The sequence below is a fragment of the Bradyrhizobium sp. Kon56 genome (genome assembly GCF_055807635.1).
This window is the reverse complement of the sequence record NZ_JBVVOU010000004.1, coordinates 171,786-282,308: the sequence shown is the minus strand read 5'-3', so window position 1 is coordinate 282,308 and position 110,523 is coordinate 171,786. Positions and strand designations below refer to the sequence as shown.

Sequence of the window (110,523 nt, the reverse complement as noted above, 5' to 3'; positions counted from 1 at the left end):
AAGCCGTCAGTCGGCCGGACGGCCGCTCCGGCAAGTGCCGAAAGGCCGCCGGGGAGGAAAGTCCGGGCTCCCTTGACATACGGTGCCGGATAACGTCCGGCGGGGGCGACCCCAGGGAAAGTGCCACAGAGAACGAACCGCCCGCCGTCGCCCCTTCGGGGCTTTGGCGCGGCAAGCCCTCGGGCCTGCCGTGCCGTAGCAGCGCAAGCTGCGTAGGCAGGTAAGGGTGAAAAGGTGCGGTAAGAGCGCACCGCGGCTGCGGCAACGGAGCCGGCATGGTAAACCCCACCGGGAGCAAAACCGAATAGGGACGGCATAGCGGAGTGTTCGCGAAAGCGATAACGCCGCGGGGCGATGTCAGGCCCGCCGTCCGGGTAGGTTGCTCGAGGCCATGTGCAAACATGGTCCCAGAGGAATGGCCGTCACGTATCGTTCGCGCAAGCGGACGGTGCCCTACAGAACCCGGCTTAGAGGCCGGCTGATATCTTCAACGAGGGGTTCGATGCTGACTGCATCGGGCCCCTCACCATTTGGGGGCTTGCTATCCGACGATCTCTTGCAACACACCCATCAGCGCCTCCGGCGCTGTCACATTCGGCGCATGGCTCGCATCGAGTTCGAAAGTGCGCCAGCCATCCTCGGTCTTGGTGCGCTTCGCGAACTGCCCGAACACGTCGCCCGGCGGAATGCGCGTGCAATAGATGTAGCTGCGCGGCATCGCCGGCTCGCCATGTTCGAGTTTCAGCTTCGTCTCGAAACATTTGATCGGCATGTTGATCCGGCGGGCGTTGAGCCAGTCGAGATCGGCCGGCGGCGTGTCCGGCGGCGGCGGGTTCGGCGGGATGCGGTAGCCGTCGCCTGAGCTTGCAGCCTTGCGCATCGGCTCGCGCCCGCCCTCGTGGAGATCGAACAGCGATTGGCCGTCACGCGGCACGAAGGCGTCGAGATAGATCAATTGCGTCACCCGCTCGCGCGCGCGATCGGCGACACCGGTGGCGACCATGCCGCCATAGCTGTGGCCGAGGAGCACGATGTCCTCGAGATCCTCGAACCTGATGACGTTGAGAATGTCCTGGATGTGCGTGTCGAGATCGATCGCGGGACTGGCCAGATGCGCGCGCTCGCCGAGCCCGGTATAGGTCGGCGCAATGAGGCGATGGCCGGCCTTTGCCGTCAACGGATGCATCTTCTTCCAGGCCCACCCGCCGGACCACGCGCCGTGACAAAGCAGGAAGGTTTTTGAGCGTGCGGCCATCGGCGTTTCCATCGTTCTTGTTTGTACGATGGAGTGTAGCGGCCGGTCCCGCGATGTAAACGCTACGGCCCCTTAAGCCGCGCGCGCGTTCACCTTCACGAGGACGGCTGCAGGCCGACCAGCTTCGCGCCGCAGCTTGCCCGCCTCAAAACCATGCATGCCGATCTGCCATTGCAGCCCGACGATGGCACCCTTGGTCGGCTGCAACAGCGCGAGCGAAGCGAACAACGTCACCGGCAGCCACACCACCAGTTGCAGCCAGACGGCCGGCGCATAGGCGGTTTCGACCGCGAGGATTGCCGGCACCACGAGATGGCCGACGACGACCATCACGAGATAGGCCGGGAAATCGTCGGCGCGCTGGTGGAACAGCTCCTCGCCGCAATGGTCGCAGGTATCTGCCACCTTCAGGAAACGGCCGAACGCATGGCCTTCGCCGCAGTTCGGGCACTTGCCGCGAAATCCGCGCCACATCGCCTTTGCCAGAGAGACTGAACCGGTTGCCATGACCCCACCTCTTCCTTTTCTAGGATCCATACAATAATATCTTGTATCCATACATTCAAAGGATATGGGCCTTCATTGCATGGATTGGACCCCTACAATTTCGGAGCTGAGCGGGCCGCGCTATCAGCGCATCGTCGAAGCCATGGAGGCCGACATCGCCGCCGGCCGGCTGGTGCGCGGCCAGCAATTGCCGACGCAGCGGGCGCTGGCAAAGGCGCTCGGCATCGACCTCACCACGGTGACACGCGCCTACACCGAGGCGCGGCGCCGCGGCATCATGGAGGCCCGGGTCGGCCAGGGCTCGTTCGTGTCGGAGACCAGCGCGCGCCGCGTGGTCGATCTGCCGCATCCCGTCGCGATCGACCTCTCGATGAACGTGCCGCCGCAACCTCTCGAAGCGCAGCTCGACGAGCGCATCATCGCCGGGATGGAAGCCATCCGCGCGCAATCGGGCCTGACCGCGCATCTCAACTACCAGCCGCCCGGCGGCAGCGCACACGAGCGCGAGGTCGCGGCGCGATGGATGCGCCCCCGCGTGCCGCATGCGCATGCCGACAGGCTCGTGATCTTTCCCGGCGCACAGACGATCCTGTTCAACCTGCTCGCCCACGTCGCCCGGCCCGGCGACATCGTGCTGACGGAAGCCCTCACCTTCCCCGGCATCAGGGCCGCCGCCGCGCGCCTCGGCGTCAGACTCGTCGGCGTCGCGATGGATGACGGCGGCATCCTGCCAGAGGCGCTGGCAAAGGCTTGCCGCACGCATAGACCGAAAGCGGTCTATCTCATTCCGACGCTGCACAATCCGACCACCGCGACGCTTCTCCCCGAGCGCCGCAGCGCCATCGCCAAGATCATCAACGATGCCGATACGATTCTGATCGAGGACGATGCCTACGGGCTGCTCGATCGCTCGGCATCGCCGATCGCCAATCTCATTCCGGATCAGACATATCTCGCGACCACGCTGTCAAAATGTATGGCGCCCGCACTACGGGTCGCCTATCTGGTGACGCCCGACGGCAGCTCGCAGCGGGAGATGCGTAGCTCTTTGCAGGCGACGGTGCAGATGCCGGCGCCGCTGATGGTCGCGCTGGTGACGCATTGGATCGAGACCGGGATCGCCGACCGCATCATCACCGCCATCAGAAGCGAGGCGATCGGCCGCCAGCAGCTCGCGCAACGGGCGCTCAAGGGATTTGAGTTCCAGGCCAAGCCCGCCGCGCATCATCTGTGGCTGCGGCTGCCGGAGGACCGTCCCGATGTCGCGGCGCATCTGCTGCGGAATGGACTGGCAGTCGTCGCCGGCGAGGCCTTCACCGTCGACGGGACCGCACCACACGCGGCACGCGTCTCGCTAGGCGCGGCGCGCAACCGGGCGGAATTGACGGAGGCGCTGCGCATCCTCATGAGCGCGCTGCACAGGCCCGCCGACACCCGGCAGATCGTCTAGCAAATACCTATCGATGCTGCCGGCGATGGTGGGAGCGCACGACCGGCGCAACAGCCGATGGATAAGCTTGCGATGCGTAGGCATCGCTCGGCTGGCCGAGAGCCCCGCGCGCGGCGGGCGTGAGCTGGCCGCCATTCAGAACGTCGCGGTCGGGATGGGCAGCCTGATAGGCCGCAGGCTCGGAAAACTGGGCCTGCGCCATGGTCGGCATCAAGGCCGCCGCCGACACTAGTGCGGCCGCGACGGCAATCTTCGTGCGGGTCATCGTCCTTCTCCATATCTCATTCGGGAGATTGGCCGATCGAACCGCATGATGGCGTCGAGCGGGCCCCCAGTTTGAAGTACGAGCGTCATGTAGGCCTGTCTTTCGCGAACGCCCGCTGCTGGGGATCACGCTTGCGTGCGGTTTTGAAATTGACCTGCATGGCCGCAGCTGTGCTATGCGAGCGATGGCGATCAACAGTTCGGGATCGTCAAGATAACAGGGACAATCTGTTGGAAATACTCACCTACGGGCTGCTGCTGCTCGGCGCACTGGCCGGGGGCTTCGTCTCGGGCCTTGCCGGTTTCGGCACGGCGCTGATGGCGCTCGGCATCTGGCTCTACGTGCTGCCGCCCTCTCTCGCGGTGCCCCTGGTGCTGATCTGCTCGGTGATCGCGCAGAGCTCGACGCTGCCGTCGATGTGGAAGAGTTTTGATCTCTCGCTGGTCTGGCCGTTCCTGATTGGAGGACTGATCGGCGTGCCGCTGGGCACCATGCTGGTCGCCTCCGCCGATCCAAAAGTGTTCAAGCTGAGCGTCGGCGTGCTGATCCTTGTTTTTTCGACGGCTCTCTATCTGAACAAGCGGCCGCTCGCCGTCACGTTCGGCGGCCGCATTGCCGACGGCGCGATCGGTTTTGCCGGCGGCATCTTGGGTGGCCTTGCCGGACTGTCGGGGCCACTTCCGATCCTGTGGGCAAACATCCGAGGCTGGAACAAGCACGAGCGGCGCGGCATCTTCCAGCTCTTCAATTTCACCGTGCTCGGCGCCGCCTTGGTGTTGCAGACCGCCTCGGGCCTCGTCGCGTTCAAGGTGGTCTGGCTCGCAGTGATCGCATTTCCGGGCACGCTGATCGGCGCATGGGCCGGCGCGCGCGTCTATCATGCGCTGAGCGACAAGCATTTCGGCGATGTCGTGCTCGGTCTGTTGTTCCTGTCGGGCCTCGGCCTGGTCTGCCATGCCGCCGGCAATGCCGACGCCAAGCACGTAGATCCAGCCCTCGGCGAAATCGAACAGATGCGAGTTGAGCAGCGAGGACAGCATGTTCTGCACCACGACCAGAAGGCCGACCCAGCAGGCCAGCCCCTCTCCGCGAAACAGCGAGAGGTGCGCGAACCAGAGCGCATAGAGGATCACGACGCCCGACGCGCCCCACTGCACGGCGACATTGAGCGTCTGGTTGTGCGGATCACCGACGTTTCCGCTCGAACCCCGCTCTCGCCGACAGCCGCGCGCGCGAACAGGCCGCGGATCGCCCCGGTGCCGTGACCGAGCAGCGGCGCGTCCGCGGTGAACGCCAGCGATTTGCGCCAAAACTCCAGTCGTGACCCCATGCCGCTGACATCATTGCCGGCGATGCTGACCTCATAGTCTCCGTTGAATTTGGCGACTGTTGCGCGCAGACGCGGCGAGGCGGTCCACAGCAGCACGGCCAACAGCCCCATCGCGCCGACGGCGAAGAGTGCGGTGCGGCGGCGCAAATGCAAAAGCGCGAAGACCACGATCAGGATCGGCAGCGTCACCAGCGCTGTCCGCGAGACCACGACGAACATCATGTTGGCGAGGAATCCGATCGCGAGCGCCACGAACAGCGCCGCGACGCGGTAGCGGCCTCGTCGCAGCAGCGACACGATCGGGTAGACCAGCGCGATCGCACAGAGCGCGAACTCCTGGCTCTGGTCGATATAATTGCGCACCGCGATCCCGCTTTCGACCTTGTAGGGCCCGCGCGACAGATAGAGTTTCAGCGACAATGCGGGATCGACGGCGACGGCGAAGGAATAGAGCATCAGTGCCGTGCAGGATACCAGGAACGCGGAAAACACCCAGCCGCCAAACGGCCAACGCTCGAACTGGTAGATCAGAAGCGGAATTACCAGCAGCTTCGCCGCCGGGCCGATCGCATGGATTCGGTCCGGCCACGGCGCATCCGACCAGAGCGTGCCGATGGCGGCGAGTAGGACCAGCGCAATCGGCAGCAGGCAGATTGCCCGAAGCAGCGAACGCGGAAATTCGCGAAGGTCGAGGAACGCGAACGCGATCAGCCAGGGAATGAGCGCGAAAATGAGCCCGGTCGTGGTCCACGGCAACAGCAACGCGATCAGCGCGACGGAGCGGGCTGGCGTGCGATAGCGTGCCGCCCAGATCGCGGCGAGCCAGGAATTGGGCCGCTGCTCGTTCAACACCTCGGTCATTTGGCCCCTGCAGCCGATCCCCACGGCGCGGCAAGTTTGCCGGAGCCGTGGGGCGGGGACAAGCGATCGCTACGCTGGCGCGCGTACAGGAGACGCCACGCGCTTGGGCGCAGCCGGCTCCGGGGACTTCTCATGCCGGAGCGTGGCAAGGCGCTTCCTGAATTCACGCCGTAGCAGCCACAAGCTCAGGGCCGCCTGCAGCGTGGTTGCCGCGATCGACAGGTACCAGACGTGCTCGATCCGGAAGCCCGGCCGCGTCGACAGCCAGATCGCCGGCAGCGAATAGGTGAGCACGCGCGTTGCCGAACTCCACAGCACCGGCTTGGTATTGCCGAGGCCCTGGAACATGCTCGAGCAGGTGAAGATCACGCCCTGCGCCACCATGTTGAGCGAGATGATCCGCAGGAACAGGAACGCGATCTCCATGGTTTCCCGGTCGTTCGAGAACCCCGAGAGCAGGAGCTGCGGCTTCAACTGCGCGAGGCACATGAAGCCTATCATCACGACACTGGTGATCAGCGCCGCCTTGACGAAGGTTTCGCGCACGCGCTCGCCTTTTCCGGCGCCCATGTTCTGGCCGGCGATTGGCCCAGCGGCGAGCGCAACTGCAAGCGCCGGCATCTGGATCAGGCCCAGGACCCGTTGTCCGATCCCGAAACCGGCCTGCGCCGCCGCACCGAAATCGCGCAGCACGAAATAGACCACCGCCATGAGGATGAACATCATCGCGAACTCGCCGCCGGCAGGCAGGCCGACATTGAGGATGCGCCTCAGATGCTGCGCCTGCGGACGCCACTGCGCCGGATTGAAGGCGACATAGCGTTCGACCTTACGAAAATGCGCAAGCAGCGTCACGACGCCGATCAACACCGCGATCGAGCTCGCCAGCCCCGCACCGGCAACGCCGAGCGCATGGCCCGTGCCCAAGCCCGCGATCAGAACCGGCGCCAGCGCGATGTTGATGGCCACCGCAAGCGCCTGCACCAGCATCGTGGGACGCACGATGCCGGTAGCGCGCAGCGCGGATCCCATCACCTGGCTCGCGAATTGCAACGCGAGCGCCGGCATGAACCACAGCAGATACGTGGCCCCCGCCTCGATCGTGGCTTCGTCCGCGGCGATCGCATGCATGTAGGCGCGCGACAGCGCCGCGCCTGCGACCAGGGTCAACAGTCCGAACAGCACCGACAGCACGATCGCCTGATTGAAGATCAAATTGGCATCCGGCCGATCCTTGCGTCCCACGGCATGCGCGATCAACGACACCGCGCCGACGCCGAGCACCTGCATCAGCGCGTTGATGAGAAAGCCGGCATTGCCGGCCGCCGCCACGCCCGCGACCGCGGCATCGCCCAAGCCCGAGACGAAGTACAGATCGACCAGCTGGCAAAGCATGATCGTGACCATACCGACCATGATCGGCGGTGCCATGCCCAGAATGTGCTTCGCGACGGAGCCGTTGGTCAGGTCTTTCATTTCACCCATCCTTGACCGATTCCTTGGCGACGCGGCCGACATTGGTCCGCCGGCCGCGCGCCACTCATTCCGCTGCTGCGATCTGTCCGAGCTCCACCACCTGGCGCTCGAACAGGCCGCGATAGATGCCGCCGGGCCTGGCCGCGAGCTTGGCATGCGTGCCTTGCTCGACGATCTCGCCGCGGTCGAACACCAGGATGCGATCGAGGCTCTTCACCGTCGAGAGCCGGTGCGCGATCACGATCGAGGTGCGGCCCCGCATCAGCCGCTCCATCGCCTGCTGGATCAGCGCCTCGGATTCCGAATCGAGGCTCGAGGTCGCTTCGTCCAGGATCAGCACCGGCGCGTCCGCCAGGAAGGCGCGCGCCAGCGCCACGCGCTGCCGCTCGCCGCCGGAGAGCTTGACGCCGCGTTCACCGACCAGCGTGCCGTAGCCCTTGGGCAGGCGCAGGATGAAGTCATGCGCGTTGGCCAGCCGTGCCGCCTGCTCGATCGCCTCCAGGCTGGCGCCGGGCCGGCCATAGGCGATGTTCTCGGCGAGCGAGCGGTGGAACAGGATCGGGTCCTGCTGCACGACCGCGATCTGGCTGCGCAGCGAATGCTGCGTGGCCTTGGCGATGTCTTGCCCATCGATCAGAACGCGGCCGCCGGTGACGTCGTAGAGCCGCTGCACCAGCTTGACGAAGGTGGTCTTGCCGGAGCCGGAGCGGCCGACGAGACCGACGCGTTCGCCGGCGCGGATCGTGACCGACAGTCCATCATAGAGCGGCGCATGATGGCCGCCATAATGGAACGTGACGTCGTCGAACACGAGCTCGCCGCGCTCGATCGCAATCGGCCGCGCGTCCGTCGCATCCGTAATCCCGATCGGCTCGTCGTGGATCGCCACCAGCTCCTCCATGTCATTGACCGAGCGCTGCAGGTTGTTGATGTGCATTCCGACGTCGCGCAAATAGGCATGGATGACGTAGTAGCTCGTCAGCACATAGGTGACGTCGCCGGGCGAGGCTCGCCCCGACATCCACAGCAGCACGGCGCCGCCGATCACGGAGGCACGCAGGGCCAGCAGCACCGAGAGCTGCGCCAGATTGGTGTAGTTGTAGCGCAGCCAGGTCCGCCGCACGCGCACGCGCCAGCGGTTGACGACACGGGCAAGCCGCGCATCCTCGCGCGCTTCCGCGCCGAACGATTTCACCACCGCGTTGCAGGTCAGCGCATCCGCCAGCGTGCCGCCGACCTTGGTGTCCCAGGCATTGGAGATGCGCGCGGCCGGCGCGATGTAGCGCGTCGAGAACAGCACCGTCATCGTGACATAGGCCAGCGCGCCCAGCGCGATCACCGCGCCAAGCGAAGCCCAGTGCAGGCCGAGCAGGATCATCGACCCGATCAGCACCAGCAGCGACGGTGCCAGCGCCATCAAGATGGTGTCGTTCAACAGATCGAGCGCCCACATGCCGCGGGTGACCTTGCGCACCGTGGATCCCGCAAAGGAGTTGGCGTGCCAGTCGGTCGAGAACCGTTGCACGCGCATGAAGGCTTCCTGCGCGACCTCGGACATGATCTTCAGCGAGAACGGCACGATGGCCTGGAGGCCGGTCAGCCGCAGCACCATGGAGGCTGCGCCCAGTGCCACGATACCGCCCAATGCCATCAGCGCCGCGTGCCGCGCGGCGGAATCGGATGGGCCGCGCGTCAGAGCGTCGACCAGATGTCCGGAGAATACCGGCATGAACAGGTCGGCGATGGTCGCACCCAACAAGCCTCCGGCGACGATGAGGGTACGCCCCGGCTGCTTCAGCCAGTGCCGGAACACGAAGGGCAGCACCACGCGTATTGCCGCGGGCCTTTTTGACAGAACGGTCATGGCATCATCCGGCCGCTTATGGCGCGGGCCGGCTCCATTGATGGACGCAGGCCGGCCGCGAGGGCCGAGACGGCGTCACTTAAAGTTGGTTTTGACTTGGGAAGCGGAGCGATCGGGACCAGGAGCCCAATCGAAGCTGGCGGAAGAGGCCTCTAGGAGGCCGAGCACATACCGAGCCAGAACATCATCGAGCGCGGGCGTGCGATCTGCGAATGCGACGAAATCATGCAAATCCTCCCGGTTCGATGGAATGAGGTGCGCTTTATAGATGTGTCGGTAGTGATTTGCAACGGGGCTCGCGCGAGATCCCGCACGAGTGTTGCAAATTAGTGCGCGTCGCCGCTGGCGCCGAACGGCGAGGCCGGCCTCTTCAACAGTGTGACGAGCAGGGTGAGGCCGAGATAGAACAGCGTCAGGATGAAGAAAGCATCGCCGAAGCCCATCACCACGGCCTGGCGATGCACGAGCTGGCTGAGCTGCTTCATCGCCATCAGCGTGGAATCGCCAAGCCCCTGAAACTTCTGCATGAACATGGTCAGGGTTTCGGTCGCGGTCGCGTTGCCCCAGGTCACACGCTCCTGCAGGCGCGTAATGTGCAGGTCGGTGCGGTCATTGAGCACGGTGTTGATGACGGCGAGACCCACGGCGCCGCCGAGATTGCGCATCAGGTTGAAGAGGCCCGAGGCGTTCTTCACCCGGTCGGGCGCCAGCGTGCCGAGCGCGATGTTGTTGGTCGGCACCATCGCGAACATCATGCCGATGCCGCGCAGGATCTGCGGAATCAGCAACTCATAGAAATCGTAGTCGCGCGTGATCCAGGTCATCTGGTAGGAGCCGAGCGCGAACACGACGAGCCCGAACGCGATCATGTAGCGCATGTCGTACTTCGCCATGAGACGCCCGACCACCGGCGCGATCAGGAACATGGTGATGCCCGAGACGAACATGGTCTCGCCGATCATCAGTGCGCTGTAGCCACGCACTTCGGCGAGGTAGCGCGGATAGATGTAGGTCAGGCCGTAGAGGCCGATGCCGATGCAGAACTGAAGGACGCAGCCGATCGCGAAATTGCGGTTGGAAAAGGTGCGTAGATTGACGATCGGCTCGGCCGCCGTGAAGACGCGCCAGAAGAAGGCGATCGCCGAGATGCCGCAGATCCAGGCGCAGATCGCGACCGAGGGGTCCTGCATCCATTCATATTGCGGGCCTTCCTCCAGCACGTATTCCAGCGTGCCGAGGAAGCCGGCCATGAACAGCAGCCCCCACCAGTCGAAACGGTCGAGCAACTCGAAATGCGGCTCGTCGAAATCGACCAGCGCCAGCACGCCGATGGTGATGCCGATGCCAGGCACGATGTTGATGAAGAACAGCCAGTTCCAGGACATCAGGTCGGTGATGTAGCCGCCGACAGTTGGCCCGATGGTCGGAGCCAGCGTTGCGACGAGCCCGATGATGGGACCGACGATGTGGAATTTGGTGCGTGGGAAGACGGTGTAGGCCGAGGCGAACACCGTCGGGATCATGCCGGCGCCGAGAAAACCTTGCAGCGCGCGCCACAGGATCATCTCCTCGATGGTGGTGGCGAAGCCGCAGAGCAGGCTCGATGCGGTAAAGCCTGCCGCCGAGATTGCGAACAACAGCCGCGTGCCGAAGGCGCGCGACAAGAATCCCGACAGCGGGATCGCGATCACTTCGGCGATCAGATAGGCGGTCTGGACCCAGGAGACCTCGCTAGAGCTTGCCGACAGGCCGGCCTGGATTTCACTCAGGGACGCCGAGACGATCTGGATGTCCAGGATCGACATGAACATCCCGAACACCATGATGATGAAAGCGAACAGCCGCTTCGGCGCGATGCGCTCCGAGGCGGGGTCCGCCATCATGGCAGGTAAAGCGGTCGTGACGTTCGCCATGGTCTGACCTCGCGGCGCAGGAGCGCTACTGCGGATGGATCATGGTGGCGTCGTCGAGATCGACCTCGCTGTCGGCGTCGGCCGCGCCCTTGTTGGTGTCGACCGTCGCAGTGACCGACATGCCGGCGCGGAGCAGGTTTTGCTTCGCGACCGACTTCGGCACCCGGATGCGGACCGGCACGCGCTGCACGATCTTGGTGAAGTTGCCGGTGGCGTTGTCAGGCGGCAGCAGCGTGAACACCGAGCCTGCCCCCGCCGCGATACTGTCGACGACGCCGGAGAACTTGCGCATGCCGTAGGCATCGACCTTGATCGTCACCGGCTGGCCGGGACGGATGCGCTTGAGCTGGGTCTCCTTGAAATTGGCATCGATATAGACGTTGTCGAGCGGCACGACGTTGCCGAGCCGCTGGCCCACCGCGACGAAATCGCCGGCACTGACGAGGCGGTTCGAGAACGTGCCGTCGACCGGCGCGCGCACCGCGGTGAAGGCGAGATCGCGCTCGGCCTTGGCCAGCGTGGTCTTGAGCTCGGCGAGTTGCGCCTGCGCTTCGGCCTGCTGCGCCTTGGCGACGTCGACATTGCTGAGCGCGACGTCGTAGGCGGCCTGCGCAGCCTTGACCGCGGCGGCGCCCTGGTCGCGTCCGGCTTCGGAGCTCTCGAAGGTGGCGCGCGAGGCAAAACCCTTGTTGCTCAGCGCCTGCTGGCGCTCATAATCGAGGTCGGCGCGCTTGAGGCCGGCTTCGGCGGAGACGAGTTGCGCCCTGGCCTGCGCGACCTGGCTGTCGAGCGCCGCGACCTGGCGGCCGATGCGATCGATGGTGGCCTGCTGGGTCGCGATCCTGGTCGCGGCGGCGTCGACGGCGATCTTGTAGTCGCCGTCGTCGACGCGGAAGACGATGTCGCCGGCGCGCACCGTCGTGTTGTCGCCGGCGAGGATCGAGGAGACGTGGCCGGCAACGCGCGCGCCCAGCATGGTGTTGTTGGCGCGGACATAGGCGTCGTCGGTCGCGACGTAGAAGCGGCCGACCAGCGTGTAATAGCCGGCATAGCTCGCGGCCGCGAGCGCCAGCACGAGCCCTACTCCCATCATCACGAATTTGCGCTTGCCGGACTTCGGCGCGCCGGCGGCGGGCGCGTCTGGGGCTGCGGCCGGCTTGTCGGTCACGGGCTTCTCCGGCGCCTCGCTGGGACGGCGCTTGGTTTCCTCGGCCACATGAGAGCGCAACTGTTCGGCGAGAGCTACAGACGTCTCGGTGGCAGCGTCACCACCCGCGGGCGCCGGCGTCTCCACGGCGTCCTGGCGAAGGACGCGCGCAGCCTGGTCTCTCACTACGGCCATGGAGGCCTCCCCAAAAAAGCGCGATGAGGGACAACCCGCCCTACGGCCGGCTCCCTCTCACCTATCCCAAATATCATTGACCGAACGGTTCGGTCAATATAGATAATACCCGAACGGACCCTACCGGCCCGAATCCTTTATTTCGGTTTCATCACCCTGGACCGATGCAAAAACTTTCCGAGACCCTGAACCAATGGTTGTACCCGGCCGCGAACATCTCCACGTCGTCCAGGAGGAGGACAGCTCCAAACGCCGCCAGATCCTGGACGGGGCCCGCAAGGTGTTCATGGATCTCGGGTTTGACGGTGCCAGCATGGGCGAGATCGCCCGCGCTGCGCAGGTCTCCAAGGGCACGCTTTACGTCTACTTCGCCGACAAATGCGCGCTGTTCGAAGCCATCCTCGAGCAGGAGGCGCTCCAGCACGGGCAGGTCGCGTTCAATTTCGATCCGGCACGCGATGTTGAAACCACGCTGAAGGATTTCGGCCGGGCCTACAACCGTCTGCTGTGCCGGCCCGGCGGCGGATCGGCGATCCGCACCGTGATGGCGATCGCCGAGCGCATGCCCGATCTCGGCCGCCGCTACTATGCGCGGGTGCTGGACAAGTCGATCAACCGCCTCTCCGACTATCTCAAAGCCCACGCCGCCGCCGGCGATCTCGATATCGACGATTGCGATCTGGCGGCGTCGCAGTTCATGGAACTGTGCAAGGCCTCGCTGTTCCTGCCCTTCGTCTTCCAGGCCGCGCCCGCACCGTCGGAAGAGCGCATGAGCGAAGTCGTCGACAGCGCGACGCGGATGTTCCTGGCAGCGTATCGGGCGAAGTAGCGGCAAGGCGGGCCTGCGTTGCAGGCCGCTCCGGCGGCATTATATTCGGGCTCATGTCCCGTGATCTCCGCCCGCCCATCGATATCCTCCATTACGAGATTGTCCAGGAACAGGCCTCCGCGCTCGGACGGATGGGCCGCACGCTCGAACAGGCGCTGGCGCGCCTGCGCGAGTTCGACGCCGCCCATGCCCTCCCCGAGGTGCCGGCCGCGATGCAGCCGGCCCGACGCAAGCTGGTGATGGAAGCCGGCCACGCGCTCTGGATGTTGGTGGTGCAGCGTGAGGCATCCGGCTTGCGCGACAGCCGCCACATCATGCGGACCTACAATGTCCCGGCCGAGGTGCAGTGCTGCATGGGGCTGGTGCCGGCAGCGTCGAAGCCGGCCTGAAATGATTTCTACGGGGCGCTAGACAAGGCCAGCCGTTACCACGGCAACGATTGCGATGGCTGCGAGCGCCTAGAAAGAGGCCATGGTCGAATGGCCGCTTGGGCACAGATTCTGATGATGGCAATACGTTTCGATCGCCGAGGTAGCAACAGCTACGCCAAACCTTCATCGGGAATATTGAGAACAGCGCCGCATGCTTTGCAATGCACGGCATCGCTCTCATGCCGCTGCAGTCCGCAAGTTGGGCAAGGAAATCTGACCTTGTTCGGACTCAACAATGCGCGCGCAAGATTGAAGAACAGGGTTACGCCGAAAATCATGATCACGACGGTTATCAAACGACCTATTGTGCCTGGCAGGGTGATATCGCCAAAGCCAGTCGTCGTCAGCGCGGTCACAGTGAAATACAGCGCGTCAGCATAATTCCGAATCTGATCGTTACGAAACTTCTGGGTCTCGTAGACTATCCCCGTCATGACAAATATGAAAACCGCAAGATTGGTGACGGCAAAGATGACCTCCTCGTTGCGACGGAAGAACGACGAATCCATGCGCAACCTGGCGAGCATCTGGTAGTCACGAAGCAGTCCCAGCGTCCGCAAAATCCGCAGAAAGCCGCCAGCCTCGCCAGCCAGGGGCGCCAGGAATGAAACGATGGCGACCATGTCAGCCCATGTCGAGAGGCGGCCGAACTTTCGAAGCGGATGCCGGTCGGCGAGTAGCCGTGCTGAAAAATCGGCCAATATCATTGCGCCGAATAGCAGGTCGAAGGTTTCGATGATCTCACTGGGGTGCAGGAACGACGTCCCGATGATGAACAGTATGGTCACAACATCAAACGCGAGCAAAGCATAGCGGAAACCAACGGCGCTGGGCGTTGTACCCTCGTAGAGGCGACGGACGCGGCTTCTCAGGGAGGTGTGGTTCACAGCTGCCATGCTCGCAGTTTGCACAGATGATAGCAGCTGGGACAACCTCGCGCCCTGGGAGATCTAAGTCAGTGCGACGAGTTCGAGCTAGTCGACGCTTCCGTGACAGTCCGCAGCACAAGCGTCAGGTGGCTGTTACCGGGATGGATTGTCGTCGGCACAACCTCGATGCTATCGGCTCCAAGTTCGCCTGCTTTCTTCCACTGAAACGCAGCGCCGGATCTGCTGTAGACATTCACCCTTTTTGTTTCTCTTCCGCGCTTCTTCCATCCGAGCTTTTGGAGCGTTCTTCGAAGCGGTCAGCGCCCTTCGCTAAATCGTGTCCCGTCTTGCTCTCGTTTTTCGCTTCGTCCTTAGCAGCCGCCTCGCGCAGGCCTTCAGCGGCGCGTTCCCCAGCTTTTGACGATTTTCGTTCGTCATCCATGTGAAGCACCTTTCCTGATAAACAACACGCTTCTCCAGGACTAATCCGTGCCTGTCCCAGATTGGCCATAACAAACTTCAACCGGATCGCTTGGAGATTGTTCCAGTTCGGTTGAAGCTAGTGCGTTTGCTGGCCCAAAGCTGATGTCAGACGAGCCGCGCAGTTCCTGTGCGCTAAAGGACTATCGAAGATTACAAGCAGCATGTGCGCTCCGGTCACAAGCGCTCATCATGCTCAAGGCGGAGACTTCCGTTGCGTCGGTAAGCTGACCCTACTGGTCCACGCCTACTGCTACCTGCTTGCGGAGCGCGGCGAGATCGTTGACGACCATCTTGGTCGGGCCGGTCCAGATGATGCCGTCGTCCTGGAGGCGGCTGAGGATCAGGCTGATCGACTGGCGCGTCGCGCCGATCATGCGCGCGAGATTGGCCTGCGTGATGCGGCCGAGCGATATCGGGCCGCTCTCGTCCTGGGCCGCGTTCTCGCACAGCTTGACCAGCAGCAGCACCAACCGTTCCGCCGCCTTCTGCCCGGCCAGCGTCTGCGCCAGCATCGAATAGGTCTCGCCCTTGAAGCCGAGGCACTCGATCAGCGCGACTGCGAACGGCGGCGACTGCGCGATCAACCGGCGGACCGCATCCTGGTCGAGATGCAGTGCTTCGACGCGCCCGAGCGCGCGGGCCGACCAGCTGTGGCGGTGATCGCCGAGGATATAGGGCGCGCCGACGAAGTCGCCGGCCTCCCAGGTCGACAGCATCAGTTCGCGCCCCTGCGTGCCGGCATGGGTGCTTTCGACGATCCCGTTCAGGATGATGTGGATGCCGTTTGCGGGCTCGCCCTCGCGCAGCAGATATTCGCGGTTCTGGTAGGTCGCGAGCCTGCCGGTTCGCATCACCAGCTCCAGATCGGGCTTGTCCAACGCCTTCAGCACATAACGTCCGGTCCCGGGCCGTGGCAGTTCGGCGCGCGGCTCAGCTGGATCGGCCACCTCATGCGCATCGCTGCGCCCCACGATCGGTCTCCCTTCGAGTGACGGCTCGAAGGCTAGGAGGTCTCCGCTCGGATTGCAACGCGGCGCAGATGTTCTGGCTCGGCCGAAGCCCCCATGAAAGCGCAAGCCAGATCGGTGAGCAGGCGCTCCCGGCCGGCCGGCGCCAGGAACGTGATGCCATAGGGCACGCCGGCTGCGGTGACGGCGTTCGGAACGGCGATGGCGGCCAGCCCAAGCGGGTTGGCGTAGTTGGTGTAATAGCCGTTGTTGAAGTTGGCCGTCAGCGGATCGCGCGCGACGTCGTCGATGCTCAGCACGGTGCCGACCGTCGGCACGACCAGCGCATCATGAACTTGCCAGAAATCGCGCAGCGACCGCTGGACCTCCTTGACCTTGTAGAGCGCACGATAGGCGTCGGCCGCCGTGAACTTGCGGCTGCCGATGACGAGGTCGCGCACGATCTTCACGCCCGCCTCCGGGTTGGCGTCGAGGAATGCGCCGACCGACACGTCCCGCTCGGCGAGGAAAGGTCCGAAAAACATCAAATCGTTGACCGAAATGAACGGCGCGAAATCGACCAATGCGACCGACAGATCGAGCTGCCGCAGCTTGCGGAGTCCATCGCCGAACAGCGCCTCCGTCTCCGCATTGCCGAAGAACCTGAGCTGATCCGGACGCGGCGTTGCGATGTTGAGCGGCCGCGCCGGAGATGCCTGCTCCGTCCATCCGGCGGAATCCACCGGTGAAAAACAGTCCTCGACATCGCGCCGCGCCAACACGCGATAGATCTCGTGGCCATCGCGGGGATCGCACGTGTAGAGCGAGATGGTATCGAAACTACGGCACGCGTAGACCATGCCGCGCTGACTGAAGGCGCCGGGCGCCGGCTTGAAGCCGGTCACGCCACAATAGGACGCCGGCACCCTGCCCGATCCGCCGGTATCGGTGCCGAACGCAAAGGACGAGGTGCCCGTCGCGACCGATACCGCTGCCCCCGAGCTGGAGCCGCCGGGGATGTAGTCGGGGTTGTGCGGGTTGCGGGCGATGCCATAGGGCGAGCGCACGCCGACGAGGCCGGTCGCGAACTGATCCATATTGGTTTTGCCGAGATAGATCGCGCCGGCGGCGATGGCGTCGGCAACAACCGGGCTCGTGTCTTTCGCGGTGTAGGCGAATTCCGGGCAGGCCGAGGTGGTCTGCTCGTCGGCCACATCGATACAATCCTTGACCGAGAACACGAGGCCGTAGAGCGGCAGCTCGCCGATCTCGCCAATGCGGGCATCGAGCGCGCACGCCCTTGCCATGACGCTTTCGGGATTTGCCGTCGAGATCCAAACGCCGCTCTGGTCGGCGTCGTCAAGGCGCGAAAGCACATGCGCGGCGACATCGGACGGCTTGAGCTCACCGCGGCGATAGGCGGCGCGGAGGTGGCGAGGTGCGATATTCATGTCGGTCACGTACGTGCGGGGATTGGCAATGCGCCGGCGGGACAAGCCCGCCGGCAGCGATCCTAGCGGCCGATCACCTTCTCCAGATAGGCGGGCTGGATGAAGGCTTCGAAGTCGGCGCGCGGCAGCAGCTTCGGCAGGCGCTCCTGCTTCACCAGGAAATCGGCGGTCGAGATCAGCGTGTCGACGAACTTGCCCTTTTTCGCGGATGTGCCGAGATACTCCTCCGTGAGCTGCGTGCTGCAGGGGATCATCCCGGTGCCCTTCATCATTCGCTGCGCGTCCTCGAGAGGCAGCGAAAGCTCTTCCGCGATGATTTCGGCAGTCTTCTCCGGGTTCTTCAGCCAGAAATCGATGCCTTCGCATTCGGCCTTGATGAACTTGTCGACGTAGGATGGATACTTCTCCGCGAACGCATTCATGACGACGCCGATGTCCCAGGTCGGGTAGCCGCGCTTGGCCATCTCGCCCGAGGTGACGAGGATCTTGCCGCCGTTCTTCACGGCCTTGCCGAGATTCGGCTCCCAGAACCAGGCCGCGTCGATGTCGCCGCGAAGCCAGGCCGCCGCGATGTCCGACGGCGCGAGGTCCAGAATCTTCATCGAGGCGGGATCGACACCCTCCTCCTTGAGCGCCTGGAGCAGGAGGTAGTGCGTCGTGGAGCCGAACGGCGCCGCCACCGTCTTGCCCTTGAGGTCCTTGAGCGAGGTGATGTTCTTGTCGGCGCGGACCACCATCGACTCGACGTAGTCGAGCATGTTGATCACCAGGATGCCCTTGATCGGCAGGGAGCGCGTCGCGCCGATCGCGGTCGGCGGGTTGCCGAGGCCGCCGAAGTCGACGTCGCTGCCGGCGATCGCGCGCAGCATGTCGCCGCCGCCGCCGATCTTGACGTATTTGATGTCGACGCCCGGCATCTCCTTGGCGAGCAGGCCAAGATGCTTGGTGACCAGTTGCGCATTCACCAGGTTCAGATAGCCGACGGTCACCTTCGCCGGCTTGTCCTCGGCGCGGACTGCGGCCGTGAGCGCCAACGTGGTTACCGCGAGCGTCGCAATCAGTCTCTTCATGGAGGTCTCCCCTACGATCAGAATTGGATTCAGGCCCACGGCATCAACAGTTTCGCGATGCCGCGCATCATGAGGTCGAGCACGACGCCGGTGAGGCCGAGCACGATCAGCCCCATGATCACGACGTCGGAGAGCAGGAATTTCGCGGCGTCCCAGATCATCCAGCCGATGCCGGCGGAGGCGGCGACGATTTCGGCGGCGACGAGAACGGTGTAGGTGAATCCGAGCGAGATACGCATGCCGGCCAGAATCAGCGGTCCCGCCGCCGGCAAATAGACGTGAAACAGCAAATGGCGCCGGGTCGCGCCGAGCGACTGGGCGGCGCGCACATAGACCGGGTCCACGCTGGTGACGGCCTGGATCGTCGAGATGACGATGCCCGGCAAGCCGGCAAGAAACAGCAGCGACAGCTTCGAGCTCTCACCGATGCCGAGCCACATCACCAGCAGCGTATAAAGTCCGAGCGGCGGCAGTGGCCGGTAGAACTCGATCAGCGGATTGAGCAGCGCGCGCGCATTGCGCGACACGCCCATCAGGACGCCGAGCGGGATGCCGATCAGGCAGGCTAGGGTAAAGGCCGTGAGGATGCGATAGAGGCTTGCGCCGAGATGCTGAAGCAGCGTCGCGCCCTGATATCCCCTTGTCATCGTCTTAACGAACGCGGCCCAGACTGCCTGCGGCTTCGGCAGGAACAGCTCGTTGGCCCAGCCTATCTCCGTGACGATGGCCCAGCCGGCCAGCAGCACGGCGACGGTCAGCGTCGAGAGCAGCACCGATCGCGAGACCTTCGGAAGCCACAGCCGCAAGCTGCCGCGTCGCGTGCGATCCGGCGAGATTGGAATCGTCATGTGGGTCGCCTCGACGCTCATGTCCGCACTCCCAGGATCTGCATGATGGTCAGCGCGTAGATCCGCGTCGCCATCACCGACTTGGTGATCGAGATGTTCTCGTTGTCGACGGCCCAGCCGTCTTCTCCGGGACCGAATGTCACCGCATTGATTCCGGCTTCGCGGAAGCGGATCGTGTCGTTGAAGGCGTTCTTGCGGTTGACGCCGGGCTCGCGGCCCATCAGACGCCGGTAAACCGCGCGCAAGGAGCGGCAGGGCTCCTCCTCGACCGGCACCGGTTCGGTCGCGTTGACGAACAGCGAGCCCGGCACCTGGCGCACCTCCACCTTGACGTCGTTCACGCCGGCAAAAGTGTCCCGTCCGAGACGCTCGATGTCCGCAATCACGCTCGATAGCGTCATGCCGGGCACGATGCCGACCACGGCGAGCGTGATGGTGCAGGCATCCGGCGAGAACTGCATCTCGCCGGGCAGGCCGGAGCGAATGCGCACCACGGCGCAGCAGGGCGGCGTATGTCCCATGAACTTGCTGGGGACATGCGTGAACGCCATGTCCTTCAGTTTCGGCAACAGCTTTGCCGCTTCCATGATGGCGTTGACGCTGATGTCCGGTCGCCAGATGTGCGACTTGATCCCGTGAACGGTGAGCTCGATCAGGCAGTGGCCGGAATTGGCCACCGACAGGTTCATGCCCCAGTCCTTGTTGACGTCACCCCAGGCGGTCGGCTCGGCGGTGATCTCGTAATCGGCGGTCAGGCCGACCTTGTTGAGCATGTAGATGGAGCCCTCGGTGCCGTTCCGCTCCTCATCGACGGTGTAGCAGCACATCAAGGTGCCATCGAACTTCACACCCGCTTCGGTCAGGGCCTGCACTGCGAGCAAGGATGCAGCGAGGTTTCCGCGCGTGTCGGACGTGCCGCGCGCGTAGAGCAGATCGCCATGGCGCGTCGCCTTGAACGGATCGAAATCCGTCATGTGCCATTTCTCGGGCTCGACGGCCGGATAGGTGTCGAGGTGGTCGTTGAGAATGAGCGAGGGGGCGCCGTCCCGTCCCTTGAGCACGCCCAGCACGTTCGGCCGATGCGGCTGCGCGCTGTGCTTGGTGACCTCCATGCCGAGCGCTTCGAGCTTGCCCGCGACCAGCATCGAGATCGCCTCTTCCTCGGCGGGCGGCAAGTCGGGATCCAGCGGATTGCCGGAACGGGGCTGGCCGGTGCGGATCAGCTCGGATGCCAGTTCAAGCCAGCGCTCCTCAGTGATGCGCGACAGCACGCGCTGTTCGATATCCGAATAAGGAGGGCTGACAGGCATCTGCATGACGGGATCCGCTGGCTCACGGCGCCGGCAGCGCCGCTTCGTGGCGGCCTCCTCATTGCAGCGACCGTGCCAACTGCGGGACAAGCCCGTCACGGCAGGATTGTATTGATGATTTCAATGGCTTAGGCGAGATTTGCGCGTGCGCAAATTTTTGCGCCCGAGATGCGCTCTGCCAAAGACGCGGCGTCGACTGAACAGGCAGGGCTCAGCGCGAGGCGGGCCGGCATGGGGTCGTAGCCCGCATGGAGCGAAGCGGAATGCGGGAACGCCGTCCCCGGATTGCGCTTCGCTCCATCCAGGCTACGGATCATGCGCAAGCCTCAATCGTCGGCGTACTCGTCCTCTTCGTGCTTGCGCAGCGTGCTCTTGCGCGTACCCAGCGAGCCCGTGATGGTGGGATCGCGCCTGCTGGCGTAAGGGTTGCGCTGCTGCGCCCGCCCGGCGACCTCTTCGCCGGAAACTGCGGCGGGCTGGCAGATCAGGCGCCGGCTGGCGCGGCGCATCAGATCGACGTGGATGTGATCGTAATGATAGACGTTCGAGCCCGGCGCCAGGACCGTTGTGAAATGCACGCACGCGCCCGACTGCACGTCGCGCAGGAATCCCTGCTCTTCCGGCATGCCGCGCCAGCCATCCTTCACGGTGACGCGGCGGCCGTCGGCGAGCACGAAGGCGGCGATGTCGAGCGCATTGCCGAAGGCGTGCTCGGAAATATGGGCATGCGAATTGCCGTTCATGCCGCGGCAGGAATAGGCGGAGATCTGCTTGATCTCCGCGACGCGGGTGCCGAACCAGCGCATCGCCGAGGGCTGCACGGTGTCGGCGAGCCAGCGGTCGAGCTCGGATACGATCGGACAGGCCAGCGTCGCAACCGGCTTGATCGCAACAGGGCCGACGGCGGTGACGGGATCGCCCCGTGCCGGACCAAGACGCGGCGGCGGTTGCTGCGCGGGCGCCTGCGAATACGGCGCCGGCCGCGCTGGATAGCTCGGCGCATTCATGTAGCGCGACGCGCCCGCGGCATCGGTGCCCTCGGGCGGCAAATCGATCTCGTCCTCCTGCTGCGCCACGCCGGGCGCATTCAACGGCATCGGGCCAGGCGAAGCGCCATAGCCGGAAGGCTGCCGCACCGCGCTCTCGGGATAGTTCGAGCGTTGCGGATAGTTCTGGCTTTGCGGATAGTTCTGGCTTTGCGGGTAATTCGATCGGGGCTGCGTCACCGGCCAGCGCGGCTGGTTGCCGACGCTCCCGGGCGGCCGCAAATCCTCATCGGCAAAGCCGTAACTGCTCGAGCCTTCGCCGAGGGCGGCGACCTTGAGCGGAAACTCCGCGCCGCACATGCCCGGCCCGGAAATCGGGTCGATGCGGACGAGATCCGGCCCTTCTTTCACCGCGCCTGATTTCAGGCATGCGGCTTCGGCCTCGGCCCGCCACGGTTCACGTTCGGCCTGGAAGACGCCGCGTCCGCAACCCGCTAACGAAACAAGGACGATGGAGCCGACGAGATACAAACGAACTCCGCGCGTCATGCACGCACGTTCGGTGAATTTACTTAAAGACTCTTCAACGTGTTGATTTCAGTGTTCTTTAACCATGTCGGCCGGCGCCAGCAGGAGCGCTGCCGGTGACGAGCGACAGCAAGGCTGACTTTTTCGAAAAGAGACTCTCTGTTAACCATGATCCTCTCGCGCAAGGCGGCGCGACAGCGGGAGCGACCTCATGACGTTCGCCGGGAGACTGAGCGTTATCACCGCGTACCTCGCCATGGCCTTTGTCGGTGCCATCGTGCTAGGCATGATCTAGCGGCTTCAGCCGGAGGTATCGAACGCTTCCCTTACGACCGCGCGCTCCACTGCCGCGACGTCGTGATCAGCTTCTCCGGCCGCTCTTCGGCTCGCGTCCAGTCGTTGCCGGAACACCAGAAATGGCCCAGTGCGCAGGCTTCGACGTGAAGCTTGCCGGAGCTCTTCAGCGTCATCCTCGCATAATAGGTACTGCCGCTGGAGCGGCTGTAGATGTTGCCGGTCCAGACGTCGTGCGTTTTCGGCTTCATGTTGACGAGCACGCTCTCGCCCCTGGTCGATGCTTCAGTCAGCGCGAAGCCGCACAGTGCAGGACCGCAGCGTTCGATGCGGACCGTGCCCTTGGCGCCTGCGCTCTCCCATTCGCCGAGCGGCAAATAGGAGAGTTCGTCGTCGCCGCGCTCAGGGCTCGTCACGGCCTGCTCGAGCTGCGGCCTTGGCGCGACGACGGGTGCCTCCATGCGCGGCGGATCGAGCGCGACGGTCTTCGGCGGATCCGTCTGCGGTAGCTCCACCCGTGGCGGATTGGAGCTTGGCGCCTGCGGCAGGACAATTGGCTGCGAGGTCGTTGAGGCAAGGACAGGAGCCGTCTGCGCCGTCGCAGGCGCGACCGCAATCGCTTGCGCTGGCCTGACCGGAGCCACGGGATAGAGCGGCTGCGGCGGCGGAAGCACCGGCGCAGGGGCTGGCGTCGTGTCGACGTCAGGCCGAAAGCTGCGATGGGAGGAAACCGAGACACAGGAAGCCGATCGGCAATTCCTGGGCGCCTCGACCTGAAATCGGTGACCGCCAATCGAGAACGCGTAAGACCCGGCCTCGGCTGCGGGCGCAATCGCCAGCAGCGCGATCAATGTGCCAAGCGAAGTCACAACCCGCGTCATCGGCGCCTCCCTCTGTGTGGCGACGACGTTACGCAAATGGAATCGCGACCGAATGTGCGCTGCGTCACCCAGCCGCGGCGAGCCGTTGTGACGTCTATCACAGAACGTCCGGCCAGCCCGGCGTAGGGTCGAACCACGCTTCATCCACCCGCGACTTCAGTCCCATCGGGACCACACATCTTCGGAGGTTGTCATGAACAAGCTCACCATCGCCGCCACCGCCCTCTTCCTCGCGTCCACCGCCGCCGCGCATGCCGGCAATGCGATCTCGTTCCAGATCGAAGGCCAGAACATCCGCATCGAGACGCCACGCAACTGCGCCTCGCTCAATTGCGTGACCATCGTCGCGCCGGGCCTCTCGGACAAGCCGATCAAGCTGAACAACATCAACCTCAAGGGTCTTGGCTCCAAAGACGATGACGTCGACACCACGCCGGCTCCTGCCACGACCGCGCAGCCCGCGCCGGCTCCGGTGCAGCAGCATCCCGTGCAGCAGCCCCCGGTGCAGGCGACTGCGCCGGCAGCGCCCGCTATCGCAGCACCGAGCACGACGGTTGCCGCTGTTCCGTCCGTCGGTTACGACGCCACGACGCAGACCGCGCCCGTTGCGGCTCCCGCTCCTGCGCCCGCGCCGGTCGCGGTTGCTCCGGCCCCGGTGCCCGCCGCGCCTGTCGCGGTTGCCAACACACCGATCGGCGTCTGGGCCACCGAAGAGAACAAGGGCAATGTCCGCGTCGAACAGTGCGGCGTCAATCTCTGCGGCTACGCCGCAAAGACCAACGAGCGCATCCTGATCAACATGAAGCCCGACGGCGCGAAGTGGAGCGGCCGTATCCACGATCCCGACTCCGGCCGCAATTACGACTCGACGATCGCGATGAAGGGCCCGAATGCAATGCGCGTGCAGGGCTGCGCCTTCGGCGGCATGTTCTGCGGCGGCCAGACCTGGAAGCGCGTGAGCTGACGCCGCAGGCGTCGTCTCCAACACATGCACATTCTTCGTCATGCCCGGGCTTGTCCCGCCTGCGCGGCCGAAGCCGCTTCGGCGAGGCGAAGGCCCGGGCATCCACGTTCTTAGTCCCGCGCTTCAAGGCGTGGATGGCCGGGGCAAGCCCGGCCATGACGGTGGAGAGGCTTGGCCGCAAGCTAGCATCGCGTACCGTTTGAACGTTCACCGCCTCCGTGCGATAGACATTCATCCGCCGTTCAGCTGTACGCGGCTGATATCGGTCGATCTCTCACCGGGATTCTTCGTGACTCTTACCGTGGCCTGGCGCCGCTTCATGTTCGCGCTTGTGCTGCTGGCGTCGCCGCCGGCCGGCGCGAGCGTTGCGTTCGGATTCGATGCGATCGAGCTTGCGCAGGCGCAGCCAGAAGCGCAGCCGTCGCCCGCCCCTTCGCCGACGCCATCGGCTTCACCCGCTCCCGCGACCGAGGCGCAGCCCGCTGCCGTCGAGCCGATCGGCAACGTTGCGACGGTGACGGGCATCGCGACCGTGATCCGCGACAAAAATTCCTATCCGCTGCGCGTGCGCGACGACATCTATCTCAACGACGTCGTGCAGACTTCGTCGAACTCATCGCTCGGCATCACCTTCGACGACGCGACCACGTTCAACCTCTCCGCCAGCACGAAGATCACCATCGACACTTACGTCTATGAGGACGGCGGCAAGCACAACGCAGGCATCTTCGACATAGGCAAGGGCACGGTCGCCTTCGTCGCGGCGGCGGTGGCAAAGACCGGCGACATGAAGATCACGACGCCGACGGCCACGCTCGGCATCCGCGGCACCACGGGCGTGGTCGAGGTGCCGGAAGGCGCGGCCGCGAACAAGACCAACAACGTCAACATCAAGCTCTATCCCGACGCCGATGGCCGGGTCGGACACATCGACGTCGACGACCGCACAAGTGGGACCCGGCTCGGCGCGCTGACGCAAGGCGCGAGCGGTTTTGCGATCCGGCCGGGCGCAGCCGCGGCCGGCGTCATGCGCTTTGCCGCGGTGCCGATCACGATTCCCGCACAGCAGATCGCGCGCGACCGCGGCTTCGTCAGCCAGGTGCATCTGGCGCAAACCACGGGCCGGCAGATCGTCACCGAGCAGCGCGACTTCCGCCGCGCCAATCCGACCGCGAGCCCGCGCATTCCGCGGCCGTTCCAGCCGCCGCAACAGCAACAATTGCGGCCGAACACGGCGCCAGGACAACAGCCGCAACAGCCGCAGCGGCAGGGCCAAGCGCCGGGCCAAGGTGGCGCCGTGCAGCCCGGTACGCCGCGCGTAGGTCAGGGTCAGCAGCAACAAGGCCAGAAACAAGGCGCGGGACGTCCGGCAGGCCCACCGCGCGCCGGTCAAGGCACGCAGCCTGACGGCACCCCGCAAACCCGGCCGCGACGCGGTGGACAGAGTCCGACGCAGCCCGGCGGAGTCGCGCCGCCGCAGCCGGGCGGAACGCAACAGCAGCCCGGTCCGCAGCCGCAACTGCCGCGCACCGGCATGCAACCCGGCCAGCCGCCCGCTGCTCAACAGCCGGGCCTGCAACGCCCGGGCGGATTCCAGCAGCGCCTCCCCGCCGCACAACGCCCCGCAGCGCCGCGACGGCCAGCGCCAGTTCCGAAGGAGAAGGAGCGGCGGTGACTTTCTTCCTTCTCCCCTTGTGGGAGAAGGTAGCGCGAAGCGCCGGATGAGGGGTTCTATCGGCGAAAACTCATCGACAGCTTCACGCGTGGAGAGAGACCCCTCACCCGCCTCGCCGCTTCGCGGCGAGCCACCCTCTCCCACAAGGGGCGAGGGTGCACCGTCAACGCGGGGCGAGGTGAAGAAAACTCACGCCTCTCCGCGTAGCCAGGCTTTCATCTTCTGCAACAGACCGTGCCGCAACTCGCCCACCGAGGCTGCTTCAGCCGGTGTCAGTGTCTGCAAAGCCGCATCGACATCGTCGGTCGCCAGCGGTGGCGGCTCGGGCGCAGGCGAAGATGCAAGCCCCGCCGCCGCGAGCGCGATCGGGCCAACCTGGGTCAGGAACACGCGCTCATACTCGCGCGACAGGCGCGCGAGCGCGTCTTCCAGGGGCAGCCAGTCGACCGCCTTGATGTCGTTCATCAGCTTGCGGACGGGACCGCCCTCGGCCTCCATGCGCCAGAAATGCACGACCTTGGAGCGGCCACCTGACTGATAGACGAGCGTACCCAAAAATTCGTGGATGGCGACGTCGTGGCCGGTCTCTTCCCGCACTTCGCGATGCGCAGCTTGCTTCGGCGTCTCGCCGTCGTCGAGCTTGCCCTTGGGCAAAACCCATTCGTTGCGCTTGCGCTGGCGCACGACGGCAATCAGCGGCGACGCACCTCGCTGCAGCACAATACCACCCGCCGCCATGACCGGCGCCCGTGCCATCACCCAATCCGTCCTCGTAGAAACGTCCCCACCGACGATATAAGCGGCCGCCGCGGCGGATTGAAGGCTAGTTTTTTCTCAGCAACGCTTGACCTGCGCGAATGCGCGTGCCTTCGGCGATGCCGTCGCAGAAGGTGAAATCGCCGGGCGCGAGAATGATGATGGTCGAGCCGTGCTCGAACCAGCCGAGCTCCTCGCCCTTGCTCACGTTGACGTCGCAGGGAAAATTGACCGGCCCCCTGGCCTGCGCATTCAGCACCATGTCGAGGAAGTGCAGGCGGATGCTTGCCACCAGGATCGCGGCGACCGGCACCAGCGTCACAGCTTCGCCGGTGGACAAATGCGTGCGGATCACCGCGCGCTCGTTCTTGCAAAACAGACGCTCGACCCGCTTCAGCGCGATCGGGTTGACGTTCCAGACATCGCCATGGATCAGCGTGACGCGTTCGATATGCGCGTCAAAGGGCGCGTGGAAGCGGTGATACATGCTCGAGGTCAGCCGCAGCGTGACGAAGGAGCCGTTGCGGTGCTGGTTGACCAGCACGGAATCGCCGAGCAAATCGAGCAGCGAGTACGGCGCGCCCTTGACCTGGAACAGCTCGGTATCGGCGATCCGGCCATGGGCGCCGACGATGCCGTCGGACGGACTGGCGACAATGGAGGGGTCCGGATCAAAGCGCCGCAAGCCAGGCTTGAGCTCCCGGGTGAAGCAGTCGTGCAGGCTCCGGAAATGGGTCTTGCGCGCCTCCGTGAGATCGAGGTCGGAGAACAGCTTCCACAGCGCGATGGAGCCGTCCCGCACCAGCGGGTTCTCGATCTTGGAGAACCAGCCCATGAACCGGGTCAACGCGGCGCGCGGGATGCGGTTGGTCAACAGGAAGTTGAGGTCTTCCTGCTGGGTGAAAGAGGCGATGAGGGCTTTGACTGTCATGAATCTGTCAGCTCACAGTATTAGCGCTTGTTGTCATGGAAACGACACTCCCGATTCTTTCTTTGTCCGTGGCCGCCGCAGCGTCCGCTGCCGCCGCCTTCCCGAAGATCAAGGCGCGGATCGAATTGTCCCGCGCCAAGCACCGCTCGCTCGCCGGGCACTCCAAGATGTCCCGCCGGGTGGCAAAGCTGCTTCCGTTCTACGAATTCGAAGGCGATGCGTACTTCGCCTGCGACGGCGCGCCGGCGAACATCGCAGGCCTGCGCAGGGACGGCTTCTTCCGCCTCGCAAGCCTCTACGCCGAGCGCTACCCCAAGGGCCGCGCGATGACGAAGGACGCGGCGGAAAAGATCTCCGACCTGCACTTCACCGAAACATACCGCGTGCCATTCCAGTTCTCGCGTCTCGTCCGCGAGCATTTGGGCACTTCGACATTCGTAGAGTCGTCGCGCGGTGTCACCATTACGGATGTCGACGGCAACACCTCCTACGACCTCACGGGGTCCTACGGCGTCAACATCTTCGGCAACGACTTCTACAAGGAGTGCATCGAGGGCTCCGAGAAGCGGGCGCATGCGCTCGGGCCGGTGCTCGGACCCTACCATCCTGTCATCCTCGAGAACGTGGCGCGGCTGTGCCAGATCTCGGGCCTCGACGAAGTGTCCTTCCATATGTCCGGCACCGAGGCCGTGATGCAGGCAGTGCGGCTCGCGCGCTACCACACCAGGCGCACGCATCTGGTCCGTTTCGCCGGCGCCTATCACGGCTGGTGGGGCGACGTGCAGCCCGGCGTCGGCAATCCGATTCCCGCGCACGAGACCTACACCCTCGCCGAGATGTCGGAGAAGACGCTGCACGTGCTGCGGACGCGCAAGGACGTCGCGTGCGTGCTGGTCAATCCGCTGCAGGGGCTGCATCCGAATGGCAACGCGCCCGGCGATTCCTCGCTGGTTGATTCCTCCCGCGGCGGCAATTTCGACCGCGCCGCCTACACCGAATGGCTGAAGAAGCTGCGCGACGTCTGCACGGAGCGCGGCATCGTGCTGATCTTCGACGAGGTCTTCGTCGGCTTCCGTCTCGCTGCCGGCGGCGCCCAGGAATACTTTGGCATCAAGGCCGACATGGTGACCTACGGCAAGAGCCTCGCCGGCGGCCTGCCGGTCGGCGTCGTCTGCGGCAAACGCGAGCTGATGCGCCGCTTCCGCGACGACCGCCCCGCCGACGTCTGCTTCGCCCGCGGCACCTTCAACTCGCACCCCTACGTCATGACGGCGATGGACGAGTTTCTGAGCCGGCTCGCCAGCCCGAATTTCCGCGCCGTCTATGACGGACTGGACGAGACCTGGAACGGCCGCGCGCAAAAGCTCAACCGAATGATGAGCGATGCCGACCTGCCGGTGCGGTTTGCAAATTTCTCGTCGATCTGGACGGTGAAATACACCACGCCGTCCCGCTACAACTGGATGCTGCAATATTACCTGCGCGCTGAAGGCCTGTCCTTGAGCTGGGTCGGCACCGGCAGGCTGATCTTCAGCCTGAACTACACCGACGCCGATTTCACCGAGGTCGCCGAGCGTTTCGTCCGCGCGGCCGAGAAGATGAAGGCCGACGGCTTCTGGTGGCACGATGGCGTCCTCACCAACAAGACCATCAAGCGGCAGATCCTGAAAGAGATGCTGGCCAAGCGCTTCGGGCGCTGAGGCTGGTTCCTCCAACGGCGTCATGGCCGGGCACAGCCGTCCGAAGGACGGCGTCGCTTCCGCTCGCCTATGCCCGGCCAGCCACGCGTCTCCGCGCGAGACCTCCAAGACGTGGATGCCCGGGCCTTCGCCTCGCCGAAGCGGCTTCGGCCGCGCAGGCGGGACGAGCCCGGGCATGACGCAACCATCAGACATCGGAGGCCTTGGTGAGAACGGCGCGCTCAGGCGTGCTGCTCTTCGAGCGTGGGCTCACCGATGAGGCCCAGCGTGTGCTCGGGCTTGAGATGCAGGCCGGGATCCATCAGCTCGCCACGCATCAGCGCCAGCGGCGCGTTGCGGTAGAGCATCAAATCGTGGAAGGGGTCGGTCAGGATCTTCGTCATCCAGACGAGACCGGTCTCGACGTCGCGGATGAAGAACAGGTGCACCGTGCGGAACATGAGACCGCCGCCGCCGACGACGAGCCAGATCTTGGCCACTTGCCGCATGAAGTCGGTCGCGCCCGCCCAAGGCGTGAACAGTCCGAACAGAGTCGGATCGACCAACAGCACCACCGGCGACAGCGCCCAGATCGACATCAGCACCACCTTGCGCCGAAGGTTGTAGCCGACCTTGATCTCTTCCTTGTGCTCGTGCGTCGCCTGGTTGATCTGGTCGTAGCCATGCGGCTCGAAGAAGAAGTGGCCGGCCTGGCGCGAGGTCATCGAGACCAGCCAGCCCACCAGCGCGGAGACCATGGGGTCGACGAACAGCCAGACATAGGCGAACAGGAAGCTCAGCGCGCTGACAAAGTGCAGGCTCTGATTGATGCGGCTGTGGTGATAGTAGCGATGGTCGTCCCAGCGCTGGATCCGCAGCTGCTCGAGATAGTTCTTGATCATGCTCTCCCCCAAATGCTTTCGGGTTCAGGATTTACAGGGATTCGATGTAGGCCGTGTGACATCATCATTTTGTCATGTGACGATGCGCAGCGGCGCGATGACGCACGGGTTACGTGAGCTTGGATCAAGCCGCCTTGGCGACGTCGATCTTGCGGAATCGCACCAGCGAGAAATGACCGAGCGGCGGGATCAGGCGGCGCTCGGCGAGCTCGATGCCGTCGGCACCGGCCAGCCATTTGGCATAACGCGACCAGGCGAACTCGGCGGTGCGGAAACCGAGCGGACGTACCACCGGCTGCAGCTTCTGCTCGATGAAGCGGCGCATGCCGGTATCGGCGCTGACGCGGGTGAGGATGATCAGCTCCCCGCCCGGGCGCAGCACGCGGGCGAATTCGTCAAGCGCAACTTCCGGATTCGGCACGGCGGTGACGACGTATTGCGCCATCACGACGTCGAAGGAGTTGTCGGGGAATTCGAGCTTCTCGGCATCCATCACCGCGAGGCCTTCGACGTTCTCTAGGCCGCCCTCGACGACGCGCTGGCGCGCCTTGTCGAGCATCGCCTCCGAGATGTCGGTGCCGAAGATGCGCAGATGCGGCGCGTAGAGCGGCAGCGAGATGCCGGTGCCGACGCCGACCTCGAGCACCCGGCCGCCGATCTTGTTGGTGGCCGCGATCGCGGCCTGCCGGCCTTTTGCGAACACGCCTCCGAACACGAGGTCGTAGACCGGTGCCCAACGATCATAGGCCTGCTCGACCGTGCCACGGGTGAGGTCGAGCTGCTGGGTGCCGTCAAGGTTCATGATCTTAGCCATCGATGAGGTTCTCGCTGTGGTCGAACGGGATCAGCCGCGCACCGGCCGCCGCGCCATGCGAGGCGAGGCGCGCAAGACGCGGCTGGGCTGAAGTGAAGTGAGGTTGCCGACGAATTGGCGCGCGCTGTTTTCCCAGGAGCGCTCCAGCGCGAAGTTGCGGCAGGTCTCGCGCGACATGGTCAGTGCGCGCAGGCACGCTTCGCGCAAATCGTGGTCGATCGCGCCGATCGGATGATCTGCGATGACGTCCTTCGGTCCCGTCACCGGAAACGCCGCAACCGGCGTGCCGCAGGCGAGCGCTTCGAGCTGCACCACGCCGAACGTGTCGGTCAGGCTCGGAAACACGAACACGTCAGCGGCGGCGAGGTGCGCGGTGAGGTCAGCGCCCTTCTTCTCGCCGAGGAAGACCACGTCGGGAAATTTCTTTTCAAGGCCGGCCTTCTGCGGACCGTCGCCGATGACGACCTTGGTGCCGGGCAGGTCGAGCGAGAGGAAAGCCTCGAGGTTCTTCTCCACCGCCACGCGGCCCATCGTCATGAAGATCGGCCCGGGCAGATCGAGCTTGGCTGGAGAGTCCGGATGAAACAGCTCGGTGTTCACGCCGCGGGTCCAGAAGCCGAGCCGCTTGAAACCGCGCTCGGACAGCTCCTGCCGCAGCGAGGGCGTCGCGACCATCGTCATGGCGGCGGCATCGTGGAAGTGGCGCAGCACGGCGTAGCCGACGCTCGCGGGGATGCCGGTTCGCACCGAGACGTATTCGGGAAAGCGCGTGGTGTAGGAGGTGGTGAAGGCGAGCCGGTTGCGACGGCAATAAGCCCGCGCCGCCCAGCCGATCGGCCCTTCGGTCGCGATGTGCAGCGCCTCCGGCGCCGCCCTCTCGATCCGCCGCCCAATCTCCCTGCCGCTCGGCAGCGCAATGCGCAGCCCCGGATAGGTCGGCAACGGCCATGACCGAAAGCCGTCCGGCGTCAGGAAGTCGATCTCGACATCCAATGCCTTGGCCGCGCCAGCCAGCGAGGTCAGCGTCCGCACCACACCGTTGACCTGCGGATGCCAGGCGTCAGTCGCGATTAATACCCGCATGGGGAAATCCCGAGATTTTTATGATTCTCGGCTTAGGACCATCAACCACGGATATTTCAGGCGTGTGACGTCATGGAAGTGTCGGCCCGCTGTTTTGTTCGTTAACGGGTCCGCGCAGCCACGAAACCGTCATGAAACAATCCTTTCCGCCATGAAACCGTTTTCGGTTTTCCGCGCAAACGTCCCGAAACTTCTTGCCGTTAGTGATCTAGGCAACAGAGCACCGCAACGGTGCCGGGTGACCAAGAAACACCGCGCAAACAGGGGCGACCGATGATCAATCTGGAGACGTTGAAGACTTATTCGCGCGCCGTTGCGTTTGGCGCAGTGGCTGTCACCGCGATCGCGTTCGCCGGCCCGGCCAAGGCCGCGCCTGTGCAGCTCTTCCCCTTCTTCCAGCCGCTGCCGCCGATCGCAGCGCCGCAGCCGTACCAGCCTTATCAAGCGACGCCCTATCGGGCCGCGCCGTCCGAGGAGCAGGACGCGGTCGAAACGCCGGCCCGCTTCCGCCGCCAGACCGTCTCCTATGCGACGCGTGAGGCGCCGGGCACCATCATCATCGATACGCCCAACACCTATCTCTATCTCGTGCTCGGCAATGGCCAGGCGATGCGCTACGGCATCGGCGTCGGCCGCGACGGTTTCACCTGGTCCGGCACCCAGTCGGTGACCAAGAAGGCGGAGTGGCCGGATTGGACCCCGCCGCCGGAGATGATCGCCCGCCAACCCTATCTGCCGCGCCACATGGCCGGCGGTCCCGGCAATCCGCTCGGCGCCCGCGCCATGTATCTCGGCGGCACCATCTACCGCATCCACGGCACCAACGCACCCGACACCATCGGCAAGCACGTCTCCTCCGGCTGCATCCGCCTGACCAATGACGATGTCGCGGACCTGTACTCCCGCGTCAACGTCGGCACCAAGGTGATCGTGCTGCCGATGACGGAGCGCCGCGCAGAGCTCGGAGCCGCAACGCGGTAAGCGACAGGACATTGTGACGCAAACGGCCCCGGAACCCACCGGGGCCGTTTTCGTTGGCCCTCTGCATACCGATGCGCGCGCGTGCTGCGGCGCGATCCCCGATGGAGGCGCGAATGCAATCACGTCCGCAAACGCCGCAAGGCAAATGCCTGCGCGCGATCGCTGCCGCGGTGGCACTGCTGCTGACCGTGCCCACCTCGCGCGCACAGCAGCCGGGGAGCGACGATGCAGCCCAGCAAGCCTTCAACAATTCCTGCCGCACCTGCCACTCGGTGAAAGAGGGCGACAATCGTCTGGGCCCCAACCTCAACAAAATCGTCGGACGCAAGGCCGGCGCGCTGCCGAACTACAACTATTCTTCGTCGATGAAGGAAGCCGGCTTCGTCTGGGACCAGGACAAACTCACCCGCTTCATGCTCAAGCCGGACGAGGTCGTCTCCGGCAACAAGATGCAGCCCTATGGCGGCGTCTCGGCGGAGGAAGCGGGCAAGATCGTTGCCTATTTGCAGGCGGCTTCGCAGTAGGGCCACCGGCCCCGCCGATCTGCGATCAGCCTCAGCCACGCCGCCGAATGAAACGCGCTCATCAGCAGATACATCGGCACCATCCCGCCGAGCATCGCCCCATGTCCGGAGCCACACAGCATGTCCGCCGGGCCATCAAGCATGGCCGTCAGTACGGCCATGATCGCGAAGGTCGGCGTCGCCGCCAGCCCCAACCATCTGGCGAGGTGGCGCGCGGCCACCACACCGTTGCGGCTCGCGCCGGCCATTGCGCTGACGGGACTAGTCACGTCCTTCAGCCGCCTCCTCGCGAAAAGCCTTCTCGCCCGCGGTCGAGATCTCGACCCATCTCTTGTCGGGCGCCGCACCTTCGGTGTAGCTGTCGTGCCAGTTCCACCATTTGTAGGTCGGCGTCTGCGGATAGCCTTTCGGCGAATCCTCCCAGACCTCCTGCCGTCCCAGCGGCGTGATGTCGAGGTAATTCCAGGTGCCGCCCATCTGCTCGTCGCCCCGGCTCTTGACGAAATAGGTGCGGAAGATCCGGTCGCCGTCGCGGAAGAACACGTTGGTCCCGTGCCACTCGTCGACGCCGAAATCCGCATCGAAACTGTCGGTGACGGTGACCCATGGCATGGTCCAGCCCATCCGCTGCTTCAGCCTGCTGATATCGGCCTGCGGTGCGCGCGAGGCGAACACCAGCGTGGTGTCGCGGGCATTGAGGTGCGCGACATGCGCGACCTGGTCGGCCACCATGGAGCAGCCGCGGCAGGCATGATCCGGCCAGCCGAACACGCCCGGCTCGAAGAACGCACGGTAGACGATCAGCTGCCGCCGGCCCTGGAACAGGTCGTGCAGACTGACCTTGCCGCCGGGCCCCTCGAACGCATAGGTTTTGGTCACTTCCATCCAAGGCATGCGCCGGCGCTCGGCGGCCAGGGCGTCGCGGGCACGGGTATGCGCCTTTTCCTTCACGAGCAGTTGCTGACGGGCGGCCTCCCAGTCCTGCGGCGACACCACCGGCGGTGTTTGCATGGCGGCTTGTCCGTTGTTTCCTGCGTTGTCAGCTGATGTCATCATGGCTCTCCAACTTTTCCCGGGCGGCCGTTCCGTATCTCGCTGTGTGAGATGCGGAACCGCTCGTCCCTCGCCGCACATTGTCGGCCGTCAACGATCTCTCGCACCGGACGGTTGCGTGGTGGGAGTAACAAGTGTGGCGGGATTTGAATGGAGTCGCTGATCACGGCCGCGGCGCGCGCGCTCCAAGCCGGCGATCCGCTCGGCGCGCTGAACCGCGTTGCGCTGCGCAACGATGCACCTTCGCTGGCGCTGCGCGGCATCGCGATGGCGCAACTCGGCGATCTCGCCAAGGCGAAGACGTTGCTGCGCAGTGCCGCACGCGCCTTCGGCCCGAAAGAGGCGGTCGCGCGGGCAAGATGCGTCGTCGCGGAGGCCGAGATCGCACTCGTCTCGCGCGACCTGAATTGGCCGGCCAACACGCTCGTGGCCGCGCGGGCGACGCTCGCAAGCCACGGTGACCTCGCCAACGCGGCCCATGCGGGTCACATCGAGGCGCGCAGACTTCTCCTTCTCGGGCGCCTCGACGAGGCCGAGCGCACGCTGGCCGAGATCAAGACCACACCGCTGCCCCGGGCTGCGCAGGTCGCCCGCGAGCTCGTGATTGCCGGCATCGCCATCCGGCGGCTCCGAACGAAAGACGCGCGCGCGGCGCTCGGGCGCGCGGCGAGCGCAGCACGACAGGCCGGCATTCCCGCGCTTGCGGCGGAGGTCGAAGGCACGAGCCGCGTGCTCGACACGCCCGCAGCGCGCTTGATCACGCGCGGGCACGAACGGCCGCTACTGCTCGAGGAGGTCGAGGACCTCGTGACATCGGAGGCGCTCGTGGTGGACACGTTCCATCACGCGGTTCGCAGGCGAGGCATCCTCGTGCCGCTCGGAACGCGGCCGGTGCTGTTCGCGCTCGCGCGCATCCTGGCGCAGGCCTGGCCGGCCGATGTCTCGCGGGAAGGGTTGATCACGGGAGCGTTTCAGGCAAGGCACGTCGATGAATCGCATCGCGCCCGGCTGCGCGTCGAAATCGGGCGGCTCCGCACCAAGCTCAAGCCTCTGGCCGACGTCAGCGCGACCAGGCAAGGTTTTGCGCTGACGCCGCGCAACACGCGGCAGGTTCTCGTCCTCGCACGGCCCGTCGAGGAGAAGCACGCCAATGTGCTCGCCTTCCTCTCTGATGGCGAGCCCTGGTCGAGTTCGGCGCTCGCGCTGGCGCTGGGAACGAGCGCGCGCACCGTGCAACGGGCCCTCGAAGAGCTGGCGCGATCGAACAAGGTGCAGTCCTTCGGACACGGACGGGCGCGGCGCTGGATGACGCCGCCCGTGCCGGGTTTCCCGACAGGCTTGTTACTCCCCGGACCGCTCATGAAGACGTAAAGTGGGATTCACACCGCAGGGACCGAGCAGATGAAACGTTCAGCCGCCGAGATCGTCAGGGAATACGGGCCCTATGCAGGCGTCGAAGCCGTGCACGGCGTCACCTATGACGGCAGCCTTATGTGGTTCGCATCCGGCGACAGATTGAACGCGGTCGACCCGGCCGACGGCAACATCACCCGCTCCATCGATGTCGCCGCGCATGCGGGAACGGCGTTCGACGGCCGCCACCTGTTCCAGATCGCCGAGGACCGCATCCAGAAGATCGACGCTGTGACCGGCAAGGTGCTCGCCACCATCCCGGCACCCGGCGGCGGTGGCGATTCCGGACTGGCCTGGGCCGAGGGCTCGCTCTGGGTCGGACAGTATCGGGAGCGCAAGATCCATCAGGTCGATCCCCAGACGGGAAAAATTCTCCGCACCATCGAAAGCAAGCGCTTCGTCACCGGCGTGACCTGGGTCGACGGCGAGCTCTGGCACGGCACCTGGGAAGGCGAGGACAGCGACATCAGGCGGATCGACCCCGAGACGGGCAAGGTGCTGGAGCAGCTCGACCTGCCCGCCGGGACGATGGTGTCAGGATTGGAGTCCGATGGCGGCGACCGTTTCTTCTGCGGTGGCGGAGATCGCGGCAATGTGAGGGCGGTGCGCCGTCCGAGGCGCAGCTAGGGTGTGCCATGACGCATGCGCGGCAACGGTGCGTTCGCGGCCGTTAATATGTTTGCCCCAATTCCACCCCATCGGTGGGCTCTAGCGCCCTCCTTGCCTGCCCTGTAGACTTCTGCCCCGGGGCGGCCTGGGGGATTGATGCGACTGACGCTGAACTTGAAAACTGTCCTGATCGCCGTCGCGGTGCTCGCGGCGTCGTTTTTCATCAGCCTGAAGGCGATGGACTGGCTGTCGCCGCGGGCGACGAATTCCGCGCCGCCGGTCGCGCAATTGCCGCCGCTGCCGCCGGTCTCGAAGAGCTCGATCGTGGTGGCGCCGGTCGCCATTGCGCTGTCGGCGATCCGCGAGCAGGCCGAGAAGGCCGCTCCGCGCAATTTCGCCGGCAAGGCCGAGAACCCGATCTCGCAAATCCTGGAGAACGCCGACATCGGCTGGTCGGCGGTACGCGGACCGATGGCGACTGCCGGCGACAAGGACGTGCTGACGATCTCGACGCCGCTCACGGGCAAGCTGAACGTGACGGGCTCGCTGTCGTCGAAAGCCACCGGCGCGCTCGGCGAGGCGCTCGGCAGCGTGCTCGGCGGCAATGCCGCGAAACAGATCGGCGCGGTCAACATCAAGAATTTGAACGCCAGCGCCGAGATCAAGGGCAACGTCGTCGTTACCTCGCGGCCGAAGCTCGCCGCCAACTGGCATCTCGAGCCCAATCTCGGCGCCCAGGTCAATCTTGGCGATACCAACCTCAACATTTCGGGCGCCAAGGTCAACGTGCCTGCCCAGGTGAAGCCGCTGATCGACAAGACCGTCGGCGAACAGATCAACGCCGTCTCCGAACGCATGCGCAACGATCCGACCTTGCGGGACAACGCGAAGCTGCAATGGGCCAAGGCCTGCCGCTCGATCCCGCTGCAAGGCTCGGGGTCTTCCGCCGCGCTGCCGCCGCTTTGGCTCGAGATGAAGCCGACCCGCGCCATCGCGGCACAGCCGCGCGTCGACGCACAGAACGTGACGCTGCTGCTTGGCCTCGAGCTCGAGACGCGCGTGATCTCGACGCCGACCAAGCCCGACTGCCCGTTCCCCGACAAGATCTCGATCGTGCCGCCGACCGGCACCGGTGTGAACATTGGCGTGCCGATCGACGTGCCCTTCACCGAGATCAACAAGCTCATCGCGGCGCAGATGGTCGGCCACACCTATCCCGAGGACGGCTCCGGCCCGGTCGATGTCACCGTCAAGAGCGTCAACGTGATCCCGTCGGGCGAGCGCCTCCTGATCTCGCTGCTGGTGCGCGCCAAGGAGAAGAAGAGCTGGCTTGGTCTCGGCGCCGAAGCGACCGTGCACATCTGGGGCCGGCCGATGCTCGACCAGGCGCAGCAGACGCTGCGGCTCGCCGACATCCAGCTCGCCGTGGAATCCGAGGCGGCCTTCGGCCTGCTGGGTGCCGCGGCGCGCGCGGTGGTGCCGCAGATGCAGCAGGCGCTGGTGCAGAAAGCGACGGTCGATCTGAAACCGATTGCCGCCAACGCACGCGAGAAGATCGCCGCCGCGATCGCCGACTATCAGAAGAACGAGGATGGCATCAAGGTCGAGGCGAAGATCGACAGCCTGAGCCTCGCCGACATCGCCTTCGACTCCAAGACGCTGCGCGTGATCGCGGAAGCCGGGGGCTCGCTGAATGTATCCGTGACGAAGCTGTCGGGGATGTAGCGCGCGCCTTTTCCCGACGGGTCCGTGCGCGCAGTCGCTTGCGCCGCTGGCAATCTGGTCGGACGATGCTAAGCTGTTCCTCGCACCCCGGGGACGGGGTGCTGACAGCACTGTGGCTGACAACGCGAGGACGACATGGAAGCCGGCATGGTTACGCCTGCGCCGGCGCTGGTGCGCTTTTCCGGCATTCAGAAGACCTATGATGGCGAGCACCTCGTGGTGAAAAACCTCGATCTCGACATCAGGAAGGGCGAGTTCGTCACCCTGCTTGGTCCGTCGGGCTCGGGCAAGACGACCACCCTGATGATGCTGGCGGGTTTCGAGGTTCCGACCCATGGCGAGATCTTCCTCGCGGACCGACCGATCAAGAACGTGCCGGCACACAAGCGCGACATCGGCATGGTGTTCCAGAACTATGCCCTGTTTCCGCACCTGACGATTGCGGAGAATATCGCCTTCCCGCTCTCCGTTCGCAACACGAACAAGGCCGAAGCGCAGGATCGTGTCAAAGCGGCATTGCGCATGATCAAGATGGAAACTCTGGCGCAGCGGCGGCCCGGGCAGCTGTCCGGCGGTCAACAGCAGCGCGTGGCACTGGCCCGCGCCCTTGTTTTCAATCCGCAACTCGTGCTGATGGACGAGCCGCTGGGCGCCCTGGACAAGCGCCTGCGGGAGCAGATGCAACTGGAGATCAAGCAACTGCACGAGACGATGGGCATCACCGTCGTCTACGTCACCCACGATCAAAGTGAAGCGCTCACCATGTCGGATCGCATCGCCGTATTCAACGACGGCATCGTGCAGCAGATCGACAGGCCCGCCGCGCTGTATGAGCATCCGGTGAACAGCTTCGTCGCCCATTTCATCGGCGAGAACAATGTGCTGGCCGGCACCGTCGAGACGGTCGAGAAAGAATATTGCCGAGTTGCGCTGGCTGGCGGCGGCGCCGTGACCGCACGAGCCGTCAACGTATCAGGCGCGGGCGCATCGACCTCGCTGTCGGTGCGGCCGGAGCGGATCGCCATTATCCCGGATGGCATCTCCAGCGACGAACCGAACCGACTGCCGGCCAAGGTGCAGAACACCATCTATCTCGGCGACCACGCGCTGGCCGTGCTCGACGTCGCCGACAACAAGGAGTTCATGGTCAAGCTTCAGCCGGGGACACATGACAGCCTGAGAGCTGGCAGCCTTACAGCTGGCAGCCTGAGACCTGGCGATGACGTGTTCATCACCTTCCGCCCGGAGGATTGCCTGGCCCTCGATCCCGTCTGATCCAACCATGCAGCATCGCTCCAAGGCGGGCGGACCTGGACCAACCAAGCTCAACGCAAGTCACGTGAAGAAGAAGGAACAAAGACCATGCTGAAGCGCAAGATTATTCTGGGTTTCGCCGCGGCATTCACCGCCAGCGCGACGCTGGCCACGGTCGCGCAGGCGCGTGACCTCACCGTTGTGTCGTGGGGCGGCGCCTATCAGGATGCCCAGAAGAAGGTCTATTTCGAGCCCTTCAAGAAAGCGACCGGTGTTCCCTTGAATGACGAGTCCTGGGACGGCGGCGTCGGCGTGTTGCGCGCCAAGGTGCAGGGTGGTGCCGCCACCTGGGACGTCGTCCAGGTCGAGAGCGACGAGCTGGCGGTTGGCTGCGAGGAAGGCCTGTTCGAAAAGCTCGACTATTCGAAGATCGGCGGCGAGGCCGCCTATATCCCACCGTCGGTCAATCCTTGCGGCGTCGGCGCCATCCTCTACGATTTCGTTCTCGGCTACGACAAGGACAAGCTCAAGGAGGCCCCGAAGGGCTGGGCCGACTTCTTCGACACCAAGAAGATCCCGGGCAAGCGTGCCCTGCGTCAGGGGCCGAAGACCACGCTGGAGATCGCCCTCATGGCCGACGGCGTCGCGCCAAAGGACGTCTACAAGGTGCTGGCGACCGACGAGGGCGTCGAGCGCGCGTTCAAGAAGCTGGACACCATCAAGGGCGACATCGTCTGGTGGAAGGCCGGCGCTCAGCCGCCGCAATTGCTCGCCTCCGGCGAGGTGGCAATGACCTCGGTCTACAATGGCCGCATCGACACCGCGAACAAGAACGAGAAGAAGAATTTTGGCATGGTCTGGGACGGAGCGCTCTTCACCCTCGACACTTGGGTGATCCTGAAAGGCAGCCCGAACAAGGACGCGGCCTACAAGTTCCTGGACTTCGTCGGCAAGGCTGAGAACCAGTCGAAACTGTCGGAGAACATTGCTTATGGCACCTCGAACAAGGACGCAGCCGCCCTGCTCGCGCCTGCTGTTCTGAAGGACCTGCCGACAGCGCCTGACAACATCAAGAATGCGGTGGAGATCAATGTTGCCTTCTGGCTCGAGAACATCGACCGCCTGACCGAGCGCTTCAACAAATGGGCCGCGAAATAGCGTCCCCACAAAGCTCGACCCAAGGTTAGACCAATGACGGATGCGCTCTTGACCGGCGCCCATGGCCCGACCGAGGTGCCGCTCAAGCGCCGATTGCGGCGGGCGGAGCGAGCACGCCAGGTCAAAGCATTGGCGCTGGTTCTGCCGCTTCTCGTCTTCCTGCTCTTCACCTTCGCTGGGCCCATCGCCGGCATGCTGTGGCGTGCCGTCGATGACCGCGAGGTGCGTCTGGTTCTGCCTCAGACCATCGCGGCTCTCGCCAGTTGGGACGGCAGGGATCTGCCGGACGAAAAGGCCTACGCGGCGCTGGCGGGCGACATCATGGCGGCGCGCGATTCCGGCACCATTGCGATTGCGGCCAAGCGGCTCAACTACGCACTGAACGGCTTCCGCACGATCCTGACCAGCACCGCACGCAATCTGAAGACTGCGCCCGAGCCCGGCACGGCGAGGGAGACGCTGGGCAAGATCAACCCGGCCTGGCGCGAACGCGCCACCTGGACCACGATCAAGGACGCCAGTGGCCCCGTGACCGGCTTCTATCTTTTGTCGGCGCTCGATCTGACGCGGAACGTGGACGGCGCGATTGTCGCAGCTCCGCCCGATCAGGCCATCTACCGCGACGTTTTCGTCCGCACCTTCCTCATCAGCCTCAGTGTCACGGTGCTGTGCCTGATCCTTGGCTTCCCGGTCGCCTACCTGCTGGCGGCGCTGCCGCCCGGCCGGTCGAATTTGCTGATGATCTTCGTCCTGCTGCCGTTCTGGACGTCGCTTCTGGTCCGCACCTGCGCCTGGATCGTTCTGTTGCAGGGCAAAGGCGTCGTGAACGACAGCCTGCTCTGGCTTGGCATCATCGACGAGCCGTTGCGCCTGATCTACAACCGCTTTGGTGTCTGCGTGGCCATGACCCACGTTCTCCTGCCATTCATGATCCTGCCGCTGTACAGCAGCATGAAGGCGATCTCGCCGGCTTACATGCGTGCCGCCGCCTCGCTCGGCGCGCCGCCGCTCACCGCCTTCCTGCGGATCTACCTGCCTCAGACGCTGCCCGGCATCGGCGCGGGAAGCCTGCTCGTCTTCATCCTGGCGCTCGGCTATTACATCACGCCAGCACTCGTCGGGGGCGCCGCCGATCAGATGATCAGCTACTTCATCGCGCTCTACACGACCGAGACGGCCAATTGGGGCCTTGCTTCGGCACTGGGTGCGGTGCTGCTGCTCGCCACTATTCTGCTCGCGCTCGTCTACGGAAAGCTGGTGCAGGGACAGCAGGTCACGGGAGGGATGAAGAATTGAGCGACAATTCCTCCATCCGCACGCCGAGCCAGCGCATTGCGTGGACCGCGACCATCGTGATCTCCACGCTGGTGTTCATCTTCCTGATTGCGCCGATCCTTGCGATCATGCCGCTGTCGTTCAGCTCGGGCTCGTACCTCACCTATCCGCTGCCGGGCCTCTCGCTGCGCTGGTACGACGACTTCATCAATTCGCCGCGCTGGATGAATTCGCTGAAGAACAGCATGATCATCGGTGTCGCCTCGACCCTGCTGTCGATGGTGCTCGGCACGCTGGCGGCGTTGGGGCTGGCGCAGTGGAAGAGCCGGTTCAAGCCGCTCGTGCTGGCTTTCGTGCTGTCGCCGGTCGTCGTGCCCGGGGTCATCACCGCGGTCGGTCTCTATTTCTTCTTCGCGCCGATCGGATTGACCGGCAGCTATCTCGGCCTGATCCTGGCCCACACCGCTCTGGCGACGCCCTTCGTCGTCATCACGGTCGGCGCGACGCTGCAGAGCTTCGACACCAATCTGGCCCGCGCTGCCGCCTCGCTCGGTGCCTCGCCGCTTGACGCCTTCCGCCGCGTGATCCTGCCGCTGATCCTGCCCGGCGTGGCATCGGGGGCCCTGTTCGCCTTCGCGACCAGCTTCGATGAGGTGGTGATCGTGCTGTTCATGGCAGGTCCCGAGCAGCGCACCCTGCCGCGCGAGATGTTCAGCGGCATCCGCGAGAACATCAGCCCGACCATCACGGCGGCAGCGGTGATCCTGACGACGGTCTCGGTCATCCTGCTCGCCACCCTGGAAGGCCTGCGCCGGCGCAACGAACGGCTCAAGGGCAGCAGCGCGTGAGCTTCTTCCTTCTCCCGGGGAGAGGGTGAAAACACTGCCGCGCCCTGCTTATTTCTCAACCCTCCTCGCGCATTCTCGGGCTTTGCTCCGGGGACAGATTGTCGTTAGAACGGTCCCCGCAACAAAACCCAAACAACAACGCTGAGGGAGAAACAAAATGCAAAAGCTCATCGCCGCGATCGCGGCCGGTCTCGCGCTCGCCGCCACGTCAGGCGCCGCCCAGGCGCAGATTTCCGACGACGTCGTCAAGATCGGCGTGCTCACGGACATGTCGAGCCTCTATGCGGACGCGACCGGCAAGGGCTCGCTCGCCGCCGTGGAGATGGCGGTCGCCGATTACGGTGCCAAAGTCGCGGGCAAGCCCGTGCAGGTGGTCTCCGCCGATCACCAGAACAAGCCCGACGTCGGCGTCAACATCGCCCGCAACTGGTACGACAACGACAAGGTCGACGCGATCTTCGACGTGCCGACCTCGTCGGTGGCGCTGCCGATCTCGGCGTTGACGCGCGAGAAGAACAAGATCCACATCAATTCCGGCGGCGGCTCATCCGATATCACGGGCGTCGCCTGCTCGCCCAACACGGTGCACTGGACCTACGACACCTATGCGCTGTCGAACGTCGCCGGCAAGGCGATGGTCAAGCGCGGCGAGGACACCTGGTTCTTCGTCACCGCCGACTACGCCTTCGGCATGGCGCTGCAGCGCGACGCCGCCAACGTCGTCAAGGAGAGCGGCGGCAAGGTGCTCGGCGAGGTCCGCCATCCGCTCAACTCGTCGGACTTCTCCTCCTTCCTGCTCCAGGCCCAGGCCTCCAAGGCCAAGGTGGTCGCACTGGCCAATGCCGGCGGCGACACCACCAATGCGCTGAAACAGGCGGCCGAGTTCGGCCTGACGGAGGGCGGCCAGAAGATGATCGCCTTGCTCATGGAGATCACCGACGTTCATTCGCTCGGCATCAAGTCGACGCAAGGCCTGATCATCACCGACGCGTTCTACTGGGACACCAACGAGGAGACGCGCGCCTTCTCCAAGCGCTTCAACGAGAAGGTCGGTCACATGCCGACCATGATCCAGGCGGGGCTCTATTCCGCGACCATGCATTACCTGAAGGCGATCGACGCCATCAAGACCGACGAGGCACCGAAGGTGATGGAGCAGATGCGCAAGACACCGGTCAACGACTTCTTCGCCAAGAACGGCAAGATCCGCATCGACGGCCGCATGGTCCACGACATGTATCTGTTCGAGGTCAAGAAGCCCGAGGACTCCAAGGGCGAGTGGGACCTCTACAAGCTGATCGCCACCGTGCCCGGCGACGAGGCCTTCCGTCCGCTCGACAAGGGCGGCTGCCCGCTGGTGACGCACTGAAGTTCTTCTCCCTCTTCCCGCTTGCGGGGAGAGGTTGGGAAGAGCACGACAGCGCGCCCGGTAAAAACCGGGCGCGCTTCGTTTAGCCGTTCAGAGCCGCGTTACTCCGAGTATTTGAACTCGGGCATGTTCTTCAGCTCGTCCTTGCTCGCATTGAACACGGCGTGGTCCGGATACCATTTCGACGCGGACGTGGCCGTCGTTGTCGTCGCGGGCTTGTTGTCGGTGCCGGTCGCGGCACCCGTCGTGGTAGTCGCCGCGGGCCGGTTGGCTGCGCTGTTCGGGTTGTTCCCGGCAGCGCCGGTGTAGGCAACCGCCTCGTTGACGAATTTCAGCTTCTCAAAGGGCACCGCAACCAGATGCTCGCCCAGGCCGAGGAAGCCGCCGACGCCGATCACAGCGATCTTGATGTTACCGCTCTTGTCCATCAGCAGATCGTTGATCGAGCCGATGTTCTCATTGGCGTCGTTATAGACCTTGATGCCGTCCATCTTGGACGTACGCCACTGTCCCGACGCGGTCGTGGTGGTCGTCGTCGCCGCGGCAGCCGGCGCCTTGTCGGTGGTGGCGGTCGGATTTTGCGCGAACGCAACGGTTGCGAGCAGTGCGGTACCGGCAAGACCGGCCGCGATCGATTTCATCAACATATTGTCCTCTCCTTCAGCAGAAAACTTGTGCGGAGAAAACAGCTCGGATCAGTCCCAGTTCCGCGCGTGCTGCAATTTCGCCGCGTGCTGCGCGATCATCTGGGCTGCGTTCAATTGTTCCTAAGTCACTCAGGAACATTTCGCAGCGCACGATTTCGTCGATAAGTTCATGCGGTGCGCGCGATCGCGATCGCCCACGGCGGCGAGCTGTCACTGCACGACCGGGAGCCGCATGGGCTGATCGTGCGGATGCAATTGCCGGTACGGCAGCAGCCGCAGCTTGCGGCTTAAGCCATGATCCGGACCCGAAGGGCCGCGCCAGCGCAAAGTGTGCAGCGGTTTTCCGAAAAGATCATGCCCGAAGACTAAACCTCAGGCCGCAAGCGGCGGGTGCGCGACGGCTCCCTCATCAAAAATCGCAACCGCCTCGAAGCGATAATTGCAAGCACGGCATGTCCAAAGATAGGAGATGCGTCCGTCGCCCGCCTCGATCCAATCAGGTTGCGGGATCGGCGCGCCGCATTGCGCACAGGGATTTTGCCTGGGAATGTCGCCGATGTGTGCCTTCACCACGTTTGCTTTTGTCATGGCACCTCTCCCGATTTGCGCCGCTCTCTTACTCGCTTTCGGGCCCGCACGCGAATAGACAGGCCCGCTGTCGCGAATGACGGCTTCGTCTGCAAGACAATCCCTACGCCGGCCTTGCGTCCGAATGACGGCTCTGCGCTGCAAAAACGTAATCGGAGGCGTTTCGCCACATCATCGCCGCGTTCGCGGGGCCTAACGCGAGCGGGCGCAGGTGAGCGGTGCCGAGGAACATTCGATGAAAATTTTACGTGTCGCCGCGCTGCTCGCGGCCGGACTGACGTTGCCGCAGGCCGCACTCGCGGGCCAAGCGGAGTACGCCGAAATGGTCGCGGCCCATGCCCGCGCCAACGGCGTGCCGGAGGCGCTGGTGCATCGCGTCATCATGCGCGAAAGCCGCTATCAGCCGGGCCTGGTCGGCCATGGCGGCACCATCGGGCTGATGCAGATCAAGCTCGCGACCGCGCGCGGGGTCGGCTACACCGGCGACGCCGCCGGCCTGCGCGATCCCAACACCAATCTCACCTATGCTGTGAAATATCTCGCCGGCGCCTATCACGCCGCCAATGGCGATCACGCCCGCGCCGTGCGTTATTTCGCCGGCGGCTATTACTACGCCGCAAAGCGGCAACGGCAGGAGGCCGTGCAGGTCGCCAATACGAGCGAGGCCAATATGGGCTCCCCTTGGCTTGAGCCGAACGGCAATCCGCAGCCGATATTCGGCGCCGCGCCGCACCGCAAGCTCGCCCAGCGCGTCCGCAACGCCCGGGCACAGGCGCCCAGGTAAGCCCGGTTCCCGCCAAGCGCGTTGACCACCCAGTCCTGCTGGCATACATTAGAGCCGTTCCGAGGGGTGCTCCGAGGAGGAGCTGAGATACCGCTAAATGGGCAAATCCGCCCAGGACCGCGGTGACCCTTTGAACCTGATCCGGGTCATGCCGGCGAAGGGACAGGGATGTTGCAGACGACCAAGCGACCGGATTCCCCGGTATCCATCATCGGCGCAGGCATTGCGGGCGCCTGGCAGGCCTTGCTGTTCGCGCAGGCCGGCCACGCCGTCACCCTGCACGAGCGCGGTGACGCCGACATGACCGACGCCACCAGCCATTGGGCCGGCGGCATGCTCGCGCCCTATTGCGAGGCGGAAGTTTCCGAACCGATCATCTCCAGGCTCGGCCTGCGCTCGCTCGACATCTGGCGGCGCGAGCTGCCCGACACGCCCTTCAACGGCTCGCTGGTCGTCGCCCACCCGCGCGAGCGCAGCGATTTCGAGCGTTTTGCCCGGATGACCGAGGGCCATCGCCGGCTCGATGCCGCCGGCCTTGCCGAGCTCGAGCCGTCGCTCGAAGGCCGCTTCCGCGACGCGCTGTTCTTTCCGACCGAGGGCCATGTCGAGCCGCGCCGCGTGCTCCCGAAACTGCACGAGCGCATCCGCGCCGCCGGCGGCACCATCAAGTTCGAAAGCGACGTCGCCGCGGCCGAACTCGCAAAACTTGATCCTGAAGGCATCGTGATCGACTGCCGCGGCCTTTCTGCGCGCGACGAGCAGCCCGGCTTGCGCGGCGTCAAGGGCGAGATGATCCTGATCGAGACCGCCGAGGTGCAGCTCGCGCGCCCGGTGCGGCTGATCCATCCGCGCTGGCCGCTCTATGTGATCCCGCGCGAGGACAATCTATTCATGTTGGGCGCGACCTCGATCGAGGCCGAGGACACCAGCGTCAGCGTGCGTTCGGCGCTGGAGCTGTTGGGCGCAGCCTATGCCGTGCACCCCGCCTTCGGCGAGGCCCGCATCGTCGAATTCGGCTCCGGCCTGCGCCCCGCTTTTCCCGACAATTTGCCGCGCATCGGCATCCGTGACGGCACGATCAGCGTGAACGGCCTCTACCGACACGGCTTCTTGATCGCCCCGGCGCTGGCCGAGCTGACGCTGAGCTTTGTCGAGCGCGGCCAGATCGACAATGAGGTGATGCAATGCGCGTGATCGTGAACGGCGAGCAACGCGACGTGAATTCGGCCAGCGTCGACGCGCTGCTCAGCGAGCTCGACTACGAAGGCACCCATTTCGCGATCGCGCTCAACTACGACGTCGTGCCGAAGAGCCGCTGGGCCGAGACGGCGCTGAAGCCCGGCGACGAGATCGAGATCATCACGCCGCGGCAGGGAGGGTGAAGATGGCTCTCCATTTATCGCCTTGGCGCGCGCCACACACTCCGCTGTCATCGCCCGGCTCGACCGGGCGATCCAGTACGCCGCGGCGCCTCCGTATCATCGCACGGCCTCTGGAATACTGGATCCCCGCCTTCGCGAGGATGACAGCGTCAATTGAGGAGACACCTTCCCCATGGTGACCTTCTACGGCAAGACCTTCCCCTCCCGCCTCCTCATCGGCAGCGCGCTCTATCCCTCGCCTGCGATCATGCAGGCGGCGATCCGCGCCTCGGGCTCGAACATCGTCACGGTGTCGCTGCGGCGCGAATCCGCCGGCGGCAAGACCGGCGATGCGTTCTGGAATCTGATCCGCGAGCTCGACGTCACCGTGCTGCCGAACACCGCCGGCTGCCGCAGCGTGCGCGAGGCAGTGACCACCGCCAAGCTCGCACGCGAATTGTTTGGCACATCCTGGATCAAGCTCGAAGTCATCGCCGACAACGACACGCTGCAGCCCGATGTGGTCGGGCTTGTCGAAGCCGCAAGCCTCCTGATCAAGGACGGCTTTGAGGTGTTCCCCTATTGCACCGAGGATCTCTCGGTCGCGAACCGCCTGGTCGATGCCGGCTGCAAGGTGGTGATGCCCTGGGCCGCGCCGATCGGCAGCGCAAAAGGCATCACCAACCGCGACGCGCTCAAGCTGATGCGCGAGCGGCTGCCTGACATCACGCTGGTGGTCGACGCCGGCATCGGCGCGCCGTCGCATGCGGCGCAGGCGCTCGAGCTCGGCTACGACGCCGTGCTGCTCAACACCGCCATCGCAAAAGCCACCGATCCCGTTGCTATGGCCAATGCCTTCCGCCTCGGGATCGAGGCCGGCCGCACCGCTTTTGAGGCCGGGCTGATGAACGCCCGCGATTTCGCCTCCCCTTCCACCCCTGTCGTTGGGACACCGTTCTGGCATGCCGTATCCTGATCGCTTTTATCCCGTCGTCGACAGCCTCGCCTGGGTCGAGCGCCTGACCAAGCTCGGCGTCGGCACCATCCAGCTGCGCGCAAAGGACCTCGACGACTCGCAATCGCTGCAGATGGTCACCGACGCGCTGGCGATCACCGCGGGCACGCAAGCCAAGCTCGTCGTCAACGACTATTGGCGCGCGGCGATCGTCGCCGGCGCAAAATATCTGCATCTCGGCCAGGAGGACCTTGCCGACGCCGACCTCGCTGCCATCCGCGAGGCCGGCTTGTCGCTCGGCGTCTCCACCCACGACGATGCGGAGCTGGACACCGCGCTTGCCGCCGAGCCCGACTATGTCGCGCTGGGCCCGATCTTCTTCACCACGCTCAAATCGATGCGTTTCGAACCGCAGGGCATTCCGAAGATCACGGAATGGAAGAAGCGCGTAGGCCACATCCCGCTGGTCGCGATCGGCGGCATCAAGTTCGAGCACGCCGCGGAGATCTTTGCCGCGGGCGCGGATTCCATCGCCGTCGTCAGCGACGTCACCCAGAATGCCGACCCGGATGCGCGGGTGCGGCAATGGCTCGGCCTGTCCGCGGAGGCGGCGTGATGCGCCTCACTCTCTCACCCCGCACGCCACTGTCATCGCCCGGCTCGACCGGGCGATCCCGTACGCCGCGGCTTCTCGGCTTGAGCCGCACCGTCTCGGAGTACTGGATCCCCGCTCCCGTGCGCAATTGCGCACTAGGCGGGGATGACAGCCGAATTTGCCTCTCGCATAGCGACATCAACGAATTAAACCGGAGGATCCCATGAACATCCGCTCCAATCCCGACAAGACCGTCCCCGCCGTCACCACCGGCCCGCTGCCCTCGTCGCGAAAAATCTTCGCCTCGCCCGATGCCGCGCCCGACCTGCGCGTGCCGCTGCGCGAGATCATCCTGTCCGAAGGCGCCGGCGAACCGAACCTGCCGGTGTACGACACCTCCGGCCCCTACACCGACCCTAGCGTGACCATCGACGTCAACGCCGGTCTGGCGCGCGGCCGCAAGGCCTGGGTGCTGGAGCGCGGCGGCGTCGAGGAATATCAGGGCCGGCAGATCAAGCCGGAGGACAATGGCAGCGTCTCCACCGACAAGGCCGCGCGCGCCTTCTCGGCCTATCACCAGCCGCTGCGCGGCCGCGACGGCCACAAGATTACGCAGCTCGAATTCGCCCGTGCCGGCATCATCACCAAGGAGATGATCTACGTCGCGGCACGCGAAAATCTCGGCCGCAAGGAGCAGCTCGAGCGTGCGGAAGCAGCCCTTGCCGACGGCGAAAGCTTTGGCGCGGAAGTGCCCGCCTTCATCACCCCGGAGTTCGTCCGCAGCGAGATCGCGCGGGGACGTGCCATCATCCCCTGCAACATCAACCACGCCGAACTCGAGCCAATGATCATCGGCCGCAACTTCCTGACCAAGATCAACGCCAATATCGGCAACTCGGCGGTGACGTCATCGGTCGAGGAAGAGGTTGAGAAGATGGTGTGGGCGATCCGCTGGGGCGCCGATACCGTGATGGACCTCTCGACCGGGCGCAACATCCACACCACCCGCGAATGGATTTTGCGCAACGCGCCGGTGCCGATCGGCACCGTTCCGATCTATCAGGCGCTGGAGAAGTGCGACGGCGATCCGGTCAAGCTGACCTGGGAGCTCTACAAGGACACGCTGATCGAGCAGTGCGAGCAGGGCGTCGACTATTTCACCATCCACGCCGGCGTGCGCCTGCAATACATCCACCTCACCGCCAACCGCGTCACCGGCATCGTGTCGCGCGGCGGCTCGATCATGGCCAAGTGGTGCCTGGCGCATCACAAGGAAAGCTTCCTCTACACCCATTTCGACGAGATCTGCGATCTCATGCGCAAGTATGACGTCTCGTTCTCGCTCGGCGACGGCCTGCGTCCGGGCTCGATCGCCGATGCCAACGATCGCGCGCAATTCGCCGAATTGGAGACGCTCGGAGAACTCACCAAGATCGCGTGGGACAAGGGCTGCCAGGTCATGATCGAAGGCCCCGGCCACGTGCCGATGCACAAGATCAAGATCAACATGGACAAGCAGCTCAAGGAATGCGGCGAAGCGCCGTTCTACACCCTCGGGCCCCTGACCACCGACATCGCGCCGGGCTACGACCACATCACCTCGGGCATCGGCGCCGCCATGATCGGCTGGTTCGGCTGCGCCATGCTCTGCTACGTCACGCCGAAGGAGCATCTCGGCCTGCCCGATCGCAACGACGTCAAGGTCGGCGTCATCACCTACAAGATCGCCGCCCACGCCTCCGATCTCGCCAAGGGTCACCCGGCAGCCCAGCTGCGCGACGACGCGCTCTCCCGCGCCCGTTTCGACTTCCGCTGGAGCGACCAGTTCAACCTCGGCCTCGACCCCGAGACCGCCAAGAACTTCCACGACGAGACCCTGCCGAAGGAAGCCCACAAGGTCGCGCATTTCTGCTCGATGTGCGGCCCAAAATTCTGCTCGATGAAGATCACGCAGGACGTCCGCGACTACGCGGCGACGCTGAACGACCCGAACGGCGTGGGCATGTCGATGAGCGGCACCGCCGAGGACGGCATGGCTAAGATGAGCGCGAAGTTCAAGGAGATGGGCGAGAACTTGTATCTGGATGCGGAGAAGGTGAAGGAGAGCAATCGGGTGTTGTGAGCGGGCCCGTGCGAACTTTGGGGGCGACGATCGTCGCCCCCAAAGTTGGAAACGCAATGCGAACGGCCCATGCGGTCTGAAATACTACCAGGACTACCACCGTACGGACCTCCGGCCATCTCTTTGACCGGACACGGTGAGCGCGAATTTCGGGAAGGTTTGGTTGTCCGCTTCTATCCCAAGGGTTCCGATCCATGGATCGGCAATTTCGTGGGAGGCATCTTCGATTGCACCACTGTGCTCGATCATCCCAACGGAAGGGACGTGATCGTTGTCGCGTGTGGCGATACTTGCATTATCGATCCGGAACACCACGCCATTCGAGATCGCATTGCAAGTGACACCGGACAAGTGATTGCGGTACCGGCTCTTGGACTGGTGGTTTTCCAAGGGTTGGTCGATTTTAGCGCGGTTCGGTCAGATGACCTGTGATGGATTAGTCCGCGGATTTCGTGGGATAGCTTCCGCAGTATCAATGTCCACGAAACCAAACTTACCGGCGAAGCATGGTCTGCAATTGGAGACTCTTGGGTATCATTCAGCCTCGATCTTTTGACAGACCACTGCACCGACGGAGTTTATGAGTTAGATGCGGCTCGGGCGGTGCGTGTGACGCGCAAATCGGACTAGCGCGGGCAAGCGTAGCCCGGATGAGCGCAGCGACATCCGGGTCTTTGCCGCCCCGCATATCACTCCGTTCATGCGGGCTACAGCCGCGGATAATTGACGTGCCCGATACATCCCCTCACCGCCTCCCCGACCAGCTCCTTCCCAACCTCCGTCTCGTCTTCGTCGGCACCGCCGCCTCGACGCGGTCGGCCGAGCTCGGGCACTATTACGCCTCGCTTCTGGCGCGCGATTCATGAGGCCGGGATCACGCCGCGGCGCTATCAGCCGGGCCAGTTCGCAAGCTTGCTCGATCTCGGGATCGGCTTCACCGATCTTTCCAAATCGGGCGCCGGGATGGATCACCAGATCGCGGCGGAGACGATCGACGTGCCGGGGTTCAGGGCCAAGATCGAAAAGTATCAGCCAAGGACAATTGCGTTCACGAGCAAGAAGGCGGCGAGCTTGTTTTATGGCAGGCCGTCAAGCGGGATTGCGCTGGGGCGGCAGCTGCGGGATGAGAGTCTGCCCGAGATGTTCGTGCTGCCCTCGCCGTCCGGCGCGGCGTCCGGGCATTGGACGCTGGAGCCGTGGCGCGAGCTTGCGGCGTGGATCGCTGCAACGGAATAGTCGAGAGTGTCCCCGCTTTGGCCTGCTCGCGTGTCCCGGGCAAGCGAAGCGCAGACCCGGGACCCAGAAGCTCCGGCACGGATGCGGCATGGGCCCCTCTGCAGCGCACCACGCCGCGAAGAGCGGCGCGATGCGCTGCGTCCGGGGCACGGGCACCTGCCTCACCCAGCATACGCCCTATCCAAATCCGCAATCACGATCTTTCTCATCTGCATCATCGCCTGCATGACGCGGTTCGCCTTGCTGCGGTCGGGGTCGCCGAGGTAGCGGCCGAGCGCTGATGGGATCACCTGCCAGGACAGCCCGAACCTGTCCTTGAGCCAGCCGCAGCGGGATTCTTCGCCGCCGTCGGCGGTGAGCCTGTCCCAGAAATAATCGACTTCCGCTTGCGTCTCCACGCTGATGAAGAACGACACCGCTTCGTTGAACTTGTATTGCGGGCCCCCGTTGAGCGCGTTGAAGCGCTGGCCTTCGAGCTCGAACACCGCCATGAAGTCGCTGACGGTCTCAACCTTGGCGTTGGGAAACACCGATTTGTAGAAGGCGACGGCCGCCGGCACGTTGTTGTCGAACCAGAGAAACGGCGTGATGGAGGTCATGAACGGATATCCTTTCGCCTCGGGCGGGCGCGCGGCGGCGCGCCGATGTTCCAAGGACGTGGCAGGTAGGGACGTTCCGACAGCGGCGGCGGGATTTTCTTGTAGCCCGGATGAGCGACAGCGACATCCGGGGCCGGCAGCTGCCCCGCATATCGCTATCGCTCATGCGGCCTACGGGGTCCACGAAAACGCATTAACCTGTCGGAATCCACTCATTCCATTCGTCCTCCGAACGCAAAACGCGATCAACCCCGGAGCCCCTCCCGATGCCCCCCACCATCACCGCCTTCGAAAGCTCGCCCGACCGCGGCAAGGGGCAAGCCCGCGACATGCGGGTGCGCTGGGCGCTCGAAGAGGTCGGCCAGCCTTACGACGTGCGTCTGGTTTCGTTCCAAGCGATGAAAGAACCCGCGCATCTCGCCCTGCATCCATTCGGGCAGATTCCGACCTACGAGCACGGCGATCTCGCCCTGTTCGAGTCCGGCGCGATCGTGCTCCATATCGCCGAGCGTCACGCCGGGCTGCTGCCGACGGAGCCGCACGCCCGGGCCCGCGCGATCGCCTGGATGTTTGCTGCGCTGAGCACGCTGGAGCCGCCGATCGTCGAGCTCGGGATGGCCATGCTGTTCGAGCGCGACAAGAGCTGGTACGCGGAGCGGCTGCCCATGCTGCAGGATCGCGTCCGTGTCAGGCTCGGTGAATTGTCCCGCCAACTCGGCGATGCCAACTGGCTCGACGGTGCGTTCAGCGCCGGCGATCTCATGATGGTGACGGTGCTGCGCAGGTTGAACGCATCAGGCATGCTGGATGAATATCTCGATATCGCCGCCTATGTGGCTCGCGGCGAAGCGCGGCCCGCGTTCAGGCGGGCGTTCGATGCGCAATTGGCGGTGTTCACCGGGGCACGCTTGGCGCCCTAAAGATCGAAATTGGTCGGCAGCATCACCACGTCGCGGATGGTCATGCCGCGCGGCCGCGTCAGCATGAACATCACGACCTCAGCCACGTCGCCGGCCTCCAGCAGGCTTCCCGAGTCCCTGGCTTCCTTCAGCTTCTCCGGCGGCCAGTCCGCGAGCAAGGCGCTGACGACCGGACCGGGCGAAATCGAGCCGACGCGGATGCCGTGCTTGAAGACCTGGCGCCGCACCGTCTGGACGAAGCAGTTCACCGCCCATTTGGACGACGCATAGACCGGCTCCCATGGCGTGGGAAAATGCGCCGCCAGCGAGCTCGTGACGATGATGTCGCCGGTCCCGCGCGCGATCATGTGCGGCAGCACGTCGTGTACGTTCTTCATCACGACGTTGACATTCAGGTTCAGCATCCGGTCGATCGCCATGGTGTCGGCATCGACCAGATCGCCACCGACATACGTCCCGGCATTCGCATGCAGGATATCGAGCTGGCCGGCCTGCTCCAGAACGCGCGGCAGCACCGTTGCACAGTCTTTTGGGTCCAGCAGATCGATGAGCAGCGGGATCACCGCGTCGCCGTGCTTGTCGCGGAGCGCCTTCAGCGCGGCCTCATCGCGGTCGACCATCACCACGCGCGCGCCGGCGGCCAGCATCGCCTCGGTGCTGGCCAATCCGATGCCCGACGCAGCCCCGGTCACGGCCGCCACCTTGCCGTCCAACTCTCTCGCCATGGGATCCCCATCTTGCCGAGGTCACTGGGATCGTGAGTATAGCGACCCCGGCCGGAATTGTCGGGAAGAGATGGTGGGCGCGGCGCTTGCGCCCCATTTCCCCCTCGGCCTTACCGCAGCGTGATCGCAAGCCCGCTCAGATCCGCATTCGCCATCAGGCCGACCTGCGTGCCGGACAGCTCGAGCACGGCGCCCTTCTGGTTGGTCAGCACGATCGCACGCGCGCCGCGGCCCACTGCGATGCCCGCACCGGCGGCGCCATAGACGCCGGCGATGTCGGAGGGCCGGTTGATGTTGGAGACGCGGCCGCGCAGCACGGTCTTGGAGCCGCCGAAGACGAGGCCGTAGTCGAGCCCGCCGGTCGAGAGCGAATAGGCGCGGCCGCGGAAGTTCAGCACGCCCGAGCCGCCGGAGCCGCCGATGATCCAGCCCGCCTTGTAGATCGTCAGCACCACGGTGCCGCCGTCGGCCAGAGCCGAGGTCGAGAGGCCGGCAAGCGCGGCAATGCCGACCAGCGCGGCGCGGAGGGTGGATGCGAACTTCATGGGAGTCTCCGGGGGCTATTCTTCAAGGAGGGAAACGAATCGAACGAGCGGAATCTATCCGATGGATCGGGGCGGCAACATGATGGGATGGGCGTGAGTCGCGGTCTGTAGCAACACACCCAACTGTCATCGCCCGGTTCAACCGGGTGATCCAGTATTCCAGAGAGAGCGATAGTGAACCGAAACCGCGGCGTACTGGATGCCCCGGTCGAGCCGGGGCATGACGGCGGAGTTTGGCGCGACAAGACGCTCACCCGCCATCATGCCATTCTGCCCCTGTTTTGCCCGACGGAGCAACGATTATTTTGTTTTTCCCGAAGTGAAAAAGAAAGCTCAATGATTCCTGCTAGATGCCTACTGTGCATGGGGTTGTTTTCGCGTTTTTTGTTGGAGGCGCCCCGAGCTGCCGCTACGCTTGCGCTTCCAGCCCTCCATCCGAGGTGATCCCATGCCGATCCAGCATTTCGCGCCCCCGCCGCACGTCAAGGCGCCGCCGCTGTCCTTTGCCACGCGCGCAGGCGATCTCCTGTTCGTCTCCGGCATTCCCGGCTTCGACGCGAACGGCGCGCTGCCCGACGGCTTCGAGGCGCAGTTCGCCAATGTCGCCATCAACATCAAGCGCGTGCTGGCGGAGGCCGGCGCCGAGATCCGCGATCTCGTCAAGGTCAACGTGCTGCTGACCCGCGCCTCCGACGTGGCCGCCATGAACGCGCTCTATGCCGGCGCCTTCGGCCCGCCGCCTTACCCTGCCCGCACCACCTGCGTGGTCCACGCACTGCCCGATCCGAAGATGCTGATCGAGATCGAGGCGGTGGCGTCGCTGGCCAAGAGTTAGACGTGTGATCGTCAGGCGATAGTCAAGGGATAAGGGTCGTCCGAACAGCCGACCAACGGCTGACATATCCGTGAACGGTCGCCGCCCCGCTTGCCAGCCACGCAGATTTGCCGCACCAGTTTCCTCTCACGTTCCCATCAGGAGATATTTCATGCGTCGCGTTCTCGCCCTTTGTGCCGTTGCCGGCATCGCCACCTCCGTGTTCGCCGTGCCGGCCTCTGCGGCAGTCGGCTATTACGTGATCCGCTGGGACAACACCGGCATTTGCCAGGTCTGGAACGAGGACCTCAAGTACAAGCCGTTCCAGTGGGGCGTGTCGACCTACAAGGTCGTCAGCAAGCCGCTCCCGACCTTCACGGCCGCCTCGGAGCTCCAGATCAAGCTTCGCGCGGAGCGCCGCTGCACGCTTTAGGCGTGAGGCGACAGACCGGATTTCAAAGGGCGGATCGCGCAAGCGGTCCGCCCTTTTCTTTTGGACGCGCCGCTGGTTTTTCGGCCGAAATCGCGCGTCTTTCCGCGCACCCGCTTTGAACCTGGCCTGCTGGCGGACCCACTCACATCTTGTCCGGGGCGCACCAGCGTCCGACTCCAAGTCTGACGTCCGTAGCCCGGATGAGCGAAGCGATATCCGGGAATTCCGGGTCAGCCTCCCTCGGCTCGCTCACCGAAAGCAATCCCGCTTCCGCCGGCATCGCCCGCCCAGTCTTCCGAGAGCAATCCCGCCCGCACATATCGGTGAAAGGACGAATGTGGCCAATCACAAACGCGCTGGACGTAGCGATGCTTGACGGGGTTGAAGTGAATGTAATCCACATGGCGGGCGAAATCATCTTCGTCGCGAACCGTGTGCTCCCAGTAGCGTCGTTGCCACAGAGCCAATTCTCCATTGGAGTGGCGGGCTCCGTCGATACCCGCATGCAGTAGTGCGCTGCTGAAATGCCCCTTGATCCTTCGCCAACGTCCCGCGAAATCGGCGTCATGCGGCGGGAGGCTCATGACGACATGCAAATGGTCCGGAAGGATCACGATCGCATCGACCTCGAACGGGCGCTCCCTGCGAGCGGCCCGGAAGGCATCACGCAGGGCGCCAACGTTTTCAATCAAAATGGTCGATCTGCGGTCGAAGAGCGCTACAGTGAAAAAGTAGGTGCCGCCGGGAAGAAAATTTCTGCGATACAAAACCATGGGCTAGACCCGTCCCGGATGTCGCTTCGCTCATCCGGGCTACAGGATAGCACATGAGCCCTCACGCGTCCTTGTACGCGCGGGGATGGATCAGGATATCGCGCGCGGCGGCGAGGTCGATGAAGGCTTCCGCGCTGCCGCCCCGGTCGGGGTGCATGCCCTTGGCGGCGCGGCGATACGCCTGGTTGATGTCCTCGCAGGTGAGCTGCACCGCGAGCGGCAGGCCGAGCACCTTGCGGGCGCGATCCTCGCTGGACAATTTTTTCGGCGCAGCATTGCGGCGACCGAAGCGCGGCGCGGTCAGGTCGTGAACGACATCGAGCACCACGCCGAGACGGCGCCGTGCCGCCAGCGTGACGCTGTGATCGTCATTGTCCACGGCCTGGCGCAGCACAGGAAGCGCCTGCTCGGCGGCCTGACGCAGCATGGTATCGGTGCTCATCCGCGCGATCTCGGCCACCAGCCGTCCGGCCTCGGCCCAATCGGCGCCGTCCGCCGACCGCAGGCGTTCGAGTGCGAGTTTCCAGGATTCGAGCCGTTCCATCATGCGCGCAACGTTTAGCAATCAAGATCAGTATGCCAAGGGCGCCGTTTCCGACCCCTTAATTTCGAGTTAGCCTTTCATGAAACTTCGAAAAGAAATCGGGAGGAAATTGTCATGGCATTGCTCGCAAACCATATCGCCGTCATCACGGGCGCCGGTTCGGGCATCGGCCGGGCCATCGCTTCCGGCTACGCCCGCGAGGGCGCGCAAGTGGTGCTGCTCGACGTCAACGCCGACACGGTCGCGGAAGCCGCCGAGGGGATCCGCAAGTCCGGCGGCAAGGCCGAGAGCTTTGCACTCGACGTCACCAAACGCGACGACTGCTTCGCGCTCGCCAGGCAAGTCGCCGACAAGGTCGGGCAGGTCTCGATCCTCGTCAACAATGCCGGCATCACCCGCCGCAACGCCTTCACCGCCGATACCGAGACGGTGGCGAAGGATTGGAATGACATCATCTCGCTCAACCTCAACGGCGTCTTCAACATGACGCAGGCGTTCCTCGCGCCCTTGCGAGCAGCCAAGGGCCGCATCGTCAATATCGGATCGATCCAGTCCTTCGTGCATCTGCGCACGCCGAGCTCGGCGGCCTACACCACCTCGAAACACGGCGTGCTCGGCTTCACCAAGGCGCTCGCGGTCGAGCTCGGCAAGGAGGGCGTGCGCGTCAATGCAATCGGGCCGGGCTTCATCGAGACTAACATCAACGCCAATGTGCGTGCGACCAATCCGGCGCTGGTGCAGGCTTTCGTCGATCACACCCCGCTGGCGCGCACCGGCAAGCCCGAGGACATCGTGGGTCCCGCGATCTTCCTTGCGTCGGACATGTCGGCCTACGTCACGGGAACGATCGTGATGGTGGATGGCGGATACCGGACGGTGTGAGCGGGAGGGATGCCTGCTTTGCGGGGTATGCTCGCAGGAATATGCAATCCGTGCCAATCGCGGCGGTGCGGCGGCATTCCCAAGGTCAATTCGTGCGATCGCCCGCGGTTAACGTTTCGTTAACCAAACCCGCCCACCGTAGATCTACGGCTTGGGGGTCGTTTGTTCTCGATCCGCTTCCAAAGACGGAAGCGGCGTTGATCGGGGAGTGTGTCGATGACCACTGTTCATGTCGCTGCGTCCGAACCGGGCGCGTATGTCCTTTCACCGAACCAGATCGTTCCGCTGCTGATCGGCGCGACCGTCGACGAGGTCGAGCGTGAGCTCGTGCTGCAGACGCTCGCCCGCTGCGACGGCAATCGCACGCGCGCCTCGCGCGTGCTCGGCCTCTCGGTGCGCACGTTGCGCAACAAAATCAGGCTCTACGCCGCCTCCGGCATCGAGGTGCCGGCCTATCACGACTAGCGCGCGACGTGCCGCCGATTGATGTTGATCCAGCCGGCGCGCTGTCCGAGTGGAATTGCTGCTGTCGTCAAACGCCGCTAATTACTTGCTTCCGGTCAAGGGAGCAGCGGCGTGGCAGACGAACAAAAACGGCAGGGACCTCAGGGACCGCGCGGACGGCAGGGCGAACCGGGGCGGCCGGGACCGCAGGGTCATCCAGGCAAGCGCGGGCCCGATGGCGCGCGTGGCAAGCCAGGTCCGCAGGGCAAGCCGGGCCCGATCGGAAAGCCCGGACCGCTGGGCAAGCCCGGTCCGCAAGGCAAGCAGGGCGAAGCCGGCCCGCGCGGGGCGGCCGGTGCACAGGGACCTGTCGGACCGCAGGGGCCGGCGGGGCCGCAGGGCCCGCGCGGCGAGGCCGGTCCGCCCGGCCAGTTGCCGTCGATCGAACAGGTGCTGCCGTGGCTCGATCAGCTGTTCGACGCCTGGGACGAACGCCGCCGCCAGCGCGAGCATGAGGCTGCCGAGCGCGAGGCGCTGGAAGCCGCGGTGCAGGAGACCGACGACGCGCCCCTCGATGACGAAGACGAGGACAGCGAAGGCGATCACAGGAAGAAGAAGAAAAAGAAGAAGCACGGCCACAAGGACTGACGGACGAATCTATTTCGTCCCATTCTCGCGTCGCGGCAGCATGCCCATGCGCTCGAACTGCCAGCGCATGGCGCGGTACCAGAGATAGCCGACCGCTGCGCCGCACAAGGCCAGGATCACGACGTTCGCGCTCGAGAACGAGCCGCTCCACCACGTCATCCACGCGGTCCACAGCAACGTGAAAACGATGGCACCTGCTTTCAGCGGAAGAAGGGGGCGGCTCATGGTCGTGCTCCGGGGTGTCAAAAGCCCGGCGAACATCATCGCGCGCTGAGACCGTTGTCACCGTGAGGCAGGTCACGGAACGGACCTTCGAGCCGCCTAACCGAACCGCAGCCGCGAACGTTCCTTGGCCTTTTCCGCTTCGACCTCACGGTCACGCGCCGGCGCATGGGTGTGCAGCGACGTCAGGAGTTTTCGCGCAGCCTCCGAGACCTCCGCCACCGCACGATCGAAGGCCGCCTCGTTGGCCTGCGACGGCTTGTGGAAGCCAGACAGTTTTCGAACGAACTGGAGCGCGCTGGCGTGGATCTCATCCTCCGTCGCCTCCGGCTCAAAGTTGAATAGCGTCTTGATGTTGCGGCACATGCAGTCTCTCCTGACCTTTCCCTCAAGGACGACCGGCGAAAACGAAATCCTACATCCTTCCGGACAGTTCTGCTAAGTTCCGCCGCAACGCGGCCGCCGACCAGAGCCGCACGGGGGAAATCGACATGAAAGCTTCTTGCGCGGCGCTGTCAGCCATCCTGTTGTCCGTCTCGTTGGCGGCCATCTCGACATCCGCATGGGCGGCCGATTATCCGACGCCGAAGCAGGGCGACTGGATCGCCAGGGATTTCAAGTTCCACACCGGCGAGACCATGCCGGAGCTCAAGCTGCACTACACAACCGTGGGTGAGCCGAGCGGCCAGCCGGTCCTGGTGCTGCACGGCACCGGCGGCTCGGGCGCGAGCATGCTGTCATCAGCCTTTGCCGGCGAGCTGTTCGGCGCGGGGCAGCCACTCGATGCCTCCAAATATTACATCATCATCCCCGATAATATCGGTCATGGCAAATCGTCAAAACCGTCCGACGGGATGAAGACGAGCTTCCCGAAATACGACTACAACGACATGGTCGAGGCCCAGTATCGCCTGGTGACGGAAGGGCTCGGGGTCAAGCATCTGCGGCTCGTCATCGGCAATTCGATGGGCGGCATGCACACCTGGCTGTGGGGCGAGAAATATCCGAAGGCGATGGACGCGCTGATCCCGATGGCCTCGCAGCCGACCGAAATGGCGTCCCGCAACTGGATGCTGCGGCGGATCATGCTCGACACCATCCGCAACGATCCCGACTACAATGGCGGCAATTACACCAGCCAGCCGCGCATGATGAAATACGCCATCACCGCCTACGGCATCGCGAGCATCGGCGGAACGCTTGCCTATCAATCGCAGGCGCCGACGGCGGCGAAGGCCGACAAGATCGTCGACGAGCGGCTGGCCATGCCGATCACGGCAGATGCCAACGACTTCGTCTACCAGTGGGAGTCTTCGCATAACTACAATGCCGGCGAGAAGCTGGAGGCCATCGAAGCGCCGCTGCTGCTGATCAATTCAGCCGACGACGAACGCAACCCGCCTGAGACCGGCATCACGGACGCTGCGATGACGCGGGTCAAGAACAGCAAACTGTATCTCATTCCGGCAAGCACCGAGACGCGCGGCCACGGCACCACCGGAAACGCTAAATTCTACAGCGAGCAGGTCCAGCAATTTCTGCAAGCCGCGCCGCAGCAAACGATCGAATCTGCGCGCCGCTGATTTTGCATCGCATCAACGGCCGTCTAGCCCGCATATTATTTGAGCATGCATTACGCTGACGGCTCGGGCTTAATTGCGTCGATGTCCGAATCGACGCGCGGGATAATCGCGCGCCAACGGCACGACACGCGATGAGGAGGATCGCATGCACAGGCTCGCACTGTGCGTTTGGCTGGCCGCACTGACGGGCGCCGCGTTCGCGTTCGACAACGGGCAATATGATCACGTCCCGCCCGACATCCGCGCCTGGTTCAAGAGCGTGATCGCACCGAACGGCGTGCCCTGCTGTGACGTCTCCGACGGCCATCGCACGGAGTACGACGTGCGCAGCGGTGCCTATTGGGTGCCGATCGAGGGACAATGGATGGAGGTGCCCGAGCGCGCCATCATCCGCGACCGCGGCAATCCGGTCGGCCAGGCCGTGGTGTGGTACGTCCGTCACCGCGGCGCCATCATCATCAGTTGCTTCGTGCCGGCGGATGCGGTGTAGCGCGATAGCGCCTCGACGCGGCGCGTGCTAGTTCGGCCGATGGCTGCTGCGAACGACAGAGCGCGCACTGTGATGCGCTTTGTGCTGGCAGCGTTTTACATCGTGGCTGGCATCGCGCATCTGCGGGTTCCCGACAAGCTGCTTGCGATCACGCCGGCCTGGGTTCCGTTTGCAACGCAGGTGATCCTCATCACTGGCGTTTGCGAGATCGCAGGAGCGGTTGCGCTGGTGACGAAGCCGCTGCGCTGGTGGGCAGGCGTCGCGCTCGCGCTCTATGCGCTTTGCGTGTGGCCGGCCAACATCAAGCATGCCCTGGAGGGCATCGACCTTCCACCCATCCCCGACAGCTGGCTCTATCACGGGCCGCGGCTGGCGTTTCAGCCGGTCTTGATCTGGTGGGCTCTGTACTGCGCCGGCGTGATCGACTGGCCGCGGCGGCGTGACAAGGGGGATAGCGATCGCGCCGGGAGATGATATTCTCAGACATTCCACCAGGGAGACCTTCGTGACTGATCTTTGCGCCGAAGACCTCGCCACCATCTATGCCCAGCCGAGCCCGCGCGTGATCGCGAAAGCGCGCCCCGCAATCGACACGCATGCGAAGAAATTCATCGAGATGTCGCCGTTCTGCGTGCTCGCGACATCGGGAGCGGACGGCAGCGTCGATGCCTCACCACGCGGCGGCGGCGTTGGCTTCGTCCACGTCGCCGGCCCCAACCAGCTGCTGATGCCTGATCGCTCCGGCAACAACCGGATCGACAGTTTTCGAAATGTCGTCGAGGGCTCGGGCTTCGTGCATCTGTTGTTCTTCGTCCCCGGCATCGACGAGACGCTGCGCGTCGGCGGCCGCGGCTCGCTGTCCGCCGATCCGGACCTGCTCGCCTCGATGGTGGAGTTTGGCAAGTCGCCGCGCGCGGTGCTGAACGTCGCCGTCAGCGAAGTCTATTTCCACTGCGGCAAGGCACTGATGCGCTCGAAGCTTTGGTCGTCCGAGAAGGTGCCGCGCTCGGTGATGCCGAGCATCGTCGAGGTGGTCCACGAGCAGACCGGCCTTGGTGAGCCGCAGAGTCAGGAGATCGTGGAAGAGCTCTACAAGACGCAGTTGTAGCTGGCGTCCAGGCTGTCGTCCCGGCCTGGTGCGCAATCGCGCATCAGGCCGATACGGAGTTGTGCCATCGCTAACGCGCCGAACTAATGCCCGTCCCCCTCGAGCCCGCCAACGTGCTTCTGGGTGTAGAGTTCGAGGCCGATGCGGCCGATCAGGTCGAGCTGGGTCTCGAGGAAGTCGATGTGGTGCTCCTCGTCGCTCATCAGCTTCTCGAACAGATCACGCGTCACGTAGTCCTTGACGCTGTGGCAGTAGGTCGCCGCTTCCTGATAGAGCGCCCGCGCGCTCATCTCGGCGGCGAGATCGCACTCGATGATCTCCTTGACGTTCTGGCCGATGCGCAAGGGATCGAGCACCTGCATGTTCGGGAAGCCGTCGAAGAACAGGATTCGCTCGGTGAGCTTATCAGCGTGCTCCATCTCCTCGATGGACTCCTTGCGCCAGACCTTGGACATGTCCCGCAGGCCCCAATTGTCGAGGAAGCGGTAGTGCAGCCAATACTGGTTGATCGCAGTCAGCTCGTGACGCAGTGCCTTGTTGAGATAGTCGATAACTTTTGCGTCGCCCTGCATGGTTCACTCCAGCTCTTGCAGTCCAAATCGGCCGTAAACCGAATTTAGAACGCTTCTAAATGAGTTTGAAGACTGGAGCAACCGGCTACGGGGACGCAGCCGGGGAAAAGCTCAGCCAGGGTTGCGGAGCATTTCAGCAGGCCGCGAGGGCGAACTCGGCCGGCTGGGCCGTCTCGTCGTTCGCCGCCACAGTGTGGTTGTGCGGGCAGCCGGAGCAGCAGGACGTGGCACAGGTGCCAAGCGCTTCGTCGATAATGGTCTTGATCGTCCGAGCGCAGCGGCCGCATTCGGCGCTACAGCCGAGACACCCATAGACCTGCTTGGCATGGCGCACAGCGTCGTCGGACTCGGCGACGGCGGCGCGGATGTCGTCATCGCTCAGCACGTTACAGGAACAAACGATCATGGAAGCGGCAGGCCCTTTGGTGATGCGCCATCATCGATATTTAAGGGGCCGGCCGGATGCAAAAGGAAAAAGCGGAATTTGAAGCTATTCCAAACTAGCCCGGAAACAGCCTAGAACGGCTCTAAAATAGGGCCTTGCACTGGATCAAGATTGCGGCGGACCTAGTCGCCCCCACCGCCTCCACCATCGCCGCCGCCCCCGCAATCTCCGCCACTACTGCCGCTATCGCTGCTGGAACAGCTGCCGCCGTCGGTCGCGCAGCCGGAACTATCGCTGGAAAACCAACTCCCAAACGAGAAGCCGTCGCTCGTGCCGGTGGCGGTGTCGCCGCCGCCATTGACGCTGGCCCCGGCGCGGGCGCCGCGCTGGCCGCGGTTCTGGAGATGGGTAATCCAGCCGTAGCCGATCGCGAAGACGATCCCGGCAGCGATCAATGCATTTATCATCGCGTTACCCATCGTCGCCCTCCCCTGGCTGGGCTGCGGTCCCTACCGATTGGTCGCCCCGGCAAAGGTGCCGTTCATTGATCATTCAAACGAAGTATGGAACTTTACCCTCAAAGAGTTCCCGCGTGTTTGCTCGAAAGGTCAGCCAATGAAGAAGTCGCTCCTGGCAATTGCTGCCGTCGCCGCTGTGGCCCTTAGCGCCATTACACCAGCCCAGGCGCAACGCGGCGTCGCCGCGGGTGTGGCAGCCGGAATCATCGGCGGCGCCATTGTCGGTGGGGCGCTGGCCTCTCCGTATTATTACGGGCCAGGCCCTGGCCCGGGCTACGCATATGGTCCCGGATATGGCGCCGGCTACTATCCGCCGCGCTACTATGCGCCGGGCCCGGGCTACGTCGCGGACGACTATTACGGCAACGGCTGCGTCTGGCAGAAGCAGCGCTTCTGGGACGGTTATGCCTGGCGCGTCCGCCGCGCCAGAGTCTGTGGCTGAAGTCGCCCCAAGCCGGCTCATTCCAGATGCGCCGTCCATTTAGGGGCCTGAAAAAGACCGCTTTTTCTCGTCACAGCTCCGTGTGCGTTTACCGCGGATTGACCATTTGCGCGCTTCCTAGCTGCAAGGCCAATTCCATCAGAGTCTGCGTGAACCTTTGAACCCCGGGCGCTCCTAACAAGGAGCATCCATCTCTCAGGAGAGCCAAGAGTATGAAGAAGACTTTAGTTGCCGCCCTCACGGTTGCGACGATCGCCGGTTCGCTGGTGACCGCCACGCCGTCCGCCCAGGCCCATGACGGGGTCGGCGTCGGCATCGCAGCCGGCCTGATCGGCGGCGCGATCGTCGGCGGCGCCATCGCATCGAGCCGTCCCGCCTATGGTGGACCGGTTTATGTGGCCGAGCCCGGCCCGCCGCCCCCGCCCTGCTACTGGCAGCGCCAGCGCTACTGGGATGGCTACGGCTGGACCGTCCGCCCGGTTCGCGTTTGCTACTGATCTGACCGCATGGCGTTCATGAGCGCCGCGATCGAAGCCCGGCCGAGCACCTCGGCCGGGCTTTTTTTCTTTTAGCCAGCCCTGCGCCTATCGCGCCGCCTGGATCGAGCGCAGCACCTCTTCGCTCGGCCAGCAATCGACCTTGAGGCCTGCCGACTTCTGGTAGGCGCCGAGCGCAGCGCGCGTCTGCATGCCCGCCTTGCCGTCGATCTTGTCCTTGTAGAGCCCGACGCGCGTGAGCCCCCGCTGCATCGCCTCGACGTCCTTGGTCCGCAATTGCTTCGAGGCAGACCATGGGGTCGCGAACGGTTGCGGGCTCGTCATGCGGTCGGCGAGATGTCCGACGAACAGCACGTAGAGGTCGGAAAAATTGTATTCCTTGATCACGAAGTAGTTCTTCGTGGTCAGGAAGGACGGGCCGTAGATGCCTTCAGGCTGCAGCAGGGAGGCCGGCTGTGCCTGCTCGGCGGCAGTGAGCTTTTGTCCACGCACCGGTACAAAGCCTTCGCGCAGCCATTGGCCGATCGGCTTCGTCACCTCGGGCACGCCGGCGGTGCAATCGACTTTGGCCGGTGCCTGCACCTCGTAGGCCCAGCGTACACCGCTCTGCCAGCCCTTGTTGACGAGCTGCTGCGCGGCGGAGGCCAGCGCATCCGGCACCGAGTGCCAGATGTCGATGCGGCCGTCGCGGTCGAAATCGACGCCATGCTTGTAATATTCGGACGGCAGGAATTGCGTGAGCCCGGTCGCACCGGCCCAGGACGAGCGCATGTCCTTGCGTGTCACTACGCCGTCACCGAGAATTTTCAGCGAGAGGATGAACTCGTTGCGATAGCTGTCCTTGCGGCGGCCGACATAGGCCTGCGTCGCCAGCACGCGGACGAGATCGTAAGGCAGCGTATAGCGGCCATAGTCGGTCTCGCGGCCCCAGATCGCCAGCATCACGGTAGCAGGCACGCCGGAGTTTTTCTCGATCTCGGTCAGCGCGGGGCGATATTTTTGCAGCAACCGCTGCCCCTCGCCCGCAAGCCGCGCGATCGAGGCTTCCCTGACATAGTCGGCCGGCACCTGCACGAACTCGGCCTGTGACGGCGCCCCCGTTGCGGGACGCCCCGGCAGGATCAGATCCGGCAGCTTGTAGTCCGGCTCGAGCCCGCGCGTCTCTCGCTCGAACGTCGCGCGCGACACGCCGGCGGCCTCCGCCTCCGGCCACAGCGAGGCGATGAACTGCGCGAAGGCGGCGTCGGCAGCGCCCGCGGGCGACAGGCCGCAGGTGATAGCGATCACCGCAGCTATCAGCACCCGCCGCATCATTTTGAGATCACCGCGTCAGCTTCTTGTACTTCACGCGGTGCGGGATGATGCTGTCCTGGCCGAGCCGGCGCATCTTGTCCTTCTCGTAGTCCTGGAAGTTGCCCTCGAACCATTCGACATGGCTGTCGCCTTCGAAGGCCAGGATGTGGGTCGCGATGCGGTCGAGGAACCAGCGATCATGGCTGATGATGACGGCGCAGCCGGCGAAATCCTCCAGCGCCTCTTCGAGCGCACGCAGGGTGTCGACGTCGAGGTCGTTGGTCGGCTCGTCGAGCAGCAGAACGTTGGCGCCGGATTTCAGCATTTTCGCAAGGTGCACGCGGTTGCGTTCACCGCCGGAGAGCGCGCCGACTTTCTTCTGCTGGTCGGCGCCCTTGAAGTTGAACGACGAACAATAGCCGCGTGAATTGACTTCCCTCTTGCCGAGCAGGATCAGCTCGTTGCCGCCGGAGATCTCCTCCCACACGTTCTTGCTGCCATCGAGCGCGTCGCGCGACTGGTCGACGTAACCAAGATGAACGCTCTCGCCGATCGTGATGGTGCCCTTGTCCGGCTCCTCCTGCTTGGTGATCATCCTGAACAGCGTGGTCTTGCCGGCGCCGTTGGCGCCGATCACGCCGACGATACCGCCGGGCGGCAGCTTGAAAGTGAGATCGTCGATCAGCATGCGATCGCCGAAACCTTTGCTGAGCCCTTCGAAGTCGACCACGTTCTGACCGAGTCGCTCGGCCACCGGAATCGTGATTTGCGCGGTCTGTGTCTGCTTTTCGCTCGCCTGTTTCAGCAGTTCGTCATAGCGCTGATAGCGCGCCTTGGACTTGGCCTGGCGGGCTTTCGGCGAGGACGCGATCCATTCCTGCTCTCGGGCCAGCGTCTTCTGATGCGCAGCGTCCTCGCGGCCCTCCTGCTCGAGCCGCTTCTGCTTCTGCTGCAGCCAGGACGAGTAATTGCCCTCGTAGGGAATGCCCTTGCCGCGATCGAGCTCGAGAATCCAGCTCGTGACGTTGTCGAGGAAGTAGCGGTCATGGGTGACGATCAGGATCGCGCCGGGATAGTTGCGCAGATGGCCTTCCAGCCACGACACCGACTCCGCGTCGAGATGGTTGGTCGGTTCGTCCAGCAGCAGAAGCTCGGGCTGGTCGAGCAGCAGCTTGCAGAGCGCGACGCGGCGGCGCTCACCGCCGGAGAGTTTCGACACGTCGGCATCGTCGGGCGGACAGCGCAGCGCGTCCATGGCCTGGTCGACCTTGCTGTCGAGATCCCAGAGGCCCTGGGCCTCGATCTCGTCCTGCAGCTTGGTCATCTCGTCGGCGGTCTCCTCGGAGTAGTTCATCGCCAGCTCGTTGTAGCGATCGAGGATGGCCTTCTGCTTGGCGACGCCCAGCATGACGTTCTCGCGCACGCTCAATGCCGGATCGAGATGCGGCTCCTGCTCGAGATAGCCGACGCGGGCGCCCTGGGCGACCCAGGCCTCGCCGTTGTACTCCTTGTCGAGGCCGGCCATGATTTTGAGCAGCGTCGACTTGCCCGAGCCATTGACACCGAGCACGCCGATCTTGGCGTCCGGGTAGAAGCTCAGATGGATGTTATCGAGCACCTTCCGGGTCGGGTAGCTCTTGGTCAGGCCCTGCATGAAATAGATGAACTGGCGCGCCATCGGTCCCGAAAACCTTCGATTTGAGGAAATTTGCTTGCCGCCGATGTAGCGATCCCGCCCCGAAAGGGCAATGTTTTCCCTCCGTTCACCACGGATGAATACGGGACGGACACCATCCCGCCGCCGATCCGGACAATTGAAACCATCTTTTAATAAATCAGGCCAAAGCTCGGTTTCGCGCGGAAACAGCGCCACCCGCTCAGAATGAAGGGGAGCACAGCGAGACAGCGTCATGGCCATGATCGAGACCAACTCCCTTCCCGTTCCGGCGGAAGCCGGCAGCGCCTCCGCATTTGCCTCGGAGATCAAGGGCTTTTGGAAGCGCTTCTTTGCCACCGCTTTCAACCCCTACCGGCCCGAACTGCATTACATGCGCGGCCCCGGCCCGGCCTGGCGCGCCAAGCACGGCATGAATGCGCCGTTCCGGCTCAAGCCCCGCGACCTCTGAGCCTTTATCACCTGTCGGATTTTTGAAGACGCGAACGGCTTGCGCACGGTCCTGATTGCGCGCAACCATGGCCTGGTTCCACCTCTCGCCATGGAAGAACGCTGATGACGCGGCTGCGCTGTGCAATTCTCGACGACTATTTCAACCTCGCCCTCGACGTCGCCGATTGGCAAAGCCTGTCCGACCGCATCGACGTCACCGTGTTCAGCCATCCCTTCGCCTCCGAGCAGGCCGCGGCGAGCGCGCTGGCTGATTTCGAGATCGTCTGCGCGATGCGCGAGCGCACCGCGTTCCCCAAGAGCCTGTTCGAAAGCCTGCCGAAGCTGAAGCTCCTGCTGACGTCAGGCATGCGCAACGCCTCGATCGACATGGAGGCCGCCAAGGCGCGGGGCGTCACGATCGGCGGCACGCAATATTCGCGCGATCCGACCGCGCCCCTCACCATGGGCCTGATCCTGGAACTGACCCGCGGCATCGGCCGCGAGAACGCGCGCATGCATGCGGGCGAGCCCTGGCAGGCCTTTGCCGGCGTCGAGATCGAGGGATTGACGCTCGGCGTCGTCGGGCTCGGCAAGCTCGGCAGCAAGATGGCTGATATCGCGAAGGCGTTCGGCATGAACGTGATCGCCTGGAGCCCGAACCTGACCCCGGAGAAGTGCAAGGATGCCGGCGTCGGCTACGCCACCAAGGAGGAGCTGTTCGCCAAGGCCGACATCGTCAGCATCCATGTGGTGCTGAGCGAGCGCTCGCGCGGGCTGGTCGGGGCTTCCGATCTCGCGCGGATGAAACCGACGGCCTTCCTCGTCAACACCGCGCGCGGGCCGATCGTGGACGAGCAGGCGCTGCTCGAGGCGTTGCAGCAGAAGAGGATTGCAGGCGCCGGCATCGACGTATTCTCGGTCGAGCCGCTGCCGACGGACCATTCCTTCCGCAAGCTCGACAACCTCGTGCTGACGCCGCACCTCGGCTACGCCACCGAGGACGGCTTGCGCATCCATTACGGCCAGATGGTCGAGGCGATCGACGCCTTCACCAAGGGCAGTGAGCTGCCGCGCAAGCTGGCGTGATGCCTCAGGCCGCCGAGCGCTGGCTGGTGGGCTGCCGTGCCGCATCGGCAAAGCCGTCGCGCCAGGAGGCATGCGCCGGCAGCCAACCGAGCTCGCGCTTGGCCTTGCCGTTGGAGGCTCCACGCACCTCCGTCATCATCGCAACCATATGCTCGCCCGCAAGCAGGCGCCCGAGCCAGGCGGGGATGTGACGCGGCGGCTTGGCACCGAGGAGTTCGGCCAGCGCGGGCAACCAATCCTTCACCGGCGCCGGATGATCGTCGACGATATTGTAGATGCTGCCGGTGCGTCCGCGTTCAAGCGCGGCGAGCGTGGCAGAGGCTGCATCTTCGGTGTGAATGAACGACCACGTGCCGCCGCCGTCACCGATTACCGGCACACGCCGGTGGCGCAGCTGGTCGATCATCGCCGGCGAGAGCGTGCCGGTGCCGGGTCCATAGAAGAATCCATAGCGTAGCACGATGCCCTCCGGCTTCGTCGAAGCGGTGACGATTCGCTCCAGATAGCGGATTGCCTCAAGCGTGCGTCGCAGCTCTCGCGGTGGATTCGAGTCGAGTTCATCGGTCTCGGTCTTGACCGTTCCCCCGGCGCGACTGAAGGTCCAGCCGCAGAAGCTTTGCGCGATGAAGCGCTTGGCGCCGGCCTCGCGCGCGGCGTTGAGCAGAATGTCGGTTCCGCGGGTGCGGAGCTCGTTGGTTCGCTTGAAAGCCCGATCGAAATGCCGGAGGTCCGTGGCGGCCGCGAGATCTGTCATCTGGTGGATGACGGCGTTGGGCTTTGCCGCAATCACCGCAGCGCGCATGCTGTCGGCATCGAGGCCGTCGGCAACGACCGTCTCCGCACCCAATCGCCGCACAAGGTCTGTTTTTGCCGCACTCCGTGTCGTGCCGATCACCGAATGACCCGCGGCGACCAGCGCCTGAACAAGATACTGACCGACCGCGCCGGTCGCGCCCGCAACAAAGATGCGCATCCTGTGCTCCTCAATTCGTTGCAATCCTCCCGGACGTAATCGAGGTGCGGAGCCGTTCAAGTATGCGCAAGTGAGACTTGCACGCATGCGTCAAATGATGACGGCGCGTGACCGAAGGCCACGCGCCGTCATCAGATCAATTCTTGCGAAGCCGATTCAGCGCACGGTGACGGGCGCGGGCAGCGGCGGCACCACTGTCAGCTGGGTGCCTCCGACCGGGCCGGCCTGCGCGGCCATTGGTGCGGGGCCGGCAGTGCCGGGCATGGGCGCGGCGGATGCGGTCGCCGTTCCCGGCGGCGGACCACCCGGCATCACGACCACGCGGGTGCCGACCTTGACGCGATCGAACAAGTCGGAGACGTCCTCGTTCAGCATGCCGATGCAGCCGGACGACACGAACTTGCCGATGGTCGAGGGCTGGTTGGTGCCGTGGATGCGGTAGACGGTCGAGCCGAGATACATCGCACGGGCGCCGAGCGGATTGCCGGGACCGCCGGCCATGAAACGCGGCAGATAGGGCTGGCGCTCGATCATCTCGGTCGGCGGATGCCAATCCGGCCACTCGGCCTTGCGAGTGATCTTCTGCACGCCGGTCCAGGTGAAGCCGTCGCGGCCGACGCGGACGCCGTAGCGGATCGCACGGCCATTGCCCAGCACGTAATAGAGATAGGTGTTCGGGGTATCGACGATGAGTGTTCCGGCCGGCTCCTTGGTCGCCAGCGAGACCTCCTGGCGGCGCAGGTTCTGCGGCAGCTGCGCCGGAGCAGCGTCAGGCTGCTCCTCGGGCGGCAGCGACGCGATCACCATCGGCCGGCCGTCGGCACCAACGGGCGGCTGCCCGGCCTGGACCGTTCCGGTCGCGGCGGGACCACCGACCGCCTCGGGCGGACGCAGGCCGTCACTGCCGGGCGCCTGAGTCGGACGATCGGCGTAGATCACCGCGGGCGGGCCGGCAGGGCGGCCGTAGCGCGGGTCGTCGGGCGACGTCACGGGACCCTGCGGTGGCGCGGCCGAGTAGACGGGGGCACCTGCGGGACGGCCATAACGGGGATCATCGGGCGACATCACCGGACCCTGCGGCGGCGCGGCGGAATACACCGGGGGAGCGCCGGGCGGACGGCCGTAACGCGGATCCGGACCGGGCGGCGGCAGCGCTGCCTGCGGCATCGCGTCATCTTCATCGTCGAGCGCGTCGAAACTCGGCGCGCGGTCGCCGGGCCGATATTCGGCCGGCGGCCCGCCATAGCTCGGCGCCTGCTGGACCGGATAGCTCTGGGCCTGTGCGAGCGAGGTTCCCGCCGCAGCGACTGTTGCGGCAGCGCATATCGTCAGAAAATGTTTGATCATCATCGCTCTTGTATAGTCCCCGGGCCCCGTCCGGACCGTTAACGGCCAGATGACGGAAGATAGCGGCACATTCAAGACATTACAGGCGGATTTGTGCCTGATTTGCCGATTTGTGATCCGCAAGACTACCGTTGCCTCCTTGCATCATGGGGCGAAAATCAGCCCACGCCCGAGATCGCCGGAGTCGCCGGCTCCGTTTTTTACGGAACGGCGCGGAATCGTTGCGGTATGTTCGAATCAGCCTGATTCGCCTCCGCTTTGAGCTTCGATCCCCGCGTGGCGAACGCGGCAAGCAGTACCGTCACCGCGTTCAGATGGCTCATGGGCCCTGGCCACTTCACCGCCGGGGCGGAAATTCGCAATCCCTCGATGCTTCCCGGCTTTCGCTTCCTGTTTGCCGCGATCCTGCTGTCAGCCTCCATCCTGGTATTCGGCCTGGGCGCCGCCGCGCTGCTGCGGGCGAGCCACGAGCAGTATGTCAGCAACCCCTCCTGGCGGAACGGCCCGCAGGAGCAGGTGTTTGCACAAGCTCCCGAGCCGGCCCAGCCGGTGCTCGCGGTCCTCCGCGCCGAGCCGGAAGCGGCCACCGATCCGACGCCGTCGCTGCGCGATCAAGTCCCGACCATCGCACTGCCGATGAGCGAGCCCGAACAAGTGGTCGCGCTGACGACTGAGACCGACGGTCAGCCGCAGGTCGTTGCCCCTCCGGCTGACGTCCCGGCCGAACCGGCCAATGCGAAGACCAAGGCCGAGACGACGACGGACGCCGCGGTGCAGGCCTCAAGCAACACGCTTACTCCGGCCGACGCCAGCGCATCCATCGCCGAGGCCAAGCCCGTTTCGATCGCTCTCGCGAGCAAACCAACACCTGCCGCCCCCAGCGGAGCCTCGGCTTCGTCCAGGTTCGACATGGCGAGCGCGAAGTTCGCCGCATTGAACGACCCGGCGACCACGGCCTGGGAGGGTCCGCCGGCGAAGGCCAAGGCCGGCTCTAAGGCCGACAGCAGGTCGCCGGAGAGCAAGGCGACCAAGCCGCGGGCGCATCGCGTCAAGAAGCGCCGCCGCATTGTCTGGCGCGCGCCGCCGCCGGTTCAGCAACTCGATCCGTTCGGACAACCGCAACCCACGCTCGCCGCAACGACGACCGCGCGCGCACGTCAGTAGGGTTACGCCGGCCCGGTTGCGATCGGCGGTCCCTTTTCCTGGCCCCATTCCGACCATGAGCCATCGTAGAGCGCGGTGTCGGTGATGCCGAGGCGATAGAGCGCCAATGTCAGCACGCCGGCGGAGACCCCGGAGCCGCAGCTCGTCACGATCGGCGCATCGAGCCTGACGCCGGCGTTGGTAAAGGCAGCGCGGAGATCATCAAGCGGCTTCATCGTGCCGGTCGCGGCGTCGAACAGGAGATTGTAGGGCACGTTGCGCGCGCCCGGGATATGGCCGGAGCGGATGCCTGCGCGCGGCTCCGGCGCCCGGCCCTCGAACCGGTCGGCGGCGCGCGCGTCGATCACCTGCTCGGCACGGCTTTCGACGTTGGCGATCAATTGCTGCATGCTGCGCACGCGTTTTGAATCGTAGCTGGCCGTGAACGTCGCAGGCTTCGGCTTCGCCTCGCCACTCTCGACCGGACGCCCCTCGGCGCGCCACTTCTTCAGGCCGCCATTGAGGATGCGCACATTGCCGTGCCCGAAAGCCAGGAACATCCACCACGCGCGGGGAGCAGCGACCCAGCCGCCGGCATCATAGATCACGACGGTGTCGGCATTGGAGATGCCGAGATGACCGACGTCGCGGCCGAACTGCTCGGCACTCGGATACATGTGCGGCAGCGGGTTGGAATGGTCCGAGATCGCATCGACGTCGAAGAACACCGCGCCCGGCAGATGCGCGGCGAGATAATCGTCCTTCGGCAATGGCAGCACACCCGGCAGCTTGAAGCTGGCGTCGAGCACCTTGACGTTGGCGTCATTGATGTGGGCGGCGAGCCATTCGGTAGAGACGAGGGGATCGGTGGGCATGCGAGATCTTTCTATTATTCCGCGCGAGCGCAACGTGAGCGAGGTTGAAGCAGTGCGCATCCAACTCCGCTGTCATCGCCCGGCCAGTGCGCAATTGCGCACTAGGACCGGGCGATCCAGTATTCCAGAGGCGATTGTAATTGAGCCGAGAGGCCGCGGCGTACTGGATTCCCCGCTTTCGCGGGGAATGACGCCGGAGATTGGAGCGGCAGCGCAGCACCCTCACCCCTTCTTCTTCGGCTCCCACTGTTGGGTCGGCCCGCCGGCGTCGCGCCAGGCGGCGTAGCCGCCCGCGATGTGGGCGACGGGCTTGAGGCCCATGTCCTGCGCAGTCTTGGCGGCGAGCGCAGAGCGCAAGCCGCCGGCGCAATGGAAGACGAACTTCTTGTCCTCCTGGAACACCGGCTTGGCATAAGGGCTCTGCGGATCGATCCAGAATTCGAGCATGCCGCGGGTGCAGGCGAACGCGCCGGGGATGCGGCCGTCGCGCTCGATCTCGCGGGGATCGCGGATGTCGACGATGACGACGTCGCCGTTCTTGGAGATCTCGATGGCGTCTTTGGCGGTGAGCGTCTCGATCTCGGCATTGGCCTCGTCGATCAGCGCCTTGATGCCACGGGTGATGGTCTGGGGCACGTGGTTCTCCCTCTTGTAGTCATTCCCGGCGCGGAGCGCGAGCTAGTGCGTTAATTCCTTCATCGCACCTTCAAGTCCCTCGATCGTGATCGGATACATGCGGTTGGCGAAAATGCGTTTGATGATGGTGGTGGATTCCGAATAGTCCCAGTGCTTCTGTTGCACGGGGTTCAGCCACACCGAATGCGGATAGGTACGGATGATGCGGTCGAGCCAGACCGAGCCGGGCTCCTCGTTGACGTGCTCGACCGAGCCGCCGGGCACCATGATCTCGTAGGGCGACATCGAGGCGTCGCCGACGAACACGATCTTGTAATCGTGCGGGTATTTGTGCAGCACGTCCCAGGTCGGGGTGCGGTCGGTAAAGCGCCGCTTGTTCTGCTTCCACACGCCTTCATAGAGGCAATTGTGGAAGTAGAAATACTCCATGTGCTTGAACTCGCTCTTCGCCGCCGAGAACAACTCCTCGACCTGCTCGATATGCGCGTCCATCGAGCCGCCGATGTCGAAGAACACTAGCAGCTTCACCGCGTTGCGGCGCTCGGGCCGCATGTGCACGTCGAGATAGCCGTGATTGGCGGTCTCGCGGATGGTGGTGTCGAGATCGAGTTCATCCGGCGCGCCGGTGCGCGCGAATTTGCGCAGGCGGCGCAATGCCACCTTGATGTTGCGGATGCCGAGCTCGACATTGCCGTCCAGATCCTTGAACTCGCGCTTGTCCCACACCTTGACGGCGCGGTTGTTGCGGTTCTTGTCCTGGCCGATGCGAATGCCTTCGGGATTGTAACCATGAGCGCCGAACGGCGAGGTGCCGGCGGTGCCGATCCACTTCGAGCCGCCCTGATGACGGCCCTTCTGCTCCTCGAGACGCTTCTTCAGGGTCTCCATGAGCTTGTGCCAGCCCATGGCCTCGATCTGCTTCTTCTCTTCGTCGGTCAGGTATTTCTCGGCGAGCTTCTTCAGCCACTCCTCGGGGATCTCGGCTCCCTCCATGGCGTCGAGCAGGCTTTCCAGCCCCTTGAAGACGGTGCCGAAGACGCGGTCGAACTTGTCGAGGTTGCGCTCGTCCTTCACCAGGGAGGTGCGCGAGAGATAGTAGAAGTTCTCGACCGAGTAGTCCGCGAGGTCGGCGTCGAGCGCCTCCATCAGCGTGAGGTATTCGCGCAGCGTCACGGGGACCTGCGCATCGCGCAGAGAAGTGAAGAATTGCAGGAACATGGGTGACAGATTGCCCTTTGGATTGTCGGCGTCAAGGGGCGCCTCGGAGACCCCACCCGACGAGCTCTGGGCAGGATTGTCCGCCAGGCGGGATTGGCGGAGCGATTGTGCTCGTCATCCTTTCGCTGATAAAACGGGTCTGAAAGCCTGACCGAACCAGGAACGGCCGCCACGCGCGGCCGTTCCGTTTGTTGGACCAGGGCCATGGAACTGGCAATTCCTGGGACGACGACCAACAAGGACGCGCGATGAAATTTACCGGCACCAAGGACTATGTTGCGACCGACGATCTCAAGGTCGCGGTCAATGCCTCGATCGTGCTGGAGCGCCCGCTGCTCATCAAGGGCGAGCCCGGCACCGGCAAGACGGTGCTGGCGGAGGAAGTGGCGAAGGCGCTGAACGCCCCGCTTCTGACCTGGCACATCAAGTCCACCACCAAGGCACAGCAAGGCCTCTATGAATACGACGCGGTATCGCGCCTTCGCGACAGCCAGCTTGGCGATGCCCGCGTGTCCGACATCAAGAACTACATCAAGCGCGGCAAGCTGTGGGATGCCTTCACCGCCGAGCAGCGCCCGGTGCTGCTGATCGACGAGATCGACAAGGCCGACATCGAATTCCCAAATGATCTCCTGCTCGAGCTCGACCGCATGGAATTCCACGTCTACGAGACCGGCGAGACGATCAAGGCCAAGCAGCGCCCGATCATGATGATCACCTCCAACAACGAGAAGGAGCTGCCGGACGCGTTCCTGCGCCGCTGCTTCTTCCATTACATCAAGTTCCCCGATGCAGACACCATGACCCGGATCGTCGACGTCCACTTCCCCGGCATCAAGAAGCGGCTGGTCGAGGAAGCCCTGCGCATCTTCTTCGAGGTCCGCGAAGTGCCCGGGTTGAAGAAGAAGCCCTCCACCTCAGAGCTTCTGGACTGGCTCAAACTGCTGCTCAACGAAGACATGAGCGTCGAGCAGTTGCGCGAGCGCGACCCGCGCAAGCTGATCCCACCACTGCACGGTGCGCTGCTCAAGAACGAGCAGGACGTGCATCTGTTCGAGCGATTGGCGTTCCTGAGCCGGAGGGAAGTGTAGGTTCGAGCGCACTCCGCTGCCGCCCCACCTTCCGGTGTCATTCCCCGCGAAGGCGGGGAATCCAGTACGCCGCGGCTTCTCGAATCAATCATAACCGCCTCTGGAATACTGGATCGCCAGGTCAAACCGGGCGATGACACCGAGAGTGTGGCGCACTCTCTCCACCTCGTCATTGCGAGCGCAGCGAAGCAATCCAGGCTGCCTCCGCGGAAAGATCCTGGATTGCATCGCTGCGCTCGCGATGACGGAGCAAGGGTGAGCATCGCCCTCTCCAACTCGCGCTTCAAATCGCGAGGGGCGACCAAGGTCGCGTGAGATGGGCCTCCGGCTCTGCAGCGCACAGCTGCACCGGACGATGCTTCGCATCGCCGGGGAAGCGCAGCGCTGCGTCCGGAGCACGAGACCTTGCTACGCCACCGCCGCATCCGGCACGCGCGCGGCTTCCATCGGCTTCTTGCCGCGGATCAAGTCCGAGGCGCGGTCGGCGATCATCATGGTTGAGGCATTGAGGTTCGCCGAGATCATGCGCGGCATCACGGAGGCATCGATGACGCGGAGACCTTGCAACCCGTGAACGCGGAGCTGATCGTCGACCACCGCCCAGGTGGAATCCGCCGGGCCCATGCGGCAGGTGCAGCCGGGGTGGAAGGTGGTGGTGCCGCGCTCGGTGGCGGCCGCCAAAAACTCGTCGTCGGTATTGACGTTGGGTCCGGGGAAATCCTCGTAGGCGTAATAGGGCGACAGCGGCGCGCTCTTCAAAAGCCTGCGCGCGAGCTTCATGCCGCCGACGATGACCCGGCGGTCGAGCTCGGCGTCAAGATAGTTGGTCTGGATGATCGGCGGCGCAAACGGATCTGCCGAGCGGATGCGGACATAGCCGCGGCTCTCGGGGCGCTGCTGCCAGGACGCCACCGTCATGCCGGGCTCGTCCTCGAGCTGGCCCTGCACGCCTTCCTTGTAGCTCGCCGGTGTGAAGGTGAGCTGGAGGTCGGAGCTCTCCGCACTCTCGCCGGAGTGCCAGAAGCAGTAGACCATGGTCGGCGACAGCGACAGCAGGCCTTTGCGCGCGGTCGCCCATTTCATCGCCTCGACCCAGAGACGCCAGCCGCGGCGGAGCTCGTTGATGGTCCTGATGTCCTTGACGCGCGCGACCGTGCGCGGGGCGTAGTGATCTTGCAGGCCTTCGCCGACCGGAAGCGCGTGACGCACGGCGATGCCGTGGGCCTGCAACAGATCCGGTGAGCCGATGCCGGACAACTGGAGCAGCTGCGGCGAATTATAGGTGCCGCCGGAGAGGATCACTTCCTTGTTGGCGCGGACCTCGACCGGCGTGCCGCCATGACCGCCCTTCATGTAGCGCACGCCGACGGCGCGCTTGCCCTCGAAGATGATCTCGGTCGCATGCGCGTGGGTGCGGACATGCACGTTCGGCCGCTTCATCGCGGGCTTGAGGAAAGCGGTGGCGCCGGAGACGCGCAAGCCCTTGTCGATGGTGCGCTGGCAATAGGAGACGCCTTCCTGGGTCTTGCCGTTGTAGTCGGGGTTGCGCGGAATGCCGAGGCTCACCGCGCCTTCCATGAAGGCTTCGCAAAGCGGATCGCGCCAGTTCATGGTGGTGACGGTGAGATTGCCTTCGCGGCCGCGATAAATGTCCTCGCCCTCGCCGACCCGCTTCTCCAGCCGCCGGAAGTAGGGCAGCACGTCGGCATAGCCCCAGCCGCGATTGCCCATCTGCGCCCAGGTGTCGAAATCCATGCGCTGGCCGCGGTTGTAGATGTGGCCGTTGATCGAGGACGAACCGCCGAGCGTCTTGCCGCGCGGCGCGTAGATGCTGCGGCCGCCGGTCCAGGGTCCGACCTCCTGCTGGTAGGCCCAGTTGATGCTCTTCATGTGGAAGGTCTTGATGAAGCCGGCCGGCAGATGGATGTAGGGATGCCAGTCGCTCGGGCCGGCCTCGAGCACGCAAACGCTGGTCGCAGGGTTTTCGCTCAGCCGGCTGGTGAGCACGCAACCGGCGGAGCCCGCGCCGACGATCACATAATCAAATCTGTCCATGGTGCCTCGGCCGCCTCTAGCGCGGCTTGTCGTTGAGTTGATAATTCAAATGCGTTCGCACCGTAGGCCATTCGGCCGCGGTGATGCTGTAGACCACGGTGTCGCGTAGCGTGCCGTTCGGCGCGACCTGGTGGCTGCGCAGGATGCCGTCCTGCTTGGCGCCCAGGCGCTCGATGGCGCGGCGGCTCTGGTGATTGAAGAAGTGGGTGCGGAATTCCACCGCGATGCAGTCCAGGGTTTCGAAGGCGTGGGTGAGCAGCAGCAATTTGCACTGCGTGTTGAGCGGGCCGCGTTGCGCGCTCTTACCATACCAGGTCGAGCCGATCTCGACGCGGCGGTTGGCCGCATCGATGTTCATGTAGGTCGTCATGCCCACGATCTTGCCGCTGCCATCGAATACGGTGAAGGGGAGCATCGAGCCGGCGGCCTGAAGACCGAGCCGGCGGTCGATTTCCTTGCCCATGTTGTCCGGCGTCGGGATTGCGGTGTACCAGATGGTGGAGAGCTCACCATCCTTCACGGCCTCGCTCAGCCCCTCGCGGTGCTGATGCGACAGCGGCTCCAGAGCGGCATGCTGTCCGCGCAGGGTGATGGGATCAGGCCAGGGCATTTGAAACTCTCTCCTTTGTCATTGCGAGGAGCGAAGCGACGAAGCAATCCAGACTGTCACCGCGGACGCATTCCTGGATTGCTTAGCTTCGCTTGCAATGATGGTCACTAGCACCGTTTACTTGTTAAGGAAATTCAACGGCAAACCGCTGCGCGGCCAGTCCATGGCGATCAGTTCGCCCTTGCCGGAGAGCGTGATGTAGGCGGTCTTCAGCTCGGGGCCGCCGAAGGCGATGTTGGTGGTGACGCGGTCGCCGGTCGGGATCTGCTCGACCAGCGTGCCATCGGGCGCGATCACCGAGATGCAGCCGGAGACGAGGGTGGCGACGCAGACATTGCCGTTGGCTTCGACCGCCAGCGAATCGAACATCTGGTAGCCGCCGAGGCCGCAGATCGGTTTGCCCCGCTCGCCGCGATAGATCGCGTCGCGCGGCTTGAGCGTGCCGGGCGCGGAGAGCTCGTAGGCCCAGAGCCGGCCCGTCGGCGTCTCCGCGATGTAGACGGTGGTCTCGTCCGGCGACAGGCCGATGCCGTTCGCCGGCAACACGCCGTGGACGACCTCGACGATCTCCTTCATGCCGGGCTTGAGATAGTACATGCCGCCGACGTCCATCTCGCGCGCGCGGCGCTTGCCGAGATCGGAGAACCAGAGGCCGCCCTGCTTGTCGAACACCAGATCGTTCGGCCCGCGCAGATCGTGCTCGCCGCAACTGGTCACGACGGTTTCGATCTGGCCGGATTGCAGATCGACGCGCTGGATCGAGCCGCCGAGATAGTCGTCGGGCTGCGGACCCGGCATGATCATGTTGCGGGTCGGGATCCAGGAGAAGCCGCCATTGTTGCAGATGTAGATCTTGCCGTCGGGGCCGAGGGCTGCGCCGTTCGGGCCGCCCGGAATCTTCGCGACGATCTCCTTGCGCCCGTCGGGATGGATTCGGGTGAGGCGCTGGCCGCGGATTTCCACCAGCACGACCGAGCCGTCCGGCATCACGACCGGCCCTTCGGGAAATTCGAGGTCGGTGGCGAGAACGCGGACGTTGGACATGTGGGGACCCTCCCGGCTGCTTGTTATGACTTGCGCGGGATGTCCGGCACGGGCCCCACAGGCAAGATTGCCTGCGGTTATGACAAAGTCACCGGGGCTTGCCAAGCAAGCCGGATGGTATGCCAGCCTTGCGCGCTAATCTCGCACGGGTATCCAAATCTCCAGGCCGCCATTGCCGGTGGCGGGATCGAATTTCTCGTCGTAGCGCTCGAAGTTCGGCGCATCGGCAGCTTTCAGGCCGGAGGCCGGCAGCCACTGATTCCAGATCGCGTTGAAGGTGCGCCTGATCGAGGCGACGTGGTCGGCGTGGGTGAACACCGCATAGCGCTGCTCGGGGATGCGGATACGGCCGAAGGGGCGCGGCAGTTCGGAGAAATCGGCGACCTCGACGCCGGCAATGTAGTCGAAATTGCCGGCATCGTCGCCGTTGCAGCAGACGCCATAGGCGACCGGTCCAACGCGCGCGGGAATGTCGGCGACCTCCTGGTGGAAGCGCTGCCACAGTCCAGGAATGGCCGCGCCGTTGTCGCAGGAGATGCGCTCGCTGATGCCTGCGACGAGGAAGGCCTTTGTGGTTTCGAAGCGCGGGTTGGCGAGTTTGTCCGAGATGGTTGAATCCATGAGGATCGGCTCCTGAAGCTTGAGATGGCCGGTGCATTGCGCGGCGCGCACCGCTTCGGGCGTGGTGCCGAACTGGTCGCGGAACGCGCGGGTGAATGCTTCGTGCGAGCCGTAATCGGCCTCCAGCGCCAGCGACAGGATGTCCGGCGCGCCTTTCGCAAGACTGCGCGCCGCTTCGCTCAGCCGCCGCGCGCGCACGTACCGCATCACCGGCAGGCCGGTGGCTACGGCAAACGCGCGCACGATGTGGAACCGCGACACGCCCGATATCGCAGCGATCTCGTCGAGCGTCATCGGCTCGACCAGATGGCTCTCGACATACCAGAGCGCGCGCTGGGCTGGGTTCATGGCGTTTCTCGTTCGAAGCGCGACCATGATGCACGGAAGTCCGCGGGTTTCGCTTGATCGGCGTTGCGGTCCCGCAGGAGGATAACGCCGGAACAGCCACTGGCAACGTCCGGGCATTCATGGCTACACTCGGGACGTCCTTGAAACCGCTCACAAGAAAGCAGGAGGAACCGCGTCATGAAAATCACCGATGTGCGGGCGCACCATATCCGCATCCCCTATGACGCTGGTGTCGCGAACTTCCGTCAGGGCGCCTCCGCCATCACTGCCCTCGACATGGTGATCCTCGAGGTCACCACCGACGCCGGGCTGACCGGCTGGGGCGATGCCTTCGCTTATGTCTGTCCCCGCACCACGCGCAGTGCCGTCGAGGAAATGATCGCACCACAAGCCCGTGGGCTGGAGGTTCCCGATGCCGCCGGCATCCCCGCGGTGATGGAGCAGATCCAGCGCAATCTGCATCTCTTCGGGCGTTACGGCATCACCATGTTCGCGATCTCCGGGCTCGACATCGCGCTGTGGGACCTCGCCGCCAAGATCGAGGGCGTGCCGCTGCACCGCCTGCTCGGCGGCACCAGGCGCCCGGCCATTCCGGCCTATGCGAGCCTGTTGCGGATCGGTTCGCCCGACAACATCGCCGCCGAATGCAAGAAGGCGCTGGCGCTCGGCTATGGCGCCATCAAGCTGCACGAGACCACGGCGCCGGCGGTGTTTGCCGCGCGCGCGGCGATCGGGCCCGGCATTCCGCTGATGGTGGACATGAACTGTCCGCTCTCGGGCGAGCAGGCGATCGCATTCGCCAGGACATGCCATGACGCGCAGCCGATGTTCCTGGAGGAGCCGGTCTGGCCGCCGGAGGATTTTACGGCGCTCGCCGAGGTCCGCAGCAAGGGCGGGCTCGGCGTCGCCGCCGGCGAGAACGCCTGCACGGAATATCAATTCCGCCAGATGATGGAGGCGGGCGCGGTCAGCCACGCCCAGCCGTCGGTGATCAAGGTCGGCGGCATCACGGAATTTCTGAAGGTTGCGGCGCTCGCGGATCGGCAAGGCGTCAAGATCGTTCCGCACTCCCCGTATTTCGGCCCCGGCCTGCTGGCGACCTTGCATCTCCTGGCGGGGCGCGACGACGGGTTGGTCGAGATGTTTTACCTGAAGCGCGAGGCCTGCCTCTGGGGCGGCCGCGCCGATGTCGATGCCACCGGCCATGTCGCGGTGCCGACCGGACCTGGGCTCGGCTACGAGCCCGCCCGCAGCGTCATGGAGCGATATCGCGTCGCCTGAGCGCGGCGCCTATTTCGCCGCATCCTTCGGCGGCGGCGCATCCTGTTTCTTCTTCACATCCTCCGCGGTCTTCGCCTGCGCGGCCTGGAGATCGCCGAGCATCTTCTGCAAGCCGGCCACGGTCGTCTTCAACGCATCGATCTGGCGAGCCGCGGCGTCCAGCTTCTGCTGGTGATCGAGGTTGAGCTTGGTGATCGTCTTCTGGAGGAAGTCGACGTTGCTCTGGAGGCAGCTGGTGCGGCGCTCCATGGTCTTCTCGACGGTGCAGATCTCGATACCGGGCACGTCCTGCGCGCGGACCGGCACAATCGCCAGCGTAGCGAGCAGCAACATCGCGAAACAAACGCCGGCGCTTCGAAGCAGCATACAAGTTCCTCGTCAAATCAATCACGGCAATGTGCGCTTTTTGCACGCAGCCTGTCGAGGCTACCACACTCGCACCGCATTCTCGCGTTGAGCTTGCGGCTGTTCCCTCGCACGGGGAGCGATGATCTGCACGCGGAGGAAATGGGCACTCTTTCCGCGGCTTTGTTTAAGGGGAGTTTTTTGATGGCAACGCGCGACAGACGACTGGCGGAATTCGACGGCGCCGGAGAACCGCCGCCCGGCCTTGCAGTCGAAGTGCTGTGCGAGGACCACAGCGGAACGTATCAGCTGCCGTTCGCCTGCCGCTATATCGAGGGACGCTGGCAGAACCACGCGGCCGGCGTCGCAGTTGAAGCAACCGTCATCGGCTGGCGCGTCCCGCGCATGAAGCATTCGGGCGTGGCCTGAGCACTGATTTCTGTCTCAAAATGCAACGGGGCCGCGTCCCGGCTTTAACCTTCGGAACGCGGCCCGAACGAATCACGTCCGAATCAGCCGTAGCGCCCCGTACGCGCCTGTTCACGGCTAGATGTCGCAACCGGCCAGCGCGCGCATACAATATCTGCACAGCGCGTGAGCGGGCTCAGCCCACCACGGGCGTCAAACGTTAACGCCTTCAATGACATGACCGCGGGGTGCGGCGGTTGGATGCTCGCTCCCAAAACAGGCAGATGGCACCCGGCCTGCCTAATATTCGACCTCGAGCTCCTCGATCTCGGCCGGCTCATCCCGTGCCGCCGCGATCCATTCCTTCATCTCCGGCATGGCGATGATGGTATCGGCATAGGCTTGCAGCTGTGGCTCGAGCTTGACGTTATAGGTCACGAAGCGCGTCACCACCGGGGCGTACATCGCGTCAGCCATGGTGCGGGTCTCGCCGAACAGGAAGGGGCCGCCCGATTTGTCCAGGCAGTCGCGCCAGATCGCCCAGACGCGATCGATGTCGGCCTGCGCGCGCGACCAGATCTTGAAGCCGGGGAAGTGCCCCTTCAGATTGACCGGCAGCGAGGCGCGCAAGGTGGTGAAGCCGGAATGGATTTCGCCGCAGATCGAGCGGCAATGCGCGCGCTGAACGCGATCCGCGGGCAGCAGCCCGGCATCCGGCATCGCCTCGTTGAGATATTCGGCGATCGCCAGCGTATCCCAGACGATCGCGCCGTCGTGCCGCAGGCACGGCACCAGGATCGACGACGACAATAGCAGGATTTCGGCACGCGCCGACGCGTCGTCCGGCGCGGTGACGATCTCATCGAAATCGAGCCCGGAAAATTTCGTCAGCAGCCAGCCACGCAGCGACCAGGACGAATAGTTCTTGCTGCTGATGGTCAGTGTCGCCTTCGCCATATGGCCTTCCCTCACGCCTAAGACTTGCACCCGCCTGGACTGCGGGAGTGCGCACCGCCTGTGCTTCCCGCCAAAAGAGCAGCAAGCGACGTGCCAATCTTGAGGACGGCCCATCTCCGGTTTGGCTCCGATATTGCATAGCAGCACGGGGACAGGTGGGCGTTTCAGTATGATGTCGATGTATTATCAGGCCTTTCAGAACCATATGGACCTGACGGCGCCGTGGCGGTCGGGGGCTTCGTCCGCACTCAAATTCCTCAATCTGGTGCCGCAGGGCTTATCGGATCAGGTCGTCGGCCGGCTGTCGGCCGCGCTGGAGTTGATCTCCCGCTCCACCCTCACCTATCACCGCCCCGCCTACGGCATCGACAGCGTCATGGTCGGCAATCGCGAGGTCGCCGTAACCGAGGAGATCGCTTACGCGACCCCGTTCGGCTCGCTGCTGCGTTTCAAGAAGGAAGGCGTGGGCGAGCAGCCGCGCATGCTCCTGGTGGCGCCGATGTCCGGCCATTTTTCGACGCTGCTGCGCGGCACCGTGAAGACGCTGCTGCAGGATCACGACGTCTACATCACCGACTGGCACAATCCACGCGACATTCCCCGCAGCGAGGGCCGTTTCGGGCTCGACGACTACACCGAGCATCTCATCGACTTCCTCGGCCAATTAGGCCCCCGCCCGCATATGGTCGCGATCTGCCAGCCCTCGGTCTCCGCACTCGCGGCCGCCGCGATCATGTGCGAGGGCAACCATCCTTCGCGGCCGGCGACGCTGACGCTGATGGCCGGCCCGATCGACACGCGCATCCAGCCGACGAGGGTCAACGAATTCGCCAAGAGCAGGCCAATCGACTGGTTCGAGCAGAACCTGATCAACTACGTGCCGATGCAGTGCCGCGGTGCCCTGCGGAAAGTCTATCCCGGCTTCGTGCAGCTCACCGCCTTCGTCTCGATGAATCTCGAGCGCCATATCAAGCAGCACATCGATCTCGCCGATCACATCGCCAAGGGCGAGAAGGAGAAGGCGGCCAGCATCAAGACCTTCTACGACGAATATTTCGCCGTGATGGACCTGCCCGCGGAATTCTACATCGAGACCGTGCGAGACGTGTTCCAGGAGCATCTTCTGCCCCAGGGCAAGCTGATGCATCGGGGACGTCCGGTGAACACCAAGGCCGTCAGCCGCATGGGGCTGATGACGGTCGAGGGCGAGAAGGACGACATCTGCTCGATCGGCCAGACGCTGGCCGCGCAAGACCTCTGCACCGGCGTACGCGCCTACCGCCGCGTCCACCACATGCAGGCCGGCGTCGGCCATTACGGCGTGTTCTCGGGCAAACGCTGGAACAACGAGATCTACCCGCTCTTGCGGGATTTCGTGCACGTGAATTCGTAACCCGTCAGCCCCTGGCCCGTACGTCACGTGCGAACCTCAACGCGCAATTGCAGTGAGGCGACCGGAGATGGGTCAGGATCGAGACGTCTCTCCTGACCAAACGGCTAGCTAAACAAACCGCACGTGCCTAATGCACTTGCTTGAGCAGCTCTCTGGCTTCAACGACTTCGGGAAGATTGCGCTCCGCATCGAATTCAGCGAGCACGGGAGCGAGCACCTCGGATACCGCGCCCGCTCCGCCATTTGTCTTATGCAGGCGTGCAAGTCCAATGGCGCTGCGCAGCTCGAAAGTCTTCACCCGTTGGTGCCGTGCGATTTCAAGCGCTCGGCTTAGCGCAGTTTCGGCCCTGGCTAGGTCCGAAGGATCATGACGCAACAAAAGCTCCCCGTAGACGCGATGCAGCTCGGCATCAAGCCAATGCTGACCGGATTGCCCCGCCCATGCGATCAATCCGCTCAAGATTTCCAGCCCGTTTTCGAGTTGGCCCGACTCTGCATCCGCCATGGCGACATGCATCCCCCAAAACGGCTCACAGAGGTAGCAGTCATTCTCGTGCAGCAAGGTCCAGCCGCGACGCATTTCCGTTAGCCCGGCCATTCCGTCGCCAGCGCGCCACTTGGCCAGGCCATTCAGGTAAGTGCCGGCGGCCACATACAGCGGCATCGTGTGGTCGCGAGCGAGACCAAGCGCCAGGATCGTCTCTGTTTGCTGCAACATGCCCCCGCATAGTCCGTCGAACACAGCTCGATGAACAAGCGCATTGGCCTGAGAAAGCGCCCGTTTTTCTCCGGAAGCCCTTATCGCTTCCGCGGCGAGGCGGCGTGCGCGGGCGATCCTGCCAAGGGGCCAAAGCACCAGGGCAAGAAACCTCATGATCACGAATGGGAGATCCAGCGCCGAGCCCCTGAACGTCGCGGGATCCGGCTCGTCACCATAGATCTCTAGTGCCTTCTCAAGATGTAATCTCGCGTTCAAGTAGTCGCCCCCGAACCAGCAGGTAACCCCGCCCGTCCAATGTGCAACGACGGCGGCCACCGGTGAGGCCGGTCGCCGGTCAGCGGCGTTCACGATGGCATCCACCAGCGCCTGCATCGGCGCGAGTTCGCCGTGTGTCAGGCAGGCATTGAAGAGACCCGAATGGACCGGCGCAAGTTCAACCGGATCATTGATGTCGGCTGCGAACTGTCGGGCGCGCGTCCATGCGGCGACCGTTTCGGGAGCGCTGTGCCCGAGGCTGCCCCGTAATGCACGGCCATATGCGATTTGAAGATGTAGCCTACCCATCATCCGGTCGTGCTCATCGGGCAGGTCATCGGCGATGGCAATCGCCTTGCCGAGATGTGCAATCGCCTCGGAATAAGCGGAGCGTTTCAGCGCCTGCAGGCCCGCCTTGCGCCACCATTCGAGGGCGACCTCGTTCAGCCCCGCCTCAGTGAAGTGGTGTGCCAGAACTTCCGGCTCAGTCTCGGCGACGACTGGAAACTTCTCGCGCAGGACATCGCCGATGCGCTTGTGAAGCACCTGCCGTTTGCTCTTGAGCAGGCTCTCGTAGGCCGCTTCCTGAACGAGGGCGTGCTTGAAACTATAGTTTGCTTCGGGCGGAGCCCCGCGACGCACCAGCAGTTCGGCCTCTTCGAGTTGCGCTAGCGCAGCGCTCAGCGTCAGATCATCGCGTCCCGCCACATATCTCAGCAGCGCGTATGAAAAGTCGCGACCGATGGCGGCGCCTATCTGCGCTAACTCCTTGACGGGGGCCAGCCGGTCAAGCCGCGCCATCAGCGAATCCTGCAGCGTCGCGGGAATAGCGAGCGGCGGGAGCGGATTATCGAGACGATAGCGCCCGGCATCTTCGAGGAGTAGCCCGGACTCCAGCACCATCTTGGTCAATTCCTCGACGAATAGTGGGATGCCATCCGTCCTATCGATGATCTGCTTCATCATCTCGCGTGGCAGCTGGCGACCAACGGCCACCTGTTCGACCAGCGCGCGCGAGTCCCGCCGATCGAGTCGGTCGAGCCGCAACAGACTGACGTTGGCAAGGCCCGACCAGGAGGGCTCGAACTCTGGCCGGGATGTCATGAGCACGAGTATCGGCAGTCCTCTGATACGATCGACCGCGAGATCGAACAGTTCAAGTGTCGTGGCATCGGCCCAATGCATATCCTCGCAGATAATCAGCAGGGGTTGCTCTCGCGCCAACCCCTCAAGCTGATCCAGAAGGGCGGCAAATGTCTGTCGCCGCTGCTGCGCCGGGCTCAAAGCCAGCGGCGGACAATGGTCGCCGGTGGGAATCGAAAGGAGAGCCGCAATGAGCGGTGTCGCTTGGGCGACCTGCTGTGTTCCAAGCGACAGCATTGCCTCGAGCTTGTCGAGCTTTTGCCCAGGCGTGTCGTGCGACCGGATGCCGGCGGCGCGCTCGAGCTGCGCGACAAAGGGATGGAGCACACTGTTGGTATGGTAGGGCGAACACTGATATCGCACCCGGCGGTGCGCCCCCAACGAGGGGCTTTCGGACAGGGTTGCGACAATGCGCGACTTGCCGATGCCCGCTTCGCCAGAAATCAATACCATCTGGCCCTGCCCCTGCCATGCCAGCCGCTGGCGCGAGAGAGTGAACTCGATCTCGTCCCTGCGGCCGACAAAACCGATCGAGCGTACCGCGCGGACCGCCTCGAAGCGACTCTCGGATGCGATCGCCCCCTCCACCGCCCAGACTGCGATTGGTTCGGCTATCCCCTTGACCTCACGGCGGCCGAGATTGCGAAACGTGAAGAGATCACCAAGCAGCCGGCGCGTCGACGAAGCAACGACGACCGCGCCCGGTTCCGCCAGGCTCTGGAGCCGAGCGGCGAGGTTTGGTGTGTCGCCGACGGTTGCCTGCTCCTCTGATGCATCTCCACTGATGAGGTCACCGACCACCACAAGCCCTGTCGCAATTGCGATGCGCAGTTCAACCCGTTCGTCGGCGCCCGTTTTGAGCTGCCCAATTGCGGAGATAGTGTCGAGGGCAGCTCGTACTGCGCGCTCCGCATCATCCTCATGCGCGCGAGGATAGCCGAAATAGACGAGTATTCCGTCGCCAACGAACCTGGCTATCCTGCCGTCATAAGCGGCAATGACGCTCGCGCAGGCGGCGCGGTAGGCCCGGATCACTTCCCACATATCCTCGGGATCGAGACGCGCCGAGAGCGCGGTCGAGCCGACCAGATCGCAAAACATAACGGTGAGGTGGCGCCGCTCGGCGTCCTGAGGAGGGGTCGGCGATGCGATCAACGCGGCTGGATCGAGGTCGGCAATAGCACGCAGCATTTTGCGGCGATGGCCTAGCAGGACTCCGAGCTTTTCAAAGTCCTCGTCCATCAGTTCGGGGAGGACGCCCACGTCGATTCCATTCTGGGCAAAACGCTCTGCGTATTGCCCAAGCCCCAGTTTCTCGAGCCACTCCGCAATCTGCATTGGCTCCACCGATCGTGTGGTTGGCGGTTAGCAGGATTTTGGACCACGGCGCGGGGACGATATCCCAACACCGCCATGATGGCACGTCTTGTTTGTTGTGCGATAATTTAGGTTACTCAGTACCGACACGGCTTCCAAGCCGGGTCGCCGCCCGATGCGAACGACTGCGCTACCAAAAATCGTCTTCCCGCAGCGTTGGACGACAGAGGTTGCGATGAGTGGTCACTACTCACTCCGGACCTGAAATCGAATCCAACACTGCGGCTTGTGCACTCGTCATGACGCCAAGCAGACGTTCTTGCGTGAGGACAATTCCTTCATTGCTTGTCCATGCGCGCTTCGTAGTTGCGAGCCATCATGCCCGCCGCAACTTGGAGCGAGGAACCAACCACCCAACAGCCGGCAACAAAGGTTATCAGGCCATTGGCTGGGTTTTGATCAAGGACAAGGATGCTGACGGACAGAGTTGCGGCAATCGCGGCGCCGAACGTTCCAGCCGCACTCATGATCTCAGCCGGCTCGGAACCATTCCACTCTTCCGAGTTGCTCGAGATCGACTTCCGCGCGACACTGCGAGACAAATCAATTCCGACATAATAGCTGAGAGCTCCATAGAGCATCGTTATCAGCACGATCCAGCCGCTTTCAAACAGTCCGCCTTTCTCACGCAACAGGGTCGCACCCACATAGAGGCCACAGGAGGCCCCAACGGCTGCGAGCCCAATTCTTTCAAGAAGATGGGCCGACCTGATCAGACCGGAACGAGCGATCCGAAGATTGCCGGAGCCCCTCGTTAGGGAAAATGCGCTGGAAACTGCATCACTAATTTTCATTGGGGGTCTCCTTCTTAGGTAAGTAGCGGCCTACCGGCCGACCCCGAATAGAGGCAGCCTCGTGGACGCGTTTTGCGATTGCCTTGATTCCAATTTCTGAAAAATCTGTGCTGAGTGATGGGGCTGGCTTGCTCGTGAGCAAGACGAGAGCCAATCCAAAGCTGCGAGCACGCGGCTACGCAGGCATTGCATCTCACCCGTGTCGGTCAGTTAGGTCCGGGTGCGGCAATTTCTTGCGGGAGTGATAGCTCGAAAGAGAGTGATGAAATATGAGACGGTTCACATAACGCGGTTCCCCGTCGCTCTATCCGATCACAATTTCCGGAGGACAAGTCTGCATCGTCGCGAGACCCGGGAGCACGGGAGCACGGGAGCTGAATCAGTAAACAAGTTGTCCCGCGTCTCGCCGACATCAGATCTATCCCCTCATACCGTGTTTCGTGCACGTGAATTCCTGAAGCGCGAGCAAGCAATCAGCAGGATCGGACAAGGCAGCGCGGCTTTAGGAAAGACGCCGGCGCTCCGCCAGCCCTAACACACGGACATGCCGCTTTTGCCGGAGGCCAAGCCATGTCCGAACTTCCCACCCCCGCTGCAACACCCGCCGCGGTCGTCGATGCATTGAAGGCGGTCGCAGGCAATCCGCCGAAGGTGCGCGCGAGCTTCGCCAAGGGTCGATGTGTGCGCGGGACCTATGCCCCGTCCGACCGCGCGGCAGAGATTACGCGATCGCTGAGCTTCACAAAACCGTCGCGCGTGCTGGCGCGCTTCTCCGTCGGCGGCGGCAATCCCGGGGTGACCGACACCAACAACCTCGTGCTGCGCGGCTTCAGCTTCAGGCTGGGCGACGACGCCCATCGCTCGGACATCCTGACGGAAACCGCTCCGGTGCATTTTGCACGGACGCTCGACCAGATGCTCGCCTTCCTCGAGGCGCGCATTCCGGGTGCGGACGGCAAGCCTGACATCGAGAAGGTCCGGGCCTTTTCGGCAGCCAATCCTGAAACACTGAACCAGGCGAATTACGTCGCGGCACGCCGGCTGCCCGGCAGCTTTGCCGGCACGACCTATTGGGGCGTGCACTCCTTTCCCGCGACGAACGCGAAGGATGAGACCCGCTTCATCAAGTTCAAGGTCTCGCCGGTCGGCGGCGACGTCACCTTGAGCGAGGACGAAGCGAGGGCGAAGTCGGCCGATTTCCTGCATGACGATCTCGCGCGGAGGATCGTAGCCGGCGACGTCCGATTCAACGTGATGGCCTTGCTCGACCGTCCCGGCGATCCCACTATGGACGTGACCCTGCGATGGCCGGACGAGGACAACCGTGAGCAGGTGCGGCTGGGGACGATCGTCATCACCAGCCTCGAAGCCAACGCGGCCTGCGACGGCTCCATCTTCAATCCAGCCAATCTTGCCGACGGCATCGGCCATCCGCCGGACGAGATTTTTGCGGCGCGCCGCACGGCCTACACGATCTCGCTGGCGAAGCGTCGGTAACTTCAAGTCTTGTCCCGTCCACCATCCGTTTCTCGGCGCCATGCGCCCGGACTGACGCCGACGATGGACGAGAACACCCGCGTGAAATGGCTCTGATTGGCAAATCCGGCCGAGATGGCAATCTCGGATAACGGCAGGTCGCGGACTGTCATCAGTTGCTTGGCCGCCTTGACGCGCTGTTGGAGCAGCCATTGATGCGGCGGCAGGCCGGTGGAGATCCGGAATGCGCGTGAGAAGTGGCTGACTGACAGGCCAAGCTCGGTCGCGATCAGCTGCAGCGCGATCTTGCCCGAGAGATCGGAATCGAGCCGGTCACACGCACGCTTCACCTGCCATGGCGCGAGACCGCCGCGGCTCGGTTCCGCGGCCGGCTTCAGCCCACCATAGGTCTGGGCGACATGGGCGGTGAGCGCGAGCATCATGTGATCGACGAAAAGCTGGTTGGTCTCGTCGGGCCGACACAGTCCTTGCCGCAACGAGGCACCGACATGTCGAACGACCTCGTCGTCATGACCGACACCGGGCTCGTAGCTGAGCTCGCCTACGCGCGGCCCGCCCGGTTGCCTGGCAACGCTGTTGAGCGCCGAGCGCGGCAAATAGAAGAAGAGCGAGTGAAACGGCTTGTCGATCACATAGCGCGGGTCACGCTTGAGGTCGTACAGATAAGTCGCACCTGCGCGAACATCCGCCTTGGTGACACAGCGGCCCTCCTCCCAGCATTCGCAATCCGGATAGTCGCGGAGTTTCAGGCTGAGGAGATAGGCATCTTCCGCAGCCAGCGATCCGGAAATATCCGGTGTCGGATCGTCGTTGCGGACTTCGGTGACCGCGAGCTCGGCGCTGTGCAGCGAACGCGTGATCAGGACCGGTGCTTGCTTGGAGCGAAGGCCCTGCCCGAGCCTCTGCCCGTAGACGCCTGCTTGTGTCATTCTAGTAAATCCATCCGTAAAGGCACGTCTTCGCCGGCCTTCCCGAGATCCGCGCATTATCGGAGATCGCCGGCCGACGGTCCAGCTGCAGCGCATAACACGAAGCTGGCGCGGCCAGCCGTCGCACCGGGCCGTGCCGCGATGATTTCATTGTGATTTCAGCGTGATGTCACCGGCCTGGCGTCGCGAAGGACACCACCGTTGACCTGCCCGGCAGATCGCGGGGCGACTTCATCGTGCATTTTGGAAATAATTTGCGGCCTGCGCACGTCAGTTGGACCATTCCTCGCCCCAGAGCTGGACGACATGGCCCGGCGACACCTCACGAAATTGACGCACGGGCGGCTGGTAATCGGGCGCGCGCACCGGGCTTCTGATCTCGTCATTCGTGGCCTCGCGCCTGGTGCCGCGGCGCGCTGGATCGGGCACTGGCACGGCCGCCATCAGCTTCTTCGTATAGGGATGCTGCGGATTTCCGAACAGGGCCGCGCGTGGACCGGTTTCGACGATCTCGCCGAGATACATCACCGCGACGCGATGGCTCATGCGCTCGACCACCGCGATATCGTGGGAAATGAAGAGATAGGCAAGTCCCATGCTGGCCTGAAGGTCCAGCATCAGATTGACGACCTGCGCCTTGACCGAAACGTCGAGCGCCGAGACCGCTTCGTCCGCGACGATCAGCTTCGGTCCGAGCGCGAGCGCGCGGGCAATGCAGATGCGCTGGCGCTGGCCACCGGAGAATTCGTGCGGAAAGCGCGCGGCCATGTCGGCGGTGAGACCAACGCGGACAAGCAGGTCGGCGACCTTCTCCCGTGCCTGCGACGCCGTGACGAGCCCGTTGGCGAGCAATGGGGCCGCAATCGCCGTTCCCACCGACATGCGCGGGTTGAGGCTCGCGAACGGATCCTGGAACACGATCTGCATCTGCTTGCGAAAGTCACGCAAGGTGCGGGCATTCATCGCCAGCACATCCTGCCCGTCCACCAGAACGGTGCCGCTGTCCGGCTCCGTCAGCTTGAGAATGGAGCGGCCCGTCGTCGACTTGCCGCAGCCGGATTCGCCGACCAGCGCCAGCGTCTCCCCGGCGCGCAAGGTGAAGGAGATGTTCTCGACCGCATGGACGCGGCCCGAGACCTTGCCGAACAGGCCCGAGCGGATTGGAAAGCGCGTCGTGAGGTTGGAGACCTCGAGCAGCGGTCGCTCGGCAATCGAGACCGTATCGGGCGTCTCCGCCGGCTCGTCAGAGGTCCCCGTCACCTTGTCGACGGTCGGAAAACGCATCGGCCGCGTCCGCCCGTCCATCGAGCCGAGGCGTGGCACGGCCGCGAGCAGCGAGCGGGTATAAGGATGCGAGGGTGAAGCAAAGATGCGCGCGGTCGCATCGGTTTCCACTGCCTGGCCGCCATACATCACCACGGTGCGGTCCGCGATCTCGGCCACCACCCCCATGTCGTGGGTGATGAAGAGGATCGACATCTCCTCTTCCTGCTGAAGCTCCTTCAGAAGCTCCAGGATCTGGGCCTGGATCGTGACGTCGAGCGCGGTGGTCGGCTCGTCTGCGATCAGCAGCCTCGGCTTGCAGGCCAGCGCCATCGCGATCATTACGCGCTGGCGCATGCCGCCGGAGAAGCGATGCGGATGCTCGTGGAAGCGCGATTTCGCCGCAGGTATCCGCACGCGGTCGAGCAGGCATATGGTCTCGACCTCCGCCGCCGCGCGCGACAGGCCGCGGTGCTGGATCAGTGCTTCCGCAATCTGGAAGCCGATGGTCAGCACCGGATTGAGGCTCGTCATTGGCTCCTGGAAGATCATGGCGATTTCGTTGCCACGAACATCCTTCATGCTCGCTTCGGGCAGCGTCAGCAGGTCGCGACCGGCAAGCCGGACGCTGCCTTCGACGCGGCCGTTCTCCTTCGGAATGAGCCGCATGATCGAGAGCGCAGTGACGCTCTTGCCCGAACCGGACTCGCCGACGATCGCCACGGTTTCCCGCGAGGCAATATCGAACGACACGTCGCAGACGACGGGAATCCATCGCCGCTCACGCAGGAAGGACGTCGTCAGGCCGGAAACCGACAGCACCGGCGACTGCGCGTTGGCAGCGATTTGATCAGCTCCGCTTGCGCCCATGCTCATGCCAGTGTCCTAATAGCCGCGACTACGATCGACACGCCCCGGCAATTCTTCACCGCGGCGGTGGCGCGCAATCACATCCAGCACGAAATCGACCGCCGTATCCGGCGTCGTCATGCTGGCATTGTGCGGCGTGACCAGGATGCGCGGATGGCTCCAGAAAGGGTGACCCGCAGACAGCGGCTCCGGCTCGGCGACATCGAGGACAGCACCCGACAACGCGCCGCTGTCGAGCGCCGCGAGAAAGTCGGCTTCGACCAGATGCGGGCCACGCCCGACGTTGACGAGCGACGCGCCGCGCGGCAGGCGCGCGAACAAGTCCGCATTGAGGATGCCGCGGGTCTCATCCGTCAGAGGCAACAGGCAGACGAGAATGTCGGTCTGCGCAAGGAAATCCGGCAACGTCCCCATGCCCGTATAACAGGTGACGCCGTCGATCTCGCGCATCGATCGGTTCCAGCCGAGTAGTGGAAAGTCGAAAGCCGTGAGGCGTTCGAGCACGGCCTGGCCGAGTTGGCCGAGACCCATCACGCCGACGCGCCGCCGCTTCGCCGGCGTGATCCGGATCTCGCGCCAGACCTGCGCCTTCTGCTGGGCGATGAAGTGCAGGAGATCGCGATGCAGGGCGAGCACCGCCATGGTGACGTATTCGACCATGGTCTCGGCGATGCCAGGCTCCAGCATGCGAACGAGCGGAATGTGCGCTGGAAGTTTTTTCGCGTCGAACTGATCGACACCCGCACCGACCGAGAAGACCAGCTCGAGATTTGGGAAAGTCGTCGCGATGTCGTCGGGCGGCACCCACGCCACGAGATAGCGGATGTCGGCGGGATCGCCGATGTCGGGCCAGAGCCGGAATGGCACATCGGGCGCGCGCTCGGCGAAGAAGCCCGCCCATTCAGCGCCCCGAACCATGTTGGCCTTGTAGAGAACCGTCATGCCGCCAAAACTCTCAGAACGGGCTGACCGGCGCGAGCCGGCGGCCGTCGATCAGGCGCTTGTGGCTGTAGGCCGCGGGATCGACCAGCGGCGTCGCGCCCGTCACGATGTCCGCCGCGAGCTTGCCGGCCGCAGGACCGATGCCAAAGCCGTGGCCGGAGAAGCCGGTGGCAAGGAAGAAGCCAGGCATGGCATCGACCGGCGAGATGACCGGAATGGTATCCGGCGTGCAGTCGATCGTCCCGCCCCAGGCTTCCGCGATCTCGATGTCCTTCAATTCAGGGTTCGACTTGATCAGCGAAGCCAGCGCGGCATTGACCAGCGACATGTCAGGCGCGGGATCGCGCACCCGCTCGGTCTCGAATGGCGACGGCTTGTCCAAGCTCCAGTTCGTGCCGCGCATGAGCTGGTCGAAGAAGGATTTGCCGAACGACAGTTTCAACCCGTTCTTGCGATGCAGATAGGTCGGCCAGAAAGTTCGCGCGTACCGGAACAGATCAGGCGACAGTTCGACCGTGCCGCGGTTGCGTAGCGCCAGGGTAAAGCCGCCGTCGAGGCGGCGGCGGATGCAATAGAAATCGGTGCCGAGCGCACCGGAGGTGATCTCCGGCCCCGGCGTGGTCCGGCACGCGGTCGCATTGACGAGGCCGATCGGCAGCTCGATGCCGTGGCGACGGCAGAATAGCGACGACCAGGCGCCGCCGGACAGCAGCACCGATTGCGTGCGAACGGTGCCCTTCTCGGTGACGACGGCGCTCACCCGTCCACCTTGCGTCTCCAACCCACGCGCGGCGCAGCCCTGATGAATCGTGACGCCGTGCTTTCGCGCGGCGGTCGCAAGCGCCGGCACGGCCATTGAGGGCTCGGCGCGCCCGTCGCTCGGCGTGTGCAATCCGCCAACCCATGTCTCGGCATTGCCGGGCAGGCGCTCGGCGACCTCCGCCGGCGTCAGCACGGTCGAGTGAACCTGCATCTCGCGCGCCGTTGCGGCCCATCGCTCCCAGCTGGCGAGCTCGTCCTTGCTCTTGGTCAGGAACAGCACGCCGGTACGGCGGAAGCCGGCATCGACGCCGGCATCGTTTTGCATGTCTTCCCACAGCCGCAGCGCCTCGCGGGCCAGCGGGATCTCCTCACGCGCGCGGCCCTGCTGGCGGCACCAGCCCCAATTGCGGCTCGACTGCTCGCCGCCGACATGGCCCTTCTCGACCAAGGCGACGGAGAGGCCCTTCTTTGCGAGATGATAGGCCGCGGAGACGCCAATGACGCCGCCGCCGATGACGACGACATCCACCTGCGCTGGCAGGCGCTCGTCACTGTTTATGCGGGTGAGCGGCGGGGACATGGGAAACTCCAGATATTCAGTTCGATCGAGACAGCTCGGCTCGTCGCTAGTTTGCAGATCATGGGATGTTCATCCGCGGATCGAGCGCGTCGCGCAGGCCGTCGCCGAGGAAGTTGAAGCTCGTCACCGCAAGCGTGATGGCGAGGCCCGGTGCAATCGCGAGCCAGGGCGCGCTGGTGAGATAGATCTGCGCGTTATTGAGCATGTTGCCGAGGCTCGCGGCCGGCGGTTGGATGCCGTAACCGAGATAGCTGAGATAGGATTCGAGCAGAATGGCCTTGGCCACGTTCAGCGTCGCCGCCACCACGATCGGCGCGATCGCATTGGGTACGAGCTCGCGGAACATGATCCGCAGATTCGACGAGCCGAACGCGAGTGCAGCAACCGCAAACTCGCGCTCCCGCAGCGAGCGCACCTGGGCCTCGACGACGCGGGCCACCCACATCCAGGCGGTTGCCGCGATCAGCACGGTGGTGGTGATGAAGCCGGGCTCGATGAGCGCCGCGAGCGCAAGCAGCAGGAAGATGGTCGGAAAGCAGAGCATGGCATCGACGAGCCGCATCAGCACCGCGCCGACCACGCCGCCATAGAAGCCGGCGAAGGCCCCGACGACGATGCCCACCGCCATCGCCATCACCATCGCGACGAAGCCGATCGACAGCGAGACGCGCGCGCCCATCATCAGCCGCGCCAGCACGTCGCGGCCGAGTTCGTCGGTGCCGAGGATGTGCGCGCCCGACAGCGGCGGTGCGAACCGCTTCATGATATCGATGTAGGTGTCGTCGAACGGCAGGAGGTACGGGCCGAATGCCGAACCGAGAACAAGGACGAGAATGATCACCGCGCCTGCAAGTGCAAGCCGGTGCCGACGAAATCGCCGCCACGCGGCCTGGCCGGGTGCGGGTTGAGCGCTGGACAAGTCTACGGTCGTCATCCCTAGCCCACCCGGATGCGCGGATCGACGACCGCATAGAGGATGTCGGCCAGCAGCGACCCGATCAGCACCATGATCGCCGAGAACATCAGAATGCCCATCACCACGGGATAGTCGCGATATCCGATGGAATCGAGGAACAGCCGGCCCATGCCGGGCCAGGTGAACACGGTTTCAGCGACCAGCGCACCACCGAGCAGCGTCGGAAACTGAAGGCCGCCCACCGTGATCATCGGCAGCAGCGCGTTACGCAAGGCGTGAACCGTAAGGATTCGCCATTCCGGCATGCCCTTGGCGCGCGCGGTGCGAATGTAGTCCTGGTTGATGACTTCGAGCATCGAGGAGCGCATGAAGCGGCCCCACATCGCGGTCTCCACCAGCGCCAGCACCAGCGCCGGCGCAATGAGATGATGGAGCAGATCGAGCAGGGAGCCATCGCCGACGGTCTGCCGGTTGCCGGCCGGCAGCCAGCCGAGCTTCACCGAGAACACATAGATGGTGACGAGGCCGAACCAGAAGGTCGGGATCGACAATGCGATCATGGCGCCGACGGTTGCGAGCGAATCGAACAGCGAATAGCGGCGCAGCGCACCGAGCACGCCAATCCAGCAGCCGAGCAGCACCGCGATGATGGTCGCAGTCGCCATCAGTTCCAGCGTGGCGCCGAGATGCGACGAGATCACCGCCAGCACCGCCTCGCCGTCACGATACGAGCGGCCCCAATCGCCCCTCAGCATCCGGCCGAACCAATCGAGATACTGGATCGGCAGCGAACGATCGAGGCCGAGCTGCCGCGTGACGCGGTCGAGATCCTCCTGCGTCATCTGCGCGGACGCCGCGAATTGCGAGAGCGGACCGCCGGGCGCCAGATGCAGGATGGCGAAGCCGATCGCGGACACGATCACCAGCAGCATGATCGCCTGCGCCAGGCGATTGGCGACGTAACGGGCCATCTCAGGCGATCTCGCGCGCCTGAACCATCAGGCCCAATACCATTCGCGAATGTTCCAGCAGTTGATCGACATGTTGATGTTGGGACGGAAGCCTTGCAGCCCTTCCTTCACACCTTCGGCGATGAAGCCCTGGAACAGCGGCAGGATCGCGAGGTCGTCGCGGATGAGCTTTTGCAGAGCGCCATAGGTCGTCTTGCGCTGCGCCAGATCGAACTGCTTGGCACCTTCGGCGAGAAGCCGATCCGCCTCCGGGTTGCGATACTGATAGGTGTTGTAGCCGCGGCCACCTTTGGCAGGAATGGCGCCGGAGCCGAAGCGGGGCGTCACGTCGGGGTCGCTGCCGAGCATGAAATTCACTCCCACGATCACCGAATTGAATTTCGATTGCTGCCAGAAGTCGCCCCAGATCACGGCGGCCGGCATGTTGTTGACGCGCATCGCGGCACCGATCGCGCGCCAGTCCTGGATCAGCAGCTGCTGGGTCTGCTCACGCACCGCATTGCCCGACGTCGTTGAATTGGTGAATTCGAGCTTGACGCCGCCTTTCTCGCGCACGCCGCCGGCGCCGCGGACCCAACCGGCCGCATCGAGCAGCGTGTTGGCCTTGGCCGGATCGTATTTGTGCTGCGGCAGTCCCTGCTGGAACGACCAGGCCTGTTGCGGCACGAAGCTTTCGGTCTGCGTCGGCAAGCCGTAGTTCAGCGCGTCGATGATCGCCTGCTTGTTGATCGCGAGATACAGCGCCTCGCGCACCGTGCGGTCCGCCAACGCGCCGAACTCCAGATTGGGCGCGATGTGCTCCACCGACGACGTGGATGAGACGAAGATCTTGCGGCCCTTCAGCGTCTTCGCTTCCTGCACGAAGTTCGGCAGAATGCCTTGCAGGCCGGTGTAATCGACCTGGCCGGTGCGGAACTGGGTGTAGAGCACGGTCAGGTCTGGAATGTATTTGAACACCACGCGCTCAACGTAGGGTCCCTTGGCGTGATAGCCGGTATGGGCATTCAACTGAATGTGGTCGCCCGGCACGCGCTCGCCCCAGCGGAACGGTCCGGTGCCGACAGGCGCATTGTGGAACGGCGAGGCGTTCGGATCGGTCACCTTCTCCAGGATGTGCTTGGGCACGATGAAGGTCAGCGATCCCAAGATCGACATATAGGGCGAATAGGGAGCTTCCATGCGCCAGTGAATCTCGTCGGGCGCGACGATCTTGATGTCCTTGACGAGACTATGGCCGACGCGGCTGCGCGCGCGAAAATCGGGGTTGTTGATCAGCTCAAGCGAGAACTTCACGTCCTCGGCCGTGAACGGCGTGCCGTCGTGCCATTTCACGTCGCTGCGGAGCTTGATCTTCCAGGTCAGGCCGTCGGCCGAGAGGCCGCCATTCTCGACCGTCGGGACTTCGCGGGCGAGGTCGGGAACGAACTTGCCGTCGGGATCGATGAACCAGAGCGGCGAGAACACCTGCCACCAGATGCCCTGATCGACTTCGATGCCCGGCATCAGGGGATGAAAGACCGTCGGCTCCTGCGACAGCGCCGCGATCACCTGCCCGCGCGGCTTGTCCGGCGGATTGGTCGGGCGTTCTGTCTGCGCAAATGCGTTGCCCGATAGCGTCCATCCCGCCGCGGCGCCCGCCCCGAGCTGAAAGATCTGACGGCGATTCGGATTGCCGAGATGCAGTGCCCCAACGCCGAACTTCCCGGTGTCGTCCGCCATGACCACTCTCCGTTGTCGCACGCGGCACCGTCTCCCGCGCCCCGAGACCCCGGCAAAGGGACAGGAGTGGGCTTTAGTGCTTCTAAATTTTTCTATCAAAAGTTCATCACGACTAAATACAGCTGTCAATCATATTGCTAGAATGCGCGACCTTTTCACTCCGACTGAAGCTCCGGACCGTCGTTGTCCGGGGTTGAGATGATGCACGGGAGAGCGACATGGATGGTCGCGGCGAGATCAACGATCCGAAGGATGCCCCGGCGACCGAGGCCGACGATGCCGTCGACCAGCGCCTGGGCGAGACCGTGCGGCTGCTGCGGCAGCGTGCGGGCCTGTCGATCCAGGACGTCGCCAATAAGACCGGCCTCTCTAACGGCATGATCAGCCAGCTCGAACGCGCGCGTGCCATGCCGTCGATACGCACGTTGCGCCTGCTCAGCATCGCGCTCGACGTTCCCATCTCCTATTTCTTCGAGACCACCGATCCCGGCGACGTGCAGCGCTACATCGTCCGCAAGAACAGCCGGCGCCTGCTGCGGCTCACCGCCAGCGGCGTCGTCAAGGAAGCGCTGACGCCGGCAGACAAGGGCCAGCTCGAACTCTACGAGCTCACGCTCAATCCCGGCGCCTCGTCCGGCACCGACTTCCTGCAGCACACCGGCGAGAAGGCGGGCTACATCCTCTCAGGCAGCCTGCGGCTGTGGCTCGACAACCAGGCCCATCTGCTCGACGCCGGCGACAGCTTTCGCTTTCCGAGCATCGTGCCGCACATGTTCGACAACCCGACCCAGCAGACGGCCCGCGTGATCTGGGTGACGACGCTGCGCCAGACCGATTCGCCGGCAGGTTGAAAGCGCCGCCAGCCCGGCACCACCGCAAATTGCCCCTCGACGCTGCCGCGCGGAATCTGTAGCTCACATCTGTAGCTCACGTGGAGCCGGTCATTGACAGGGCGGACACGAGGGTCTGCCACTGACGCGTTGGTGTGAGACCATGAAACTCAGGCGGCTTCTGACACTCGCGATGGCCGCGCAGGTCATCGTGACCGCGGCGGCTCTCCTCGTCTCCTATGCCGCGACCGGAACCGGGTTCGGCATTGCCCAGATCGTCGCCATGCTCGCAAGCGGCGCCATTGCGGTCCTGATCGCTCGTCTGTGCACGCGCGCGATCGAAACGGCGCAGGAAAAACGCGCCGCCGCGCTACTGACCGAGCAGGCGCGAGCCAGCGCACAGATGACGCAAGCGGTCATCAAGACCGCGCTCGATGCCTTCGTTCAGACCGACCAGAACGGCATCGTGCTGGAATGGAGCCTTCAGGCCGAGGCCCTGACGGGATGGACGCGCAAGGAGGCGCTCGGCACGGACGTCGTCAATCTCCTCATCGCCGAGCCGCTGCGCGACGGCTTCAGGCAACGCATGATGCGGCTGCTGCCGGAATTGTCGGATACGCCGATCGGCATCCGGTTCGAAGCGACCCTGCTGCACCGGGACGGCGACGAGATCCTGATCGAGGCCTCCAGCACGGCGCTCCACATCGGGGGGCGCACCCTCATCAACAATTTCGTCAAGGATGTCACCCAGAAGCGCGCCGCCGAGGAGCAGCTGATCCAGGCCCAGAAGATGGAGGCGATCGGTCAGCTCACCGGCGGCATTGCGCACGAATTCAACAACATGCTCACCGTGATCACGGGCACGATCGAGATCCTCGCCGACGCCGTGAAGGATAATCCGCCGCTCGCGACCATCACCAAGCTGATCAGCGACGCCGCCGATCGCGGCGCCGCGCTGACGTCGAGCCTGTTGTCCTTTGCCCGCAAGCAGGCGCTCAAGCCGGCCGAGAGCGACATCAACGAGCTGCTCGAAGAGCTCGCAAAGCTGCTGCTGGCAACCTTCGACAAGAAGATCGAGATCGTGACCCGGCTCGACGGCAACATTTGGCTCGCCCTCGTCGATCGCGGCCAATTGAGCTCGGCGCTTCTCAACCTCGCGATCAACGCCCGCGACGCGATGCTGGACGGCGGCAGACTGACGTTGACGACGCGCAACGTCGTGTTCGGCGTCCGCGAGGCCGTGGCGGTCGGGGCCGGCTATGCCGGCGACTATGTCGAGATCGAGATAGGCGATACCGGAACTGGCATTCCGCCGGCCATTCTGGAGCGGATCTTCGATCCCTTCTTCTCGACCAAGGACGTCGGGAAGGGCACCGGGCTCGGGCTCAGCATGGTGTTCGGATTCATCAAGCAGTCCGGTGGCGGAATCAAGGTCGCTTCCGAAGAAGGACGCGGCACGACTTTCACGATCTATCTGCCGAAGGCGGAGGCGAGCACGCTTCGCCCCACCGGCTATGACGAGCGCAAGGTCGTGGGCGGGACGGAAACCATTCTTTGTGTCGAGGACGACCGCGACGTCCGCCAGTACGTCACGGTTCAGCTCGAAAGCCTCGGCTACAAGGTCATCCCGGCCGCCAATGCAGCCGAGGCACTGGCCATCGCGGCCGAAGGCACGCCCTTCGACCTGCTTTTCACCGACATCGTGATGGCCGGCAGCTTGAACGGACGAGAGCTCGCCGACGAGATGGTGGCATCGCGCCCCTCGCTGCGGGTGCTCTTCACGTCGGGCTATGCCTACGACGCCCCGCATGCGCAGGGGCGCGCCACCAAGGGCGCACCGCTTCTGACAAAGCCCTACCGCAAGGCCGAGCTCGCGCGCATGCTGCGCCGCTCTCTCGACACCGCTGTCGACGACGCGGGCGATCCGATCCCGACGCCCTATTCCGTGCAGGCCGATCTCGAAGGCTTTCTGCGCAGGCAGGCGGCTGAACGCGATGGCGCGACAAGGTCGCGGAAGACCTAGGCCATCCGCTGCGAATTCCAACGCGGGTGGCATGGTTGAATGGTCAATCAACGACAGGCTAAAAGACTGCGACGATCAGTTATTGCTGGGGCGATGTTACTCAGGCGACGATGTTCAAATGATGCCGCATCTTCGCGCCGCGCGCTCCCCAACCGACATCGGGAAGCCGCCGGCGCATCAGCTCATCTTCCGCCGCAGCGTCGCTGACGGCGTCTCGCCGAATTTTTCGCGATAGGCGCCGGCCATGCGGCCGAGATGGGTGAAGCCGAGATCGAAGGCGATCTCGGTGATCGAAGTGTCCAGCTCGGCTTGCGTGAGCCGGGTGTGGAGATTGGCGAGGCGCATGTCGAGCAGCATCTGCGAGATCGACACGCCGAAATGACGGCGGAAACCGAGCTGTAGCGCGCGGATGCCGATCCCGGACTCACAGGCGAGGTGCGCAAGGTCGAGCGGGTCGCAGGCATTCGCCGCGAGGCAGTCCCGCGCAGTGTGCAGCGCGCGCGGCAGACGCTCGCCCTGGCCCGAGAACGTTCTGATCGCGTCGGACAGGCCGTGCCGCTGGCCGTCGAGGAGGTAATGAAGCAGCGCCTCGCGCCAGCCCGCGGTCGCGACCGGTGAAAGCCTGCCGGACGGTCCGAGACCTTCGGCGAGCATCATCAGCTCGACGAGCTTCGCCGCGAGGCCGCGCGCGGCCGGCGCGTTCAGGTCGAGCGTAGGGTCGAACTCGACCGCGCGGGTCGCCCTGCCCGACAATGCCGCTGCGCGCTGCTCAACCATGCGGCGGTCGAGCAGCAGGATCGCTTGCGCCGACTCGGTCCAGATCATCCGGGTCGGGATGGTCGGCGACAACAGCGACGCCGTCCGTTCCGGCGCTGTGTCGAGTTCGCGGGTACCTGCGCGGATACGGGCCGTGCCGGCGAGCGGGATCTGCACCAGGAAGAAGCGGTCGAGGCAGCCGGGATCGATGGTGACGGATCCGCCATAGGCGACATAGTTGATGGAAAAGCCGTCGAAGGCGGCACAATTGTGCCTGGCCGAGAAGCCCGACCTCCGCATCGGCGTCAGATCATGCGGGCAGAAGATGCGCCCGACCTGCTCGGCCGCCTCGTCGGCGTCGTCGGTGGTGACGCGGGCGAAAGCCGCGAGCCTTTCGGCCGCGGATCGAGGCGTGCTCATTTCCAGCTCGGCTGCGGACATCGCCGACCACGCTTGGCATCACGGAATATTTTAAACCTATAATAGTTCCCCGTCCCCGGAAAGAGCCCTGTCGCAAAAACGTCGTGCCGCACGGCACAGGACGTGTCCGGATTCGTTTAGCGGATAGACAGCAGCCCGCGCCTGACCGAAGCTCCACCCTCGTCGGGATCCACGATGGAGGCGAGCCATGACTGCACTCGAGAAGGGCATTACCGCGAACGGCACGGGCTATGGCGGCAAGACCTGGAATATTCTGGGCCAGGTCTATTTTCCCAAGGCCGTCACCGATTCCACCTTTGCCTTCGAGACCAACAGCGAGCCGGGCCAGTTCGTGCCAGTGCACATCCATCCGACCCAGGACGAATTCATCCTGGTGCAGGAGGGCACGCTCGACCTCAAGCTCGACGGCAAATGGGTCAAGGCCAACGCCGGCGATCTCGTGCGCCTGCCGCGCGGCATCCCGCACGGCTATTTCAACAAGTCCGACAAGCCGGCCCGCGCGCTGTTCTGGGTCTCGCCGATGCAGAAGCTGGAGGCGCTGTTCAACCAGCTCCACAATCTGGCCGACCCCGCCGAGGTCGTGCGCATCTCGGCCCTGCACGAGGTCGACTTCCTGCCGCCTGAAGCCAACGACTAGGCGGCCGCCCCACTCCCATTTCTGTTTCGTCGCAGGTCCAGCGGCCGCGCAGCGCGGCCGAACGCGGCCTGCTGTGCCCAGAACATTCGAGCTCGCGAGCAATCCCATGGTCAACCCAAAGCATGTCTGCGTGATCGGCGCCGGCGTCTCCGGCCTTGCCGCCGCAAAGGCGTTCTCGACCCGCGGTCACCGGGTCACCATCATTGAACGCAGCGCCGATCTCGGCGGCGTCTGGGAGCCGGCGCGCTCCTATCCGGAGGTGCAGACCCAGAGCCCGAAGGAGCTCTACCGCTACACCGACCGCGCCATGCCCGAAGCCTATCCGGAATGGCCGACCGGATCGCAAGTCCACGCCTACCTCGCCGACTACGCACGAATTTTTGGCCTCGACCGTATGCTGCGTTTCAACACCAGCGTGTCGGGCATGGCGCGACGCGCCGACGGCAGACCAGGCTGGACGCTCGCGCTCTCGGACAAGAGCGGCGCCAGCACAGCTGAGGATTTCGACTTCGTCGCGGTCTGCACCGGACAGTTCAACGAGCCGCGGGAGCTGCACTGCCCCGGCGAAGACGGCTTTCTAGCACAGGGCGGGCAGATCCTGCATTCATCGAAATACAACGATCCTCAAGTGGTGAAAGGACGGCGCGTCGTCGTGCTCGGCGGATCGAAATCGGCAACCGACATCGCGGTGAACGCCGTGAAAGCGGGCGCGCGTGAGGTGACGATCGTGATGCGCGAGCCGGTCTGGCGCATTCCTTATTTCATCGGCGGTCTCGTGAACTTCAAGCGCATCCTCTACATCCGTGCGCAGGAGGAGATGTTTCCGGGCTGGGGCATCGGCGCGATGTCGCGCCTTGCGCATCGCATCGCAGCACCGTTCGTCTGGGCAAACTGGCGCGGGCTGGAAAGCCTGTTGAAGGCGCAGCTCAAGCTGAAGCAATGCAACATGGTGCCGAAGGAGCGGATCGAGGACGGAGTCAACTGCTCGGTGCCGATCGCAACACCCGGCTTCCATCCGATGGTGGCCGACGGCCGCATCAAGGCCGTGTTCGGCAGCTTCGATCATTACGACGGTGACACCATCGTGATGAGCGGCGGCGAGCGCGTGGCGGCCGATGTCGCGGTGCTCGCGATCGGCTACAAGCTCGGCGTGCCATTCCTGCCCGCCGCGTACCAGGCAAAGCTGGTCGATGCGGATGGGCAGTACCGGCTCTATCGCCTGATCGCCAATCCCGACCTGCCGGAGCTCGGTTTCGTCGGTTTCAACTCCTCGTTCTGCACCGTGCTCTGCGCCGACCTCGCCGCCAACTGGCTGGTCCGTTACGCCGACGGACAGCTCGCACGCCAGCCGACCGCGCAACAGATGCGCGACAACATCGAGATGATGCTGCACTTCAAGCGGGTCGAACGGCCGGCTGCGGGCGTCTATGGCGGCCTCTGCGTCGCGCCCTATCACTACCGTCACTTCGACGAGCTGATGGCCGACATCGGCGCCAAGGAGCAGAAGCGCGGCGGGCTCGCGGGCCACTTCCGGCCGCCGGACGCGGACGCCTATGCGCGATTTCTCGCCTCCGCGCCGGATTACCAAGCGGCGTGAGGCCGCGAATTCGGGCCGAGTGGAATTTGCCGCTCGCCAGCCCTCGCCTCCGATGCTTACGATCCCCTTGGCCATCGAATCGACAGGCCCAGGGAACCGGCCATGAGAGCACGACATCGCGCCGCCGCAGTCATAACGGCGCTTGGGCTGATCCTTGCGACCTTCGTCCCGAGCCTGGCGCAAACGCTCACGGCCAGGCAATCGGAGGCGGTTGCGACCTACGAGCGTGCGCTCGGCGATTTCAAAGCGATTCTCTCCGAGCGGCGCCGCCAGATCGACGCCAAACAGCCGCTGCCGAACCTGCCGGGCCAGGCGCTCTATCTGGCACGCGTCGCCGTGATCAGTGCTTACAAGGATCTCACCGACGTCATGCCGTCGCGGACCGGCAGGCCCAACAAGTTCGAGATCCCGCCGGCCTATTTCGATGCCGACATCGAACCGCTGGTGGACGAATACTCAAAGCTGTTCGAGATCATGGAAGCGCCGCCGGCCGGCGCGCAGAACTCGGCGACACCGTTCAAGGACGTGGTGGATCTCGCGGTCGCGATCGCACGCGCCAAGGGGTTGGCGCCTGACCACGCCGAAGCCGCGGGCCGGATCAGTCTGGGGCTGTTCTTCGCCGAGACCAACGGCAAGCAGAACGTCCGCAACGGGCGCTCGAACACCTATATGGGCAGCTTCCAGACCGGCCCGTCCGAGGACCGCAACGGCCATAGGAAATGGGACGCCATCAAGGGCGAGATCGCGGCCGCCGATCCCGGGTTGAGCGCGCGCGACGACAAGGAGGAGGCGCGGGCCCGCGGCACCGATCATCGCTTCAATCACTGGACCAACGTGCGCGACGGCCTGATGAACGCGCATGCGGATATTTTCCGGGAGATCCCAGGAATCGTGAAGACGCTGCCCGACCCGATCGACCAAATGAAGCTGTTCGAGCTGATCCAGATCGTTCCCACGCCGACGCGGGCGGCGCTCAAGTCCGGCGATCTCCTGAACTACAGGGTGTCCAGTCCGACGATCATGAAGCACCTGCGCAACAACAGCATCTTCGCATTCGGACAGGCCGACCGGGCGCGCACCTCGGCAAGCTTCCGGGAAATCCTTGGCGCGATGTGGCTGTTCAAGCGGAAGTTCGAGAAGGCGATGGCGAAATACGCGGAGATCAAGCCACGCTGAGGGGCCTCGCCGCGTGGCACGCGACTGAGAGGCTAGCTCCCGCCTTGTAGCCGTCCGTCGGCGTCTTCAAAGGCAAACGCTCGCCACCTGGTCATTGCGTCCTGCGCCCGGTGCATTTAGCTTCTCCGGACAAGAACAAATCTCGGGGGGACATATGACAGCCGCTCTTCGCAAGCGCACGCGCCGTGCCGCATGTGCTTTGATCTCAACATCCCTGGCGGGCCTCGCCAATTTCGCCGCGCACGCCGAGATCGTCGTCACGGCCAATGACGGCAAGATGGTGCTCGAGAACGGCAGCGCCGTGGTGCGCAAGCAACCACTGCCGGACACGGTGAGCGTCATCGACTTCACCGACGGTGCCTTGAAACTTCTAGGCGAGGTGCCCGCCCCGGCCAGCGTCGTCGGACCGCCGCCCAGCGTGGCAATTGCGCCGGATGGCGCGTTCGCCCTCGTCACCGGCGCGATGAAGCTCGATCCCGCGGATCCGACCAAGACGGTGCCCGACGACAAGCTTTCGGTCATCGACCTGAAATCCACGCCGCCCAAAGTACTGGCGACCTTGCAAGCCGGCGCGGGCGCTGCCGGCGTTTCGATCAACCGCGCGGGCACGCTGGCGCTGGTTGCGAACCGCAGCGAAGGAACGGTCTCGGTCTTCACCATCAGCGGGGGCACGCTTGCGCCCGTCGGCAAGATCCAGCTCGGCGACGCCAAATCAGGCCCCAGCCACGCGGTCTTTTCCCATGACGGCGCGACCGCGCTGGTCACGCGCGACGGAGACAGCAAGATCTCGCTTCTGACTGTGGACGGGAGCAAGGTCGAGTACGCCAAGCGCGATCTCTCCGCGGGCATCCGCCCCTACGACATCGATCTCACCGGCAGCGCCGCCGCCATCGTCGGCAATGTCGGCGCCAGCAGCGGCGACAACGACTCGATCAGCCTGATCGACATGACGGCGAAACCGATCCGCGTCGTCACGACAGTCACCGTCGGGCAGACGCCGGAAGCCGTGAAGATGTCCCCGGACGGCAACTACGTGGCCGTGACCGTCATGAACGGTTCGAACAAGCCGTCGGCGTCGCCGTTCTTCAACGATTTCGGCCTGCTCAAGGTCTACAAGATTTCGGGCACTGACCTTACGCCGGTGACGGAAGCGAAGATCGGCCATTGGTGCCAGGGCATGGTGTGGTCCAAGGACTCCAAATATGTCGTGGCCCAGTGCATGGTCGAAAACGAGCTGATCGCCTTCTCGTTCGATGGCAACGCGCTGAACAAGACATCCACGCTCAAGATGCAAGTGAGCCCCGCGGGCATCCGCACCGCGGAGCCGTAGGGCCGGAGCGCGGCGCAGTCATCCTGCGCCGCCATCCTATTCGGTGCGGATCGGCGCGTCCTTCAGGCCATTGCTGTCATAGGCCTTGCGCAAGGTGCCATTCGTCACCGCCTCGTTCATGAATTTGGTGACGAAGGTCAGCGCTTGGGGGTGGCCGAGCGGCACAGCGACCGCCGTGACGGTCTTCTTGAAGGTCTCGTCGAGCACGCGCGTGCCCGGGATCTTCTGCGCCATCTTGTTGAGCTGGTCGCGCGACAGCGCAAACGCATCGATCTGGCCGCTGCTGAGGAGGCCGAAGATCTCGTCATAGGTCTGATAGCCCGTGACCTTCGCATTCTTCAGATGCGCGGCCGCGCCGCGCATCGTGGTCGTGGCGTTCACGGCCGCGACCTTGATGCCCACCTGATCGAGCGTGGCGAAATTGGTGACGTTCGAGCCTGATTTGACGATGTAGGTGGCGTCCGCGACCTCGTAGATCGGGCCGAACATCATCCTGCTCTCGCGCTCAGGATCTTTGGGCAACCAGGT

General features: G+C 64.4%; 108 protein-coding genes, 1 other RNA gene, 3 pseudogenes and 1 riboswitch (1 of these 113 cut by a window edge). Of the genes and pseudogenes, 52 read left to right on the top strand and 60 right to left on the bottom strand.

Translation table 11 applies throughout. The features are described 5' to 3' along the window. Positions 1-6 precede the first annotated feature (6 nt). An RNA gene (rnpB, locus tag AC0L3B_RS09075) (RNase P RNA component class A) lies at positions 7-486 on the top strand. Positions 487-541: 55 nt separating this feature from the next. Here rnpB and AC0L3B_RS09070 read toward each other — a convergent pair. After that, complete coding sequence (locus AC0L3B_RS09070; protein ID WP_247294873.1) at positions 542-1,255, bottom strand: alpha/beta fold hydrolase; 714 nt, start codon at positions 1,253-1,255, stop codon at positions 542-544. A 72-nt stretch (positions 1,256-1,327) separates the two neighbouring features. Continuing rightward, a complete protein-coding gene (locus tag AC0L3B_RS09065) occupies positions 1,328-1,792 on the bottom strand; it encodes a DUF983 domain-containing protein (RefSeq protein ID WP_473380308.1) in 465 nt (154 codons plus the stop codon). 49 nt (positions 1,793-1,841) lie between these two features. Between AC0L3B_RS09065 and AC0L3B_RS09060 the strand changes: the two genes are divergently transcribed. Beyond that, complete coding sequence (locus tag AC0L3B_RS09060; RefSeq protein ID WP_247294875.1) at positions 1,842-3,212, top strand: aminotransferase-like domain-containing protein; 1,371 nt, start codon at positions 1,842-1,844, stop codon at positions 3,210-3,212. Positions 3,213-3,219: 7 nt separating this feature from the next. On the opposite strand, the gene AC0L3B_RS09055 is transcribed toward AC0L3B_RS09060, so the two are convergent. Then, a complete protein-coding gene (locus AC0L3B_RS09055) occupies positions 3,220-3,477 on the bottom strand; it encodes a hypothetical protein (protein WP_018454225.1) in 258 nt (85 codons plus the stop codon). 230 nt (positions 3,478-3,707) lie between these two features. Between AC0L3B_RS09055 and AC0L3B_RS09050 the strand changes: the two are divergent. After that, positions 3,708-4,442, top strand: a pseudogene (locus AC0L3B_RS09050) (sulfite exporter TauE/SafE family protein); the annotation flags it as partial. On the opposite strand, the pseudogene AC0L3B_RS09045 reads toward AC0L3B_RS09050, so the two are convergent. The 5 genes and pseudogenes from AC0L3B_RS09045 to AC0L3B_RS09025 form a co-directional block, all read right to left on the bottom strand. Then, positions 4,428-5,668: pseudogene (locus tag AC0L3B_RS09045) on the bottom strand (O-antigen ligase family protein); the annotation flags it as partial. The pseudogenes AC0L3B_RS09050 and AC0L3B_RS09045 sit on opposite strands and share 15 nt — an antisense overlap. Before the next feature lie 69 nt (positions 5,669-5,737). Beyond that, a complete protein-coding gene (locus AC0L3B_RS09040; RefSeq protein ID WP_473380307.1) occupies positions 5,738-7,144 on the bottom strand; it encodes an MATE family efflux transporter in 1,407 nt (468 codons plus the stop codon). 64 nt (positions 7,145-7,208) lie between these two features. Then, positions 7,209-9,008 (bottom strand): ABC transporter ATP-binding protein, encoded by a 1,800-nt coding sequence (locus tag AC0L3B_RS09035; RefSeq protein ID WP_473380306.1) that lies wholly within the window; start codon positions 9,006-9,008, stop codon positions 7,209-7,211. A 326-nt stretch (positions 9,009-9,334) separates the two neighbouring features. Beyond that, positions 9,335-10,921, bottom strand: a complete 1,587-nt coding sequence (locus AC0L3B_RS09030) for a DHA2 family efflux MFS transporter permease subunit (RefSeq protein WP_026232690.1) — start codon at positions 10,919-10,921, stop codon at positions 9,335-9,337. 25 nt (positions 10,922-10,946) lie between these two features. Beyond that, complete coding sequence (locus AC0L3B_RS09025) at positions 10,947-12,263, bottom strand: efflux RND transporter periplasmic adaptor subunit (protein ID WP_456653619.1); 1,317 nt, start codon at positions 12,261-12,263, stop codon at positions 10,947-10,949. Positions 12,264-12,456: 193 nt separating this feature from the next. On the opposite strand from AC0L3B_RS09025, the gene AC0L3B_RS09020 reads away from it, so the two are divergent. Both AC0L3B_RS09020 and AC0L3B_RS09015 read left to right on the top strand, forming a co-directional pair. Continuing rightward, on the top strand, positions 12,457-13,092 hold the full coding sequence (locus AC0L3B_RS09020) for a TetR/AcrR family transcriptional regulator (protein WP_018454218.1): 636 nt from the start codon (positions 12,457-12,459) through the stop codon (positions 13,090-13,092). Between the two features lie 53 nt (positions 13,093-13,145). After that, the gene (locus tag AC0L3B_RS09015; RefSeq protein ID WP_018454217.1) at positions 13,146-13,481 is read left to right on the top strand and encodes a DUF6665 family protein; all 336 of its coding nucleotides are present in this window, start codon (positions 13,146-13,148) and stop codon (positions 13,479-13,481) included. 152 nt (positions 13,482-13,633) lie between these two features. Here AC0L3B_RS09015 and AC0L3B_RS09010 read toward each other — a convergent pair whose 3' ends face one another. The 9 genes from AC0L3B_RS09010 to AC0L3B_RS08970 all read right to left on the bottom strand — a co-directional run bounded on the left by AC0L3B_RS09010 (position 13,634) and on the right by AC0L3B_RS08970 (position 23,190). Further along, a complete protein-coding gene (locus tag AC0L3B_RS09010) occupies positions 13,634-14,419 on the bottom strand; it encodes a potassium channel family protein (RefSeq protein ID WP_035968996.1) in 786 nt (261 codons plus the stop codon). 226 nt (positions 14,420-14,645) lie between these two features. Further along, positions 14,646-14,834: a hypothetical protein gene (locus AC0L3B_RS09005; protein WP_085385390.1), complete on the bottom strand. Its 189-nt coding sequence runs from the start codon at positions 14,832-14,834 to the stop codon at positions 14,646-14,648. A 271-nt stretch (positions 14,835-15,105) separates the two neighbouring features. Further along, the gene (locus AC0L3B_RS09000; protein ID WP_085385389.1) at positions 15,106-15,846 is read right to left on the bottom strand and encodes a Crp/Fnr family transcriptional regulator; all 741 of its coding nucleotides are present in this window, start codon (positions 15,844-15,846) and stop codon (positions 15,106-15,108) included. Between the two features lie 32 nt (positions 15,847-15,878). After that, positions 15,879-17,273, bottom strand: a complete 1,395-nt coding sequence (locus tag AC0L3B_RS08995; RefSeq protein WP_204512081.1) for an amidase family protein — start codon at positions 17,271-17,273, stop codon at positions 15,879-15,881. Positions 17,274-17,335: 62 nt separating this feature from the next. Next, positions 17,336-18,343 (bottom strand): taurine ABC transporter substrate-binding protein, encoded by a 1,008-nt coding sequence (locus tag AC0L3B_RS08990; RefSeq protein WP_026232686.1) that lies wholly within the window; start codon positions 18,341-18,343, stop codon positions 17,336-17,338. Between the two features lie 29 nt (positions 18,344-18,372). After that, complete coding sequence (locus AC0L3B_RS08985) at positions 18,373-19,212, bottom strand: ABC transporter permease (RefSeq protein WP_204512083.1); 840 nt, start codon at positions 19,210-19,212, stop codon at positions 18,373-18,375. After that, positions 19,209-20,507, bottom strand: coding sequence for a M20 family metallopeptidase (locus AC0L3B_RS08980; protein ID WP_204512084.1), 1,299 nt, complete (start codon positions 20,505-20,507; stop codon positions 19,209-19,211). The genes AC0L3B_RS08985 and AC0L3B_RS08980 overlap by 4 nt, the downstream gene beginning before the upstream one ends. A gap of 320 nt (positions 20,508-20,827) precedes the next feature. After that, positions 20,828-22,036, bottom strand: coding sequence for an extensin-like domain-containing protein (locus tag AC0L3B_RS08975; protein ID WP_473380305.1), 1,209 nt, complete (start codon positions 22,034-22,036; stop codon positions 20,828-20,830). Between the two features lie 305 nt (positions 22,037-22,341). After that, on the bottom strand, positions 22,342-23,190 hold the full coding sequence (locus AC0L3B_RS08970; protein WP_473380304.1) for a DUF2147 domain-containing protein: 849 nt from the start codon (positions 23,188-23,190) through the stop codon (positions 22,342-22,344). Positions 23,191-23,383: 193 nt separating this feature from the next. Here AC0L3B_RS08970 and AC0L3B_RS08965 point away from each other — a divergent pair, with 193 nt between their 5' ends. Together AC0L3B_RS08965 and AC0L3B_RS08960 are read left to right on the top strand one after the other, a co-directional pair. After that, a complete protein-coding gene (locus tag AC0L3B_RS08965; protein ID WP_018454209.1) occupies positions 23,384-24,154 on the top strand; it encodes a DUF2147 domain-containing protein in 771 nt (256 codons plus the stop codon). Positions 24,155-24,473: 319 nt separating this feature from the next. After that, positions 24,474-25,829, top strand: coding sequence for a FecR family protein (locus AC0L3B_RS08960; protein ID WP_085349141.1), 1,356 nt, complete (start codon positions 24,474-24,476; stop codon positions 25,827-25,829). A gap of 189 nt (positions 25,830-26,018) precedes the next feature. Here the strand turns inward: AC0L3B_RS08960 and AC0L3B_RS08955 are convergent, their stop codons facing one another. Together AC0L3B_RS08955 and asd are read right to left on the bottom strand one after the other, a co-directional pair. Further along, on the bottom strand, positions 26,019-26,585 hold the full coding sequence (locus AC0L3B_RS08955) for an NUDIX hydrolase (RefSeq protein WP_085349111.1): 567 nt from the start codon (positions 26,583-26,585) through the stop codon (positions 26,019-26,021). Between the two features lie 67 nt (positions 26,586-26,652). Further along, positions 26,653-27,516 carry an archaetidylserine decarboxylase gene (gene asd, locus AC0L3B_RS08950; RefSeq protein WP_085349112.1) on the bottom strand — a complete coding sequence of 288 codons (864 nt, stop codon included), beginning with the start codon at positions 27,514-27,516 and terminating at the stop codon, positions 26,653-26,655. Positions 27,517-27,551: 35 nt separating this feature from the next. Between asd and AC0L3B_RS08945 the strand changes: the two genes are divergently transcribed. Next, the gene (locus tag AC0L3B_RS08945; RefSeq protein ID WP_473380303.1) at positions 27,552-29,216 is read left to right on the top strand and encodes an aminotransferase class III-fold pyridoxal phosphate-dependent enzyme; all 1,665 of its coding nucleotides are present in this window, start codon (positions 27,552-27,554) and stop codon (positions 29,214-29,216) included. A gap of 221 nt (positions 29,217-29,437) precedes the next feature. Here the strand turns inward: AC0L3B_RS08945 and AC0L3B_RS08940 are convergent, their stop codons facing one another. The 3 genes from AC0L3B_RS08940 to AC0L3B_RS08930 all read right to left on the bottom strand — a co-directional run bounded on the left by AC0L3B_RS08940 (position 29,438) and on the right by AC0L3B_RS08930 (position 31,994). Beyond that, positions 29,438-30,097 (bottom strand): hypothetical protein, encoded by a 660-nt coding sequence (locus tag AC0L3B_RS08940; RefSeq protein ID WP_085349114.1) that lies wholly within the window; start codon positions 30,095-30,097, stop codon positions 29,438-29,440. Positions 30,098-30,221: 124 nt separating this feature from the next. Next, positions 30,222-30,911 carry a class I SAM-dependent methyltransferase gene (locus tag AC0L3B_RS08935; RefSeq protein WP_085349115.1) on the bottom strand — a complete coding sequence of 230 codons (690 nt, stop codon included), beginning with the start codon at positions 30,909-30,911 and terminating at the stop codon, positions 30,222-30,224. Positions 30,912-30,941: 30 nt separating this feature from the next. Beyond that, entirely contained in the window at positions 30,942-31,994 is a 1,053-nt protein-coding gene (locus tag AC0L3B_RS08930) for a glycosyltransferase family 4 protein (RefSeq protein WP_247294938.1), read from the bottom strand. Between the two features lie 273 nt (positions 31,995-32,267). Between AC0L3B_RS08930 and AC0L3B_RS08925 the strand changes: the two genes are divergently transcribed. Then, on the top strand, positions 32,268-32,975 hold the full coding sequence (locus AC0L3B_RS08925) for a L,D-transpeptidase (protein WP_085385382.1): 708 nt from the start codon (positions 32,268-32,270) through the stop codon (positions 32,973-32,975). 113 nt (positions 32,976-33,088) lie between these two features. Continuing rightward, positions 33,089-33,499 carry a c-type cytochrome gene (locus AC0L3B_RS08920; protein WP_039799008.1) on the top strand — a complete coding sequence of 137 codons (411 nt, stop codon included), beginning with the start codon at positions 33,089-33,091 and terminating at the stop codon, positions 33,497-33,499. On the opposite strand, the gene AC0L3B_RS08915 is transcribed toward AC0L3B_RS08920, so the two are convergent. Both AC0L3B_RS08915 and AC0L3B_RS08910 read right to left on the bottom strand, forming a co-directional pair. Beyond that, the gene (locus AC0L3B_RS08915; RefSeq protein WP_039798961.1) at positions 33,475-33,768 is read right to left on the bottom strand and encodes a hypothetical protein; all 294 of its coding nucleotides are present in this window, start codon (positions 33,766-33,768) and stop codon (positions 33,475-33,477) included. The genes AC0L3B_RS08920 and AC0L3B_RS08915 overlap by 25 nt on opposite strands. Further along, the gene (locus tag AC0L3B_RS08910) at positions 33,761-34,555 is read right to left on the bottom strand and encodes a DUF899 domain-containing protein (protein WP_085385381.1); all 795 of its coding nucleotides are present in this window, start codon (positions 34,553-34,555) and stop codon (positions 33,761-33,763) included. The genes AC0L3B_RS08915 and AC0L3B_RS08910 overlap by 8 nt, the downstream gene beginning before the upstream one ends. 147 nt (positions 34,556-34,702) lie before the next feature. Here AC0L3B_RS08910 and AC0L3B_RS08905 point away from each other — a divergent pair, with 147 nt between their 5' ends. The 8 genes from AC0L3B_RS08905 to AC0L3B_RS08870 all read left to right on the top strand — a co-directional run bounded on the left by AC0L3B_RS08905 (position 34,703) and on the right by AC0L3B_RS08870 (position 44,203). Beyond that, on the top strand, positions 34,703-35,923 hold the full coding sequence (locus tag AC0L3B_RS08905; protein WP_473380302.1) for a helix-turn-helix domain-containing protein: 1,221 nt from the start codon (positions 34,703-34,705) through the stop codon (positions 35,921-35,923). A 30-nt stretch (positions 35,924-35,953) separates the two neighbouring features. Further along, positions 35,954-36,592 carry a Vgb family protein gene (locus tag AC0L3B_RS08900; RefSeq protein WP_085361435.1) on the top strand — a complete coding sequence of 213 codons (639 nt, stop codon included), beginning with the start codon at positions 35,954-35,956 and terminating at the stop codon, positions 36,590-36,592. A gap of 138 nt (positions 36,593-36,730) precedes the next feature. After that, positions 36,731-38,299 (top strand): DUF4403 family protein, encoded by a 1,569-nt coding sequence (locus AC0L3B_RS08895; protein ID WP_085349121.1) that lies wholly within the window; start codon positions 36,731-36,733, stop codon positions 38,297-38,299. A gap of 135 nt (positions 38,300-38,434) precedes the next feature. Then, entirely contained in the window at positions 38,435-39,574 is a 1,140-nt protein-coding gene (locus AC0L3B_RS08890) for an ABC transporter ATP-binding protein (RefSeq protein WP_085361437.1), read from the top strand. Positions 39,575-39,661: 87 nt separating this feature from the next. Beyond that, positions 39,662-40,711 carry an ABC transporter substrate-binding protein gene (locus AC0L3B_RS08885; RefSeq protein ID WP_085361438.1) on the top strand — a complete coding sequence of 350 codons (1,050 nt, stop codon included), beginning with the start codon at positions 39,662-39,664 and terminating at the stop codon, positions 40,709-40,711. A 33-nt stretch (positions 40,712-40,744) separates the two neighbouring features. Further along, a complete protein-coding gene (locus tag AC0L3B_RS08880) occupies positions 40,745-42,007 on the top strand; it encodes an ABC transporter permease (protein WP_247294943.1) in 1,263 nt (420 codons plus the stop codon). Further along, the gene (locus AC0L3B_RS08875; protein WP_018454162.1) at positions 42,004-42,834 is read left to right on the top strand and encodes an ABC transporter permease; all 831 of its coding nucleotides are present in this window, start codon (positions 42,004-42,006) and stop codon (positions 42,832-42,834) included. Before AC0L3B_RS08880 ends, AC0L3B_RS08875 begins: the two co-directional genes overlap by 4 nt. Before the next feature lie 157 nt (positions 42,835-42,991). Continuing rightward, on the top strand, positions 42,992-44,203 hold the full coding sequence (locus AC0L3B_RS08870; RefSeq protein WP_018454161.1) for an ABC transporter substrate-binding protein: 1,212 nt from the start codon (positions 42,992-42,994) through the stop codon (positions 44,201-44,203). 101 nt (positions 44,204-44,304) lie between these two features. Here AC0L3B_RS08870 and AC0L3B_RS08865 read toward each other — a convergent pair whose 3' ends face one another. Then, positions 44,305-44,850 carry a PRC-barrel domain-containing protein gene (locus AC0L3B_RS08865; protein ID WP_018454160.1) on the bottom strand — a complete coding sequence of 182 codons (546 nt, stop codon included), beginning with the start codon at positions 44,848-44,850 and terminating at the stop codon, positions 44,305-44,307. A 372-nt stretch (positions 44,851-45,222) separates the two neighbouring features. Further along, positions 45,223-45,438 (bottom strand): hypothetical protein, encoded by a 216-nt coding sequence (locus AC0L3B_RS08860; RefSeq protein ID WP_018454159.1) that lies wholly within the window; start codon positions 45,436-45,438, stop codon positions 45,223-45,225. Between the two features lie 235 nt (positions 45,439-45,673). On the opposite strand from AC0L3B_RS08860, the gene AC0L3B_RS08855 reads away from it, so the two are divergent. The 8 genes and pseudogenes from AC0L3B_RS08855 (at position 45,674) to AC0L3B_RS08820 (ending at position 52,491) form a co-directional block, all read left to right on the top strand. Beyond that, on the top strand, positions 45,674-46,222 hold the full coding sequence (locus tag AC0L3B_RS08855) for a transglycosylase SLT domain-containing protein (RefSeq protein WP_473380301.1): 549 nt from the start codon (positions 45,674-45,676) through the stop codon (positions 46,220-46,222). 52 nt (positions 46,223-46,274) lie between these two features. Then, a riboswitch (TPP riboswitch) is annotated at positions 46,275-46,403 on the top strand. Beyond that, the gene (locus AC0L3B_RS08850) at positions 46,391-47,416 is read left to right on the top strand and encodes an FAD-dependent oxidoreductase (protein WP_473380300.1); all 1,026 of its coding nucleotides are present in this window, start codon (positions 46,391-46,393) and stop codon (positions 47,414-47,416) included. Its footprint overlaps the riboswitch before it by 13 nt. Next, positions 47,407-47,604: a sulfur carrier protein ThiS gene (thiS, locus tag AC0L3B_RS08845; RefSeq protein WP_085361443.1), complete on the top strand. Its 198-nt coding sequence runs from the start codon at positions 47,407-47,409 to the stop codon at positions 47,602-47,604. Before AC0L3B_RS08850 ends, thiS begins: the two co-directional genes overlap by 10 nt. A 172-nt stretch (positions 47,605-47,776) precedes the next feature. Beyond that, positions 47,777-48,559 carry a thiazole synthase gene (locus AC0L3B_RS08840; RefSeq protein WP_473380299.1) on the top strand — a complete coding sequence of 261 codons (783 nt, stop codon included), beginning with the start codon at positions 47,777-47,779 and terminating at the stop codon, positions 48,557-48,559. Then, entirely contained in the window at positions 48,546-49,154 is a 609-nt protein-coding gene (locus AC0L3B_RS08835; RefSeq protein WP_085349131.1) for a thiamine phosphate synthase, read from the top strand. The genes AC0L3B_RS08840 and AC0L3B_RS08835 overlap by 14 nt, the downstream gene beginning before the upstream one ends. 202 nt (positions 49,155-49,356) lie before the next feature. Then, positions 49,357-51,255 carry a phosphomethylpyrimidine synthase ThiC gene (thiC, locus tag AC0L3B_RS08830; RefSeq protein ID WP_247294956.1) on the top strand — a complete coding sequence of 633 codons (1,899 nt, stop codon included), beginning with the start codon at positions 49,357-49,359 and terminating at the stop codon, positions 51,253-51,255. A 123-nt stretch (positions 51,256-51,378) separates the two neighbouring features. Beyond that, positions 51,379-51,687 (top strand): hypothetical protein, encoded by a 309-nt coding sequence (locus tag AC0L3B_RS08825; protein WP_247294958.1) that lies wholly within the window; start codon positions 51,379-51,381, stop codon positions 51,685-51,687. A gap of 296 nt (positions 51,688-51,983) precedes the next feature. Next, positions 51,984-52,491 (top strand): annotated as a pseudogene (locus tag AC0L3B_RS08820) (mismatch-specific DNA-glycosylase). A gap of 161 nt (positions 52,492-52,652) precedes the next feature. Here the strand turns inward: AC0L3B_RS08820 and AC0L3B_RS08815 are convergent. Beyond that, positions 52,653-53,090, bottom strand: a complete 438-nt coding sequence (locus AC0L3B_RS08815) for a VOC family protein (protein WP_085349134.1) — start codon at positions 53,088-53,090, stop codon at positions 52,653-52,655. A gap of 266 nt (positions 53,091-53,356) precedes the next feature. Between AC0L3B_RS08815 and AC0L3B_RS08810 the strand changes: the two genes are divergently transcribed. Next, entirely contained in the window at positions 53,357-54,010 is a 654-nt protein-coding gene (locus AC0L3B_RS08810) for a glutathione S-transferase family protein (protein ID WP_473380298.1), read from the top strand. On the opposite strand, the gene AC0L3B_RS08805 is transcribed toward AC0L3B_RS08810, so the two are convergent. Both AC0L3B_RS08805 and AC0L3B_RS08800 read right to left on the bottom strand, forming a co-directional pair. After that, positions 54,007-54,735 (bottom strand): SDR family oxidoreductase, encoded by a 729-nt coding sequence (locus AC0L3B_RS08805; protein WP_085351856.1) that lies wholly within the window; start codon positions 54,733-54,735, stop codon positions 54,007-54,009. The genes AC0L3B_RS08810 and AC0L3B_RS08805 overlap by 4 nt on opposite strands. Positions 54,736-54,845: 110 nt before the next feature. Next, positions 54,846-55,280, bottom strand: a complete 435-nt coding sequence (locus AC0L3B_RS08800) for a hypothetical protein (protein WP_018454147.1) — start codon at positions 55,278-55,280, stop codon at positions 54,846-54,848. Positions 55,281-55,728: 448 nt separating this feature from the next. Between AC0L3B_RS08800 and AC0L3B_RS08795 the strand changes: the two genes are divergently transcribed. After that, on the top strand, positions 55,729-56,115 hold the full coding sequence (locus AC0L3B_RS08795) for a RidA family protein (RefSeq protein WP_018454145.1): 387 nt from the start codon (positions 55,729-55,731) through the stop codon (positions 56,113-56,115). A 151-nt stretch (positions 56,116-56,266) separates the two neighbouring features. Next, the gene (locus AC0L3B_RS08790) at positions 56,267-56,527 is read left to right on the top strand and encodes a hypothetical protein (protein WP_007613673.1); all 261 of its coding nucleotides are present in this window, start codon (positions 56,267-56,269) and stop codon (positions 56,525-56,527) included. Between the two features lie 230 nt (positions 56,528-56,757). Here AC0L3B_RS08790 and AC0L3B_RS08785 read toward each other — a convergent pair whose 3' ends face one another. Beyond that, positions 56,758-57,300 (bottom strand): REP-associated tyrosine transposase, encoded by a 543-nt coding sequence (locus AC0L3B_RS08785; protein WP_473380297.1) that lies wholly within the window; start codon positions 57,298-57,300, stop codon positions 56,758-56,760. Positions 57,301-57,361: 61 nt separating this feature from the next. Further along, positions 57,362-57,847 (bottom strand): J domain-containing protein, encoded by a 486-nt coding sequence (locus AC0L3B_RS08780; RefSeq protein WP_473380296.1) that lies wholly within the window; start codon positions 57,845-57,847, stop codon positions 57,362-57,364. A 111-nt stretch (positions 57,848-57,958) separates the two neighbouring features. Here AC0L3B_RS08780 and AC0L3B_RS08775 point away from each other — a divergent pair, with 111 nt between their 5' ends. The 3 genes from AC0L3B_RS08775 (at position 57,959) to AC0L3B_RS08765 (ending at position 59,818) form a co-directional block, all read left to right on the top strand. Next, the gene (locus tag AC0L3B_RS08775; RefSeq protein ID WP_317245865.1) at positions 57,959-58,726 is read left to right on the top strand and encodes an SDR family NAD(P)-dependent oxidoreductase; all 768 of its coding nucleotides are present in this window, start codon (positions 57,959-57,961) and stop codon (positions 58,724-58,726) included. Between the two features lie 216 nt (positions 58,727-58,942). Further along, a complete protein-coding gene (locus AC0L3B_RS08770; RefSeq protein ID WP_018454141.1) occupies positions 58,943-59,191 on the top strand; it encodes a helix-turn-helix domain-containing protein in 249 nt (82 codons plus the stop codon). Between the two features lie 111 nt (positions 59,192-59,302). Continuing rightward, a complete protein-coding gene (locus AC0L3B_RS08765) occupies positions 59,303-59,818 on the top strand; it encodes a collagen-like domain-containing protein (protein ID WP_085351859.1) in 516 nt (171 codons plus the stop codon). Between the two features lie 9 nt (positions 59,819-59,827). On the opposite strand, the gene AC0L3B_RS08760 is transcribed toward AC0L3B_RS08765, so the two are convergent. After that, on the bottom strand, positions 59,828-60,043 hold the full coding sequence (locus AC0L3B_RS08760; RefSeq protein ID WP_018454140.1) for a hypothetical protein: 216 nt from the start codon (positions 60,041-60,043) through the stop codon (positions 59,828-59,830). Between the two features lie 96 nt (positions 60,044-60,139). Beyond that, a complete protein-coding gene (locus AC0L3B_RS08755) occupies positions 60,140-60,406 on the bottom strand; it encodes a DUF2277 domain-containing protein (protein WP_473380295.1) in 267 nt (88 codons plus the stop codon). 125 nt (positions 60,407-60,531) lie between these two features. Between AC0L3B_RS08755 and AC0L3B_RS08750 the strand changes: the two genes are divergently transcribed. The 4 genes from AC0L3B_RS08750 to AC0L3B_RS08735 all read left to right on the top strand — a co-directional run bounded on the left by AC0L3B_RS08750 (position 60,532) and on the right by AC0L3B_RS08735 (position 63,221). Continuing rightward, entirely contained in the window at positions 60,532-61,623 is a 1,092-nt protein-coding gene (locus AC0L3B_RS08750; protein WP_085351860.1) for an alpha/beta fold hydrolase, read from the top strand. Between the two features lie 145 nt (positions 61,624-61,768). Further along, the gene (locus AC0L3B_RS08745; protein ID WP_085351861.1) at positions 61,769-62,113 is read left to right on the top strand and encodes a hypothetical protein; all 345 of its coding nucleotides are present in this window, start codon (positions 61,769-61,771) and stop codon (positions 62,111-62,113) included. Between the two features lie 39 nt (positions 62,114-62,152). Then, positions 62,153-62,587 (top strand): DoxX family protein, encoded by a 435-nt coding sequence (locus AC0L3B_RS08740; RefSeq protein ID WP_456653595.1) that lies wholly within the window; start codon positions 62,153-62,155, stop codon positions 62,585-62,587. A gap of 31 nt (positions 62,588-62,618) precedes the next feature. After that, entirely contained in the window at positions 62,619-63,221 is a 603-nt protein-coding gene (locus tag AC0L3B_RS08735; RefSeq protein WP_026232674.1) for an MSMEG_1061 family FMN-dependent PPOX-type flavoprotein, read from the top strand. A gap of 83 nt (positions 63,222-63,304) precedes the next feature. Here the strand turns inward: AC0L3B_RS08735 and bfr are convergent, their stop codons facing one another. From bfr to AC0L3B_RS08720, 3 genes are all read right to left on the bottom strand, one after another. Beyond that, positions 63,305-63,793 (bottom strand): bacterioferritin, encoded by a 489-nt coding sequence (bfr, locus tag AC0L3B_RS08730; RefSeq protein WP_018454135.1) that lies wholly within the window; start codon positions 63,791-63,793, stop codon positions 63,305-63,307. Positions 63,794-63,926: 133 nt separating this feature from the next. After that, positions 63,927-64,199 carry a (2Fe-2S)-binding protein gene (locus tag AC0L3B_RS08725; RefSeq protein WP_026232673.1) on the bottom strand — a complete coding sequence of 91 codons (273 nt, stop codon included), beginning with the start codon at positions 64,197-64,199 and terminating at the stop codon, positions 63,927-63,929. Positions 64,200-64,360: 161 nt separating this feature from the next. Further along, positions 64,361-64,657, bottom strand: a complete 297-nt coding sequence (locus AC0L3B_RS08720; protein ID WP_473380294.1) for a hypothetical protein — start codon at positions 64,655-64,657, stop codon at positions 64,361-64,363. A 136-nt stretch (positions 64,658-64,793) separates the two neighbouring features. Here AC0L3B_RS08720 and AC0L3B_RS08715 point away from each other — a divergent pair, with 136 nt between their 5' ends. Both AC0L3B_RS08715 and AC0L3B_RS08710 read left to right on the top strand, forming a co-directional pair. Beyond that, positions 64,794-65,138, top strand: coding sequence for a hypothetical protein (locus tag AC0L3B_RS08715; protein ID WP_018454132.1), 345 nt, complete (start codon positions 64,794-64,796; stop codon positions 65,136-65,138). 212 nt (positions 65,139-65,350) lie between these two features. Beyond that, positions 65,351-65,635 (top strand): hypothetical protein, encoded by a 285-nt coding sequence (locus AC0L3B_RS08710; protein ID WP_007613695.1) that lies wholly within the window; start codon positions 65,351-65,353, stop codon positions 65,633-65,635. A gap of 87 nt (positions 65,636-65,722) precedes the next feature. Here the strand turns inward: AC0L3B_RS08710 and AC0L3B_RS08705 are convergent, their stop codons facing one another. Next, the gene (locus AC0L3B_RS08705) at positions 65,723-66,949 is read right to left on the bottom strand and encodes a lytic murein transglycosylase (RefSeq protein WP_085351863.1); all 1,227 of its coding nucleotides are present in this window, start codon (positions 66,947-66,949) and stop codon (positions 65,723-65,725) included. A 7-nt stretch (positions 66,950-66,956) separates the two neighbouring features. Next, positions 66,957-68,606 carry an energy-dependent translational throttle protein EttA gene (gene ettA, locus AC0L3B_RS08700; protein WP_018454130.1) on the bottom strand — a complete coding sequence of 550 codons (1,650 nt, stop codon included), beginning with the start codon at positions 68,604-68,606 and terminating at the stop codon, positions 66,957-66,959. 232 nt (positions 68,607-68,838) lie between these two features. On the opposite strand from ettA, the gene AC0L3B_RS08695 reads away from it, so the two are divergent. Both AC0L3B_RS08695 and AC0L3B_RS08690 read left to right on the top strand, forming a co-directional pair. Further along, positions 68,839-69,054 (top strand): hypothetical protein, encoded by a 216-nt coding sequence (locus AC0L3B_RS08695; protein WP_018454129.1) that lies wholly within the window; start codon positions 68,839-68,841, stop codon positions 69,052-69,054. Positions 69,055-69,158: 104 nt separating this feature from the next. Further along, a complete protein-coding gene (locus AC0L3B_RS08690) occupies positions 69,159-70,121 on the top strand; it encodes a D-2-hydroxyacid dehydrogenase family protein (protein ID WP_247294971.1) in 963 nt (320 codons plus the stop codon). A gap of 4 nt (positions 70,122-70,125) precedes the next feature. Here the strand turns inward: AC0L3B_RS08690 and AC0L3B_RS08685 are convergent, their stop codons facing one another. Next, positions 70,126-71,094 carry an NAD-dependent epimerase/dehydratase family protein gene (locus AC0L3B_RS08685; protein WP_247361146.1) on the bottom strand — a complete coding sequence of 323 codons (969 nt, stop codon included), beginning with the start codon at positions 71,092-71,094 and terminating at the stop codon, positions 70,126-70,128. 156 nt (positions 71,095-71,250) lie between these two features. Further along, positions 71,251-72,441: a L,D-transpeptidase family protein gene (locus AC0L3B_RS08680; protein WP_247294976.1), complete on the bottom strand. Its 1,191-nt coding sequence runs from the start codon at positions 72,439-72,441 to the stop codon at positions 71,251-71,253. A gap of 321 nt (positions 72,442-72,762) precedes the next feature. Between AC0L3B_RS08680 and AC0L3B_RS08675 the strand changes: the two genes are divergently transcribed. Next, positions 72,763-73,605 carry a hypothetical protein gene (locus AC0L3B_RS08675; protein ID WP_018454124.1) on the top strand — a complete coding sequence of 281 codons (843 nt, stop codon included), beginning with the start codon at positions 72,763-72,765 and terminating at the stop codon, positions 73,603-73,605. Between the two features lie 2 nt (positions 73,606-73,607). Here the strand turns inward: AC0L3B_RS08675 and sseA are convergent, their stop codons facing one another. From sseA to AC0L3B_RS08660, 3 genes are all read right to left on the bottom strand, one after another. Continuing rightward, positions 73,608-74,459, bottom strand: coding sequence for a 3-mercaptopyruvate sulfurtransferase (gene sseA / locus AC0L3B_RS08670; protein WP_085361463.1), 852 nt, complete (start codon positions 74,457-74,459; stop codon positions 73,608-73,610). Between the two features lie 222 nt (positions 74,460-74,681). Next, the gene (locus AC0L3B_RS08665) at positions 74,682-75,095 is read right to left on the bottom strand and encodes a rhodanese-like domain-containing protein (protein ID WP_018454122.1); all 414 of its coding nucleotides are present in this window, start codon (positions 75,093-75,095) and stop codon (positions 74,682-74,684) included. 42 nt (positions 75,096-75,137) lie between these two features. Beyond that, positions 75,138-76,313 carry a vWA domain-containing protein gene (locus tag AC0L3B_RS08660; protein ID WP_473380293.1) on the bottom strand — a complete coding sequence of 392 codons (1,176 nt, stop codon included), beginning with the start codon at positions 76,311-76,313 and terminating at the stop codon, positions 75,138-75,140. A 248-nt stretch (positions 76,314-76,561) separates the two neighbouring features. Here AC0L3B_RS08660 and AC0L3B_RS08655 point away from each other — a divergent pair, with 248 nt between their 5' ends. Then, positions 76,562-77,404 carry an AAA family ATPase gene (locus tag AC0L3B_RS08655; protein WP_007600695.1) on the top strand — a complete coding sequence of 281 codons (843 nt, stop codon included), beginning with the start codon at positions 76,562-76,564 and terminating at the stop codon, positions 77,402-77,404. Between the two features lie 408 nt (positions 77,405-77,812). Here AC0L3B_RS08655 and AC0L3B_RS08650 read toward each other — a convergent pair whose 3' ends face one another. The 4 genes from AC0L3B_RS08650 to AC0L3B_RS08635 form a co-directional block, all read right to left on the bottom strand. Then, complete coding sequence (locus AC0L3B_RS08650; RefSeq protein WP_018454119.1) at positions 77,813-79,459, bottom strand: GMC family oxidoreductase; 1,647 nt, start codon at positions 79,457-79,459, stop codon at positions 77,813-77,815. A 16-nt stretch (positions 79,460-79,475) separates the two neighbouring features. Then, the gene (locus tag AC0L3B_RS08645; RefSeq protein WP_018454118.1) at positions 79,476-80,069 is read right to left on the bottom strand and encodes a GNAT family N-acetyltransferase; all 594 of its coding nucleotides are present in this window, start codon (positions 80,067-80,069) and stop codon (positions 79,476-79,478) included. A 117-nt stretch (positions 80,070-80,186) separates the two neighbouring features. Beyond that, complete coding sequence (locus AC0L3B_RS08640) at positions 80,187-81,113, bottom strand: SMP-30/gluconolactonase/LRE family protein (RefSeq protein ID WP_085351869.1); 927 nt, start codon at positions 81,111-81,113, stop codon at positions 80,187-80,189. 135 nt (positions 81,114-81,248) lie between these two features. Beyond that, complete coding sequence (locus AC0L3B_RS08635) at positions 81,249-82,082, bottom strand: GyrI-like domain-containing protein (protein ID WP_473380292.1); 834 nt, start codon at positions 82,080-82,082, stop codon at positions 81,249-81,251. Positions 82,083-82,259: 177 nt separating this feature from the next. Between AC0L3B_RS08635 and AC0L3B_RS08630 the strand changes: the two genes are divergently transcribed. Continuing rightward, positions 82,260-83,363: a mandelate racemase/muconate lactonizing enzyme family protein gene (locus AC0L3B_RS08630; RefSeq protein ID WP_473380291.1), complete on the top strand. Its 1,104-nt coding sequence runs from the start codon at positions 82,260-82,262 to the stop codon at positions 83,361-83,363. Positions 83,364-83,372: 9 nt separating this feature from the next. Here AC0L3B_RS08630 and AC0L3B_RS08625 read toward each other — a convergent pair whose 3' ends face one another. Further along, positions 83,373-83,729, bottom strand: a complete 357-nt coding sequence (locus tag AC0L3B_RS08625; RefSeq protein WP_473380290.1) for a hypothetical protein — start codon at positions 83,727-83,729, stop codon at positions 83,373-83,375. A gap of 183 nt (positions 83,730-83,912) precedes the next feature. On the opposite strand from AC0L3B_RS08625, the gene AC0L3B_RS08620 reads away from it, so the two are divergent. After that, positions 83,913-84,137: a hypothetical protein gene (locus tag AC0L3B_RS08620; protein WP_018454113.1), complete on the top strand. Its 225-nt coding sequence runs from the start codon at positions 83,913-83,915 to the stop codon at positions 84,135-84,137. A gap of 279 nt (positions 84,138-84,416) precedes the next feature. On the opposite strand, the gene AC0L3B_RS08615 is transcribed toward AC0L3B_RS08620, so the two are convergent. Next, on the bottom strand, positions 84,417-85,073 hold the full coding sequence (locus AC0L3B_RS08615; protein WP_085395676.1) for a glutathione S-transferase family protein: 657 nt from the start codon (positions 85,071-85,073) through the stop codon (positions 84,417-84,419). Between the two features lie 169 nt (positions 85,074-85,242). On the opposite strand from AC0L3B_RS08615, the gene AC0L3B_RS08610 reads away from it, so the two are divergent. After that, positions 85,243-86,466: a polyhydroxyalkanoate depolymerase gene (locus tag AC0L3B_RS08610; RefSeq protein WP_018454111.1), complete on the top strand. Its 1,224-nt coding sequence runs from the start codon at positions 85,243-85,245 to the stop codon at positions 86,464-86,466. A 127-nt stretch (positions 86,467-86,593) separates the two neighbouring features. Here AC0L3B_RS08610 and AC0L3B_RS08605 read toward each other — a convergent pair whose 3' ends face one another. Together AC0L3B_RS08605 and AC0L3B_RS08600 are read right to left on the bottom strand one after the other, a co-directional pair. Then, on the bottom strand, positions 86,594-89,923 hold the full coding sequence (locus AC0L3B_RS08605; RefSeq protein WP_247294985.1) for an adenylate/guanylate cyclase domain-containing protein: 3,330 nt from the start codon (positions 89,921-89,923) through the stop codon (positions 86,594-86,596). A 317-nt stretch (positions 89,924-90,240) separates the two neighbouring features. Continuing rightward, positions 90,241-90,756: a hypothetical protein gene (locus AC0L3B_RS08600; protein WP_204512115.1), complete on the bottom strand. Its 516-nt coding sequence runs from the start codon at positions 90,754-90,756 to the stop codon at positions 90,241-90,243. 570 nt (positions 90,757-91,326) lie between these two features. Between AC0L3B_RS08600 and AC0L3B_RS08595 the strand changes: the two genes are divergently transcribed. Continuing rightward, positions 91,327-92,253, top strand: a complete 927-nt coding sequence (locus AC0L3B_RS08595) for a catalase family peroxidase (protein ID WP_085361470.1) — start codon at positions 91,327-91,329, stop codon at positions 92,251-92,253. Between the two features lie 2 nt (positions 92,254-92,255). Here AC0L3B_RS08595 and AC0L3B_RS08590 read toward each other — a convergent pair whose 3' ends face one another. From AC0L3B_RS08590 to AC0L3B_RS08560, 7 genes are all read right to left on the bottom strand, one after another. Further along, positions 92,256-93,182: an AraC family transcriptional regulator gene (locus AC0L3B_RS08590; RefSeq protein ID WP_085385352.1), complete on the bottom strand. Its 927-nt coding sequence runs from the start codon at positions 93,180-93,182 to the stop codon at positions 92,256-92,258. A 270-nt stretch (positions 93,183-93,452) separates the two neighbouring features. Then, positions 93,453-95,321, bottom strand: a complete 1,869-nt coding sequence (locus AC0L3B_RS08585; RefSeq protein WP_204512116.1) for an ABC transporter ATP-binding protein — start codon at positions 95,319-95,321, stop codon at positions 93,453-93,455. Between the two features lie 9 nt (positions 95,322-95,330). Next, positions 95,331-96,257 carry a 2-hydroxyacid dehydrogenase gene (locus AC0L3B_RS08580; RefSeq protein WP_204512117.1) on the bottom strand — a complete coding sequence of 309 codons (927 nt, stop codon included), beginning with the start codon at positions 96,255-96,257 and terminating at the stop codon, positions 95,331-95,333. Positions 96,258-96,270: 13 nt separating this feature from the next. After that, complete coding sequence (locus AC0L3B_RS08575) at positions 96,271-97,599, bottom strand: NAD(P)/FAD-dependent oxidoreductase (protein ID WP_247294987.1); 1,329 nt, start codon at positions 97,597-97,599, stop codon at positions 96,271-96,273. A gap of 58 nt (positions 97,600-97,657) precedes the next feature. Beyond that, the gene (locus tag AC0L3B_RS08570; protein ID WP_085361475.1) at positions 97,658-98,533 is read right to left on the bottom strand and encodes an ABC transporter permease; all 876 of its coding nucleotides are present in this window, start codon (positions 98,531-98,533) and stop codon (positions 97,658-97,660) included. Between the two features lie 2 nt (positions 98,534-98,535). Beyond that, positions 98,536-99,486 (bottom strand): ABC transporter permease, encoded by a 951-nt coding sequence (locus AC0L3B_RS08565; RefSeq protein ID WP_018454102.1) that lies wholly within the window; start codon positions 99,484-99,486, stop codon positions 98,536-98,538. A gap of 27 nt (positions 99,487-99,513) precedes the next feature. Beyond that, on the bottom strand, positions 99,514-101,205 hold the full coding sequence (locus AC0L3B_RS08560) for a peptide ABC transporter substrate-binding protein (protein ID WP_085351879.1): 1,692 nt from the start codon (positions 101,203-101,205) through the stop codon (positions 99,514-99,516). 218 nt (positions 101,206-101,423) lie between these two features. Here AC0L3B_RS08560 and AC0L3B_RS08555 point away from each other — a divergent pair, with 218 nt between their 5' ends. Both AC0L3B_RS08555 and AC0L3B_RS08550 read left to right on the top strand, forming a co-directional pair. Continuing rightward, on the top strand, positions 101,424-102,056 hold the full coding sequence (locus tag AC0L3B_RS08555; RefSeq protein WP_085385349.1) for a cupin domain-containing protein: 633 nt from the start codon (positions 101,424-101,426) through the stop codon (positions 102,054-102,056). 142 nt (positions 102,057-102,198) lie between these two features. Next, on the top strand, positions 102,199-104,058 hold the full coding sequence (locus tag AC0L3B_RS08550) for an ATP-binding protein (RefSeq protein ID WP_473380289.1): 1,860 nt from the start codon (positions 102,199-102,201) through the stop codon (positions 104,056-104,058). A 177-nt stretch (positions 104,059-104,235) separates the two neighbouring features. Here the strand turns inward: AC0L3B_RS08550 and AC0L3B_RS08545 are convergent, their stop codons facing one another. After that, positions 104,236-105,255: an AraC family transcriptional regulator gene (locus AC0L3B_RS08545; RefSeq protein ID WP_317245846.1), complete on the bottom strand. Its 1,020-nt coding sequence runs from the start codon at positions 105,253-105,255 to the stop codon at positions 104,236-104,238. A 187-nt stretch (positions 105,256-105,442) separates the two neighbouring features. On the opposite strand from AC0L3B_RS08545, the gene AC0L3B_RS08540 reads away from it, so the two are divergent. From AC0L3B_RS08540 to AC0L3B_RS08525, 4 genes are all read left to right on the top strand, one after another. Beyond that, positions 105,443-105,892, top strand: a complete 450-nt coding sequence (locus AC0L3B_RS08540) for a cupin domain-containing protein (protein WP_018454097.1) — start codon at positions 105,443-105,445, stop codon at positions 105,890-105,892. 106 nt (positions 105,893-105,998) lie between these two features. Then, on the top strand, positions 105,999-107,489 hold the full coding sequence (locus AC0L3B_RS08535; RefSeq protein ID WP_085351881.1) for a flavin-containing monooxygenase: 1,491 nt from the start codon (positions 105,999-106,001) through the stop codon (positions 107,487-107,489). A gap of 102 nt (positions 107,490-107,591) precedes the next feature. Continuing rightward, the gene (locus tag AC0L3B_RS08530; RefSeq protein WP_085385345.1) at positions 107,592-108,665 is read left to right on the top strand and encodes a hypothetical protein; all 1,074 of its coding nucleotides are present in this window, start codon (positions 107,592-107,594) and stop codon (positions 108,663-108,665) included. A gap of 154 nt (positions 108,666-108,819) precedes the next feature. After that, positions 108,820-109,995 (top strand): YncE family protein, encoded by a 1,176-nt coding sequence (locus AC0L3B_RS08525; RefSeq protein WP_317245845.1) that lies wholly within the window; start codon positions 108,820-108,822, stop codon positions 109,993-109,995. Between the two features lie 36 nt (positions 109,996-110,031). On the opposite strand, the gene AC0L3B_RS08520 is transcribed toward AC0L3B_RS08525, so the two are convergent. After that, on the bottom strand, positions 110,032-110,523 hold the 3' portion of the coding sequence (locus AC0L3B_RS08520) for an ABC transporter substrate-binding protein (protein WP_018454093.1). The gene runs 303 nt beyond the window's last position; the window shows 492 of its 795 coding nt (coding positions 304-795); its start codon lies off the right edge, out of view — the gene reads right to left on this strand; its stop codon occupies positions 110,032-110,034.

Bases quoted from the DNA above. Each gene is read 5' to 3' on its own strand.
- AC0L3B_RS09070 (WP_247294873.1), bottom strand. From the start codon at position 1,255: ATGGCCGCACGCTCAAAAACCTTCCTGCTTTGTCACGGCGCGTGGTCC.
- AC0L3B_RS09065 (WP_473380308.1), bottom strand. From the start codon at position 1,792: ATGGATCCTAGAAAAGGAAGAGGTGGGGTCATGGCAACCGGTTCAGTC.
- AC0L3B_RS09060 (WP_247294875.1), top strand. From the start codon at position 1,842: ATGGATTGGACCCCTACAATTTCGGAGCTGAGCGGGCCGCGCTATCAG.
- AC0L3B_RS09055 (WP_018454225.1), bottom strand. From the start codon at position 3,477: ATGACCCGCACGAAGATTGCCGTCGCGGCCGCACTAGTGTCGGCGGCG.
- AC0L3B_RS09040 (WP_473380307.1), bottom strand. From the start codon at position 7,144: ATGAAAGACCTGACCAACGGCTCCGTCGCGAAGCACATTCTGGGCATG.
- AC0L3B_RS09035 (WP_473380306.1), bottom strand. From the start codon at position 9,008: ATGACCGTTCTGTCAAAAAGGCCCGCGGCAATACGCGTGGTGCTGCCC.
- AC0L3B_RS09030 (WP_026232690.1), bottom strand. From the start codon at position 10,921: ATGGCGAACGTCACGACCGCTTTACCTGCCATGATGGCGGACCCCGCC.
- AC0L3B_RS09025 (WP_456653619.1), bottom strand. From the start codon at position 12,263: ATGGCCGTAGTGAGAGACCAGGCTGCGCGCGTCCTTCGCCAGGACGCC.
- AC0L3B_RS09020 (WP_018454218.1), top strand. From the start codon at position 12,457: ATGGTTGTACCCGGCCGCGAACATCTCCACGTCGTCCAGGAGGAGGAC.
- AC0L3B_RS09015 (WP_018454217.1), top strand. From the start codon at position 13,146: ATGTCCCGTGATCTCCGCCCGCCCATCGATATCCTCCATTACGAGATT.
- AC0L3B_RS09010 (WP_035968996.1), bottom strand. From the start codon at position 14,419: ATGGCAGCTGTGAACCACACCTCCCTGAGAAGCCGCGTCCGTCGCCTC.
- AC0L3B_RS09005 (WP_085385390.1), bottom strand. From the start codon at position 14,834: ATGGATGACGAACGAAAATCGTCAAAAGCTGGGGAACGCGCCGCTGAA.
- AC0L3B_RS08995 (WP_204512081.1), bottom strand. From the start codon at position 17,273: ATGAATATCGCACCTCGCCACCTCCGCGCCGCCTATCGCCGCGGTGAG.
- AC0L3B_RS08990 (WP_026232686.1), bottom strand. From the start codon at position 18,343: ATGAAGAGACTGATTGCGACGCTCGCGGTAACCACGTTGGCGCTCACG.
- AC0L3B_RS08985 (WP_204512083.1), bottom strand. From the start codon at position 19,212: ATGAGCGTCGAGGCGACCCACATGACGATTCCAATCTCGCCGGATCGC.
- AC0L3B_RS08980 (WP_204512084.1), bottom strand. From the start codon at position 20,507: ATGCAGATGCCTGTCAGCCCTCCTTATTCGGATATCGAACAGCGCGTG.
- AC0L3B_RS08975 (WP_473380305.1), bottom strand. From the start codon at position 22,036: ATGACGCGCGGAGTTCGTTTGTATCTCGTCGGCTCCATCGTCCTTGTT.
- AC0L3B_RS08970 (WP_473380304.1), bottom strand. From the start codon at position 23,190: ATGACGCGGGTTGTGACTTCGCTTGGCACATTGATCGCGCTGCTGGCG.
- AC0L3B_RS08965 (WP_018454209.1), top strand. From the start codon at position 23,384: ATGAACAAGCTCACCATCGCCGCCACCGCCCTCTTCCTCGCGTCCACC.
- AC0L3B_RS08960 (WP_085349141.1), top strand. From the start codon at position 24,474: ATGTTCGCGCTTGTGCTGCTGGCGTCGCCGCCGGCCGGCGCGAGCGTT.
- AC0L3B_RS08955 (WP_085349111.1), bottom strand. From the start codon at position 26,585: ATGGCACGGGCGCCGGTCATGGCGGCGGGTGGTATTGTGCTGCAGCGA.
- asd (WP_085349112.1), bottom strand. From the start codon at position 27,516: ATGACAGTCAAAGCCCTCATCGCCTCTTTCACCCAGCAGGAAGACCTC.
- AC0L3B_RS08945 (WP_473380303.1), top strand. From the start codon at position 27,552: ATGGAAACGACACTCCCGATTCTTTCTTTGTCCGTGGCCGCCGCAGCG.
- AC0L3B_RS08940 (WP_085349114.1), bottom strand. From the start codon at position 30,097: ATGATCAAGAACTATCTCGAGCAGCTGCGGATCCAGCGCTGGGACGAC.
- AC0L3B_RS08935 (WP_085349115.1), bottom strand. From the start codon at position 30,911: ATGGCTAAGATCATGAACCTTGACGGCACCCAGCAGCTCGACCTCACC.
- AC0L3B_RS08930 (WP_247294938.1), bottom strand. From the start codon at position 31,994: ATGCGGGTATTAATCGCGACTGACGCCTGGCATCCGCAGGTCAACGGT.
- AC0L3B_RS08925 (WP_085385382.1), top strand. From the start codon at position 32,268: ATGATCAATCTGGAGACGTTGAAGACTTATTCGCGCGCCGTTGCGTTT.
- AC0L3B_RS08920 (WP_039799008.1), top strand. From the start codon at position 33,089: ATGCAATCACGTCCGCAAACGCCGCAAGGCAAATGCCTGCGCGCGATC.
- AC0L3B_RS08910 (WP_085385381.1), bottom strand. From the start codon at position 34,555: ATGATGACATCAGCTGACAACGCAGGAAACAACGGACAAGCCGCCATG.
- AC0L3B_RS08905 (WP_473380302.1), top strand. From the start codon at position 34,703: ATGGAGTCGCTGATCACGGCCGCGGCGCGCGCGCTCCAAGCCGGCGAT.
- AC0L3B_RS08900 (WP_085361435.1), top strand. From the start codon at position 35,954: ATGAAACGTTCAGCCGCCGAGATCGTCAGGGAATACGGGCCCTATGCA.
- AC0L3B_RS08895 (WP_085349121.1), top strand. From the start codon at position 36,731: ATGCGACTGACGCTGAACTTGAAAACTGTCCTGATCGCCGTCGCGGTG.
- AC0L3B_RS08890 (WP_085361437.1), top strand. From the start codon at position 38,435: ATGGAAGCCGGCATGGTTACGCCTGCGCCGGCGCTGGTGCGCTTTTCC.
- AC0L3B_RS08885 (WP_085361438.1), top strand. From the start codon at position 39,662: ATGCTGAAGCGCAAGATTATTCTGGGTTTCGCCGCGGCATTCACCGCC.
- AC0L3B_RS08880 (WP_247294943.1), top strand. From the start codon at position 40,745: ATGACGGATGCGCTCTTGACCGGCGCCCATGGCCCGACCGAGGTGCCG.
- AC0L3B_RS08870 (WP_018454161.1), top strand. From the start codon at position 42,992: ATGCAAAAGCTCATCGCCGCGATCGCGGCCGGTCTCGCGCTCGCCGCC.
- AC0L3B_RS08865 (WP_018454160.1), bottom strand. From the start codon at position 44,850: ATGTTGATGAAATCGATCGCGGCCGGTCTTGCCGGTACCGCACTGCTC.
- AC0L3B_RS08860 (WP_018454159.1), bottom strand. From the start codon at position 45,438: ATGACAAAAGCAAACGTGGTGAAGGCACACATCGGCGACATTCCCAGG.
- AC0L3B_RS08855 (WP_473380301.1), top strand. From the start codon at position 45,674: ATGAAAATTTTACGTGTCGCCGCGCTGCTCGCGGCCGGACTGACGTTG.
- AC0L3B_RS08850 (WP_473380300.1), top strand. From the start codon at position 46,391: ATGTTGCAGACGACCAAGCGACCGGATTCCCCGGTATCCATCATCGGC.
- thiS (WP_085361443.1), top strand. From the start codon at position 47,407: ATGCGCGTGATCGTGAACGGCGAGCAACGCGACGTGAATTCGGCCAGC.
- AC0L3B_RS08840 (WP_473380299.1), top strand. From the start codon at position 47,777: ATGGTGACCTTCTACGGCAAGACCTTCCCCTCCCGCCTCCTCATCGGC.
- AC0L3B_RS08835 (WP_085349131.1), top strand. From the start codon at position 48,546: ATGCCGTATCCTGATCGCTTTTATCCCGTCGTCGACAGCCTCGCCTGG.
- thiC (WP_247294956.1), top strand. From the start codon at position 49,357: ATGAACATCCGCTCCAATCCCGACAAGACCGTCCCCGCCGTCACCACC.
- AC0L3B_RS08815 (WP_085349134.1), bottom strand. From the start codon at position 53,090: ATGACCTCCATCACGCCGTTTCTCTGGTTCGACAACAACGTGCCGGCG.
- AC0L3B_RS08810 (WP_473380298.1), top strand. From the start codon at position 53,357: ATGCCCCCCACCATCACCGCCTTCGAAAGCTCGCCCGACCGCGGCAAG.
- AC0L3B_RS08805 (WP_085351856.1), bottom strand. From the start codon at position 54,735: ATGGCGAGAGAGTTGGACGGCAAGGTGGCGGCCGTGACCGGGGCTGCG.
- AC0L3B_RS08800 (WP_018454147.1), bottom strand. From the start codon at position 55,280: ATGAAGTTCGCATCCACCCTCCGCGCCGCGCTGGTCGGCATTGCCGCG.
- AC0L3B_RS08795 (WP_018454145.1), top strand. From the start codon at position 55,729: ATGCCGATCCAGCATTTCGCGCCCCCGCCGCACGTCAAGGCGCCGCCG.
- AC0L3B_RS08790 (WP_007613673.1), top strand. From the start codon at position 56,267: ATGCGTCGCGTTCTCGCCCTTTGTGCCGTTGCCGGCATCGCCACCTCC.
- AC0L3B_RS08785 (WP_473380297.1), bottom strand. From the start codon at position 57,300: ATGGTTTTGTATCGCAGAAATTTTCTTCCCGGCGGCACCTACTTTTTC.
- AC0L3B_RS08780 (WP_473380296.1), bottom strand. From the start codon at position 57,847: ATGATGGAACGGCTCGAATCCTGGAAACTCGCACTCGAACGCCTGCGG.
- AC0L3B_RS08775 (WP_317245865.1), top strand. From the start codon at position 57,959: ATGGCATTGCTCGCAAACCATATCGCCGTCATCACGGGCGCCGGTTCG.
- AC0L3B_RS08770 (WP_018454141.1), top strand. From the start codon at position 58,943: ATGACCACTGTTCATGTCGCTGCGTCCGAACCGGGCGCGTATGTCCTT.
- AC0L3B_RS08760 (WP_018454140.1), bottom strand. From the start codon at position 60,043: ATGAGCCGCCCCCTTCTTCCGCTGAAAGCAGGTGCCATCGTTTTCACG.
- AC0L3B_RS08755 (WP_473380295.1), bottom strand. From the start codon at position 60,406: ATGTGCCGCAACATCAAGACGCTATTCAACTTTGAGCCGGAGGCGACG.
- AC0L3B_RS08750 (WP_085351860.1), top strand. From the start codon at position 60,532: ATGAAAGCTTCTTGCGCGGCGCTGTCAGCCATCCTGTTGTCCGTCTCG.
- AC0L3B_RS08745 (WP_085351861.1), top strand. From the start codon at position 61,769: ATGCACAGGCTCGCACTGTGCGTTTGGCTGGCCGCACTGACGGGCGCC.
- AC0L3B_RS08740 (WP_456653595.1), top strand. From the start codon at position 62,153: ATGGCTGCTGCGAACGACAGAGCGCGCACTGTGATGCGCTTTGTGCTG.
- bfr (WP_018454135.1), bottom strand. From the start codon at position 63,793: ATGCAGGGCGACGCAAAAGTTATCGACTATCTCAACAAGGCACTGCGT.
- AC0L3B_RS08725 (WP_026232673.1), bottom strand. From the start codon at position 64,199: ATGATCGTTTGTTCCTGTAACGTGCTGAGCGATGACGACATCCGCGCC.
- AC0L3B_RS08720 (WP_473380294.1), bottom strand. From the start codon at position 64,657: ATGGGTAACGCGATGATAAATGCATTGATCGCTGCCGGGATCGTCTTC.
- AC0L3B_RS08715 (WP_018454132.1), top strand. From the start codon at position 64,794: ATGAAGAAGTCGCTCCTGGCAATTGCTGCCGTCGCCGCTGTGGCCCTT.
- AC0L3B_RS08710 (WP_007613695.1), top strand. From the start codon at position 65,351: ATGAAGAAGACTTTAGTTGCCGCCCTCACGGTTGCGACGATCGCCGGT.
- AC0L3B_RS08705 (WP_085351863.1), bottom strand. From the start codon at position 66,949: ATGATGCGGCGGGTGCTGATAGCTGCGGTGATCGCTATCACCTGCGGC.
- ettA (WP_018454130.1), bottom strand. From the start codon at position 68,606: ATGGCGCGCCAGTTCATCTATTTCATGCAGGGCCTGACCAAGAGCTAC.
- AC0L3B_RS08695 (WP_018454129.1), top strand. From the start codon at position 68,839: ATGGCCATGATCGAGACCAACTCCCTTCCCGTTCCGGCGGAAGCCGGC.
- AC0L3B_RS08690 (WP_247294971.1), top strand. From the start codon at position 69,159: ATGACGCGGCTGCGCTGTGCAATTCTCGACGACTATTTCAACCTCGCC.
- AC0L3B_RS08685 (WP_247361146.1), bottom strand. From the start codon at position 71,094: ATGCGCATCTTTGTTGCGGGCGCGACCGGCGCGGTCGGTCAGTATCTT.
- AC0L3B_RS08680 (WP_247294976.1), bottom strand. From the start codon at position 72,441: ATGATCAAACATTTTCTGACGATATGCGCTGCCGCAACAGTCGCTGCG.
- AC0L3B_RS08675 (WP_018454124.1), top strand. From the start codon at position 72,763: ATGGGCCCTGGCCACTTCACCGCCGGGGCGGAAATTCGCAATCCCTCG.
- sseA (WP_085361463.1), bottom strand. From the start codon at position 74,459: ATGCCCACCGATCCCCTCGTCTCTACCGAATGGCTCGCCGCCCACATC.
- AC0L3B_RS08660 (WP_473380293.1), bottom strand. From the start codon at position 76,313: ATGTTCCTGCAATTCTTCACTTCTCTGCGCGATGCGCAGGTCCCCGTG.
- AC0L3B_RS08655 (WP_007600695.1), top strand. From the start codon at position 76,562: ATGAAATTTACCGGCACCAAGGACTATGTTGCGACCGACGATCTCAAG.
- AC0L3B_RS08650 (WP_018454119.1), bottom strand. From the start codon at position 79,459: ATGGACAGATTTGATTATGTGATCGTCGGCGCGGGCTCCGCCGGTTGC.
- AC0L3B_RS08645 (WP_018454118.1), bottom strand. From the start codon at position 80,069: ATGCCCTGGCCTGATCCCATCACCCTGCGCGGACAGCATGCCGCTCTG.
- AC0L3B_RS08640 (WP_085351869.1), bottom strand. From the start codon at position 81,113: ATGTCCAACGTCCGCGTTCTCGCCACCGACCTCGAATTTCCCGAAGGG.
- AC0L3B_RS08635 (WP_473380292.1), bottom strand. From the start codon at position 82,082: ATGAACCCAGCCCAGCGCGCGCTCTGGTATGTCGAGAGCCATCTGGTC.
- AC0L3B_RS08630 (WP_473380291.1), top strand. From the start codon at position 82,260: ATGAAAATCACCGATGTGCGGGCGCACCATATCCGCATCCCCTATGAC.
- AC0L3B_RS08625 (WP_473380290.1), bottom strand. From the start codon at position 83,729: ATGCTGCTTCGAAGCGCCGGCGTTTGTTTCGCGATGTTGCTGCTCGCT.
- AC0L3B_RS08620 (WP_018454113.1), top strand. From the start codon at position 83,913: ATGGCAACGCGCGACAGACGACTGGCGGAATTCGACGGCGCCGGAGAA.
- AC0L3B_RS08615 (WP_085395676.1), bottom strand. From the start codon at position 85,073: ATGGCGAAGGCGACACTGACCATCAGCAGCAAGAACTATTCGTCCTGG.
- AC0L3B_RS08610 (WP_018454111.1), top strand. From the start codon at position 85,243: ATGATGTCGATGTATTATCAGGCCTTTCAGAACCATATGGACCTGACG.
- AC0L3B_RS08605 (WP_247294985.1), bottom strand. From the start codon at position 89,923: ATGCAGATTGCGGAGTGGCTCGAGAAACTGGGGCTTGGGCAATACGCA.
- AC0L3B_RS08600 (WP_204512115.1), bottom strand. From the start codon at position 90,756: ATGAAAATTAGTGATGCAGTTTCCAGCGCATTTTCCCTAACGAGGGGC.
- AC0L3B_RS08595 (WP_085361470.1), top strand. From the start codon at position 91,327: ATGTCCGAACTTCCCACCCCCGCTGCAACACCCGCCGCGGTCGTCGAT.
- AC0L3B_RS08590 (WP_085385352.1), bottom strand. From the start codon at position 93,182: ATGACACAAGCAGGCGTCTACGGGCAGAGGCTCGGGCAGGGCCTTCGC.
- AC0L3B_RS08585 (WP_204512116.1), bottom strand. From the start codon at position 95,321: ATGAGCATGGGCGCAAGCGGAGCTGATCAAATCGCTGCCAACGCGCAG.
- AC0L3B_RS08580 (WP_204512117.1), bottom strand. From the start codon at position 96,257: ATGACGGTTCTCTACAAGGCCAACATGGTTCGGGGCGCTGAATGGGCG.
- AC0L3B_RS08575 (WP_247294987.1), bottom strand. From the start codon at position 97,599: ATGTCCCCGCCGCTCACCCGCATAAACAGTGACGAGCGCCTGCCAGCG.
- AC0L3B_RS08570 (WP_085361475.1), bottom strand. From the start codon at position 98,533: ATGACGACCGTAGACTTGTCCAGCGCTCAACCCGCACCCGGCCAGGCC.
- AC0L3B_RS08565 (WP_018454102.1), bottom strand. From the start codon at position 99,486: ATGGCCCGTTACGTCGCCAATCGCCTGGCGCAGGCGATCATGCTGCTG.
- AC0L3B_RS08560 (WP_085351879.1), bottom strand. From the start codon at position 101,205: ATGGCGGACGACACCGGGAAGTTCGGCGTTGGGGCACTGCATCTCGGC.
- AC0L3B_RS08555 (WP_085385349.1), top strand. From the start codon at position 101,424: ATGGATGGTCGCGGCGAGATCAACGATCCGAAGGATGCCCCGGCGACC.
- AC0L3B_RS08550 (WP_473380289.1), top strand. From the start codon at position 102,199: ATGAAACTCAGGCGGCTTCTGACACTCGCGATGGCCGCGCAGGTCATC.
- AC0L3B_RS08545 (WP_317245846.1), bottom strand. From the start codon at position 105,255: ATGTCCGCAGCCGAGCTGGAAATGAGCACGCCTCGATCCGCGGCCGAA.
- AC0L3B_RS08540 (WP_018454097.1), top strand. From the start codon at position 105,443: ATGACTGCACTCGAGAAGGGCATTACCGCGAACGGCACGGGCTATGGC.
- AC0L3B_RS08535 (WP_085351881.1), top strand. From the start codon at position 105,999: ATGGTCAACCCAAAGCATGTCTGCGTGATCGGCGCCGGCGTCTCCGGC.
- AC0L3B_RS08530 (WP_085385345.1), top strand. From the start codon at position 107,592: ATGAGAGCACGACATCGCGCCGCCGCAGTCATAACGGCGCTTGGGCTG.
- AC0L3B_RS08525 (WP_317245845.1), top strand. From the start codon at position 108,820: ATGACAGCCGCTCTTCGCAAGCGCACGCGCCGTGCCGCATGTGCTTTG.